Annotated in this window: 104 protein-coding genes (1 of these 104 running past the window's edge); 63 read left to right on the forward strand and 41 right to left on the reverse strand. The window is 42.8% G+C overall.

Annotated elements, in window-relative coordinates:
• Window positions 1-12: 12 nt before the first annotated feature.
• Both gldM and gldN read left to right on the forward strand, forming a co-directional pair.
• Window positions 13-1614, forward strand: a complete 1602-nt coding sequence (gene gldM / locus HUJ21_RS13665) for a gliding motility protein GldM (RefSeq protein WP_291370686.1) — start codon at window positions 13-15, stop codon at window positions 1612-1614.
• 46 nt (window positions 1615-1660) lie between these two features.
• On the forward strand, window positions 1661-2485 hold the full coding sequence (gene gldN / locus HUJ21_RS13670) for a gliding motility protein GldN (RefSeq protein WP_291370688.1): 825 nt from the start codon (window positions 1661-1663) through the stop codon (window positions 2483-2485).
• Window positions 2486-2544: 59 nt separating this feature from the next.
• Here gldN and uvrC read toward each other — a convergent pair whose 3' ends face one another.
• From uvrC to HUJ21_RS13685, 3 genes are all read right to left on the reverse strand, one after another.
• On the reverse strand, window positions 2545-4338 hold the full coding sequence (uvrC, locus tag HUJ21_RS13675; RefSeq protein WP_291370863.1) for an excinuclease ABC subunit UvrC: 1794 nt from the start codon (window positions 4336-4338) through the stop codon (window positions 2545-2547).
• 64 nt (window positions 4339-4402) lie between these two features.
• The gene (locus HUJ21_RS13680; protein WP_291370689.1) at window positions 4403-6715 is read right to left on the reverse strand and encodes a transglycosylase domain-containing protein; all 2313 of its coding nucleotides are present in this window, start codon (window positions 6713-6715) and stop codon (window positions 4403-4405) included.
• An 8-nt stretch (window positions 6716-6723) separates the two neighbouring features.
• Complete coding sequence (locus HUJ21_RS13685) at window positions 6724-9363, reverse strand: tetratricopeptide repeat protein (protein ID WP_291370690.1); 2640 nt, start codon at window positions 9361-9363, stop codon at window positions 6724-6726.
• A 110-nt stretch (window positions 9364-9473) separates the two neighbouring features.
• Here HUJ21_RS13685 and HUJ21_RS13690 point away from each other — a divergent pair, with 110 nt between their 5' ends.
• The 11 genes from HUJ21_RS13690 to selD all read left to right on the forward strand — a co-directional run bounded on the left by HUJ21_RS13690 (window position 9474) and on the right by selD (window position 18667).
• Window positions 9474-10352, forward strand: coding sequence for a M23 family metallopeptidase (locus HUJ21_RS13690; protein WP_291370691.1), 879 nt, complete (start codon window positions 9474-9476; stop codon window positions 10350-10352).
• A 2-nt stretch (window positions 10353-10354) separates the two neighbouring features.
• On the forward strand, window positions 10355-10774 hold the full coding sequence (locus tag HUJ21_RS13695; RefSeq protein WP_073092631.1) for a polymer-forming cytoskeletal protein: 420 nt from the start codon (window positions 10355-10357) through the stop codon (window positions 10772-10774).
• Window positions 10740-10973 carry an AtpZ/AtpI family protein gene (locus tag HUJ21_RS13700; RefSeq protein WP_291370692.1) on the forward strand — a complete coding sequence of 78 codons (234 nt, stop codon included), beginning with the start codon at window positions 10740-10742 and terminating at the stop codon, window positions 10971-10973. The genes HUJ21_RS13695 and HUJ21_RS13700 overlap by 35 nt, the downstream gene beginning before the upstream one ends.
• A gap of 449 nt (window positions 10974-11422) precedes the next feature.
• Window positions 11423-12445 carry a F0F1 ATP synthase subunit A gene (atpB, locus tag HUJ21_RS13705; protein WP_166141974.1) on the forward strand — a complete coding sequence of 341 codons (1023 nt, stop codon included), beginning with the start codon at window positions 11423-11425 and terminating at the stop codon, window positions 12443-12445.
• A 42-nt stretch (window positions 12446-12487) separates the two neighbouring features.
• The gene (gene atpE / locus HUJ21_RS13710) at window positions 12488-12745 is read left to right on the forward strand and encodes an ATP synthase F0 subunit C (RefSeq protein WP_010854327.1); all 258 of its coding nucleotides are present in this window, start codon (window positions 12488-12490) and stop codon (window positions 12743-12745) included.
• An 82-nt stretch (window positions 12746-12827) separates the two neighbouring features.
• On the forward strand, window positions 12828-13322 hold the full coding sequence (locus HUJ21_RS13715; RefSeq protein WP_166141976.1) for a F0F1 ATP synthase subunit B: 495 nt from the start codon (window positions 12828-12830) through the stop codon (window positions 13320-13322).
• A gap of 10 nt (window positions 13323-13332) precedes the next feature.
• Window positions 13333-13893 carry an ATP synthase F1 subunit delta gene (gene atpH, locus HUJ21_RS13720; protein WP_291370694.1) on the forward strand — a complete coding sequence of 187 codons (561 nt, stop codon included), beginning with the start codon at window positions 13333-13335 and terminating at the stop codon, window positions 13891-13893.
• Window positions 13894-13929: 36 nt separating this feature from the next.
• Complete coding sequence (gene atpA / locus HUJ21_RS13725; RefSeq protein WP_166141979.1) at window positions 13930-15510, forward strand: F0F1 ATP synthase subunit alpha; 1581 nt, start codon at window positions 13930-13932, stop codon at window positions 15508-15510.
• Window positions 15511-15555: 45 nt separating this feature from the next.
• Window positions 15556-16431 carry an ATP synthase F1 subunit gamma gene (atpG, locus tag HUJ21_RS13730; RefSeq protein ID WP_291370695.1) on the forward strand — a complete coding sequence of 292 codons (876 nt, stop codon included), beginning with the start codon at window positions 15556-15558 and terminating at the stop codon, window positions 16429-16431.
• A gap of 174 nt (window positions 16432-16605) precedes the next feature.
• Window positions 16606-17616, forward strand: a complete 1011-nt coding sequence (gene mnmH, locus HUJ21_RS13735; protein WP_291370697.1) for a tRNA 2-selenouridine(34) synthase MnmH — start codon at window positions 16606-16608, stop codon at window positions 17614-17616.
• Window positions 17617-17620: 4 nt separating this feature from the next.
• Window positions 17621-18667 carry a selenide, water dikinase SelD gene (gene selD, locus HUJ21_RS13740; RefSeq protein WP_291370699.1) on the forward strand — a complete coding sequence of 349 codons (1047 nt, stop codon included), beginning with the start codon at window positions 17621-17623 and terminating at the stop codon, window positions 18665-18667.
• 44 nt (window positions 18668-18711) lie between these two features.
• On the opposite strand, the gene HUJ21_RS13745 is transcribed toward selD, so the two are convergent.
• Window positions 18712-19638 (reverse strand): SGNH/GDSL hydrolase family protein, encoded by a 927-nt coding sequence (locus HUJ21_RS13745; RefSeq protein ID WP_291370701.1) that lies wholly within the window; start codon window positions 19636-19638, stop codon window positions 18712-18714.
• Between the two features lie 72 nt (window positions 19639-19710).
• Window positions 19711-20817: a hypothetical protein gene (locus HUJ21_RS13750; protein ID WP_291370703.1), complete on the reverse strand. Its 1107-nt coding sequence runs from the start codon at window positions 20815-20817 to the stop codon at window positions 19711-19713.
• A 481-nt stretch (window positions 20818-21298) separates the two neighbouring features.
• Between HUJ21_RS13750 and HUJ21_RS13755 the strand changes: the two genes are divergently transcribed.
• Window positions 21299-22138 carry an endonuclease/exonuclease/phosphatase family protein gene (locus tag HUJ21_RS13755; protein ID WP_291370705.1) on the forward strand — a complete coding sequence of 280 codons (840 nt, stop codon included), beginning with the start codon at window positions 21299-21301 and terminating at the stop codon, window positions 22136-22138.
• Between the two features lie 323 nt (window positions 22139-22461).
• Here HUJ21_RS13755 and HUJ21_RS13760 read toward each other — a convergent pair whose 3' ends face one another.
• Together HUJ21_RS13760 and HUJ21_RS13765 are read right to left on the reverse strand one after the other, a co-directional pair.
• Window positions 22462-22728, reverse strand: coding sequence for a hypothetical protein (locus HUJ21_RS13760; RefSeq protein WP_073092592.1), 267 nt, complete (start codon window positions 22726-22728; stop codon window positions 22462-22464).
• Between the two features lie 71 nt (window positions 22729-22799).
• Entirely contained in the window at window positions 22800-23084 is a 285-nt protein-coding gene (locus HUJ21_RS13765; RefSeq protein WP_291370706.1) for a hypothetical protein, read from the reverse strand.
• 746 nt (window positions 23085-23830) lie between these two features.
• Between HUJ21_RS13765 and HUJ21_RS13770 the strand changes: the two genes are divergently transcribed.
• The 6 genes from HUJ21_RS13770 to HUJ21_RS13795 all read left to right on the forward strand — a co-directional run bounded on the left by HUJ21_RS13770 (window position 23831) and on the right by HUJ21_RS13795 (window position 30292).
• Window positions 23831-25234 (forward strand): alkaline phosphatase PhoX, encoded by a 1404-nt coding sequence (locus HUJ21_RS13770; protein ID WP_291370707.1) that lies wholly within the window; start codon window positions 23831-23833, stop codon window positions 25232-25234.
• A gap of 225 nt (window positions 25235-25459) precedes the next feature.
• Window positions 25460-26179, forward strand: coding sequence for a tetratricopeptide repeat protein (locus HUJ21_RS13775; protein WP_291370865.1), 720 nt, complete (start codon window positions 25460-25462; stop codon window positions 26177-26179).
• 75 nt (window positions 26180-26254) lie between these two features.
• Window positions 26255-26731: a 6,7-dimethyl-8-ribityllumazine synthase gene (gene ribH, locus HUJ21_RS13780; RefSeq protein WP_291370708.1), complete on the forward strand. Its 477-nt coding sequence runs from the start codon at window positions 26255-26257 to the stop codon at window positions 26729-26731.
• 45 nt (window positions 26732-26776) lie between these two features.
• Window positions 26777-28102: an aspartate kinase gene (locus HUJ21_RS13785; RefSeq protein ID WP_291370710.1), complete on the forward strand. Its 1326-nt coding sequence runs from the start codon at window positions 26777-26779 to the stop codon at window positions 28100-28102.
• Between the two features lie 4 nt (window positions 28103-28106).
• A complete protein-coding gene (locus tag HUJ21_RS13790; RefSeq protein WP_291370712.1) occupies window positions 28107-28442 on the forward strand; it encodes a DUF6787 family protein in 336 nt (111 codons plus the stop codon).
• Window positions 28443-28480: 38 nt separating this feature from the next.
• Entirely contained in the window at window positions 28481-30292 is a 1812-nt protein-coding gene (locus tag HUJ21_RS13795) for an ABC transporter transmembrane domain-containing protein (RefSeq protein ID WP_291370713.1), read from the forward strand.
• Here the strand turns inward: HUJ21_RS13795 and nadC are convergent.
• Window positions 30249-31127, reverse strand: a complete 879-nt coding sequence (gene nadC, locus HUJ21_RS13800; RefSeq protein WP_291370714.1) for a carboxylating nicotinate-nucleotide diphosphorylase — start codon at window positions 31125-31127, stop codon at window positions 30249-30251. The two genes, HUJ21_RS13795 and nadC, sit on opposite strands and share 44 nt — an antisense overlap.
• A 43-nt stretch (window positions 31128-31170) precedes the next feature.
• Complete coding sequence (locus tag HUJ21_RS13805) at window positions 31171-31572, reverse strand: DUF4783 domain-containing protein (RefSeq protein ID WP_166142007.1); 402 nt, start codon at window positions 31570-31572, stop codon at window positions 31171-31173.
• 244 nt (window positions 31573-31816) lie between these two features.
• Here HUJ21_RS13805 and gpmI point away from each other — a divergent pair, with 244 nt between their 5' ends.
• Both gpmI and HUJ21_RS13815 read left to right on the forward strand, forming a co-directional pair.
• Window positions 31817-33343 (forward strand): 2,3-bisphosphoglycerate-independent phosphoglycerate mutase, encoded by a 1527-nt coding sequence (gene gpmI / locus HUJ21_RS13810; RefSeq protein WP_166142009.1) that lies wholly within the window; start codon window positions 31817-31819, stop codon window positions 33341-33343.
• A 5-nt stretch (window positions 33344-33348) separates the two neighbouring features.
• Entirely contained in the window at window positions 33349-33921 is a 573-nt protein-coding gene (locus HUJ21_RS13815; protein WP_291370715.1) for a hypothetical protein, read from the forward strand.
• A 97-nt stretch (window positions 33922-34018) separates the two neighbouring features.
• On the opposite strand, the gene HUJ21_RS13820 is transcribed toward HUJ21_RS13815, so the two are convergent.
• From HUJ21_RS13820 to HUJ21_RS13830, 3 genes are all read right to left on the reverse strand, one after another.
• Entirely contained in the window at window positions 34019-35545 is a 1527-nt protein-coding gene (locus HUJ21_RS13820) for a sodium:proton antiporter (RefSeq protein WP_291370716.1), read from the reverse strand.
• Between the two features lie 180 nt (window positions 35546-35725).
• Window positions 35726-36952 (reverse strand): Glu/Leu/Phe/Val dehydrogenase dimerization domain-containing protein, encoded by a 1227-nt coding sequence (locus tag HUJ21_RS13825; protein WP_291370717.1) that lies wholly within the window; start codon window positions 36950-36952, stop codon window positions 35726-35728.
• A gap of 25 nt (window positions 36953-36977) precedes the next feature.
• On the reverse strand, window positions 36978-38066 hold the full coding sequence (locus HUJ21_RS13830; protein ID WP_291370719.1) for an anhydro-N-acetylmuramic acid kinase: 1089 nt from the start codon (window positions 38064-38066) through the stop codon (window positions 36978-36980).
• Between the two features lie 103 nt (window positions 38067-38169).
• On the opposite strand from HUJ21_RS13830, the gene HUJ21_RS13835 reads away from it, so the two are divergent.
• The 13 genes from HUJ21_RS13835 (at window position 38170) to HUJ21_RS13895 (ending at window position 52073) form a co-directional block, all read left to right on the forward strand.
• Window positions 38170-38904, forward strand: a complete 735-nt coding sequence (locus HUJ21_RS13835; protein WP_291370721.1) for a type III pantothenate kinase — start codon at window positions 38170-38172, stop codon at window positions 38902-38904.
• The gene (locus tag HUJ21_RS13840) at window positions 38891-40180 is read left to right on the forward strand and encodes a hypothetical protein (RefSeq protein WP_291370723.1); all 1290 of its coding nucleotides are present in this window, start codon (window positions 38891-38893) and stop codon (window positions 40178-40180) included. Before HUJ21_RS13835 ends, HUJ21_RS13840 begins: the two co-directional genes overlap by 14 nt.
• An 11-nt stretch (window positions 40181-40191) precedes the next feature.
• Window positions 40192-41496 carry a hypothetical protein gene (locus tag HUJ21_RS13845; protein WP_291370725.1) on the forward strand — a complete coding sequence of 435 codons (1305 nt, stop codon included), beginning with the start codon at window positions 40192-40194 and terminating at the stop codon, window positions 41494-41496.
• A gap of 310 nt (window positions 41497-41806) precedes the next feature.
• On the forward strand, window positions 41807-42301 hold the full coding sequence (lptC, locus tag HUJ21_RS13850; RefSeq protein WP_291370727.1) for an LPS export ABC transporter periplasmic protein LptC: 495 nt from the start codon (window positions 41807-41809) through the stop codon (window positions 42299-42301).
• Window positions 42302-42310: 9 nt separating this feature from the next.
• On the forward strand, window positions 42311-42523 hold the full coding sequence (locus HUJ21_RS13855; RefSeq protein ID WP_166142027.1) for a hypothetical protein: 213 nt from the start codon (window positions 42311-42313) through the stop codon (window positions 42521-42523).
• Entirely contained in the window at window positions 42523-43782 is a 1260-nt protein-coding gene (locus tag HUJ21_RS13860; RefSeq protein WP_291370730.1) for a hemolysin family protein, read from the forward strand. Before HUJ21_RS13855 ends, HUJ21_RS13860 begins: the two co-directional genes overlap by 1 nt.
• Before the next feature lie 94 nt (window positions 43783-43876).
• Entirely contained in the window at window positions 43877-45991 is a 2115-nt protein-coding gene (locus tag HUJ21_RS13865; RefSeq protein WP_291370731.1) for a peptidylprolyl isomerase, read from the forward strand.
• Between the two features lie 100 nt (window positions 45992-46091).
• Entirely contained in the window at window positions 46092-46358 is a 267-nt protein-coding gene (locus HUJ21_RS13870) for a DUF493 family protein (RefSeq protein ID WP_291370733.1), read from the forward strand.
• A 12-nt stretch (window positions 46359-46370) separates the two neighbouring features.
• On the forward strand, window positions 46371-46601 hold the full coding sequence (locus HUJ21_RS13875; protein WP_291370735.1) for a 4a-hydroxytetrahydrobiopterin dehydratase: 231 nt from the start codon (window positions 46371-46373) through the stop codon (window positions 46599-46601).
• Entirely contained in the window at window positions 46601-47287 is a 687-nt protein-coding gene (gene rsmI, locus HUJ21_RS13880; RefSeq protein WP_291370737.1) for a 16S rRNA (cytidine(1402)-2'-O)-methyltransferase, read from the forward strand. The genes HUJ21_RS13875 and rsmI overlap by 1 nt, the downstream gene beginning before the upstream one ends.
• Before the next feature lie 2 nt (window positions 47288-47289).
• Window positions 47290-48084 carry an inositol monophosphatase family protein gene (locus HUJ21_RS13885; RefSeq protein ID WP_291370739.1) on the forward strand — a complete coding sequence of 265 codons (795 nt, stop codon included), beginning with the start codon at window positions 47290-47292 and terminating at the stop codon, window positions 48082-48084.
• Between the two features lie 222 nt (window positions 48085-48306).
• Window positions 48307-48915, forward strand: coding sequence for an NAD(P)-binding domain-containing protein (locus HUJ21_RS13890; protein WP_166142040.1), 609 nt, complete (start codon window positions 48307-48309; stop codon window positions 48913-48915).
• Between the two features lie 155 nt (window positions 48916-49070).
• Window positions 49071-52073 (forward strand): AsmA-like C-terminal region-containing protein, encoded by a 3003-nt coding sequence (locus HUJ21_RS13895; RefSeq protein WP_291370741.1) that lies wholly within the window; start codon window positions 49071-49073, stop codon window positions 52071-52073.
• Window positions 52074-52075: 2 nt separating this feature from the next.
• On the opposite strand, the gene HUJ21_RS13900 is transcribed toward HUJ21_RS13895, so the two are convergent.
• Complete coding sequence (locus HUJ21_RS13900; protein ID WP_291370743.1) at window positions 52076-52999, reverse strand: AEC family transporter; 924 nt, start codon at window positions 52997-52999, stop codon at window positions 52076-52078.
• 73 nt (window positions 53000-53072) lie between these two features.
• Complete coding sequence (locus HUJ21_RS13905) at window positions 53073-53444, reverse strand: UDP-glucuronosyltransferase (RefSeq protein WP_291370745.1); 372 nt, start codon at window positions 53442-53444, stop codon at window positions 53073-53075.
• A 157-nt stretch (window positions 53445-53601) separates the two neighbouring features.
• Between HUJ21_RS13905 and HUJ21_RS13910 the strand changes: the two genes are divergently transcribed.
• From HUJ21_RS13910 to rpiB, 5 genes are all read left to right on the forward strand, one after another.
• On the forward strand, window positions 53602-53979 hold the full coding sequence (locus tag HUJ21_RS13910; RefSeq protein WP_291370747.1) for a hypothetical protein: 378 nt from the start codon (window positions 53602-53604) through the stop codon (window positions 53977-53979).
• Window positions 53980-54077: 98 nt separating this feature from the next.
• Complete coding sequence (locus HUJ21_RS13915) at window positions 54078-56348, forward strand: TonB-dependent receptor (RefSeq protein ID WP_291370749.1); 2271 nt, start codon at window positions 54078-54080, stop codon at window positions 56346-56348.
• Window positions 56349-56571: 223 nt separating this feature from the next.
• Window positions 56572-57840, forward strand: a complete 1269-nt coding sequence (glyA, locus tag HUJ21_RS13920) for a serine hydroxymethyltransferase (RefSeq protein WP_291370751.1) — start codon at window positions 56572-56574, stop codon at window positions 57838-57840.
• An 11-nt stretch (window positions 57841-57851) separates the two neighbouring features.
• Window positions 57852-58697 carry a twin-arginine translocase subunit TatC gene (tatC, locus tag HUJ21_RS13925; RefSeq protein WP_166142055.1) on the forward strand — a complete coding sequence of 282 codons (846 nt, stop codon included), beginning with the start codon at window positions 57852-57854 and terminating at the stop codon, window positions 58695-58697.
• 10 nt (window positions 58698-58707) lie between these two features.
• Window positions 58708-59142, forward strand: coding sequence for a ribose 5-phosphate isomerase B (gene rpiB, locus HUJ21_RS13930; RefSeq protein WP_291370753.1), 435 nt, complete (start codon window positions 58708-58710; stop codon window positions 59140-59142).
• A 41-nt stretch (window positions 59143-59183) separates the two neighbouring features.
• Here the strand turns inward: rpiB and HUJ21_RS13935 are convergent, their stop codons facing one another.
• Window positions 59184-60548: a hypothetical protein gene (locus HUJ21_RS13935; protein ID WP_291370755.1), complete on the reverse strand. Its 1365-nt coding sequence runs from the start codon at window positions 60546-60548 to the stop codon at window positions 59184-59186.
• Between the two features lie 121 nt (window positions 60549-60669).
• Between HUJ21_RS13935 and rbfA the strand changes: the two genes are divergently transcribed.
• The 4 genes from rbfA to purU all read left to right on the forward strand — a co-directional run bounded on the left by rbfA (window position 60670) and on the right by purU (window position 66241).
• Window positions 60670-61059 carry a 30S ribosome-binding factor RbfA gene (rbfA, locus tag HUJ21_RS13940; RefSeq protein ID WP_166142061.1) on the forward strand — a complete coding sequence of 130 codons (390 nt, stop codon included), beginning with the start codon at window positions 60670-60672 and terminating at the stop codon, window positions 61057-61059.
• A gap of 11 nt (window positions 61060-61070) precedes the next feature.
• Window positions 61071-62294 (forward strand): FtsX-like permease family protein, encoded by a 1224-nt coding sequence (locus tag HUJ21_RS13945; RefSeq protein WP_291370757.1) that lies wholly within the window; start codon window positions 61071-61073, stop codon window positions 62292-62294.
• Between the two features lie 110 nt (window positions 62295-62404).
• Window positions 62405-65341, forward strand: coding sequence for an SNF2-related protein (locus HUJ21_RS13950; RefSeq protein ID WP_291370758.1), 2937 nt, complete (start codon window positions 62405-62407; stop codon window positions 65339-65341).
• 45 nt (window positions 65342-65386) lie between these two features.
• The gene (gene purU, locus HUJ21_RS13955) at window positions 65387-66241 is read left to right on the forward strand and encodes a formyltetrahydrofolate deformylase (RefSeq protein WP_291370760.1); all 855 of its coding nucleotides are present in this window, start codon (window positions 65387-65389) and stop codon (window positions 66239-66241) included.
• 47 nt (window positions 66242-66288) lie between these two features.
• On the opposite strand, the gene HUJ21_RS13960 is transcribed toward purU, so the two are convergent.
• From HUJ21_RS13960 to HUJ21_RS13975, 4 genes are all read right to left on the reverse strand, one after another.
• Window positions 66289-66693 carry an META domain-containing protein gene (locus HUJ21_RS13960; protein ID WP_291370762.1) on the reverse strand — a complete coding sequence of 135 codons (405 nt, stop codon included), beginning with the start codon at window positions 66691-66693 and terminating at the stop codon, window positions 66289-66291.
• Window positions 66694-66771: 78 nt separating this feature from the next.
• Window positions 66772-67926 (reverse strand): alanine racemase, encoded by a 1155-nt coding sequence (gene alr, locus HUJ21_RS13965; RefSeq protein ID WP_291370764.1) that lies wholly within the window; start codon window positions 67924-67926, stop codon window positions 66772-66774.
• 4 nt (window positions 67927-67930) lie between these two features.
• Window positions 67931-69067 (reverse strand): amidohydrolase, encoded by a 1137-nt coding sequence (locus HUJ21_RS13970; protein ID WP_291370766.1) that lies wholly within the window; start codon window positions 69065-69067, stop codon window positions 67931-67933.
• Between the two features lie 20 nt (window positions 69068-69087).
• Window positions 69088-69729 carry a peptidoglycan DD-metalloendopeptidase family protein gene (locus HUJ21_RS13975; RefSeq protein WP_291370768.1) on the reverse strand — a complete coding sequence of 214 codons (642 nt, stop codon included), beginning with the start codon at window positions 69727-69729 and terminating at the stop codon, window positions 69088-69090.
• A 247-nt stretch (window positions 69730-69976) separates the two neighbouring features.
• Between HUJ21_RS13975 and HUJ21_RS13980 the strand changes: the two genes are divergently transcribed.
• A complete protein-coding gene (locus HUJ21_RS13980) occupies window positions 69977-70870 on the forward strand; it encodes a pyridoxal-phosphate dependent enzyme (RefSeq protein WP_291370867.1) in 894 nt (297 codons plus the stop codon).
• Between the two features lie 20 nt (window positions 70871-70890).
• On the opposite strand, the gene HUJ21_RS13985 is transcribed toward HUJ21_RS13980, so the two are convergent.
• From HUJ21_RS13985 to HUJ21_RS13995, 3 genes are read right to left on the reverse strand one after another with little or no spacing between them, the layout of a single operon-like run.
• Window positions 70891-72036, reverse strand: a complete 1146-nt coding sequence (locus tag HUJ21_RS13985) for a cysteine desulfurase family protein (protein WP_291370770.1) — start codon at window positions 72034-72036, stop codon at window positions 70891-70893.
• Between the two features lie 14 nt (window positions 72037-72050).
• Entirely contained in the window at window positions 72051-73442 is a 1392-nt protein-coding gene (gene glmM, locus HUJ21_RS13990) for a phosphoglucosamine mutase (RefSeq protein ID WP_291370772.1), read from the reverse strand.
• A gap of 50 nt (window positions 73443-73492) precedes the next feature.
• A complete protein-coding gene (locus tag HUJ21_RS13995; RefSeq protein WP_291370774.1) occupies window positions 73493-73723 on the reverse strand; it encodes a hypothetical protein in 231 nt (76 codons plus the stop codon).
• 74 nt (window positions 73724-73797) lie between these two features.
• Here HUJ21_RS13995 and mazG point away from each other — a divergent pair, with 74 nt between their 5' ends.
• Entirely contained in the window at window positions 73798-74625 is an 828-nt protein-coding gene (mazG, locus tag HUJ21_RS14000; protein ID WP_291370776.1) for a nucleoside triphosphate pyrophosphohydrolase, read from the forward strand.
• Window positions 74626-74957: 332 nt separating this feature from the next.
• Here mazG and HUJ21_RS14005 read toward each other — a convergent pair whose 3' ends face one another.
• The 6 genes from HUJ21_RS14005 to HUJ21_RS14030 all read right to left on the reverse strand — a co-directional run bounded on the left by HUJ21_RS14005 (window position 74958) and on the right by HUJ21_RS14030 (window position 81439).
• The gene (locus HUJ21_RS14005) at window positions 74958-76475 is read right to left on the reverse strand and encodes a GH3 auxin-responsive promoter family protein (RefSeq protein WP_291370778.1); all 1518 of its coding nucleotides are present in this window, start codon (window positions 76473-76475) and stop codon (window positions 74958-74960) included.
• Between the two features lie 16 nt (window positions 76476-76491).
• Entirely contained in the window at window positions 76492-77223 is a 732-nt protein-coding gene (gene lptB / locus HUJ21_RS14010; protein ID WP_166142088.1) for an LPS export ABC transporter ATP-binding protein, read from the reverse strand.
• A gap of 1 nt (window position 77224) precedes the next feature.
• Window positions 77225-78925, reverse strand: a complete 1701-nt coding sequence (gene recJ, locus HUJ21_RS14015) for a single-stranded-DNA-specific exonuclease RecJ (RefSeq protein ID WP_291370781.1) — start codon at window positions 78923-78925, stop codon at window positions 77225-77227.
• Window positions 78926-79032: 107 nt separating this feature from the next.
• On the reverse strand, window positions 79033-79629 hold the full coding sequence (locus tag HUJ21_RS14020; protein ID WP_291370783.1) for an SPOR domain-containing protein: 597 nt from the start codon (window positions 79627-79629) through the stop codon (window positions 79033-79035).
• 132 nt (window positions 79630-79761) lie between these two features.
• Window positions 79762-80640 carry a lipoyl synthase gene (gene lipA / locus HUJ21_RS14025; protein ID WP_291370785.1) on the reverse strand — a complete coding sequence of 293 codons (879 nt, stop codon included), beginning with the start codon at window positions 80638-80640 and terminating at the stop codon, window positions 79762-79764.
• A gap of 61 nt (window positions 80641-80701) precedes the next feature.
• Window positions 80702-81439 (reverse strand): hypothetical protein, encoded by a 738-nt coding sequence (locus HUJ21_RS14030; protein WP_187357693.1) that lies wholly within the window; start codon window positions 81437-81439, stop codon window positions 80702-80704.
• 284 nt (window positions 81440-81723) lie between these two features.
• On the opposite strand from HUJ21_RS14030, the gene HUJ21_RS14035 reads away from it, so the two are divergent.
• The 3 genes from HUJ21_RS14035 to HUJ21_RS14045 are packed head-to-tail and all read left to right on the forward strand — an operon-like array spanning window position 81724 to window position 84567.
• Window positions 81724-82272 carry an RNA polymerase sigma factor gene (locus HUJ21_RS14035; RefSeq protein WP_166142096.1) on the forward strand — a complete coding sequence of 183 codons (549 nt, stop codon included), beginning with the start codon at window positions 81724-81726 and terminating at the stop codon, window positions 82270-82272.
• Complete coding sequence (locus HUJ21_RS14040; RefSeq protein ID WP_291370789.1) at window positions 82253-83581, forward strand: outer membrane beta-barrel protein; 1329 nt, start codon at window positions 82253-82255, stop codon at window positions 83579-83581. The genes HUJ21_RS14035 and HUJ21_RS14040 overlap by 20 nt, the downstream gene beginning before the upstream one ends.
• Before the next feature lie 29 nt (window positions 83582-83610).
• Window positions 83611-84567, forward strand: coding sequence for a hypothetical protein (locus HUJ21_RS14045; RefSeq protein WP_291370791.1), 957 nt, complete (start codon window positions 83611-83613; stop codon window positions 84565-84567).
• Window positions 84568-84599: 32 nt separating this feature from the next.
• On the opposite strand, the gene HUJ21_RS14050 is transcribed toward HUJ21_RS14045, so the two are convergent.
• The 4 genes from HUJ21_RS14050 to HUJ21_RS14065 all read right to left on the reverse strand — a co-directional run bounded on the left by HUJ21_RS14050 (window position 84600) and on the right by HUJ21_RS14065 (window position 87990).
• On the reverse strand, window positions 84600-85058 hold the full coding sequence (locus tag HUJ21_RS14050; protein ID WP_291370793.1) for a hypothetical protein: 459 nt from the start codon (window positions 85056-85058) through the stop codon (window positions 84600-84602).
• The gene (locus HUJ21_RS14055; protein WP_291370795.1) at window positions 85058-85981 is read right to left on the reverse strand and encodes a calcium/sodium antiporter; all 924 of its coding nucleotides are present in this window, start codon (window positions 85979-85981) and stop codon (window positions 85058-85060) included. The genes HUJ21_RS14050 and HUJ21_RS14055 overlap by 1 nt, the downstream gene beginning before the upstream one ends.
• Before the next feature lie 14 nt (window positions 85982-85995).
• Complete coding sequence (upp, locus tag HUJ21_RS14060) at window positions 85996-86646, reverse strand: uracil phosphoribosyltransferase (protein WP_291370797.1); 651 nt, start codon at window positions 86644-86646, stop codon at window positions 85996-85998.
• A 69-nt stretch (window positions 86647-86715) separates the two neighbouring features.
• Window positions 86716-87990 carry an OmpA family protein gene (locus HUJ21_RS14065; protein ID WP_166142107.1) on the reverse strand — a complete coding sequence of 425 codons (1275 nt, stop codon included), beginning with the start codon at window positions 87988-87990 and terminating at the stop codon, window positions 86716-86718.
• 181 nt (window positions 87991-88171) lie between these two features.
• On the opposite strand from HUJ21_RS14065, the gene HUJ21_RS14070 reads away from it, so the two are divergent.
• From HUJ21_RS14070 to HUJ21_RS14120, 11 genes are all read left to right on the forward strand, one after another.
• Window positions 88172-89083 carry a M20/M25/M40 family metallo-hydrolase gene (locus tag HUJ21_RS14070; RefSeq protein ID WP_291370799.1) on the forward strand — a complete coding sequence of 304 codons (912 nt, stop codon included), beginning with the start codon at window positions 88172-88174 and terminating at the stop codon, window positions 89081-89083.
• A 76-nt stretch (window positions 89084-89159) separates the two neighbouring features.
• Window positions 89160-89693, forward strand: a complete 534-nt coding sequence (hpt, locus tag HUJ21_RS14075) for a hypoxanthine phosphoribosyltransferase (protein WP_291370801.1) — start codon at window positions 89160-89162, stop codon at window positions 89691-89693.
• Between the two features lie 28 nt (window positions 89694-89721).
• Window positions 89722-90294 carry an adenylate kinase gene (locus HUJ21_RS14080; protein WP_291370803.1) on the forward strand — a complete coding sequence of 191 codons (573 nt, stop codon included), beginning with the start codon at window positions 89722-89724 and terminating at the stop codon, window positions 90292-90294.
• Window positions 90295-90407: 113 nt separating this feature from the next.
• Window positions 90408-91397 (forward strand): GTPase ObgE, encoded by a 990-nt coding sequence (gene obgE, locus HUJ21_RS14085; protein WP_291370805.1) that lies wholly within the window; start codon window positions 90408-90410, stop codon window positions 91395-91397.
• Window positions 91398-91477: 80 nt separating this feature from the next.
• Window positions 91478-92065, forward strand: coding sequence for a nucleotide exchange factor GrpE (locus HUJ21_RS14090; RefSeq protein WP_291370807.1), 588 nt, complete (start codon window positions 91478-91480; stop codon window positions 92063-92065).
• Window positions 92066-92071: 6 nt separating this feature from the next.
• Window positions 92072-93181 (forward strand): molecular chaperone DnaJ, encoded by a 1110-nt coding sequence (gene dnaJ / locus HUJ21_RS14095; protein ID WP_291370809.1) that lies wholly within the window; start codon window positions 92072-92074, stop codon window positions 93179-93181.
• 69 nt (window positions 93182-93250) lie between these two features.
• Window positions 93251-94138, forward strand: coding sequence for a hypothetical protein (locus HUJ21_RS14100; RefSeq protein WP_291370811.1), 888 nt, complete (start codon window positions 93251-93253; stop codon window positions 94136-94138).
• A gap of 56 nt (window positions 94139-94194) precedes the next feature.
• Window positions 94195-95097 (forward strand): ATP-binding cassette domain-containing protein, encoded by a 903-nt coding sequence (locus HUJ21_RS14105; protein ID WP_291370813.1) that lies wholly within the window; start codon window positions 94195-94197, stop codon window positions 95095-95097.
• Window positions 95087-96400 carry an ABC transporter permease gene (locus tag HUJ21_RS14110; RefSeq protein WP_291370815.1) on the forward strand — a complete coding sequence of 438 codons (1314 nt, stop codon included), beginning with the start codon at window positions 95087-95089 and terminating at the stop codon, window positions 96398-96400. Before HUJ21_RS14105 ends, HUJ21_RS14110 begins: the two co-directional genes overlap by 11 nt.
• Before the next feature lie 259 nt (window positions 96401-96659).
• Complete coding sequence (locus tag HUJ21_RS14115) at window positions 96660-97862, forward strand: ATP-binding protein (protein ID WP_291370817.1); 1203 nt, start codon at window positions 96660-96662, stop codon at window positions 97860-97862.
• Window positions 97863-97880: 18 nt separating this feature from the next.
• Entirely contained in the window at window positions 97881-99380 is a 1500-nt protein-coding gene (locus HUJ21_RS14120; RefSeq protein ID WP_291370819.1) for a glycoside hydrolase family 32 protein, read from the forward strand.
• A 48-nt stretch (window positions 99381-99428) separates the two neighbouring features.
• Here the strand turns inward: HUJ21_RS14120 and pruA are convergent, their stop codons facing one another.
• The 3 genes from pruA to HUJ21_RS14135 all read right to left on the reverse strand — a co-directional run bounded on the left by pruA (window position 99429) and on the right by HUJ21_RS14135 (window position 102229).
• Window positions 99429-101063: an L-glutamate gamma-semialdehyde dehydrogenase gene (pruA, locus tag HUJ21_RS14125; protein WP_291370821.1), complete on the reverse strand. Its 1635-nt coding sequence runs from the start codon at window positions 101061-101063 to the stop codon at window positions 99429-99431.
• 76 nt (window positions 101064-101139) lie between these two features.
• Window positions 101140-101835: a YjjG family noncanonical pyrimidine nucleotidase gene (locus HUJ21_RS14130; protein WP_291370823.1), complete on the reverse strand. Its 696-nt coding sequence runs from the start codon at window positions 101833-101835 to the stop codon at window positions 101140-101142.
• Between the two features lie 10 nt (window positions 101836-101845).
• Window positions 101846-102229 carry a metalloregulator ArsR/SmtB family transcription factor gene (locus tag HUJ21_RS14135; protein ID WP_166142133.1) on the reverse strand — a complete coding sequence of 128 codons (384 nt, stop codon included), beginning with the start codon at window positions 102227-102229 and terminating at the stop codon, window positions 101846-101848.
• Between the two features lie 147 nt (window positions 102230-102376).
• Between HUJ21_RS14135 and HUJ21_RS14140 the strand changes: the two genes are divergently transcribed.
• Window positions 102377-103021: a carboxypeptidase-like regulatory domain-containing protein gene (locus HUJ21_RS14140; protein ID WP_166142135.1), complete on the forward strand. Its 645-nt coding sequence runs from the start codon at window positions 102377-102379 to the stop codon at window positions 103019-103021.
• A gap of 232 nt (window positions 103022-103253) precedes the next feature.
• Window positions 103254-104894 (forward strand): alkaline phosphatase PafA, encoded by a 1641-nt coding sequence (gene pafA, locus HUJ21_RS14145; RefSeq protein WP_291370827.1) that lies wholly within the window; start codon window positions 103254-103256, stop codon window positions 104892-104894.
• Between the two features lie 87 nt (window positions 104895-104981).
• On the opposite strand, the gene HUJ21_RS14150 is transcribed toward pafA, so the two are convergent.
• The 3 genes from HUJ21_RS14150 to HUJ21_RS14160 all read right to left on the reverse strand — a co-directional run bounded on the left by HUJ21_RS14150 (window position 104982) and on the right by HUJ21_RS14160 (window position 110084).
• The gene (locus HUJ21_RS14150) at window positions 104982-107432 is read right to left on the reverse strand and encodes a prolyl oligopeptidase family serine peptidase (RefSeq protein WP_291370829.1); all 2451 of its coding nucleotides are present in this window, start codon (window positions 107430-107432) and stop codon (window positions 104982-104984) included.
• 400 nt (window positions 107433-107832) lie between these two features.
• A complete protein-coding gene (locus HUJ21_RS14155; protein ID WP_291370831.1) occupies window positions 107833-108420 on the reverse strand; it encodes a hypothetical protein in 588 nt (195 codons plus the stop codon).
• 179 nt (window positions 108421-108599) lie between these two features.
• A complete protein-coding gene (locus HUJ21_RS14160) occupies window positions 108600-110084 on the reverse strand; it encodes a M28 family peptidase (RefSeq protein ID WP_291370869.1) in 1485 nt (494 codons plus the stop codon).
• A 191-nt stretch (window positions 110085-110275) separates the two neighbouring features.
• Here HUJ21_RS14160 and gcvP point away from each other — a divergent pair, with 191 nt between their 5' ends.
• Window positions 110276-113176, forward strand: a complete 2901-nt coding sequence (gene gcvP, locus HUJ21_RS14165) for an aminomethyl-transferring glycine dehydrogenase (RefSeq protein ID WP_291370833.1) — start codon at window positions 110276-110278, stop codon at window positions 113174-113176.
• A 60-nt stretch (window positions 113177-113236) separates the two neighbouring features.
• Here the strand turns inward: gcvP and fumC are convergent, their stop codons facing one another.
• The 3 genes from fumC to HUJ21_RS14180 all read right to left on the reverse strand — a co-directional run.
• Window positions 113237-114637 (reverse strand): class II fumarate hydratase, encoded by a 1401-nt coding sequence (gene fumC / locus HUJ21_RS14170; RefSeq protein ID WP_291370835.1) that lies wholly within the window; start codon window positions 114635-114637, stop codon window positions 113237-113239.
• Between the two features lie 114 nt (window positions 114638-114751).
• The gene (locus tag HUJ21_RS14175; RefSeq protein ID WP_291370837.1) at window positions 114752-115252 is read right to left on the reverse strand and encodes a hypothetical protein; all 501 of its coding nucleotides are present in this window, start codon (window positions 115250-115252) and stop codon (window positions 114752-114754) included.
• 27 nt (window positions 115253-115279) lie between these two features.
• Window positions 115280-115343: the 3' end of a RidA family protein gene (locus tag HUJ21_RS14180; protein ID WP_291370839.1), read on the reverse strand. 317 nt of this gene lie beyond the right edge of the window; the window shows 64 of its 381 coding nt (coding positions 318-381); its start codon lies beyond the right edge, outside the window; the stop codon is at window positions 115280-115282.

The following is a 115343-nucleotide window of genomic DNA, read 5'->3' on the forward strand; positions in this document are numbered from 1 at the left end:
ATAATTTAGCTTATGGCGGGTGGTAAAGAAACACCAAGACAGCGGATGATCGGGATGATGTACCTGGTACTGACAGCTCTGTTGGCACTTCAGGTAAGTAATCAGATCCTTCAGAAATTTATCTTGATCAACGATGGTCTGGAAAGAACTTCCAAGAATTATATTCAGAAAAATCAGTTTTCGGTGAATATCATTTCTTCTACAGTAGAGCAGCAAGGAAACAATCCCCTGGATGTACCAAAGGTTGCGGCCGCCGAAGAGATACGGGCCAAAAGCGCAGATCTTTACAGGTATCTTGAAGAAGCAAAAGCTGCGGTAATAGAGCAGTCAAATGCGATCAATGATGAGGGAAATTTTAAAACCTCAGCCTTGAAAAACACGGACATACCGGGAAATATTTTTAACAACAACAGGTTAGGGTATGAGATGCAGGAAAAATTGAATGCTTTTCCTGAGGAGTTGAGTCAGATGCTGGCAGATCTTAACATTCAGCTTTCATTTGAGAAAATCGCAAAAGATGCCTCTGAAATTGATCTTTTTAAAAATGACGTTGATGTCAATTATAAGGATTATGTTAACCTTAATTATGTAAAATCACCCATTGGTGCGGTTTTGGCTATTATCAGTCAGCATCAAAATGAAGTTTTGAACATTGAAAGTGAGGCATTAACTGCCATCACCAATTCTTTGGGTTCATTTATCTTCGAGGCGGATAACCTGAAAGCCAGAATTGCTGCCAATTCAAATGTAGTGGCAGCAGGTCTGACATTTGAAGCAGAGATGTTTTTGGCATCTTCCTCCTCTTCCACAGAGCTGAAAATGACAGCAGATGGAAGGGAAGTGCCTGTGGAAGGTGGTTTTGGTAAAATTGAATTCCCGGTAGCTCCTGCCTCCAATTACGATGACAGGGGACTTGCCGCCAGAACTTTAAAAGGTGAAATAGTAGTCCCTATTGGCGGACAGGATAGTGTATTCAATATTGAGTATGAGTATTTCGTGGCCCAGCCTGTTATTAAGGTAAGTTCTGAAGTCGTTAATCAATTGTACGCGGAATGCGCCAATGATCTGGTCATTGAAGTTCCTGCCCTGGGCAATTCTTATGCACCTGAGTTTTCCGTATCCGGAGGCCAGGCCATCAAAGGATCCAGGCCTACAGATGTGACCATTATTCCGGTTGCTTCCGGAACGGTGAATATTGGGGTGTCCAGTGGTGGAAATAGAATTGGAACAGTGGATTACGATATCAAGCCTGTTCCTGCTCCTACAATCAGACCTTTCACCGGAGATACTCAGATTGACTTACAAAATCCCGTTGCTGCCAGCAGTTTAACCAATCTTCAAATCAGGGCCATTCCGGAACCTACTTTTGGCAGGACCATGTCCAGAGATGCCAACTTTGAGGTTACTGGTGGGGAGGTCAGACTGGTAAGAAATGACGTGCCCAGGGAAAGTGTAAACATCACCGGACAGAATGTGGCTGTGAGGAATTTACTGGCCCAGGCGCAAAGTGGAGATAAACTTGTAGTAATTGCACGTGAGGTTACCAGAACCAATTTTAGGGGTAATAAAATTAAAAGTACTGTAAATGAAGTCTATCCGATCTCTATTAGATAATATTCTAAAATCTAAGTCGTTATAGACACACTAAATAAAAGAAAACATGATGGAATCAAGAAATTTAGGTCGGAAGCTTATGCTGCTAATGGTAGCAGGGATTTTTCTGGCCATGCCCGGGTTTTCTCAAAATACCAATACCCAAAATCCCAATATGCAGGTAGGGGACTCAGGTTTCGATATAGACACCGTTTATTCGGTTCTGCCCATACGGGAAGATGATAAAATGTACCAGGTGGGCGTATGGAGAAGGATAGATCTGAGGGAAAAATTCAATCTTCCCCTTTATGGCACGGGAGGTTTGAAATCCGACGGTATCATGATGAACATCTATGATGCCATAGTGAATGAAAATGCGTTTGAAATTTTCGCTGATGAGGAATTTACACAACCGTTATCCATTAGCGAATTTCAAACCAATTTTCTGACGGCCGAAAACGGAGACAGTGTATTCGTAAAAGACATCTATTACCTGGATTTCAAGGAGGATTTTGTATTCGACAAGCACAGGTCAGAAGTTAAATTTGACGTAAAATACCTGGAATTGGTCATGCCTTCTGAAACCAACGCAAACGTAGGGCAAAAATCAATTGCTTTTATTCGGTTCAAGGATTTTTACAATTATTTTGATGATGTGGAAAAGGGGCAATGGCTAAACTTTCAAAACACATCCAAGCACTTGCCTTACAGTCAGGCTTTCGATTTGAGGTTATTCAGATCTGTGGTTAGGAAATACACCAACCCGGACAACGCTTTAATAGTAGATATGGTAGATGCGGATAATCCGAATCCGGAACTTCAGGCTTATTTAAATTCGCTTGACTTTGAATACGACCTGCTTGAATGGGAAAACAATCTTTGGGAGTGGTAATCTGAGAGCCATTTCTTTTGTAAAAAAAAAACAGCCCTTATATACAGGGCTGTTTTTTTTTATGGGTGAAGCCTGTTAAAAATTTTACGGGCTTTGTCTTTTCCAATTTGATCGGAAAGGTCTTCCAATGTTGCTTTTTGAATGTTTTTAATTGACTTGAAGTGGCTCAGTAGTTTATTGGCAGTGTTTTCTCCAATGCCTTCTATGGTGGTCAACTGGGTACCCAGAGCCCCTTTGCTTCTTAGATTTCGGTGAAAGGTAATGGCAAATCGATGGGCTTCGTCTCTGATGCGTTGTATCAGCCTCAGGGATTCAGATTTCTTGTCAATAAAAATGGGGTAATGATCTCCGGGAAAATAAATTTCCTCCAGGCGCTTCGCGATTCCGATGATGGGTACCTTTTTATAGATGTCCAGAGATTTCAGTGCAGCAACGGCTGATGATAATTGTCCTTTTCCGCCATCTATGACGATCAAATTTGGAAGGGACAATCCATCATGAAGGATTCTTTTATACCTCCTGAGTACTACTTCCTCCATGCTGGCAAAATCATTGGGTCCGGTTACCGTTTTGATATGATAGTGGCGGTATTCTTTCTTACTGGGTTTTCCGTCTTTAAAACATACCATGCTGGCAACGGGGTTACTTCCCTGAATATTGGAATTGTCGAAGCACTCTATGTGATAGGGGAGTTCTATCAGGGAAAGGTCCTTTTGTAATTGAAGCAGTACCCGGTTTTTTTTATTTTTTGTTTCTCCTGCCAGCAAAGCTTTTTCCTTTTTATAATAAAGGGCATTTTTCAGGCTTAAATCTATTAATTTTCTTTTGTCCCCGATTTTTGGAAGGGATAGTTGCAATCCATCCGGGCTGTCCTCAAATTCAAGGTTTACAAGTACCTCTTTGGCATCACTTTGAAATTGATCCCTAAGTCTCACAATGGCGGTTAATAACAACTCCTGATCGGGTTCATCCAGTTTCTTTTTTAATTCTACGGTTTTGCTCAGGGTGATGGCTCCGTTTTTTATGCGCAGGTAATTGACGAAAGCATATTTTTCTTCACTGACTATGGAAAAAACATCCAGACTGTCCACGTTAGGGTTGATTACCAGGGATTTGGCCTGGTATTTTTCAAGCAGCTCAAATTTCTCCTTATACAATTGCGCCTTTTCAAAGTCCAAAGCGGATGCTGCCGCTTGCATGGATTCCTTGAAATGGGTTTTGGGCAAACTCAGGTTTCCTTTCAGGATATTCCTCGCTTGCTCTATATCCTTCAGGTAATCGGATTCATCCTGAAGTCCTTCGCATGGCCCTTTGCAGTTTCCCAGGTGATATTCCAGACAGATTTTGTAATTAGAAGCCTTTATTTTTTCCGCTGAAAGATCCAGTTTGCAAGTTCTGATGGTAAATAGAGATAGTATCAAATCCAGAACATTATTCATTGCCTTTACGCTGGCAAATGGGCCAAAGTAGGTCCCTTTGGAAGGGATTACCCGTCTTGTTGGGTAGATTCTGGGGAAAGGTTCTTTGGTAAGCAGTAAATAGGGATAAGTTTTGTCGTCCTTTAACAAGACATTGTACTTGGGCTGGGATTTTTTGATGAGGTTGTTTTCCAGAAGCAAGGCATCAAATTCAGAATTGACTATGGTGAATTCTATTTTCTGGATTTCCTTGACCATCCTGCGGGTTTTTTGATTGATTCCCGCATTTTTATTGAAATAGCTCCCAACCCTTTTTTTAAGATTTTTTGCCTTTCCTACATAAATCAATAAGCCTTCCTTGTTATAGTATCGGTAGACTCCCGGTAGATCAGGAAGTTGCTGGTATTCGCTTGGAAGGTAAGAAGGGGAAAGCATGTCGTCCATAAAGACAAGAAATTATTGGTCGACTCCCAGGAAATGACGTTTCCATGAAAGGGGATTAAAAATCCGTACTGGTGGCATCATAATCAAATTCCTGGTAAACATCCTGCTTCAGGTCATATTCGGAACAGTCAATTTCAACACTAAGGGGCCTTTCGGGCTTGGGAAACGGGCCTTTGGTTATATCCAAAGATTCATCCTCATAAACTTTGGTCATAAATTTAGACCAAATCGGCCTGGCTGTTCTCGATCCCTGACCATTAATCCAGCTTCTGAAATGTATGGCACGGTCATCTCCGCCTACCCAAACCCCACTAACCAGGTCCTTGGTAATGCCCATGTACCAGCCGTCGGAGGCATTTTGGGTGGTGCCTGTCTTCCCACCAATTTCATTTCCTTCATCCCGGAGATGCCAGGGTAGTCCCTGACTGGTTCCTCCTTCTTCTTCTGTACCCCCCCGAAGCATGTACACCATAATATAGGCATGCTCTTCGCTCATGGCAGGTCTTTTTCTGGGAATAAACTGGTGCAGAACATTTCCATTCTTATCTTCAATGCGATCGATATAAATAGGGGTGATGTGTTCTCCTTTGTTTACAAAAGTACTAAAGGCTCCTACCATTTCCATGATGGAAACGTCTACCGTACCCAGGGCCAAAGCCGGGACGGCTTCCAATTCACTATTGATACCTACCCGGTGGGCTGTTTCTACTACCACACTTGGAGTCAGTTTTTTCATCATATATGCTGTGATGGAATTGACTGATTGTGACATGGCTGACCTGATGGTCATTCGCTCGTAGGTAAATTTTCCATCGGCATTATCTGGCCTCCAGGTTGGCTGGTTGGGGATATTGATTTCTACAGGCTGGTCGATGACGGTGTAGCATGGGCCATAGCCATTTTCTATTGCAGCGGCATAGACAAAGGGCTTGAAAGTTGAGCCGGGTTGTCTCTTGCCCTGCTTTACGTGATCGTATTTGAAATATTTATGGTTGGTTCCTCCCACCCAGGCTTTGATATGACCTGTGTGTGGATCCATGGAAACGAAGCCTGCCTGGAGAAATTTCTTATAATAACGCAGCGAATCCATGGTACTCATCATGGTATCAATTTCTCCCTTTTCGTAGGAGAAGATTCTCATTTTCTTTTTTTGGTTGAGCTTAAAATCAATGCTATCCTGGTCATCGCCGTACCTTGATTTGAGATTTCTATAAGCATCGGTTCTTTTTACGGCATTTTCTATAAATCCTTCTATGGGTCTGCGATTGCTGTCAATCCAGGGTTCCCTGTTTCCCATTTCTTCCCTGAATTTTTGCTGAAGTTCGGGCATGTGTTCTCCTACTGCCTCTTCTGCATATTTCTGAAGGCGGCTGTCGATAGTAGTAAATATCCGCAGTCCATCTCCGAACAGGTCATAGTTGCTGCCGTCTGCCTTCAGGTTTTCTTTTGTCCACTGGATCAGGTCTGCCTTCACCACCTCCCTGAAGTAGGTGGCAAGTCCCTCATTGTGGCTTTCAACATTATATTCCAGTTCTATGGGCAATTTTGATATGCTGTCGTACTGGGATGTGGAGATGTAACCGTACTTATTCATTTGGGAAAGAACCGTATTTCTCCTTCTGGTCGAATTTTCAGGATTGTAGACAGGGCTGTAATAGGAAGGAGCTTTAAATAAACCTACCAGTGTAGCAGACTCCTGCAGGTTCAAATTTCTCGGGTCCTTATTGAAAAAGGTACTCGCTGCTGTCTTGATTCCAAATGCATTGCTGCCAAAATCAGAGGTATTCAGATACATGGTAAGCAATTCATCCTTCGTATAGGCCCTTTCAAGCTTGGCTGCAACGATCCATTCTTTGGTTTTGATGATTATCATCCTCAAAATTGGAATATTACTCAATAATCCCTGGGAGGCCTGTGTCCGGGTTTTAAAAAGGTTTTTAGCGGTTTGCTGGCTGAGTGTGCTTCCCCCTCCGGCTCCGCTCTGCCCCAATAGAAGGGTTTTTACCAATACCCTGGATAGTCCTCTTGGGTCTATGCCTGAATGGTCTTCAAACCGGACATCTTCCGTGGCAATCAATGCATTGATCAGATTTGGTGAAAGCTCATTGTAAGTTACAGGAGACCTGTTTTCCCGAAAATACTTACCCAGTAAGACACCGTCTGCCGAATAAAGTTCTGAAGCTACCTCACTATCCGGATTTTCCAGAGATTCAAATTCAGGCATTTCTCCAAATAGCCCCAGAAAATTGGCATTTACCGCCAACACAAAAATCATAAAACCAATCAGGCCCAACCCAAAAACAAGCCACATGTATTTGATGATTTTTTGATATAGGGGGGAAGAGGTGTTTTTTGTATTTTTACTCATATGAATTATCAATAAGCATTCTCATAGAAAGACCGGTATTCATCTATGTCTTTCCTTTTATTGAGTTGTTGAAAATTTTCAATAGAAATTACAAAACTACTATTTTTTATTTCTTCAGGTAAGGAATCTATGTTAAAACTATTTAAAAAGGCATCTTTATACTCCATAGATTTGGCCGCATTTGGAAAGGGGCTGATAATAAGGATACTTACTTCTCTACTGATGGCAATGGTACCTGTTCGCAACCGTTGATTGGGATAATTTTCAGCATGAAAACTTTCCAGTGCTGCGGTTAGATCTCCCACATTTTCGGCAAGACCCGCATCCATTGGCAATATAAATATGTGGGTTTGCCCTTTATTTTCCTGGTAGGGTGAATCGGATAATGAGTCAGCAGGATCTTCCTCATCTACCTCCGTAGACATGGCATCATCCTGGCTTTCTTCAGGTTCATTGTCCATGGCGTTTTCATCATCCCCACTCACTGCTTTCAATAGCTCTTCTGCAAAATCCAGCAGTTTTTCGTCCTTGGCTTGTTGGAGGTATCCCTGTAGACGTTCTTTGTATAATTCCAATGATTCCAATTTTCCCGAAATCATAATGTCCAGCAGCAATAATCGGTCCGTATTTTTTGTTAATGGATATCGGTTTAAGGTTTCCCTGATGATGCTTCTGGCTGTGGCATATTCCCTGTTCTGGAAATAGACATAGGCCTCTTTGTAATTTTCACCAGATTCAATATTGGCCTGGGATCCGGAAACCTGATCCGGATTGTTGATGGACTTGGTAAACTGGGAATTTGGGAATTCCGCATTGAGTAATTCAAAATATATTTGCGGGTTGGTATTGAGTTCCTGGGAAGCCAGGTATAGGGTATAATAAGCCTCAGGCTTCTTGGGCGTTTGAGGAAATTCCTGAATTAATTTTTCCAGGTAGCCGATGGCTTTCTCAGGTTGTTTGAGATCAAAATACAATAATTTACCCAGGTTAAAATAAGCATCTTCCATTTCAGCCTCCATCATTTCCCTGGTCTCCGGTTCATTGGGAATTTGACTCAATAAACTCGCTTTGTCAGGGAGCGTACTTATTGGGGAGGAAGACAGGGAGTCTTCAGGGGTTTCTTCAGTTTCGCTTACTTGGGGGCTAAATGATTCGGAGGCTTCATTATCCTGGAAACTTCTGTTGCTCCTCCTCCAATTGTCAGTTAAGGGCCGGTTTCCCCAGACCCTGTTAAATTCCAATGCCCCTCGCTGTATGGCTGTTGGATTATCCCAGTAGAAAGAGGAGGTAGCGCTTCCTCCGGCTCCGCCAAAAGCCAGGAGGTTTTCAAATATGCCGGTATTTTCCTTTTTATTCGCCAACTCTGCTTCCAAAATCAACCTTTCTTCTTCTTTTTCCAGATAACTGGAAACAAATTTTTCTTGTTCTTCCGGGCTAAGGCGGCTCAACCGGATCAGGCTGTCATTCCTGGTCAGCAGTTCGTAATTTTGTGCATACTGGTCAAAAACTTCCTTTTTTGAAGCGAGGTCGGCGTAGTTGCGGTCTGTCTCTTTGAACTTTTCCAGGGCACTGTCCAGGTAATATTTGGTTTTGAGGAAATCTTCTTTTTCGTGGAGATATATCTCTGACAATTCCTGGTAGATATAACCTTTTTGCCTTTCATTTTCTCCCGGTTCCTTTACTGCAAGGGAATACAGGCGGATAGCCTCTTCCAGATTTCCTTGTTTTTTTTCAAACCTCCCCTTTTCAAAGAGAATCACATCCCTGAAATCTACATTTTTGTTGTCCTTATAAAGCTCATCATAGTAATCTCTGACCCTTTTGAGGTCTTTACTCTTTTCAAGTTCGGCAACTTGCTGAGAATACAGTTGGGCGAAGAATGTCCTTTCATAATTGGGGCTCCCGGTTAATGCTTTTTGGTAATATTCATAGGCAAATGCATCCAAACCGGCATTTTGGTACATTTGCCCAAGCATAAAATGCATTCGGGAAATTTCGGCCTTGTCATTACTTAATTCCAAAGCTTTAAATATAGAGGGTACGATCATGTCGGTCTCCCCCCTCGTTTCGTAATAATAGGCCAGGGTTTTATAGAGAAATTTTTTGTTCTCCCTGCTAATGCTGGTTTCTTTCGAGAGGTAGTCAATGACGAAATTTGCATCTTCAAACTGGCCAAGATCAACGAAACTTTTCAGCAACTGGATCAATGCTTTATGGCGGACCTCATCTTGCTCACTGTTGACATTCAGGTATTTAAAAGTGTTCTGCGCTTCTTCAAACTGACCTTTGTAATAATCTACCTTACCAATAAGAAAATAGGAAGGATCCACCCACTTGCTTATTTTGTGCCAATCTATGGCTTTTGATGCCATTTCTCTCGCTTCTTCCAGGAGCGCTTCATTGGCTTCAATGGTACTGCTATCTATGGGGTAAAACACCGGTAAAACCTGAGAAAAATCTTCCTGGTATTCCTCCCTTATTTTACCTTCAAGTTCTAAAATTTTTTCGTTGGCATAATAATAGGCATTGAACCTGGCCGTTGTGTTATGATAAAGGCGATTGGTAAAGGAGTCTTTTTGGGATGAACACGAAAAAAGGCTCAGCACCAAAAAGAGGGGAAATAGGAAAAACAGGATATTTTTCTGCAATGGTTTGGAATTTGAAATCTGGACCAAATTAGTTCTTTTGTAACAAAAACTTAAACGAAAGGAATTTAATTCTATTTTTGTAAAATAAATAAATTTAAAAGAGTAGCGCGTTGAGCTTAAAACAGAAAATTAATGATTGGATTGAGACCAAATTTCTGATTGTGATCAGAAAGGAGGAGGATTTTTCTGTGATCACTTCTTTCAACATTACAAAAATCAGGGTGGGTTTGTTATTTGTTTTGGTTTTTATGGCTTGTTTTGTAGCTGCCCTGTTTTTGTCAAAATCTTTATTGGCCAGGTGGTTTGATCCGGTTTATATTGAAACCGAAAATATGGTCAAGATACATTCCTTATCAGAAACGATAGATTCCCTTATCATGGAAGTGGAAGCCAAAGACCAGTATGTAAGAAATATCCAGATGGTAATCTCCGGGGAAGAAGAAATGGATCAGGTCGAAACAGCATCAAATGAAGATACTGCAGAAAGGGAGCAGGTAAATAGAAGTGAAATCGACCTTTTTAAAAGTAGTGAAGCCACCCAAAAAATTGTGAGAGAATTCGAGTCCCTGCCGCTTGAAGAAGCTAATTTTGGAAGGATTAGCAGTGGATCATTCACGGATAATTATTTTTTCCCTCCGGTAAAAGGGGTTGTCACCAGTGGGTATTCTTCAGCAGAGGGTCACTTTGGTGTAGATGTGGTCGCAGGAGAGGACGAGCCGGTTAAAGCTGTGGCAGATGGAACAGTGATTTTCGCAAACTGGACCCTTGAGACCGGTTATGTAGTTGGGGTGCAGCATTCAAACGAATTGATTTCGATTTACAAACATAATTCTGTAATATTGAAATCTGTTGGTGATCCCATCAAAGGAGGAGAGATATTATCCATAATAGGGAACACCGGAGAGCAGACCACGGGGCAACACCTGCACCTTGAATTGTGGTATAAGGGAAATCCGCTTGACCCGCAAGAGTTTATAACATTTGACTAGATATGGCAAAAAATTCTGATGACAGAAGAAATACCAATGAATTGGTGACCTCCAGCAATCTGGTGGCGGTAGGAACCGTGATCGTTGGAAATATAGGTTCTCAGGGAAATATCCGTGTAGAGGGTACTGTAGAAGGTTCTCTTGATTCCCAGCAAAAGATCATCATCGGTGAATCCGCAAAGGTTAACGGAGATGTGAAAGCTGCAGATGTGGAGATATCCGGACAAGTAAATGGGAACATTCACTGTGAAGAATCACTCTTCCTCAAAAAATCAGCACTTATTTTTGGAGATATTTTCACCAAAAAACTGATCATTGAAAATGGAGCTGAGTTCAACGGAAAATGTAACATGGGAAACAACAACCAATTAAAATTGGAAAGGGATCATGCCAACCCCAAAAAACAACTCTCCTCAAACTGACCCACCTAATTATGTAAAGTATTTTGGTCTGGCATTTCAAATGTGTGCCATTATTGGTTTAGGCACCTATTTGGGATACCGGCTTCATTTGAAAAGCGGGATGAGTTTCCCGCTTTATTTGTTAATTGGATGTTTCTTATCCATTTTCATTGCATTTTACCAACTTTTCAAATCCCTGCAATCTGATGAAAAAAAATGAACCGTTTTTATCAGAATGCTGAAAAATAATAATCCACGATAGTGAAGCTCCCCGTTCCTCAAATGGTTGTTAAGTTGATTTTGTTTTCCCTGGCCCTGTTCCTTCTAACCGGTGTCCTGGAAATATTATTTCCGGGACCCTGGTGGCATCAAAAAATTTGGGCCATGCTGACTTTCTTCACCCTTCTTACGGCGATGATTGGGTTTTTGGCCGTAAAGCTGATGAAACTGGAAATATTTAATGCTGTATCTGTCATTTTGGGGGTCACAGTAATCAGGTTGCTTGGTAGTATTGGCTTCGTTTTTTTGATTTTATGGCAAGGAGATGAAAATTTACTTTGGTTTGTTGTTGATTTCTTTATCATTTATTTGTTGTATTTATTGTTTGATATCTACAGCTTAATAGCTAATTTGCGCCTTCATTCGAAATAGGCGATAAAAAATATTTTGATGTTCAGCAAAATAATCAGGTTAAGTTTCTTATTGTCAGTGATTTTACTGACTTTTTCAGGTGTAGCAGTGGCTGCATCAGGTGAAGATGAAGACAAGACAAGTTTCATCATGCACCATATCAAAGATTCCCATGAATGGCATTTTGCTACTGTTGGGCATACGCATATTACCCTGTCTCTTCCCGTCATTATTTATTCTTCGGACAGGGGCTTTGAATTTTATTCCTCCTCATCATTTGTAGACCCGGAGACCCATCATTTCGGGGTAGAACACAACGGTTATTACATAGATGAGCATGATAAGCTGCAAGCAGTCGACGAAAGCAGGTCTTTTGTAGATTTGAGTATTACCAAGAATGTGGCCATGCTGTTTTTGGTTTTGATAGTTACACTGTACCTGATGCTGTCTGCCTCCAGCCATTACAAAAAGCATCCCAACAGGGCGCCAAGAGGAATTGCCTCGTTTGTAGAACCTATTGTGGTTTTTGTAAGGGATGAAATCGCCTTACCCAATATTGGTCCCCGGTACAAGAAATTCACTCCCTATTTACTATCCCTTTTCTTTTTTATATGGATAGGTAACCTTTTGGGCTTGTTGCCAGGGGCTGCAAACCTGACCGGTAACATTGCCGTGACGGTTACGCTGGCCATGATTACTTTCTTTGTCACCAATTTTAATGGCAATAAAGCTTACTGGAAACATGTGGTAGCCACACCCGGAGTTCCATTACCCTTATTGCTGATCATTGTACCTGTTGAAATAATCGGTTTGTTTACCAAACCTTTTGCCCTCACTGTCAGGCTTTTTGTAGCCATTACAGCGGGCCATATTGTAATATTGAGTTTTATAGGGTTGATATTTGTATTTGAATCTTATGCCGTTGGTGTTGCTTCCACCTTGATGGTGGTGTTTATCAATGTGATAGAACTGTTGGTAGCAACGATTCAGGCCTATGTATTTACCCTGTTTTCCGCCATGTACATTGGTGCAGCAGTAGCTGACCATGGACATGAGCATTGATCGTAAATTTCTTTGTTCAATTTAATTAAATAAAAAACGAGTATGTTGACTTCATTATTATTGACTGCCGGTTTTGCACTTATGGGTGCTGGCATCGGTGCCGGAATTGTAGCGATAGGCGCAGGTCTGGGTATTGGTAGAATCGGTGGACAAGCCATGGAAGGCATTGCGCGTCAGCCTGAGGCTGCTGGAAAAATCCAGACCGCAATGTTGATCATCGCTGCCCTTATTGAAGTGGTTTCCTTGTTTGCAGTGGTAGTATGTCTGCTGATTGCACTTAATGGCAACCTTACTTTCTAAATTTAAGTAAAGTGGACCGGCATTTGGCCGGTCTGCTCTTTACATTTGAACAAATTGATATTTAGCATAAACAACATACACCATGGATCTGATTAGTCCTGATTTAGGTTTGATTATCTGGCAAACTTTAGGTTTTGCCATTTTGTTTTTTCTTCTGGCAAAGTTTGCCTGGAAACCCATCCTTGCCGCACTAGAGGAAAGGGATGGGGCCATAGAAGCCTCCCTGAATGAAGCCGAAAAGGCCAAGTTGGAAATGGCTAATTTGGTAGCGGAAAATGAAAAACTGCTGCAGGAAGCCCGAATTGAGAGGGATGAAATCCTTAAATCAGCCAATGAGTATGCTGCCAAATTGATGGAAGATGCCAAAGGAGAAGCCTCCAAAGCAGGAGCCAAAATGATAGAAGAGGCCAAAGCCGTTATTGAAACGGAGAAGCAGGCTGCCCTGACTGATGTGAAAATTCAGGTTGCGGAGTTGTCTCTGCTGATTGCTGAAAAATTATTGAGACAAAACCTATCCAGCGAAGCTTCCCAGAAAAAATTGGTTGAGGATTTTGTGAAAGATATCAAATTAAATTAATCAATAGCGAATGTCTGCATACAGAGTTGCCTCCCGTTACGCAAAAGCATTGCTGGAACTGGCGGTAGAAAATAATGAACTGGAACAAGTGCACGGAGACATGATGCGCATGTTGCAATACGCTGATGAAAGCCCCGAATTTTTGGATGCCATTCAAAGCCCGGTGATCTCCTCAGAGCACAAGTTAAAAGTGATTCATTCCCTCGCAGGAAAGCAGGCATCTTCCCTGATTTTGAAGTTTTTTGACCTTGTAAGTAAAAAAGGCAGAGAGGGAATCTTGCCAGAAATGGCCAGAGGTTTTCATCGCTTGTACAATGAACATCATGGTATTCAAAAAGCAGATGTGGTGGCCACCATTCAATTGGATGATGCCCTTCGAAAATCTTTGAAGGACATTGTAAAGGAAGTTTCCGGTAAAGATAAAGTAGAATTAATAGAGAAGATCGATCCCAAACTGATCGGTGGGTTTATCCTGAGAATAGAAGACCGGCAACTTGATGAATCCATCAAAAGTAAGTTGCAACAGTTGCGTCTGGGATTTACTCAGAACCTCTACGAAAAGAAATATTAGAATTTTAGCTGTAATAAAAAATAATCCTATACAATAATGGCAGATGTAAGACCTGATGAAGTTTCGGCAATTATAAAAGAGCAACTTTCTGGTGCCAGGACCCAAGCGGAATTAGAAGAAGTAGGTACTGTACTCCAGGTTGGTGATGGTGTGGCCCGTATCTATGGGCTTTCCAAGGCACAGGCCGGAGAGTTGATAGAGTTTGAAAACGGATTGAAGGCCATGGTGCTGAATCTGGAAGAAGACAATGTAGGGGCAGTATTATTTGGAGATGCCAAATCCGTTCGGGAAGGTGATATTGTCAAAAGAACCAAGAGGATTGCCTCCATCAAAGCAGGAGAAGGCATGCTGGGCAGGGTGGTAGACACCCTGGGCACTCCAATTGATGGTAAAGGTCCTTTGGAAGGGAAACTTTACGAAATGCCTTTGGAAAGGAAAGCCCCCGGTGTAATTTACAGGCAACCTGTTAATGAGCCTCTTCAGACAGGTATCAAGTCCATTGATGCCATGATTCCAATCGGAAGAGGACAAAGGGAATTGATCATTGGTGACAGACAGACTGGTAAGACAGCGGTTGCCATTGATACCATCCTAAACCAAAAGGAATTTTACGATAAAGGAGAACCCGTTTTTTGTATATACGTAGCTATCGGACAAAAGGCCTCAACAGTGGCCAATGTGGTGGCTTCGCTGGAAAAGGGAGGCGCTCTTCCTTATACGGTTATCGTAAGTGCATCTGCTGCAGATCCTGCACCTATGCAGTTCTTTGCGCCATTTACAGGTGCTGCCATTGGGGAATTTTTCCGGGATACCGGAAAACCTGCTCTTGTAGTATATGATGACCTTTCCAAGCAGGCAGTTGCTTACCGGGAAGTGTCCCTATTGTTGAGAAGGCCTCCTGGAAGGGAAGCTTACCCCGGAGACGTATTTTACCTTCACTCCAGATTGTTGGAAAGAGCTGCTAAAATCAATGCCTCTGATGAAATTGCCAGGCAAATGAATGATTTGCCCCCATCTTTGGCCCCCTTGGTAAAAGGTGGTGGTTCCCTGACTGCCCTCCCAATCATTGAGACCCAGGCAGGTGATGTTTCTGCCTATATTCCTACCAATGTGATTTCTATTACAGATGGGCAAATATTTTTGGAAACAAACCTCTTTAACGCTGGAATCCGTCCCGCTATCAACGTGGGAATATCCGTATCCAGGGTAGGAGGAAATGCCCAAATCAAATCCATGAAAAAAGTGGCCGGTACCCTCAAGTTGGATCAGGCGCAATTCAGGGAATTGGAAGCCTTTTCAAAATTTGGCTCTGATTTGGACCCAACTACCAAAAGGACCATAGAAAGAGGAAGAAGAAACCAGGAAATCCTGAAACAAGGCCAGTATTCACCTGTAAAGGTAGAACTTCAGGTAGCCATTATCTTTGCCTCTACGAAAGGATTACTGGATAGTATTCCTGTAGACAAAGTGCGTGCATTCGAAAAGGATTTTTATAATCTGATCACGGCACAATATCCCGAAGCATTGACGGCTATCAGTAAAGGTGATTTGGATACAACCGGAGAATTATTGAAAAAAGCAGTGGCTGAACTTGCACCAAAATATTCGGCTAAATAAAGTATATATCGGTTTAAAGGTATTTACAGAGGAGCAAATTAAATTATGGCAAACCTAAAGGAAGTAAAGGAAAGGATCAACTCGGTAAGTTCTACCCAGCAGATTACCAAAGCAATGAAAATGGTGGCTGCTGCAAAGTTGAGGAGGGCACAGGACAAGATCACACAAATGCGTCCATACTCCCAAAAACTTTCTGCCATTCTGAACAACATTTCTTCAGGAGCTGAAGGAAGTACTGACATCATTTATGCCAGAGAGAGGCCGGTGTCTAAAGTTTTGATCGTTGCCATAACCTCAGACAAGGGGCTGTGTGGTGCCTTCAATTCCAACATCCTTAAGGCTTCCATGCTGTCCATTCAGGAAAAATATGAGGGAAAGCAGGTGACAATTATGCCTATTGGAAAAAAAGCTTTTGATTTCTTTAAGAAAAAGGATTTTCCGATTATAAGTGACCATTATCAATTATTTGAAGATGTCTCTTTTGAGCCAGTAAAAAAAGCGGCTGAAGAAGTGATGAATGCTTTTGTCAATGGCACCTACGATCAGGTACAACTTGTCTATAATGAATTTAAGAATGTTGCTACCCAACTGGTAGTCCAGGAGCAGTTTTTGCCTATTGCCAGGTTGGAATCGGAAGAAGGGGCCAATCAAAGCAGCCAGGAATATATAGTAGAGCCTTCTAGAGAATATATTATCGAAGAACTGGTTCCCAATTCCCTCAAAATTCAATTTTATAAAGCCATATTGGATAGCAATGCCTCGGAGCATGGTGCCAGGATGACGGCCATGAGTAAAGCAACAGACAATGCTGCTGAATTGCTCAAAGAACTGAAGTTAGTATACAACAGGACAAGACAGGCGGCCATTACCAATGAAATCCTTGAAATTGTGGCAGGTGCAAATGCACTTGAAGGAAATTAAAGTAGCCTTTAGGAACACATTAAGAGGGCCGGTTGATTCTATCAACCGGTCTTTTTGTTTGAAGCCATAAAAGTTGATTGCGCACTTGGCTAAATTATGCTTACATTCATTCTGAAATTTAATTTTTCAAACCGTAGGGTTGACCAGGAATATAGAGGTATTAGTTGATTTCACATGAAGGTAGTCGGTGTACAGGAATTTTTGAAATTAAAAAAGGAGGCTATTCCTGTTTTGGATACCCGTTCACCTGCTGAATTTCTTTCAGGTCATATCCCCGGAGCGATCAGCTTTCCACTTTTTAATAATGAGGAGAGGGCAACTATTGGTACCATTTATAAGCAGGAAAATAAGAAAAAAGCCATCAAGACAGGCCTGGAGATGATAGGGCCAAAAATGACTGGTTTTATTGATAAGGCGGAAGCACTTGGATCCACAAGCTTGCTAATGCACTGCTGGCGGGGAGGAATGCGCTCCCAAAGCATGGCCTGGCTTTTGGAGCTTTATGGTTTTAACATACAATTGCTTCAGGGAGGGTACAAAGCCTTTAGAAATGCTCTCCTGGATTATTTTGAAGCCCCTCCGGCTTTAAAAATCCTTTCGGGTGCCACTGGCTCATTGAAAACAAGGTTGTTGCATGAAATGCAATCTCTGGGAGCTCAGGTAGTGGATCTGGAAAAGCTGGCCAATCACCAGGGCTCCAGCTTTGGTTATCAACTGAGTTCCGGACAGCCCTCAACAGAACAATTTCAAAATGACTTGTTTGAGGCATTTCTTCAACTGGACCAAAGTCAACCCATATGGCTTGAAGATGAGTCTTTTTCTATTGGTAAGGTAAAGTTGATTGAACCCTTGTACAGAAAGATGCAACTTTCTCCCCATTATCTGGTTATAATGCCCAAAGAAGAGCGTATAGCTGTTTTGGTTGAATCCTATGGGAATATCCCCAGGGAGGATCTGGTGCAGGCCACCTGGCAGATTTCAAAGAGATTGGGCCAGGAATCAAGCAGGGAGGCTGTTGAAAAAATTCAATCCGGAAAATTGGAAGAGGCCGCAGCGATCATTTTGACTTACTATGACAAAGCCTATAAAACGGGAATTCAAAAGAAAGCATCTCAGATTGTGGGCGAGTTTCACTTAACTATTGCTGACCTTCGGGAGATGGCCAAAAAACTAATCAATCATTAATTCAATGAACAAAAAAATGGATGCTGTCAGGTTAACCCAATACAGTCATGGTGCAGGTTGTGGCTGCAAAATAGCGCCCGCAGTTCTGGAACAAATCCTGGGACATGGGCAGGCTGCAAAAATGGAATTTCCAGGCTTGCTGGTCGGTAACGAAGAAAGTGATGATGCGGCTGTTTTTGATCTGGATGGTGTCACGGGAATTGTCAGCACCACGGATTTTTTTATGCCCATCGTAGATGATCCATTTGATTTTGGAGCCATTGCAGCCACAAATGCCCTGAGCGATATCTATGCCATGGGCGGGCGGCCATTAATGGCCATTGCCATATTGGGTTGGCCCATCGCCAGACTTTCGGCAGCGGTGGCAGCTAAGGTTCTGGATGGAGGCAGATCCGTTTGCCATAAAGCAGGTATTCCCCTGGCCGGTGGGCACAGTATCGATGCCCCGGAACCCATATTTGGCCTGGCGGTGACCGGAAAGGTGGCTGTTGATCAGATAAAAAGGAACAATACTGCCAAAAAGGGAGATCGGCTCTATTTGACCAAATCCCTGGGGGTAGGCTTGGTTACTACAGCAGAAAAGAAAGGTCTGGCCAATAAAGAAGATGTGTTGGCAGCCAAAAGGGCCATGCTGAGCCTGAATGAAGTAGGGGTAAAAGCGGCTGCCTGGCCTGAGGTACATGCCATGACGGATGTTACCGGCTTTGGTTTGGGGGGACATTTGACCGAGATTTGCAGGGGGAGTAAGCTTTCTGCTAAAATTGAATTGGCAAAAGTTCCTGTATTTGATTTTGTGCCCAAATACCTGGAATTGGAATGTATACCGGGTGGTACCCACCGCAATTGGGAAAGCTATGGCAAAGGAATCAGGACAAACCTACCTGGCGACCGCCTGATTTTGGCTGATCCCCAAACCAGCGGAGGACTATTGATGGCAATAGATCCTGCACATACCAGTGAATTTGAAAATAAAATGGCAGATGAAGGTTTCCTGCTGAAGCCATTTGGTGAAATGGTGGAAATGCGGGATTGGCTTGTAAGTAGTGAATAAAAACTTTTTGTTGCCAGGTCATGGTATTGCGGTTAGTTGCAGCTTTATTTCAGTATCTGCTCCATTGCTGCAATAATTTCTGCTGATTTGGATAGTGCAGCGGGTAAAGGAACACCCTCCTTCATTCCTGGACGCTCATGGCCAATGTGGCTGAGCCAGGCATCTTTTGAAATACTTTGTTTTTCTTCCACCAATGCCAGGACTTGCATGCCTTGGGGGAATTTTCTGAAGGCGGGTTCCGGTAAGTCGGTGTCCAGGTTATCTTGCTCTCCCAATCCTTTTAATAAGCTTTTGGCCATGATCCAATGTCCCTGATCTCCCGGGTGGATTCCATCTGCTGCAAGCACAAAATCCGGATCGGTATTTCGTTTGTCTTCCAGGAATTTGCGCATGGGCCAATGCAGGTCGATTACCATCCAGTTTTGCGTAAACTTCTTACTCATCAACCAGGAGGCATAAATGGCCAATGTATTGGCGTAGGCGGCTCCCTTTCTTTCATCATATACCGGTGGAGTCAGGTGAATTATGGGGATTCCTAGGTTTTCAGTTTTTTGATGAAGTTTTTCCTGCCCTTTCTTGTAGGCCTCAAAACGATCCTCGTCAAAAGGCAGGTAAATGCCATCATTCATACCATAGCAGGAAAAAATCAGGTCTGGCTTTACCGCTGTAAGAATTCTATCCAACCGTTCATGCAAATCTGGTCTGGGAAATTTTCCATCAGCATGCCCTTCTTCTGAAAGTCCGGATACCGTTTCACTGGGTAAACCTACATTGATAAAATCCCAGGTCCTTTCCGGATAGGTTAACCTCAGGTAGCTTTCCACATAACTGACATAGCTTCCCCCATAGGTAATGCTGTTGCCCAAAAACAATATCTTTTTAGCAGAAGGTGGAATGGCATAAGCCTCCTGGGCTTTGAGGGGTGAAAACAGCAGGCAAAACAACAAAGTGAGCAAGGAGAAGTGATACATGGAGGATTTTTCTTTGAAATAAAAACCAATATATAAAAAAATGCCAGGTTTTTTATGTCACCACCACTGGATTTACCTGTCTGCTTTTTTTTGACGAAGCCAGATAGAAAGTTTCACCAGATCCTCTTCAATGATTTCCCTTTCTGTCCTGTTTTGGTCCAGCTTTTTTTTCAGCTTTTTGAGTTGGAAATCTGGTTTTATGGCCAGCAAACGATAAAAAAAACTGGCAAAGATTAACCCTTGCCGTGCTTTCATGAGTAATGCCCGGAGTTTATACCCCCTGGCCAAATGGGAAAGTTTGGCCACTTTCACGATCCTCAGGGTACGCACAAAGGATACAAATGGTAACAATATGATGAGCAGGTCTATCCAGTTTTTCTTGATATAGGTGAATTTGTCATCGGAAATGGAAATAAGCAGGATAAATTCAAAAGCAAAAGCCAGCCAGATAAAACCCTGCACCATGTCCAGCACAAAAGACAAATCGGTACGAAGCCAGCTTTCCACCTGATCATAAAATTGCCACTCTATCAGTAATACGGGAATGATCAACAAGGCAATGACAATCATTGGAATGGAAAATTGCTGTTTGAGCCGGTTGAATAAACCCTCATTGCATTTGGACCAGTGATGGTAGGGGAGCCAGGTTTTTTCAGGCTCCTCCATATGTCTTAAACCGATTCCCAAAGGTGGGAACAAAAGGGTCAGCAACTTGGGGATAAAGGCACTTTGGGCAATTTTTGACTTTTCCTGAAAAGAAAGATATACTATTATAAAAAAATCCAACAGGTATATCAACCAAATGCAAGCATAAACTATGGCCAATTTTCCTATAAAGGGATTGAACTGGAAACCTTGTTCGTCAAAAGAAAAATTATTGATAATGGCAGCAGTAATCAATAACATCAGCAAGCTGAGATAAAAACCAGGGGCAGCAGTCCATTCCTGATACCGGGACAGTTTGTTGAGGTTTTTATGTTCGAGTCTGGTTTTGAGAGAAAGATCCCGGGTAGATTGGAGTTGGAGTAAAAAGGGATAACTTTTGGCCAATTCACCTATGGGCTTGAGCATGTCTGCTTTGATCAGTAAAGCCTCAATCTGGGCCAGGACATATGGATTTTCGCAGCGTTCAATGCCTGCAAAAAGGGAAGATTTCTTGTCCTTTGTCTCCTGATTCATAAATAACAATTGTTTGAGCGACAAAGATAAGCCCTCTGTCATGCATACCAAAATGGTGCGATTAATCCTTTTAGGCTACGCCCTTTTTTGGACCTCTGCAGTATATTGGCGGCGTTTTCCCCGGACCAGGTTACAGCCTTCCCGGAGGATTGCCTCCTCCGACCATAAATTTTTGGATGAAGGAGTAAAAAATCATGCCTGTAACTATAGGTTTTGACAGAAAATCTGACTACATTTTGCTTAAAATAGCAAAGCCATGAGTAAAGATAAGGGAGAAAAAAAGTCCGATAAAAAGAAACCTGCCAAAAGCATGATGGAAAAAAGAGCGGAAAAGAAGGCCAAGGTAGAAGAGAAAAAACGCAATGGTTAAGAGGTAAGGTAATCTTATTGCCTTTGAATTACAGCTCCGGAATAAAGGCCGGGGCTTTTTTTATTTTTTTTAAATTGCAATCATCGTAACATCAATAATAACCTAAAAACTATGAAAATAATTGTTAGCCTTCTTTTAGCAGCAATATGCTGCAATTGGGCCCTTGCTCAATCCGATCACATAACAGTCGCTACCTTCAATATTCGCTATGATAATCCGAATGATGATCCCCATACCTGGGACAATAGAAAAGATGTGGTAGCCAACCTAATCCTTTTTCATGAATTTGATATTTTCGGTATTCAGGAAGGCTTGTCTCAGCAGGTGAATGATCTGGATGAAAGGCTTCCTGATCATGATTTTGTAGGTGTTGGCCGTGATGATGGTGCTGAGAAAGGAGAATATACAGCCATTTTTTATAACAGGAAAAAATTCAAAGTTCAGGAATCAGACACCTTCTGGCTGGCACCCGAAACGGATCACCCCAACAAGGGTTGGGACGCAGCCCTGCCCCGGATCTGTACCTGGGCCAAAATTTCCTCACTCAATGCCAATCAAACCTTTTATGTTTTTAATACTCATTTTGACCATAGGGGAGTGGAAGCCAGGAACCAGTCTGCGCGGTTGATTCTGGAAAAAATGGAGGAAATCAATACGGAATCTTTACCCGTAATCCTAACCGGGGATTTTAACGTGGGTCAGGAAACAGAGGCATACCAGCTGCTAAGGACGGCACCCGGTATGAAGGATACCTTTGATGCTGCCGAAATTGTGTATGCCAATAATGGTACCACCAACAGTTTCGACATCACCACAAGCACCGAAAGGATCATTGACCATATTTTTGTCAGTGAAAAAATAAACGTTCAAAAGTACGGGATATTGACCGATACCTATCACAGCCGATTCCCTTCAGATCACTTTCCCGTGATGGCTGTTATTAATTGGTAAACAGCAGAACACATAAAAGAAAAACAGGCAGCAACCAAATGGTTACCGCCTGTTTTTCTTTTTCCAGATTAAAAAATACATGTCCGGAAAATCAAATCTATCCTTTTGGTTACTGATGGGTCAGGCCAATGCCTGATCCCATAACCAAGACCAATCAGACCGTCTATTCTCCTGGATAAAAAATACCAACCTCCAATCGACGTGTATTAAAGAATCAACCTAAAAAATTGTTCCTCCCTGTCCTGTCTTACCCTTCGGCTCATTTCAACTCCACCAGCCAACTCAACTACAACAACAGGAAGGAACCTGTAATTTGTTATCGATTAATTTTCTGATACAGAAGAACTCCAAATATTGTTTTTATCATCCCCTGAGATCATCTCCATGAATTTGCTCCAGGAGCTGAGACGTTTGCGGTCTACTTCGCGGTACATGACCTGCTTCTGACGGATTACGGCTATCAATTCCATTCCTGTTTCATGAGGAATATTTACGGTTTCATCACCGATTTGAATGTTTAGATTGCCATTGTTAGGATCTACCCAGGTTTTTAACTCATGGGTATTGGTTTCGAATGTGTACTTTAACATCTTGCTGTTTTTTTAGATAAAAATAAATGGATAAAGAAAATAGGGACCAAAATGGTCAAGGCAGAAGCTGTTTAGGCTGCCTTGTACTTCCGGTCTTTTAATGTAGCGTGATAGCCGTTGTTGTCATTTTTCTGACCGGCAAGCGACTCCATGAACTTGCTCCAGGAGCTGTTTTTCTTTCTTTCTATTTCCTGAAAGATGGTTTGTTTCTGACGGATTACGCCTACCATTTCCGCTCCGATTTGGTGGGGAATGTTTACAGTCTCATTTCCAATTTGGATGTTAAGGGATCCATTTTCGGGATCTACCCAGGTTTTCAATTCCCTCTCTGCTGTTTCGTAAGTGTACTTTAACATGATGCTGTTTATTTATATGAAAGAATATTTTATTTTTAGACTATCCGCTGTTACCCGGAATTTTAAGAAGGTAGAAGAATCTTTTAGCTGTTTGTTCTTTTCGCTTCTTTGTCTTTATCGCTGTTTGATGATGCTAAGGTATATAAAATTTTTAAAACAAAAAACATTTTACCGAATTTAAAATACACTTTTAATAGTCTAAAAATGGAAAACCCTATTTTTTTGAGATTTTGGCCGATTTTGACCGATTTTTAATTTGAAAAAAAATGAAAATTTTTTTACTGAAATTGTTTCTGCTCAAATTTCCTACTCCATTAAGGATCAGCCCAACAGGTTTTTCTCTTTTGAAATAGGCAGAAGAAAAGGATCATCAAGATGGCAGCCGGATGCTACTATTGGCAGGAAGGTTTGGTTCTGTCAGACAAGATCTGGAAGGTGGCTACTTCCACTAGCCCGGGATGGGTAATAAAATTCCGGTTTGAAAAGTCAGCAATCAACATTTACCGGATAGGATGTTTTCAGACATACCTGTTTGGCGCTAATTCAATCGTGTTTTATGAAATTTTGAAGAAGGCATTAAGGATGCCGACGAAAATTGATCATTTCATAACTACCGCTAAAGTATAAAGGATAGGATTTGTTTCTAAATTTGAATAAACTGCCATTCAAAAGTTGGTTTTTACCTTTAACAAAGGTATGATTTGGCTTTTTTAAGTACTATAAACTGCAATAAATATCTTATCAATATGAAACATCCAGCAAAAGATTCCAGAAGAAATTTTATCAAGGCCTCAGGAATGGCCACTATTGGCTTTATGGGCTTGTATCAATTCATGAACCCGGCCTTTTCTAGAACATCCGGCAAGGCTACTTTGGGTTATGGCCCATTGAAAAAGGATCCGGAAGGCATTCTCAATTTGCCCGAAGGCTTTTCCTATAAAATTATCAGCCAGGCAGGCGATTCCATGGATGATGGTCTTACCTTGCCGGGTGTAGCTGATGGTATGGGTGCTTTTCAGGGGAAGAATGGAAAAGTGATCGTGGTCCGAAATCATGAGGTAAGCCCCGATGCCTTGCAACATTCAGGCTTTGGTGCTAACTATGAGCTATTGGATAAAGTAAATAAAAAAGATTTTTATGATTTTGGGAAGGGGGTTTTACCTGCATTAGGGGGAACTACCACCTTTATATATGATGAGCACTCCGGGAAAATGGAAAAGCAATACCTCAGCCTTGCAGGAACAGTAAGGAATTGTGCAGGGGGGATTACACCCTGGGGGTCCTGGTTGACCTGCGAAGAGAGCACCCTCAAGAAAGGAGATTATGAAGACCGGTTAGAAAAAGACCATGGTTACGTATTTGAAGTGCCGGCAACTGAGGAGATTTCCAGAGCTGTTCCCAGCCCTATCAAAGCCATGGGAAGATTTAACCATGAGGCAGTGGCCATTGATCCGGCTTCAGGAGTGGTTTACTTAACAGAGGATAGGGGAGATGGAATATTTTACAGGTATGTCCCCAAGAGTCCCGGCAAATTAAATAAGGGAGGTAAACTACAAGCCCTGGCTATTCTGGGAGAAAAAAGCCGGGACACCAGGAATTGGGAGGATAGTGAAGGCCCTGAGTTTCCCGTAATGGAAGCCCAAAAGGTTTCCTGGATAGATATTGAAAACGTTGAGTCACCAGAGGATGACCTGAGATTCCAGGGTTTTGACAAAGGAGCAGCTGTTTTTGCAAGAGGTGAAGGTATCTGGTGGGGAGATAAGGAAGTTTATTTTGCCTGTACAAATGGTGGTAAAATCGGAGCAGGTCAGGTTTTCAGGTATGCGCCGAGTAAGTGGGAAGGTTCTCCGGAAGAGGAAAAGGCACCCGGAGAATTGACCCTATTTGCCGAACCCAATGATCGGAAGATCCTGAAAAACTGCGACAACCTGGCTGTGGCTCCCTGGGGGGATGTCATTTTGTGTGAAGATCACAAACATCCGTTTTTAGTGGGCATTACCCCAAAAGGGGAGTTGTACCACCTGGCAGAGAATGTAGGTTATGCTTCCGAGTTGGCCGGGGGTGTGTTTTCTCCATCCGGCAAAACCTACTTTGTCAATATTCAGGGTCCTGGAATTACTCTGGCCATTACAGGGCCCTGGAAAAGTTAACATATTGGCTTTTTTAATTAAAAAGATGAATGACCGGGGCGGCTACGTTCTGGTCATTTTTATTTTTAAGCTGAATTTCCAAATGATTCAGAATAGCAATTGATTTTATAAATTCCATTCCCTGAGTTTCTGTTTGTTAAAGTAGTGCTTTTCCGCTTTTGATTACAGAATACTTTTGTTATTGATTAAAACATCATCTATATTTGCCACTCAAATTTTAAAATGATGGCGAAGCAAAAGACCAGAAAGGGAAAAGCAGCACCTGATACATCAAACGAACTCCTGGAAAATCCGGAGGCGATAGCAACCCGTTTGGGAAGAGGAGAAGCGTTTGTAAAGGAAAACACCAAATTGGTAGGAGGCATCATTGGCCTGATGATATTGATCATTGCCGGAATTGTCGGTTACCAAATTCATAAGGCCAACCAGAATGAAAAGGCCCAGGGGGAAATGTTTCAGGCGGTTTATTATTATGAACAGGATAGCCTGGATTTTGCGCTTAACGGAGATGGCGTACAGCCCGGTTTTCTGGATATAATTGACGAATACGGAGGAACTGCCGCTGCCAACCTGTCTCATTTTTATACAGGATCTATTTACCTTTCTCAAGGGGAGTATCAAAACGCCCTGGATCACCTGGAAAATTTTTCCTCGTCGGATTTCTTTGTTCAGGCCCAGGCATACTCGCTTACAGGGGATGCTTACATGCAATTGGGTAATCCAGAACAGGCCATCAAGTCTTACCAAAGGGCCGCAGACTACAAAACAAATAAATATTTCACACCAAAGTATTTGTTTAAACTGGCCATTGCCTATGAAGAAGCTGGTAACCTGCAACAAGCCATAGCCACCTATGGGGAGATTGAATCCAAGTATCCGGATTCCTACGAATATACCGAAGCCCGCAAACACAAGGCAAGGCTGGAAGGCCTCGCTTCTAATTGATATGAATCTGATCATTGATAAAGAAGAGTAAGGCCGCTTTTGGTTTTACTCTTTTTTTATGAAAATTTTGTAAATATGGCTACATCCTTAAAAAACCTCAGTCAACATTCGGAAAATAACATACAGGATATCAGCGATAAAAAATTTGCTTTGGTGGTTTCTGAGTGGAACGATGAAATAACCGAATCCCTGTACGGTGCTGCCTTGGAAACATTGCTGAGGTACGGTGCCAAAGAGAAAAACATTTACAGAAAAAACGTTCCTGGTTCCTTTGAATTGCCATTAGGCGCTCAGTGGCTGGCCAAAATGGAAGAGATAGATGCTGTGATCTGTCTGGGATGTGTGATACAGGGTGAAACGCGCCATTTCGATTTTATATGTGATGCCGTTGCCCAGGGCATTACTCAAGTAGGTTTGAAATATGACAAACCGGTAATATTTGGGGTATTGACCCCGGAAAACCAACAGCAGGCTTTGGACAGGGCTGGGGGAAAGCATGGGAATAAAGGAGATGAAGCGGCCATTACGGCCATCAAAATGCTTGGATTTTAAGCGGGGATCTTCCATCAATCAAGAAATTTTAAACTGTTTTTTCTTATGAAAATCATGAAATTCGGAGGTACTTCTGTAGGAAGACCGGAAAGAATGCATCAGGTCAAGGAATTGATTACTGCCGATGATGACAAGAAAATTGTGGTATTGTCGGCCCTGTCCGGAACGACCAATGCCCTGGTAGGTATAGGGGAAGCTTTGGCTGAGGGAAAAAAAGAACTGGCCAAACAAAAAATTGATGCTCTTAATGAGCATTACAATAATTTTTATTTGGAATTGCTGACATCGAAAGCGGGAAGATCCAAAGCTGCCCAGATCATTAAGGAGCATTTTGAGTTTTTGACCATTATTTTAAAGATTTCTTTTAATGAGGCCATCAACAAGGATATCCTGGCTCAGGGGGAATTATTGTCCACCAAGCTGTTTTATACCTTGTTACAGGAACTGGAAATTCCAGCCGTTTTCCTTCCTGCACTTGAATTTATGAGTATTGATGAAAATGATGAGCCAGAACTTTCCAAAATCAGGCAAAGGTTGGAGGCCATTTTGACCAGATATCCGGAAGATAGTATTTTTATCACTCAGGGATATATTTGTAAGAACCACAGAAATGAAGTAGATAATCTTAAACGAGGTGGGAGTGATTATACCGCCTCTTTGATAGGGGCTGCCACCTCAGCAAGCGTGGTGGAAATCTGGACGGATATTGATGGCATGCATAACAATGATCCCCGAATTGTGGAACAGACCCGGGCCATCGCTCATTTGTCATTCGATGAAGCAGCCGAACTGGCTTATTTTGGAGCCAAAATCCTCCATCCAGCATCTATTTGGCCTGCGCAATTACACAATGTTCCGGTAAAACTCCTCAATACCATGGAACCCGATGCTCCTGGTACGACCATTACCGGTGGGGGAGACGGAACAGTAGGGGTAAAAGCAATCGCAGGCAAGGATGGTATAACAGCCTTAAAAATCAAATCCAGCAGGATGCTTCTTGCCTATGGATTTCTGAGAAAGGTGTTTGAAATATTTGAAAAGTACCGGACGGCCATAGACATGATAACCACCTCTGAGGTGGCCATTTCCCTGACCATGGATGATGTTTCCCATTTAAAGGAAATCACCGCTGAATTGCAGAAATTGGGAAAAGTGGAAGTAGACCATCACCTGTCCATCATTTGTATAGTGGGAAATAACATCATGGAAGAAAAAGGGGTTTTGAATAAAATTATGGACAGCCTGGAACAGATTCCCTTGCGCATGGTTTCTTATGGAGGGAGCAGGCACAATGTTTCCTTGCTTATTGATGGAAAGCAGAAGGAAAGGGTATTGCAAAGTCTGAATCAGAGACTATTCGATTTTGAATAAGCAAATGCCAAAGGAAGGTAAGCCCGGATTTCTGGAGCGGCTTAAGGTCAAATGGAAGCTGAAGAGCCTGTGGCAGGTTGTGCTGGTATTGCTGGTTTTTTCCTGTACCGGATTTACGATCCTGTTCGTTAAGAAGCCTATATTTGATTTACTGGGAGTAGATACCAGTGGGGGAGGTTTTATTAAAACAGTCATTTATTTATTGCTGGTACTCCCATTGTACCAAATATTTCTGCTGGTCTACGGATTTCTTTTCGGGCAGTTTTCTTTCTTTTGGGAAAAAGAAAAACAATTTATTCGCCGTATGGGGAGATTGTTCTCGCAAAAAGCGAAGAAATAAAGCATACGGTTGTTCACCTTTTGAATGCAAAGCAAAACATGGCCAAACAAAGAGGTTTACCCCTGGACGAGTCGGAAAAAAGAAAATTGAATAAAAAAAACCTGGCCAAATTATCAGGTATTTTCAGGTTTGCCCTTCCCTACAAGGTATCATTTATTGCGGGAATGGTTTTTTTGTTTTTTTCCAGTCTGATGTTATTGACTTTCCCTTATGTAGCGGGAAAGCTCATAGATGCAGCTTCGGGTAAAGAGTGGATTCTCAATGATATCAACGGTATTGCTTTCATCCTTTTGGGGATCCTGCTGGTACAAAGTATATTTTCATTTTTTCGCGTGTGGCTATTTGCCCAGGTCAGCGAGAGGTCCATGCGGGATATCAGGGTAGCACTGTACGAGCGACTGCTGCAGTTGCCAATGACTTTTTTTGATAAAAGGAGAACGGGGGAACTGATCAGCAGGATCACTTCGGATGTGTCCATGCTTCAGGACACTTTTTCCATTACCCTGGCAGAATTGTTGCGACAGGTCATCACGCTTTTGGTGGGTATTGCATTCCTTTTTTATACCACGCCACGGCTTACATTATTTATGCTGATTACCATTCCGGTGCTGGTGATCATAGCCATGGTTTTTGGCAGGTTTATACGTAAGTTATCCAAGACTACCCAGGATGAATTGGCTGCGGCCAATGTGATCGTGGAAGAAACACTTCAATCCATAGTCACGGTCAAATCCTTTACAGGAGAAGCATACGAATCCAGGCGTTATCGCTCCCGCCTGAACAAAGTGGTAGAGGTGGCCTTAAAGGCGGCCGGTTTCAGAGGTGCTTTTATCTCTTTTATCATTTTTGCACTTTTTGGAGGCATTGTGGCGGTTATCTGGTATGGTGCCACTTTGGTCAGTGCAGGGGAAATGAGTGTTGGGGATCTGGTATCCTTTGTTTTGTATACGACGTTTATAGGTGGTTCGATTGCCGGCTTAGGTGATATCTATGGGCAGGTCCAGAAAGCCATAGGTTCCTCTGAGAGGGTGCTGGAAATCCTGGATGAGGAAACGGAGGAATATGAATCCTCTCAGGAGGAGCGGAATGTGGCAGGTGCCATTTCTTTTGAGAAAGTCGTTTTTCACTATCCCACACGTCCTGAATACCGGGTTTTGGATGGGATAAATTTTTCTATCGCTCCCGGTGAAAAGGTGGCCCTGGCAGGTCACAGTGGTGCAGGAAAATCTACGATCATCCAATTATTGCTCAAGTTTTATGCGTTAAGCAAAGGGGATATTTTACTGGATGGCCAATCCATCAGTCATTGGGATCCGCAAAAACTTAGGAAAAACATTGGCATTGTCCCTCAGGAGGTTTTGCTTTTCGGAGGAAGTATCAGGGAAAATATCCGCTATGCCAAACCAGGTGCCAGTGAAGATGAGATTATCGCAGCAGCTACCCAGGCCAATGCATGGGAGTTTATCCAAAGTTTTCCTGAAGGATTGGATACACTTGTGGGAGAAAGAGGGATCAAACTTTCAGGTGGCCAGCGACAAAGAATCGCTATTGCCAGGGCAATATTAAAGGATCCCGCCATTTTGGTGTTGGATGAAGCCACTTCATCATTGGATGCTGCTTCAGAAGCCCTGGTTCAGGAAGCCCTGGACCAATTAATGAAAGGGCGAACCACCATTATCATTGCCCACCGATTGGCCACCATTAGAAAGGTCGATCGCATATATGTGCTCAAAGCTGGGAAAATTATAGAGGAAGGCAATCATGAAGAACTTTCTGCCCTGCCTGATGGGCATTATGCCAATCTGGTCAACTTGCAGTTTGCGGATGCTTCCTCAAAGCCTTTAGACTGATATCCATGCTTTTCACCTGATGGGTAAGAGCCCCTACAGAAATATAATCAACCCCTGATTCTGCCACAGACACAATGTTGGTTTCATCAATTCCTCCGGAGGCTTCGGTATCATACTGACCGGCGATCATTTTAACCGCTTTTTCCATGGTTTGAGGATCCATATTGTCGAGCATGATGATATCCACCCCTCCGGTATCCAATACTTCCTGAACCTCTTCCAAACTCCGGGTTTCGATCTCAATTTTCAAATGGAGCCCTTTCTTTTTTAAATAGGCATGGGTGGATTTTATGGCCTTGGAAATGCCTCCCGCAAAATCAATGTGGTTGTCCTTGAGCATGATCATATCATACAATGCAAACCGATGGTTTTTTCCTCCACCTATTGCCACGGCCCATTTTTCCAACATGCGGAAATTAGGAGTGGTTTTTCGGGTATCCAATAGCTTGGCACCTGTATGTGCGATGAGATCATTCAATTCCTTTGTCTTGGTGGCAATCCCACTCATACGTTGCATGCAATTCAGGACCAACCGCTCTGTTGTCAAAATAGAAGCGGCTTTACCGGAAACCAGCAGACCAATATCACCTGATTTTACAGATTGACCATCTTTTAGGAACAAGCGAACCTGAAGGTCCGGATCGTGGTAATGAAATATTGTTTTGGCCAACTCAAGGCCGGCAATTACCCCTGCTTCTTTGATTAAAAGATTCGCTGACCCCAGCTGTCCGGCAGGCACTGCTGCCAGGGTGGTATGGTCTCCTTCTCCAATATCTTCGAGAAAAGATGCCTGTAAGAATTTTTGTAAACTTTCTTGGTTAATATAGTCTTGCATGGTACCCCAAAAGTAAGAAATATTCTCAAGAGGTTAGAAAATTTTACTGCCGGATAAAGCCCAAACTATAAATTAAGAAATCGGTATTGTCCATTATTTTACCCCTGATGAGTACCCTGTAAGACATTTTTAAAGAATGGTAAGTACCAATCAGGTAGGACAAGTGATTGGCTGTTTGCCCCTCTTGCTGCAGTTCAAAATTTTCTACTGGATTATTTCTAAAAAAATCTCTGAGAACAATTTCTGCCTGGCTCCTGGAATAGTCCCCTTTGTCATTGTCAAGACTTATTTCTACCCTATCATCAAAGAATCTGGATATATCTTTGAAAGAACCCTCCTGGAAGGCTGTTTTAAGGACGGAATTTTCCTTCTGGGCCATACTCTCTGAAGCTACGAAGGAAAAAAACGTCAGAAACAATATAAAAATGGGGATTAAACGCAACATATCCTGGAGCTTACAAATTTCAGGCCAAATATATATTTTTATGGTAATAGTAGAGCGTCTTTCAGGATACCATTGGGCAGTCCTACAGCGGAGATTATTGCTTAATTTACCAAGCCCTAAGTATTATTATCTTATATTTGCGGGGCAATGAAATCCAAGGGATGTTTATCCCATGAGGATGACCGGAACCAATGTTCAGGAAGCTACCGGAATTTTTGTTTGATTGTAACCAATATAGAAAGCCATGAATAAAAAAGTTTTATTAATGATACTCGATGGATGGGGTATTGCCCAAACCCCCGAAGTTTCTGCGATTGATAAAGCCAAAACCCCATTTATCGACAGCCTGTATGAAAAATATCCCCATTCACGGTTGGATGCATCAGGTCTGGCTGTTGGGCTGCCAGAGGGTCAAATGGGGAATTCTGAAGTTGGGCACATGAATATCGGTGCAGGAAGGGTTGTTTACCAGGATTTGGTTAAAATAAATAAAGCCGTAAAGGAAGGTGATCTGAACCAACACCCTGTGCTGAAAAAAGCTTTTGCCGATGCCTTGCGGGATGGCAAAAAAGTCCATTTGATAGGTCTGGTATCTGATGGAGGTGTTCATGCGCATCTTTACCACCTAAAAGGCCTTTGTGATGCTGCGAAAGCCAACGGAATGGAAGATGTTTTTATCCACGCTTTTACTGATGGAAGGGATACCGACCCCAAAAGTGGGGTAAGATTTTTGGAAGACTTAAAAAACCATTGCGAAGGTTCCGTCGGAAAATTAGCTTCCATCGTGGGTAGGTATTATGCCATGGACAGGGATAAGAGATGGGAAAGAGTAAAATTGGCTTACGATGCCATGGTAAATGGAGAGGGCGAGAAATCCAAGGACATGCTATCGGCTTTAAGAAAATCCTATGCAAATGGAGTTACAGACGAGTTTATCCGCCCCATAATTCAGGTGGACGATGAAGGGAAACCCCTCGCCACCATAGCTGAGGGAGACACGGTGATTTGTTTTAATTTCAGGACGGACCGTGGAAGGGAAATCACCGAAGTGCTTACCCAAAAGGATTTTCCGGATTATAACATGAAAAAGCTGAAGCTAAACTACATTACTTTTTCACTTTATGATGAAAATTTCAAGGATATCGCTGTTGTTTTCGAAAAAGACAATTTGAGAAATACCTTGGGCGAGATATTGGAAAAGCATGGTAAAAAACAAATCAGGATCGCCGAGACGGAAAAATATCCCCATGTGACTTTCTTTTTTTCAGGGGGCAGGGAAAAGCCTTTTGAAGGAGAAAACAGGATACTTTGCAATTCTCCGAAAGTGGCTACCTACGATTTGCAACCAGAAATGTCTGCTCATGAAATAGCCAAAAAAATCAACCAGGAACTACCCAAAAAGGAGGCGGATTTTATTTGTCTTAACTTTGCCAATGCGGATATGGTAGGACATACCGGTGTTTTTGAAGCGGCAGTAAAAGCCTGTGAGGCAGTGGATGAATGCGCCTCCTCTGTCATAGAGAAGGCTTTGGAGAATGATTATACCATTATTGTCATTGCCGATCACGGAAACAGTGACTGCATGATCAACCCCGATGGCACGCCCAATACTGCACATACCACTAATCTGGTACCTTGTATCATGGTGGACAAACATGACAGACTTGAGGTAAATGATGGTAAATTGGGAGATTTGGCACCAACTATTCTTCAGTTGATTGGTATAGATAAGCCTTCAGAAATGACCGGAGATGTGCTACTGAAAAGTTGAGCACCATGAAAAGCGCTCTGAAAGGTTTTTTTTGGGTTTTCGTGGCAATTTGTTCAGGTGTTTCCTGTAACAAGGAAGAGCAGGTGCCCTTTTCCAACCCTACTCAGATCGATGCCTATTTTCCTTTAACAGATTTTCTGGAGCAAAAGATTGAAAACAGTTCCGGAGATGAGGTGATCAAAACGATTCGGTTTAATGAAGAAGAAGAGCGGGTAAAATTTATTCCCGATACCGCAACCTGGAGGAAGGAATTGGATTTCTTTTTTCAGGCTGACATCAATAAGGCGGCCTTGGCATCAGCCTACCTGACCAAAGAAGAAGGTCAAATGCTGATTCATTCCCTGAAACCCGGAGAGAAAAATAATATCCGGGAGATCAAAGTTGTCAAAAAAGGTGGAAAGGTTAGTGAAATTGGTGTTGTAGCGATCAAGGACAACCTTTTTTACTACTCAGAAGTGTATGGGGAGTTGGCATTTGATGAAAATGAGAACCTTTCTTCTTACAGCATGGAAGGCATTCAAAAGGTCTGGTTTTTAGCGGGAACCAGCCTGGAAGTTCAAGCTGATATAGCAGAGTAAACGATTGGTGTTTAAACTGCCGTGTTGGACTGAATGTACACCGATTTCCCGGATGCTGAATGCATAAGATCATATAGCAAATTCCGAACAGACCAAGCTACCCGGCAAAAGCAAAAAAGACCAGCCAGGTAATCAATAGAATGGGAAGTAAAATGGGAATGGAAAATCTCAGGATATATCCAAAGAAGGAAGGCATCTTGATCCCACTCTGCTCAGCAATGGACTTCACCATAAAATTTGGACCATTTCCAATATAAGTCATGGCACCAAAAAACACCGAAGCGATGGAGATGGCCATCAGTTCAAAGGATGACTCCACATAATTGTCCAGGGCAAAATCCTTCACATGTTGAATAATATTGATGTCGGCACCCTGAGAGGCCATGGCTGCTGCCAGAAAATTCAAATAGGTTGGAGCATTGTCCAGGAATCCTGACAGTAATCCAGTTCCCCAGTAGAGGCTATTATAGGTGATCATGGCAGCTCCTTCCTCGGATTGGGCGAAGGTACCTACAAGCTCAAGCGCAGGCATCATGGTACCAAATATGCCAATAAAGATATAGGCAACCTCCCTAATTGGCTCAAAATTGAATTCATTTCCCTGAAGGGCTTTTTTGTCCGCAAACCTAAAAGAGCAATAGGCGACTGAAAACATGATCGTTTCTCTTATAAAACTGAATTTCTGACCATCATAATGAATGGCAGGAACCCATTCCAGTACATTGGGATCCAAAAATACAGATATGATGATCAGCAGTAACCAAAAGAAATTTTTGGTGCCGGTAAGAGAAATTTTATTAGTGAAATGATTTTCTTCCTCCAGTGCCTCTTGTGCTCCGTTTTTACCAAATTTCCTGTCGACAAAATAAAATATCACCGATAAGATGGTCAGTGCAAGGATCCAGGCAGGCCAGTTGTGCTCAAGGGTCCAGAAAAATGGAACGCCTTTAAGAAAACCCAGGAAAAGGGGGGGATCTCCAATTGGTGTTAAGGAGCCCCCTACATTACTGACCATAAAAATAAAGAAAATGATGTGATAGGGCTGTATGTTGTTCTTATTCAATCGGATAAAGGGCCTGATCAGCAACATGGATGCGCCGGTGGTACCGATAAGGTTGGATATAAGCGCCCCGATCAGCAGTAGGAGTACATTGGCTATGGGTGTTGATTTTTTATCCACCTGGATCAATATTCCTCCGGAAGCGATAAACAAGGATGCGAGCAGGGCGATGAACTGTATGTATTCGGCCAGCGCATGCACCGGATTGTGTACATTATGCAATACAAAAAGATAGTATAGCACCACTATTATCGCCAGACTGACAGCTATTTTTGGATAGTTGTGGTGCCAGAAATGTTCGTAAAACAATGGCCCGGTGGCTATCATTAATAACAGGACTACAAATGGTATAACCAACCATCCAGGAGCATGGCCATGTGTAACTTCATGTGCCGGTTCAAGTACAGATTGAGGCGAATCTTCTGTTTCCGGGGAAGGTTCTACCTGTTCATCTGTCTGAGCTATAAATCCTTGAGAGCGAAATGACTGGGCATGAGTGAAGCTTATAGCTCCGGTTGTTAGCAGGCCTAATATAAGGAGCCATGAAGCAAAATATTTCTTCATTCACTTGATATTATTGTTCGAAGAATGATTAAGTCAGGTCTTTTCAAGTGTGTTGAAAAAACAGTTGGTTGAATTAAAATTCCCCTAAACTAGCTATTTTGTGTATTAGGTACCAAATAAATTCTTGGGAGCGGTCAAAAAATCAGGATATTTTTTGACCGCTTTATGTCATATAGGTATTTATTGCAGCTTTGCAAGGGCTAACTCCAATGCTGTTCGGGCAATTTGGGTCTTATTTGGATTGATATCATGACATTTTTTTAGTGCCTTGAAAATGGTTTTACTCACATCCTGAAAAATAGCCTCATCGGTTAACTGTGCTTTTTCTGACATCAGGTAGGCAGCCATTCTCGCAATACCTGCATTGGAAATAAAATCCGGAATCAAAGATACCTGATCATCAGCCATTGTACTGACAGGTCCCATGAAAATATCATTTTCGGCAAAAGGGAAATTCGCGCCGCTGGCAATCAATTCCAATCCTCCGGCAATCATTGTTTCCAATTGAGGATTGGTGATTAGCCTGGATTTGGCTGCTGGCACGAAAATATCTGCGGATAAATCCCAGATGGTTTTGTTGGCGGTCTCAAATGGAATGAGTTTTCTACTAATTAACTTGTTTTTGTCCTTGTTCACATACAATTTAATGATGTCATCAGGATCAAGGCCATTTTTGTCTATAATGCCTCCTTCAAGGGAAATGATGCCGACAATTTTCACGCCCGCCCTTGAAAGAAAAAATGCCGCAGCCGATCCAACATTGCCCCAGCCCTGAATGATGGCTTTTTTTCCTTCCAGAGAGCCACCCCAAAGTTTGTAATAATGGATCACTGTCTGGGCAAGTCCATAGCCGGTGATCATCAGACTGGTGCGAATCCTGAAAGTAGGCGAAGGAGAAAATTCGGGGTTTTCAATGATTTTAGATAAGCCATATCTCAACTGCCCAATTTTTCTGATCTTTTTGGGTTCTTCAGCTTTGAAATGCGCATTAACAACGCCCTCCTGTGGATGCCAAAGGCCAAAACTTTCGGTCAAGGGAATCAATTCTTTGTCTTCATCGATATTTATGCCTGCACTGGTTCCGAAATAGCTTTTTAAGATAGGCGAAACGACCTTGAACCACCTTTTGAGTACATCCTCTTTCCTGGGGTCTTCCGGATCGAAGTTAATGCCTGCCTTTGCCCCTCCGATTTGGGGGCCAGAAACAGTATATTTTATGGCTGTATTTTTGGCGAGTTGGATGACATCCTTTTTTTCCAACCCTTTTTTCATGCGCGTGTCTCCTCCGGCGGCACCGCCTCTAAGCGAATTGATCACCAGCCATCCTTCCGCCTCCGATTCGCTGTCACTCCATTCAAAAACAATTTCGGGCTGCTGATTTTCAAATTTTTTAAGCAGTTCTCTCATAAATTTATTGGTTTAGACTCATTATTCAGGAAAAAAACCCGTACATCGTGCCTCCGCTGCTATCTCTGGAAGCAGCAGTAACCGAAGCCAGGCAATTGATTTCTCCTCTCCATCTCAATACCCCCAGAAACGCAAATACGAGCGCCTCTTTAAAGTCTATGATTTGGTTTTCAGGAAGGCATACCTCGATCCGGGGCTGGATTTTTGCTGAAATGTTTTCAATGAAAAAAGCATTGTATGCCCCACCCCCGGTTACCAGCAATTTTTTTTGATCGCCTGTGTTTTTTTGTTGCAACAGGATTTCCGATATGCATCTTGCAAAATGTTCCGACAAGGTCGCCAGGGTATCAGGAACTGAGGTATCCCCACTTTCGAGGGTAGGTATGAAATCTTTTTCTATGTCCTCTCTTCCCAATGATCTTGCCCCTGAAAGCCTGTAATAGGGAAGCTTTTCCAGTGCAGCAAGCAGCTCAGCACTGACCTTTCCCGTTCTGGCAAGGTCTCCATTGGCATCAAAAGCTTTGCCGGCCTTTTGGGCAAAATAATTGAACAAAAGATTGAAAGGGCAGGTGTCAAAGGCTTTTCTTTGCTTGTCAACCTCCATAGAAATATTGGCTATGCCTCCCAAATTGAGGGCATAATCATAATTTGGGAAAAGCAATGCATCCCCTACGGGCACCAAAGGCGCTCCCTGGCCCCCAAGGATCACGTCCAATTTTCTAAAATCGTTAATCACAGGAATTCCGGATGATTGCCACAAAGCAAAACCATCTCCGATTTGCTTGGTCATTCTCTTATTGGGTTGGTGAAACACGGTATGTCCATGGGAAGCAATGGCTGATGGCTGAAGGCCACTGGAATCACATACAACTTTCACCTTATTCCCCATCCAGGTACCAAATTCAATGTCTAAAATTTCAAGGGGAGCTGGATCCAAAAGGTGTGCCGACTTGAGGGATTGCTCAAGCTTTTCCGGAAAAGGGATGGTCGTTGCTTTTTGGATCTCAAAAGACCAGGCGTCATTTTTCCAAAACTTACAGAAAGCAAGATCCAGCCCGTCACCTGAAGTACCGGACATGAGCCCGACCACTTCATAACACTTTGGTTCATCCATGGGTTAAAGTTTGTTAAAAAGGTCTTTCTAAACTTAAAAATAACATTTCATTCAGCAGCCTCCAAGGTAAATTGACTAATTTTGAAGTGGTTTTTGAAAAGAAATGGAAAAGAATTTAAGGCATTGGGCAATAGACATCGGAAATACCAGGATCAAAAGCGGTGTATTCCTCAATGGTAAATTGTTGGAAACCAAATCCTTTACTGACTTATTGTCTTTCCAGGCATATTTTAGACCAAAGGAAGGTGAGCAGGTGATCATGGTCTCTGTTAAATGGAATGAAAATGAGCTGAAAGAAATATTTAACATTCCTTTTCTTTATTTCGACCATAATACACCTTTGCCCATTTTCAATGCGTATGCCAGTCCCGGAAGCCTGGGCCTGGACAGGCTGGCGGCGGTAGTAGGCGGTAGGGCCTTGAAAAGTGAGGGGCCGGTTTTATGTATCGATCTTGGAACCTGCATCACCTATGATTTTCTGGATGGAGAAAACAAGTATCAGGGAGGAGCAATATCTCCAGGAGTTGCTTTAAGAGCCAGATCCATGCATGAGTTTACGGCCAGGTTGCCCCTGGTGCACCTGACAACAGGAGAAAATATTCCAATTACAGGGAAGGATACTGTAAGCTGCATGCAGTCCGGTATTTTCCATGGTGTAGCTGGAGAAATGAAAGCATACATCAGGTATTATCGGGAAGCATTCGGACAAGTTTATGTCTTTATTTGTGGAGGAGATGCCGAAATCTTTGAAAGCTTAATAAAAGACCACATATTTGTAATCCCCAATTTGGTCCTGTACGGATTGGACAGAATTTTAACATACAATGTCGAAAAATAAATTAATTTTGGCCACACTCGGGTTTTTCCTGGGTTTTATTGCCATTTCTACCCATAGTTTTGCTCAATTCACTTCATCAACCTACAGTTCCCTGGGGGTAGGCGTTTTCAATAATTCCGGCCTCACCCAGAATCAGGGAATGGGAGGAATGGGCATAAGTTTTGGGAACAGTTACAGTGTAAACCATGTGAACCCTGCCATTTCTGTTAAAAATGGTGCTTACAGTTTTCAGGCTGCCTTCAATTACAACCAACTGTCTGCAGCCACCGAGTCCAATTCAGAAGTATTGGACGGAGGGGGCCTCAGCTATGTTGCCATGTCCTTTCCCGTCATTCCAAGGAAGTTTACTCTGGGATTGGGCTTAAATCAACTTACTGGAGTAGATTATAACATTACCGTCAATTCACCGGTAACCAATACCTCCCTGGTCTCCCAAAATATGATAGAAGGGAAAGGGGGCTTGAGCCAGGTGTATCTTCAGGGTGGATTTCAGGTATACAAAAATTTGAGTCTGGGGGTAGAGGGTGCTTATACCTTCGGCTCAACGATCAGAACAAATCAACTGGATTTACTTGATGAGGACTTAAATGGCATAGGCATTTCATCTGAATATTATGAAAGGCTGACCTTCAGTGATGTCACCTTTAAGGGAAGTATTTACTATGCCCAGCAACTTGGCGAACAGAAATACCTTAATTTAGGTGCCATTTATCATATTTTTGGTGATATTAGTGGAAAAGAATTTGCAAAAATGGGAGAATCGGGCCAAGCTAGCATTCCCAATTCACCCGGAGATGTGATTTCGGATGACGTTTCCGGAAGTATTTTCTTGCCTAATAAGATAGGTTATGGTGTAACTTATGAAAAAATTAATAAATTTGCTATAGGTGTTGAAGCGCAGTTTCAGGATTTTTCTGATTACAGGGGTTTTAATGCCAGTCAAAGCAACCTTGGAAATGCCTACAAACTATCATTGGGAGGGCAGTACATTCCCGACGCCTTCTCTTTGGAGAGTATGCTGAGCAGGTCTACCTTTAGGGCTGGGCTAGAATATGAAAGATTGCCCTATCTGCTGAACCAAAACCAGATTGATGATATTGGCATTAATTTTGGTACTTCTCTTCCGATATATAGTTTATCGTTATTGAATTTGGCAGTTAAGGTAGGAACAAGAGGAACAGTAAACGATGGATTAGTTAGAGAAAATTATTTTAAAGTTTCTTTAGGGATATCAATAAATGACAACAGTTGGTTTTACAAAAAAGTATTTGAATGATGTTGACAAACATGAAAATTAAATCGGCAATTATCGGATGTTTGTCCTTCCTACTTGTAGGATTGGCACAGGCACAGGAAGGTTGGAATTGGCCTGCAGACACAGAGATGGAAGCCAAAGCCAGAGAGTACAATGCAGCCTATAATGACTATTTAAAAGCTGAAGAGTTTTTGAAAGCCAAAGGACCTTTGCATTGGCTGTTGGTCAACGCTCCGGATTTAAATGAGGCGCTTTACATCAATGGTGTAAAAGTCTACGAAGGAGCTGCTGAAAAAGCATCCGATGAAGCCAAAATAAGTGTCTATCAGGATTCTGTATTGACGATTTATGATTTGAGGAAAGAATTGTATGACAATGAGGCCAATTGGATTGCCAATAAAGCTTATTATGCCTACAAGTATTACAAAGGCAACAAAGACAAAGTAAACATTGCTGTAGATCTTTTTGAAAGAACCATAGATATTCATGGTAAATTGGAGCCATCTTCGCTCAATGCAGCTTATTTTGATGCGGTGTACAGAAATTTTGCTTACAACAAAGCCTACACTCCTGAAGAAATCATTGAGAAATATGAATTTATCACCAGCAAATTGGATGAAGATGAAGCGGCAGGAACAGATGTTTCCAGATCCAAATCTACATTGGAGCAGTTGCTTGCTGCCATGGAAATTATCGACTGTGATTTTATAGAAAATAATATGGGGCCCAAGCTGAAGGCAGACCCCACCAATTTGAAATTGGCAAAACAAATTTTCCAATATTCCATTAAGGAGAAATGTACCAGCAGTGATATTTTTCTGGCCGCTCTGGAGACCATCGATAATGACAGTCCTACTTTCAGCACTTCTCAGGTCAGGGGAATGCGTTATATGCAAAATTCAGAATATGCCAAGGCAGGAGAGCTTTTCGAAAAAGCACTTACCCTGGCAGAAACCGATGAGCAAAAAGCTGAAATTCATTGGGACATGGCCAAAGTACACGCAAACCTTGGCAGAAAAAGCCAGGCCCGTTCCTCTGCTTTGAAAGCTGCAGAGATGAATGGGGAGCGCGAGGCAGACGCACATTCCTTTATCGCAGGATTGATCATGTCCTCTTCCAATGAATGTAAAGGTGGTGAAAGTCGTGTGAAGGATTATTCCATATACATTGCCGCATACAACGAATATGCCAGAGCAGGTAACAATGAAGGTATGGCTAATGCAAAAGCCAGGTTCCCATCTAAAGAGGAATTGTTTACCGAGGGATATCAGATAGGTGATACCATCAACACAGGTTGTTGGGTTGGACAGACTGTTACACTGGCTACAAGAGATTGATACGATGAAAGCCTGATTGATCAGGATTTACTAAAAGAAAGGCGGTAGATTTACCGCCTTTTTTGTTTCCGAATAAGGGAAGCTAAAAGGGTTTTTGGGATAGAAAACAAACCTTATTACCCATCATTCGTCAATTGATACAGTATTGCTTGGTTAAAGTAGGCATTACTGTAAAAATTGTACTTACCTTTGTATCAAGATTATGGTACCGCGTATTTTGAACCGCATTATCGGAAATTTGAAAATTAAATTTTCATATTCCTTCAGTTTTTTCTTTAGGGGGTGTTATGGATTGTTATTGCCGTTGATTTTGACTGGAATAGTTTCCTGTAGGGAAGACGTGGATAAAAGCCAGTTGGAAACCTATGAAGGTCCTATAAGGACCAGTCACCAAATGGAATTGCTTCACAGCGACTCTGCTCTGGTAAGGACCAAATTGATGGCAGATAAGCAACTTGAATTCAGGAATGGTGACAATGAATTTCCAGAAGGGATTGTGATTCATTTCTTTGAAAAGGATGGCACCCTAAGCACGACGATCCGGGCCGACAGGGGCTATTATGACCGGAAAAACAACCTCTACCGGGGTGAGGGAGATGTGCAGGTCCACAATATATTGAAAGAGCAAAAATTGTCTTCCGAAGAACTCTTTTGGGATCGCGCAAAGAAAAAAATTTATACCGATAAATTTGTAACCGTGGAAGAACCCGACAGAACCATCAAAGGTACAGGAATGGAAGCAGATGAGGGTTTTAATGATTATAAATTTAAAAAGGTGACAGGAAGAATTGAAAATGTCCTTTAATTCAGATTTATGAAAATCACGAGTACCATTTTATTGGCTTTGGCGGCAGCTTTAGTGGTCATTGGGGCGCACCTTACCATGAAAGCTGGTATCATGGCCTCCTATCCTCTGTTTATGTTTGCAGTCGTCTTGCTGTTTTGGCACATGTACCGTAAAAACAAGGTGGAAGAATCAGCCAAAAATCAACAAAAATCCGGAAGTAAAAAAAGGAATAAGAACTGATGGGAGATCAATATTTATTGATGGTGCTGGTCAGTTTGTTCTTTTCGGCACTTTTTTCCGGAATGGAAATAGCCTTTGTTTCAGCCAATCGGCTGCACATAGAATTGCAAAGCAAGCAAGGTAAAATTTCCGGTAAAATATTATCCAATTTTATCCAGAATCCAGGTCAGTTCATTGGGACCACTTTGATGGGAAACACCATCAGCCTGGTGCTTTACGGGATTTTTATGGCCTATTTACTAGGTCCTCCTATCGGGTTTTTGCTGCCGGATTCATTGAATACAGAGGCAGGGGTAATGATTGTACAAACCGTAGTGTCTACCCTTGTGGTACTGATTACCGCAGAATTTATTCCCAAGAGTATTTTCATCCTCAACCCTAACAGCCTGCTTGCTTTTTTTTCGTTCCCCTTTGCGGTGATTTATTATATCCTGTACCCCGTTGTTTGGGTAGTAGTGGGTCTTTCCAAATTTGTAATTGTGAAGGTACTTAAATTGGAATACAATGAGGAGAAGCCAGCTTTTACCATTACGGATTTAAACCGTTTCATTCAGAATTACCTCGACCCCAAAGGGGAAGACGTGGACATTGATGCAAAGATTTTTGACAATGCGGTAGACTTTAAAAAAGTTAAAGTAAGGGAATGTATGGTGCCCCGAACGGACATTGTCGCAGTGGAGGTGGAGGATTCTATCCCAGATCTAAAAGAGGTTTTTGTGGAGAGCGGCCATTCCAAAATCATCATTTACAAAGAGACGATTGATGATGTTATTGGATATTGTCACCACCTTGAGCTTTTTAAAAAGCCTAAAACGATTGAAGATATCCTTACGCCAATAATCATCGTGCCTGAATCTGCACTTGCCAATGAGCTGTTGGTCCAGTTTATTAAGGAAAGAAAAAGCCTTGCTTTGGTAGTGGATGAATTTGGAGGCACAAGCGGCATTGTAAGCATGGAAGACATCATTGAGGAGATCTTTGGGGAAATCGAGGATGAGTACGATAATGATGACCTGATTGAACAAAAGGTTTCAAATAATGAATACCTGTTAAGTGCCAGGCATGAAATTGATTATATCAACGAAAAATATGAATGGAATTTGCCGGAAGGAGAATTTGAGACTTTGGCCGGGTTTATTTTATCGCTCACAGAGAGTATTCCCCAAAAAGGGGAGTCTGTAAGTTATGGGCCTTTTACTTTTACCGTGGTGTCCAAGCAGGATCATCGGATAGATACCATCAAAATTAACATAGATTAACCCGTGTTGTGGAAATACTTGATTTATAGATGCGGTAATATTTTGAATTTACCGCTATATGTAATTATTTTGCGACACTTCAAAAAACAGGAGAATGGCATTAATAAAACAAATTAGACAAAGAACAGGTCTTGCGATCGGTGTAATTGCAGTAGGACTGATTTTCTTTTTAGTAGGAGGAGATATTCTGGGTCCGAATTCCATGATTTTGGGATCCGACCGGACCACTGTGGGAGAAATTGCCGGCGAAGACATTTCCTATGATGAATATGTTCAGCGGATTGAACAAACCAAAATGAGGTTTCAGCAGAATACAGGGAGAAATCCGTCAGAAAGCGATTTGTCCAGTATCAGGGACCAGGCCTGGCAGGCCCTTATAGTTGAAAAGATCTTTGCGACACAGTACGAAGAACTGGGGATGCAGGTGTCAGATGATGAGCTGGTGGACATGGTACAGGGTAAAAACATCATTGGAGAACTGAGACGTCAGCTGACCAATCCCCAGACAGGAGAATTTGACCGGGAGCAGTTGATTACCTTTCTACAGTCCCTGGAAAACGCAGATCCCCAGCAACAGGCCTTTTGGGCCCAGCAGGAAAAAATGTTTGCTGACTCCAGGCTCAGGATCAAATACGACAATATGTTGGCTGTTTCAGAATATGCTACAAATGCAGAAGCAAAACTTCAACATAAAAGTGCAAATACCATAGCTGATGTCAGGCATATCCACATACCTTACTACTCGGTATCCGATTCGCTGGTTCAGATAAATGATGCTGAAATCAGGGCTTATATCAGCAAAAACCAGGAAAAGTTCAAAGTTACTGAAAGCAGGGGGTTGAGGTATGTGCGATTTCCACTTCATCCCAGCGCGGAGGATTCTGCAGCTGCTTTGGACCAGATCAATGGCTTGATTGCCGAGCTTAAGGAGACCAGTACCGATTCCTCTTTCGTAGCAAGAAACTCCGAAGCACTTAACCCCTTTATTACTGTAAATCCAGGAGACCCACTTCCACAGAATTTCACCAACAATGTTGATGAACCGGAAGAAGGTGTGGTGTATGGTCCTTTTTTAAGCAATACGTCCAGTTATGTGGCCTATAAGATAACGGATAAATTTGAGGGGGATCCCCGTATGCGGGCAAGTCATATTTTGTTAAGCACAGAAGGTATGACGGATGAAGACAAGGAACAGGTAAGGCAACAGGCCCTGGATGTCCTGGCAGAAGTCAATGAGACCGGTAACTTCGAGGTGGCAGCTGCTCAATATGGGCAGGATGCTACTTCCCAGCGTGGCGGTGATTTGGGTTGGTTTTTTAAGGATGATTTTGTGACAGAATTTGCAGATGCTGTTTTTTCTGCCAATTCCACCGGGGTTATCAACAGATTGGTAGAAACAGAGTATGGATACCATATCATTAAAGTGACCGAGCTTCAGCAGACGCTAACGCAAAAAGTTGCCATACTTGAATTGGAATTAATTGCCAGTGATATAACCAGGAATGATGTATTTAGAAATGCTGATTATTTTGCGGCAAACTCCTCCAACCCATCTACATTTGAGGCAAATGCTGAAAAAGAAGGCTATACTATTTTATCGGCAAGTAATGTAGGACCTACATCCCGAACCCTGAACAACCTTAGCGGGGCAAGGGAAATTGTACGTTGGGCATTTAATGATGCATCCGTGGGAAAGGTTTCCAGGGTTTTTGAACTCGAGGATGCCTATGTGGTAGCTTTGTTATCCAATAAGACAGAGGAAGGTGATGGCAGCATCAATAATCCTGACATCAAGGCGCAGGCTACCCAAGAACTTAAAAACGACAAAAAGGCTGCCTACATAAAAGAAAAAATTGAAGGCATGGAAACATTAGAGGCCATGCAGGAAGCATTTCCTGATGCTTCCATCGGTTCCACGGCAGATCTGCGGTTGAATGCGAGCACATTGCCAGGAGTAGGGTTTGCACCCAAAGCTGTTGGAGCCATTTTCGGCTTGCAGGAATCAGGTGAAATGACAAAGCCCATTCAGGAGGATATAGGGGTGATTGTAGCCGAACTCAACAGTATTATTCCAGCCCCTGAAATTGCAGATTACACCCGTTATCAAAACGAAATTACCAACAATGCTTCACAGAGAACTTCATACATGATCATGATGGCAATGGAAGAACTTGCGGGGGTTAAGGATTACCGATATAAATTCTTTTGATCTGCCCTTAATATGGCCTTAATGGAATCCCATTCTTATAAAGAATGGGATTTTTTCGTTTTCAGGGATTTAATTTTACTAAATTTTGGTTAAAAAATATATGGAAAAGAACTTTGACACCGTGGCATTTAAAGAAAGGCTGGAAGATCAAAATAGTTTTCCTGCTTTGTACATGTTTAAATTTATTGTGCCCAATGGCAAGGAAAGCGAAATTGCCGCATTGCTGCCCAATAATGAGATGAAGGTAAAGACTTCATCTAAAGGTAATTATGTCAGTGCTACCATCAAGGCCATGATGCCTGATAGTCAATCTATCATTGATGTGTACGAAAAGGCAGCAAAAATTGAGGGTGTCATATCACTTTAAAAAAACCTATTTATGTGGAAAGAAGAGAATAATAAATTGAAGCAAACTTTTGAATTTAAAGATTTTACAGAGGCATTTGCCTTTATGACAAGGGTAGCCTTTTTGGCAGAAGCCTATGGTCATCACCCTAATTGGAGCAATGTGTACAATAAAGTAGACATTGAATTGACCACGCACGATAAGGGGAATACCATCACCGAGAAGGACAGGAAATTGGCAAAAGCCATTGACGAGTTGAATTGATGGATGAGGGTTCCTCCATTCGTTTGTATTTGGTTCCCACTCCGATAGGAAACCTGAAAGACATTACTTTACGAGCCCTGGATGTATTGAAAGAAGCAGATGTCATATTGGCGGAAGATACCAGGACTTCAGGAAAATTGCTGAAACATTTTGACATCAGGCGTCCATTGGAAAGCTATCACATCCATAACGAACATAAAAATGTTTCCCGTATTTTGGATAGGATGGCAGACGGTATGGTTTTCGCATTGGTAACCGATGCAGGCACACCTGGTATTTCTGATCCTGGGTTTTTACTCGTAAGGGAAAGTATTGCTGCTGGTTTCGAAATTTGTAGTTTACCCGGGGCCACAGCCATTATCCCTGCACTCGTCAATTCCGGTCTACCAAACGATCGATTTGTATTTGAGGGTTTTTTGCCGCATAAAAAAGGCAGAAAAACCAGAATTGAATCTTTGATATCGGAAAGCCGGACCATGGTCTTTTATGAATCCCCTTATCGCCTGTTGAAAACCCTGCAACAGCTATCAGAAGCCTTTGGTCCCGAAAGGCAGGCCTGTGTGAGCAGAGAAATTACAAAATTGCATGAAGAAAATATCAGGGGAAGTCTTATTGAGTTGTTAAATTACTATCAGGAGCACACTTTAAAAGGGGAGATAGTACTTACTGTTGCCGGAAAAGAATAAATATGGATTTAGAAAAGATCAGTCAAAATGTTGCGGAACTTGCCCGGCAAGCCGGAGCTTTTATTCGGGAAGAAGGAGCGACTTTCAATAAAGATAAAGTGGAGCAAAAGGGCTTTAACGATTTGGTCTCCTACGTAGATAAAGGGGCTGAAGAATTGATAGTTCAGGGGTTAAGTAAAATTTTGCCACATGCTGGTTTCATTACAGAGGAAGGCACTAAGGCTGATTCCGGGAAAGAATTGACCTGGATTGTAGATCCCCTGGATGGCACCACCAATTTTGTACATGGGATTCCTGTGTATGCAGTTTCCATTGCCCTGGCAAATCGCAACGAAATTCTGGTGGGAGTGGTTTACGAGATCAATCTTGACCAGTGTTTTGTCGCGTACAAAGGATCCGTTTCCACTTGTAATGGTAAACCCATCGGGGTTAGTAAGTCAGTTCACCTGGCCAATAGCCTGGTGGCTACCGGATTCCCGTATGATGATGGTGGGAAAACCGACAAGTATTTAGACTTGCTAAAGTTTTTCCTTCAAAATAGCCATGGATTAAGGCGGCTGGGATCGGCTGCAGTTGATCTTTGCTATGTAGCCTGTGGTAGGGTGGAAGGCTATCTGGAATACAATTTACAATCCTATGATGTTGCTGCTGGGACCCTGATCGTCCAACAGGCCGGAGGAAAAGTAACGGATTTAAAGGGAGGTAATGATTTTATTTTCGGACGACAAATACTGGCGAGCAACGGAAAAGTTCATAAAGAGCTGCTGGATGCCGTTCAAGAGCATTTTGCATTTTAGGAAGAAATATTTGACTATATGATATTGTGATTAAATGCAAAAAAGGTAATTTGAAAAAAATTATTTCGCCTGTGAAAAAATAATTTGTATTTTCACTATAATTGATTAGCTTTCATTTACTTATAAGAGCAGACAATTTAACAAGCTGATCACCCAGGTCTATCCCAGCTAAGACTGAAAGAAATTGTTGATTGCTGCTTATCAGTTTAACAATATATCAAGATGAATATAGGAATTTTAGGTGGTACGAACCTGGCGACCAATTTGGGTAATAAATTTATCGGCAGAGGAATGGATGTGGTTTTTGGTGTGAGAGAAGGTTTTAGTACCAGAAAAGTGGAGTGGAAAATACTCAAGATGCAAAACCACTATGTTTTAAATTATGCGGATGCCATATCCGCTTCCGATGTGGTGATCATTTGTTGTGAGAATGAGTTTTTGCCCGTTGTTTGTGATTACCTGAAACAATACGGTTCCCCTGATAAATTGTACATTGACAGTACCAATGGGGTGCATGACGAAAGTCTGGAATGTAATACTACCTATATCAGGGAAAAAACAGGATATCAAAGAATTTTTAAAGCTTTTAATAATTTAGGATTGGATTACCCTAAATCAGATCCTTTAGAATTGATTAAGGAAACTTATTTTTGTGGGGATAACACCAATGACAAGCAACTGTTAAAGAAGCTCATTGAGCTGATAGGGTTTAAAGCCATTGATGCGGGAATGATTAAAAATGCCTGTCTCCTGGAAGCGGTTTACCACCTCAGTAAGGAAATTTCAATGGCCAAATCCGGGGATTGCCATTTTCGACTGATGTCAGTTTGATATTATTGAATTTTATTGTAATTTTTTAGCCTGTACCAATTTCCTGCATGTGATCGGTATCGTTTTTGTGATAATTAATTCCGTATACCTTATTGGTAGAAATGCGTATATATCAAAGTGATTACGTATTGTAATTTTTAGAAAATTCTCAACTTATGAAAAAGCTTTTGTTTATCGTTATTGCCGTATTTGCCATTCTGATGGTGGTACTGGCGGCAGTTCCTTATTTATTTAAGGATGAGATTTTTAACAAATTGGACCAGGAACTGGCGAAGACTGTAAACGCACAGGTCTATTATGACCGTGATATGCTCAGTCTGAGTGTTTTTAAAAATTTCCCTCAATTGACAGCCGGTATGGGTGAATTTGGAATCAAGGGGAACTCCCCATTCCAAAATGACACACTGGTCCATCTGGGAAGAATGCAGGTTGACCTGGATATCTGGTCTGTAATTTTTGATGACAACCCCAGCCTGAAAGGCATTCACCTGCTGGATGGTGAAATTTATGTCAAGGTGCTGGAAGACGGAATGGCCAATTATGACATCATGTTTGAAAATGAAGAGGAGGAAGTAGCGGAAGCCACTCCTTCCGCTTTTCAGTTGGGTATTGATTTGATTGAGGTTCGCAACCTGAATTTTATCTATGATGACCGCAGCCTGGATTATATAATGGTTTTGTCAGATATGAACCTGGAGGGTAGTGGTGAGCTCAGCACAGATGTTTACGACCTGGACCTGACCGGTGGGGGAAATATTGTCAACCTCAGCTACGAAGGTATTGAATACCTCACAAAGAAGAAGATGACCATTGATTCGAAAATCAATGTGGACTTGAATGAGATGCGGTTTGCAGCCAAGGATGCCAATCTTACTCTCAATGAATTTGGTTTTGGAGTGGATGGATTTTTGGCCTTGCCCGCTGATGATATAGAAGTAGACGTTCGTTTTAATGGCGATAACAATGATTTCAGGAGTGTGTTGTCTTTGGTCCCTGGGATTTACTCGGAATCCTTTCAGGATCTGAACACTTCGGGCGAAATGGATTTTTCCGGAATGGTCAAGGGAGTGTACAACGAGAGTTCCTTTCCGGCTTTCCAGTTTAACCTTAACATCGATGATGGCATGTTTCAATACCCGGAACTTCCCAGACCCGTGCAGCATGTCAACATGGATTTGACGGTACTCAATGAATCAGGTAATCTGGATTACACATCTATTAATCTCTCTAAATTTTCCCTGGAATTTGGAAACCAGCCTTTCATTGGTAGTTTTATGCTGAAAGACCTTGTCAACTATGAAATGGATGCCAAGCTTAAGGGAACATTGGACCTGTTAGAGATGACAGCTATTTTTCCTTTGGAAGACATGGAGTTAAAAGGTAGGTTGGCCATTGATGTAGATGCAGCTGGGAGATATGATACCCTTTCGGGGGAAATTCCAAAAATAGATGCTGAAGTTTCCCTTAGTGATGGATTTATCAAAAGCAATGCCTATCCAGCACCCCTGAATAATATAAATGTGAAGGCCATGGCCTTGAATAAAACCGGGCAGATGAAGGATCTGACAGTGAATGTGTCTTCTTTTGGATTTGAATTGGAGGAGGAGACGATAACAGGGAAACTTTTAATCGATAATTTGGAAGCATTGAATTATGATTTTTCTATTCATGGTGCTTTAGATTTGGGAAAGATGGCTTCTATTTTACCTCTGGAGGAAATGGTTTTGGAGGGAAGAATTCAGGCTGACATAGATGCAAGTGGAAGTTATGAGGCCATCGAAAAGAAACGGTTTAATCAATTGGCCACAAGTGGTGAATTAAAAGTAAGTGATTTTTACTATGCGGATCCGGAGTATCCCCAGGGAATACGCATTCATGAAGCCAGTACTGAGTTTGGCCCACAGGCCATCCAGCTTTCTTCCATGGATGCCAGGTTTGGGAAAAGCCCGGTACAAGCCAATGGGACCTTGTCCAATTACATGGCTTACCTTCTGGGTGAAGCCGGACAGGAATTGAAAGGTGATCTCAACCTTTATTCCAGTAATTTCAATGTCAATGAGTGGATGACGGATTCGGAAGATACTGATGCAGATACTACATCCCTGGAATTGGTGGCATTACCAGCCAATATTGATTTTAGGATGAAAGTTGAAGCGGATCGTATTACCTATGACAACCTTACCCTCGAAGATGCCAGCGGGAGCATGCACCTTAAAGATGCTGTACTGCGACTGGAAGGATTCAAGACAAAAACTCTTGGTGGATCTCTTGCTTTTGATGGTTCTTACAATACCAGAGATATCTTGCACCCTTCCTTTGATATGACACTGGACATTAGCAGCCTGGGGGTTCAGGAGGCTTTCCAGTCATTTGTAACGGTTCGGGCATTCGCGCCCATTGCACAACATGTTACCGGTAATTTTTCAACGAAGTTTTCATTTTCCGGGTTATTGGGTCAGGATATGATGCCGGTATTGTCTAGCCTGGATGGAAAAGGCCTCATTCGACTGGCCGAGACAGCCATCAGAGATAGTCCTATTATTCAGGGGATTACCAGCATTACCAAACTGAACGATGCTGCCACCCTGCGATTGAAACCCTTGAATATCAGCGCTGAAATCGTCGATGGGATGTTGAATATCGCCCCCTTTGAGTTACAACTTTGGGATTACCCTACAAGGATTCAGGGAAGTACCGGTTTCGATGGTAGAATCAACTATCTGGTGGCAGTAGATGTTCCAGCCAATAAATTCGGTTCGCAAATCAACAACCTTGTATCTGGAGCTTTAGGAACAGACCTTTCCAATACAACCATTCCACTTACTTTCAATGTTGGGGGTAGTTACAGTAAACCTGAGGTAAGCCTGGCCTCTGCTGATAATTTGGAAAGCTACCTTGCAAATACCTTGAAAAGCAGGTTGACCAATGAAAAGGAAAATGTTCAGGAACAAATTGCTGCTGAATTTAAAGCCAAGGAAGATAGCCTGAAACAGGAAATCAGTGAGAAGGCTCGTGTGGCCAGGGATAGTGTGGAAAAAGAAGCGGAAAAACTAATTGAATCATCTAAGGAAAAAGCAGTGGATGAAGTTAAAAACTTGTTAAAAGGGTTTACCAACAGGAAGAAAACAGCTGAACCCGAAAAACCAAACCCGGAATAATCTTATCGAAGATATTCCAATAGGTAATACCAGCCTGCCAAAGTAAAAAATGACAGGGGTATGCCTATGCCTACCAGGAGCGAAGCAAGTTTTGGCCTGAGGTTAAAGTTAGTTGCGATGATGGATGAGGTAATCATGGAAGCCATGGCCGCTTCCATGACACTTACCTTAAAAATAAGGTTTTGCGCAGGACTATCCCCAAGTATCCAGAAATAAATCAGAAAAATCACCAGGGGAATCAGGAATAGTTTATGCGCTAAACCAAACCAAAGGAAATTGTCTTTGATATCTTGAGGCCTGATTTTGATTTGCAGCCCTACGGCGATCAATGCTATCGGTGTAAGGGTAGCAGAAAAACTCCTCAGAACATGTTCCACCATTCCTCTGATCTCCACTTGAAACAGGTTGAGCAACAAGGCCAAAATAAAAAACAAGAAGGGTGGGAAGAGCAGCATTTTCTTAGAAATATCTCTTTTACGCATTTTTTCTTCACCATAGATGGAAGCCACAATGATGGCCAGACTGCTAACCACCAGAAATGATCCCGGCTGATCTACCAAAACAGCAATTTTCAAGCCCTCAATGCCATAAATTGCTTCTATGATAGGATAACCAACAAATCCTGTATTGGATAGGCCCCCACATATGATCAGGCAGCCAATGGTATTTCTTTTCCAGTCAAATTTTTTTCCCAGGTAACCAAAAAGTAACCAGCTTAGGGAAAAAACAATCCAGGCAACAGAAATGGGCAAAAGCAGGGACAAGCTGAGCTCCAGTTTGGAAATATGCAGCAGGGAAACGGCAGGCAGCACCACATAAATCAGGTAAGCATTAAGGGCTTTGGGGGCATCAGTGGGAAACTCCCGGATCCTTTGCAGTAAGATGCCCACCAAAATAGAAATGATAACAAGTAGTATGTTGGCCATGGGTAGATATAGGTTCCAAAATTAGATGAATGCGCAGGAAATACCCACGGCAGGTTAAAAAAACGCTGGAAAATCAGATGTATCCAAAATGAGCTCTCTTTTGATTGAAATAAGCCTTCAGTTCGGGATACAATTTGCTTTCGGCAACAGGGATTCCCTTCAATGTTTGATTGATATTGCCCATTTCTGAATCAGGATCTACTTCAAGGGACTCTACCAGCAAAATAAGTTCTTGAAGTGGAAGGGGACCATCGCTGTATTCTGGCTTGGTTTTGTATTCATTTCCGTAAAAGTCAATGATTTCGAAGAAAATTTCACCATCTAGTGCAGTGGCAAAAATACAGATTTCTTCTCCCCATTGACTTTCCGGGTAGGTTAGTTTGACCAAAAGTGAACTTGCTCCTGTTCCGTTAAAGTATGTTTCCGGTTTGTAATCGAAATTCATCCTGGGACAAATATAGGAGTTTTACCAGCTAATTCGAAATGAAAAATCATTTCAGGTTAAAAGTTAGCCAAGACTAAATAAAATATAAGACATATCTTTCATTTTTGTTGTTCAGTCAGGTAATATTGTTTAAATTTGGGCATTAGTACCGGATACATTGAGATTTATCAGAAAAATATTGCCCCCTGTAAGCTTTGGACTATTGGTCCTGGTCCATCTGATGCTTCTCAATAGTGTGGTTTTTTACCACGAGCATGACCTGGAAACGGGGGAGACTATCAGGCATGCACATCCTTTTTTATCTGAAGAAGAGGAGCAAAACAGGGAGCATTCAGAAAATGAGCTCATCCTGCTGGATATGCTTACCCATGCCCAATTCTTTGTTCCGGAGATCTGGGGTTTTATTGCTGGAGCAAGTGGAGTATTTGAGGTTCCCAGTCCGTTTATCCTTCTTGAAAGTCCTGGTCTTCAGATCAGGGAAAAGTTATCTCTTAGAGGTCCACCATTGTTTTTTTTCATTTCTTCTATGCCCTGATATTGGTTTGGGCATGTCAGGACTCACCTTTTAAAGGCTATCCCTACCGGAAAGCGATTTTGGGGGTGGTTCATTCTTTAATTCACAAAACAAAAAACATGAAAATTATACTATCCCTGATGGTAGGCCTTTCCATTGGCCTTTCCACTGTTCAGGGGCAAAATAATGCCGTTTCCGGTACTATCAAGGATGCTGAAACCAATTTACCTTTACCCGGGGTTACCGTTTTTATTCCAGAATTAAGCAGAGGGACCGTATCTGATGAACAGGGCTGGTTTTCGGTGGGTAATCTTCCGTCCCGGAACCTTACTTTTCAGTTTTCCTTCCTGGGATATGCTACCGAATTGTCCAAGGTAAATCCTTCCAGGCAAGAGTATCCCCTTGAAATGGCTATGGAGTCTGCAACGACCACTGTAGATGAAGTGGTGGTGTCCGGAGTGTATGTGATGGGTAGAGAAAGTTCCCCTATTTCAATTGAAAAAGTTAACAGGGGAGCTATTTTAAAGAATCCTGCACCCAGTCTGATGACAGCTTTGGCCAAAACACCTGGAGTTAGCGAGGTATCTTTAGGTCCAGGTATCAGCAAACCGGTTATAAGGGGATTGTCCTTTAGCCGGGTTTTGTCTGTTTACCAGGGGGCCAGGTTCGAAAACCAGCAATGGGGAGCAGACCATGGCTTGGGATTAACGGAGACTGGTCTTTCTGGTGTAGAAATCATCAAAGGGCCGGCATCCATCATTTACGGTTCAGGAGCCATGGCTGGAGTAGTTAACCTTATAGAAGACCCTGATGCAGCTTCCGGCGAAATAGCCGGAGATGTGAATCTCCGCATGTATGGCAATTCCCTGGGCCGACGCCTCGAGACAGGTGTTAAAGGAGCAGGAGAAAAAGGGTTTTTCTGGTCTGTCAGAGGAGCAGCCGAGTCCCATGCAGACTATTTGGATGGCTCAGGGAAGACGGTAGGAAATACCCGATTCAACACCGAAAACATCAAAGCAGGTTTGGGATTGCGGAAAAATTGGGGAGATACCCGGTTGAGGTACACTTATCTGAAACAGGAGTTGGGTATTTTGGACGAAAACAACCAGGAGCTATTGGTTACAAGCCGGAATGATAGAAGCCCTCAATTGCCGTTTCAGCAGGTTGCTGATCACTTCCTAAATTCGGAAACCAATTTATTTCTGGGAGAAGATAAGATAAAAGCGACTTTTGGATACCATTGGAATTTCAGGGAGGAGACAGAGGAGGATTTTGATCAGGTCGACTTGGGGCTCAGGCAGACCAATTTCATGTACGATATCAAGTATTATAAGTCCCTAAATAAGGATACCGAAACCATATTCGGCATACAGGGATTTTACCTGAATACCAATAATGATGTAAATGCTGCAGAAATATTGATTCCTGATGCGACAAAAGATGACCGTTCTGCCTATGCCCTGATCAATTATGCCAATGCCAAATGGGTTTTGCAGGGTGGCATCCGGTACGATTACCGCAAGGTCACTGCGGATGCCAGCGGAGCCAATTTTATTGATTATGGTTTTGAACTGCCTGGTTTACCTGAGGATCGGATGCTCAGCAGGTCTTTTGATGGATTGACGGCAAGTGGAGGCGCTACTTTCAGGCCCTCTGATAAATGGAGGTTTAGGTTAAATGTAGCTTCAGGCTTCCGGGCTCCTGATTTGGCGGAACTTTATTCCAATGGCCCCCATCCCGGGACAGCCAGATTTGAGCGGGGAAGTGCAGGTTTTGAGCGGGAGCAGAACATACAATCCGATCTGGGAATCAGGTACAGGTCTGCCGATTTCTCCTTGTCATTGGAGGGTTTTTACAATGTGGTTAACAATTATATTTATTTTGCTCCCACCGAAGAAAAAGTGGGGGACTTGACCGTTTGGAGTTTTGAGCAGGACAATGCCAGACTGTTTGGGGGAGAGGCTTTTTTGGAGCTTCATCCTGCGGCAGTTCCCTGGCTTTCCGGAAACACTTCTTACAGTATCGTCATAGGCAGGAGGCAGTCTGATCAATCTTACCTGCCCTACATACCAGCTTTTCGCTGGAATCAGGACCTGAATTTAAGTCTTAATAGCATAGGGAAGTTATTGAATCCCTATGTAAACCTGACAGGAAGTTTGGTATTGGATCAAAACCGTCCTGCGCCACTGGAGGATGCCACCCCTGGGTATTATCTTTTGGGTGTTCATTTGGGAAGCGGCTTCCAAATTTGGCAACAGGAGATGAATGTATTTGTGTCAGCAAATAATGTATTGAACACCAACTATCTGGACCATATGTCCTTATACAGGCCCTTCGGTATAAATCAAATAGGCAGAAACATCTCTTTGAACCTTCAGGTTAAATTTTGACCTGAAAATTAGGGAAGCATAAGCTAAATTTCAATCCTCCTTCCATCTAATGGGGGAGGAACATAATTATTGATTTTAATGCCAATCAAAATGAAAAGACAATTGGATTATAGATAGTTTAGAAGTAATTTTGGCATTCGAATTTGAATTAAACCTGTTTGCATATGCCAGACCTTACCGCATTTGGCTGAGGTTTGCAGCGCTAAAATGACAAGATCATTACATGAAAAGAGATCAACTGATATTTGACCTGATCGCAAAGGAAGAAGACCGCCAAAAGAGAGGAATAGAGCTGATCGCCTCAGAAAATTTCACAAGTAAACAAGTAATGGAGGCGGCTGGCAGTGTGCTGACCAATAAGTATGCTGAAGGACTTCCGGGAAAAAGGTACTACGGAGGCTGCGAGGTAGTTGATAGCATTGAGCAAATAGCCATAGACAGGGCAAAAGAGCTTTTTGGGGCCACATGGGCCAATGTACAGCCCCATTCCGGAGCTCAGGCCAATGCTGCCGTGTTTTTAGCCTGTCTGAATGCAGGTGATGCTATTTTGGGATTTGACCTTTCGCACGGCGGACACCTTACCCATGGTTCTCCCGTAAATTTTTCCGGAAAATTATATGAACCACACTTTTATGGCGTGGAAGAATCAACCGGGCTGATAGACTATGATAAAGTTGAGAAAAGAGCCCTGGAAGTCAAACCCAAATTAATCATCTGTGGTGCATCTGCTTACAGCAGAGACTGGGACTATGAAAGGCTCCGGTCAGTGGCAGATCAGGTTGGAGCGATTCTATTGGCTGATATCTCTCACCCATCTGGATTGATAGCCAGGGGCTTATTGAATGATCCTCTGGAGTATTGTCATGTAGTCACAACTACCACGCATAAAACATTAAGGGGCCCCCGTGGAGGATTGATATTGATGCGGGAGGATTTTCCCAACCCGTTTGGAATCAAAACCCCAAAAGGAGAGTTAAGAAAAATGTCATCTATTCTGGACTCAGGAGTATTTCCAGGCACACAGGGAGGGCCACTGGAGCACATCATTGCTGCAAAAGCCATTGCCTTTCAGGAAGCACTTTCTGATGAATACATGCAATATGTATTGCAGGTGAAGAAAAATGCCGCAGAAATGGCAGAAGCTTTCGTACAAAAAGGGTATCAGTTGATATCAGGAGGAACTGATAACCATCTGATGTTGATTGATTTAAGAAATAAAAACCTGACAGGTAAAATTGCGGAGGAGACCTTGGGTAAAGTGGATATTACCATTAACAAAAACATGGTACCTTTTGACACCAAATCCCCCTTCGTAACTTCAGGCATGCGGATAGGCACAGCGGCCGTGACAACAAGAGGGTTGAAAGAAGCCGATATGAAAAAAATTGTGGAATTGATAGATCAATCGTTAATGCATCATGAAGATGATGCTGCTTTGAAGGATGTCAAAGCATCGGTTAATGAGTGGATGGTTCAATTTCCTTTATACTAAATAAGAATTAAGTGGCACTTGATCAATACAAAGAAGAAGAGGAAGAAGATAACGGAATGTCCTTTTTGGACCATTTGGAACAACTTCGCTGGCATTTACTGCGTTCCATTTCTGCTATACTGGTATTCATGGTATTGGCATTTCTTTCCAAGAGCTTCGTTTTTGGCCAGGTAATCCTGGGTCCTTCCAAAATAGACTTCATCACCTACAGGGTGTTGTGTCAGGTCTCGGATTTTTTCTCCCTGCCGGCACTTTGTATTGAGAAATTGCCTTTTATTATTCAAAGCCGTCAGATGACAGGTCAGTTTTCCATGCACATTACCTCTAGTTTGGTGGTGGGGTTAATTGCAGCTTTTCCCTACGTTTTTTGGGAAGTATGGCGGTTTATCAGTCCGGGCCTGTATGACAAGGAAAAAAATGCTGCTCGCGGCGCTGTCTTTTTTGTCAGTCTTTTGTTTTTTCTTGGAGCAGCTTTCGGTTATTATATACTTTCTCCCCTTTCTATTAATTTCCTGTCCAATTACCAATTGGATCCCTCCATTGCCAATGAATTTGACATTACCTCCTATGTGTCCACTTTGGCCATGTTGGTATTGGCATCAGCGGTGATGTTTCAGTTGCCCATTGTCATCTATTTTCTTACCCAGGCAGGTTTGGTTTCTTCGTTGATGCTGAAGACTTACAGAAGGCATGCCATAGTGGTGATTCTGGTTTTGTCGGCATTGATTACCCCTCCGGATGTAATCAGCCAGATTCTTATAGCCATGCCCATATTGGTGCTATATGAGGCAGGAATCATCATTGCCAAAAGATTGGAGAAAAAGCGTAGAAAAGAAGATTTAGAGAACGGATTTTAATGCATAAGTGATGTCAAAGAAAATAGCCATCGGGGGAGACCACGCAGGGTTTGCCTACAAACAGGATCTGATTAAAATATTGGAAAGTAAAGGATATGAGGTCAAGGATTTCGGGCCTTTTACCGATGAATCGGTAGATTATCCAGATTATGTACACCCATTATGCCAGGCTGTAGTTTCCGGTGAATTTTTTCGGGGAATAATCATTTGTGGCAGTGGCAACGGTGTGGCCATTACTGCGAATAAGCATCAGGAAATCCGGGCGGCGATTTGTTGGAACGAAGAACTTGCGGCATTGGCCAGGCAGCACAATGATGCCAACCTGATTGCCATTCCCGCAAGGTTTGTGTCCTTTGAGTTGGCAGAAAAAATGGCCAGCATTTTCCTGGACACTGCTTTTGAGGGTGGAAGGCATGCCAGGAGAGTCAACAAAATACCTTGTTGAACTCCCAATCTCTTGTTTCTGATTATTCCTGTACCTGTGATTTACCTGATTTTTCTGTAATGTCCAGGACCATCCTGCTGGTATAGGGATTCGAAAATGGGAATGTCTCTGACCCATTGCTCAAAGAGCTTTTCTTCGTCTATGATCAGTTCGGGTGATTCTTTTTTGAGGTCCTGATAAATCCTTACTTTTCTTTCCATTTCGCTCATTCCGTCAAAATATATGCGGGTTAGCCTGAAATTCAGATAGGGACTTGCTGCTTTGGTTTGATAATAGATGTTTTGATTGTTTCCCAGAACCATCACTGCGGTTTCTTCCGGAATGGAAGAGCTTTCAGATAGATCGATTTTGTATCGCTTAAAGGAAGTTTCGTTTTTTTGGTAAAAAACCCAGCTATAGCCAATAAAAGGGATAATCAAAAGAAAACCATAAGCTATGGTCTGCCGGACCATTCGCTTGCTGCTAATGGTAAACAGGTGTGTGGTGAAGTATGTAATGGCCGGAATAATGGTAATAAACTGGTAGGGGCTGATCCTTTCCATTAGGAAAAATGCACTTATATTGAAAAGCAAAAAGAACAAAAACAATTGATTTTGTTTTTGTTGGTTCACATTCATGCGGTGTGTCAGGTTATTTGAAAAATAACCGATCAGTGCCAGGGCCAATGGTAGCGAAAAAATGTATAGCAGGTCTTTTATATCCACATGATAAAGTCGGTCTATCTTCAGTCCCAAAACAACATACAAGTGGAAAAATTCGGATAAACTATCTTTCCAAAAATAATAAACAGCACAAAAAGCGATTGGCAAAAGGTATGAGGCCAGCAAAAGATTCAATTGCTGAAAAGAAAAACCGTTTACCAATAGGCCTGTCAGGATGAGGAAAGGAAGCAGTGCCAGGTAAGAAAAATGAAAACAGAAAGCAATTCCCCCCCAAATTCCCATCAACAAAATAGAAGGAACAGGGTTAGCATTAATGGCAGTCAGCCGGAGCAGTTGCCCAAGTGCCAATAGGATAAAGGTGTTTCCCATCAATGCGGGGGATAAGGTCATGAAATCGAAGGACAGCTGGTACAGAATGACCATGATAAAAGCAGGAAGGTAGTTGGCCTCTTCATAGGCATTGATTCTAATCAGCAATTCATTGATATAAAAGACCTGAAACAAAATGAGCAAAAAGGAGATGATGGAAAAGGAAGTGAGCGAATTACCGAATAATATATGGTTTAATCCGTAGATCCAGGCAGAAAAGGGACCGGTACTGTCAATGGTATCTACAAAATGTAAATTCCCGGCGGAAAGCCTTTCTCCCAATAATTGCCATAGCAGTTCAGGTTGAGTGATGGGTATATCCATCAGGTAATAAGGAATGCGGAATAAAATGAAAAGGAAAAAGATTCCGATCATCCGCAATGGATCATTTAATTTGAAAAATTCCAGCAAGATTAGTATTTGTTTAAAACTCAATATACGAAATTAAAGGTTACCCGGATATTTCACTAAATTTGCTAGTAATAAATATTTTAAAATGGAAAGTAAGAGACAGCAAAAATATTCCAAATTGATTCAAAAAGAGTTGGGGGAAATATTTCAACGCGAAGGAAAGCCATTGGTAGGTAAGGCTATGGTAACCGTGACCAGGGTTTTGATAAGCCCTGATCTGGGAGTAGCCAAGGTAAACCTCAGTTTTTTATTGGCCGATAACGATGCACTTTTTTCCAGGATCAATGATAACAAGGGACAGATTAGGAAGTTTCTGGGAAATAGGATTGGTAAATCTGTGAGGATTATTCCTGAGCTGGTTTTTTACCTGGATGAATCTGCCGCCTATGCCCAGCATATGGATGAAGTTATTTCCAAATTGGATATTCCGGAAGATGCGGATGAGGATGAATCCGATGATGAGATTAATGACTAGTTAAAAATCATTTGAACCTTTCTTATTTCATAGCGGCCAGATATTTTAGAAGTAAAGAGAAAAAAAACTTCATTACTGTTCTATCCAGAATCTCTATGATTGGGGTGGCAGTAGGCACCATGGCATTAGTGGTGGTATTATCGGTTTTTAATGGTCTTGAAGGCCTTATCAAGGGCTTATATGCTTCATTTGATGCGGACCTAAAGGTTATGCCAGTCATGGGAAAATCATTTGAGGTCAATGATGATTTTCTGTCTGAGATAAGCGGTATGGATGGTGTTGAGATATTGACAGAAGTGATCGAGGACAATGCCTTGGTGAGGTATGGAGAGCATCAGGTAGTGGCCACCTTAAAAGGAGTTTCTGAGAATTTCCTGAAGCAGAATCGTTTTGAAAAAGGATATTTTTCCGGTGAAATGAGTTTGGGAGAGGGGGATCGTCCCCAGGCTATTTTAGGTCGCGGCCTTTCTTATTTTTTGTTACTGGATTTGGATGATGATTTTGAATTGATGCAGGTTTTTTATCCCAAGGAACCTAGAGCAGGGAGTATTGATCCCAGCAGCATGTACAATAGAAGTGTCATTCAACCTGCTGGCATTTTCAGCATAGAAAAACAATATGATGATGAATACCTGATTGTTCCTCTGGATTTTGCTGCGGATCTATTGGAATATGGCAATAAGAGATCGGCCCTTGAAATAAAAGTAGCGGATGGATTTTCCATAGACAATGTAAAATCAAATCTCAGGGATCATTTGGGAGAAGAATTTTTGGTCAATGACAGCAACGAACAACATGCAAGTCTGCTGATGACCATCAGGTTGGAAAAATTATTTGTATTTCTTACCCTAACATTTATTTTGGCGGTTGCCTCTTTTAATATATTTTTTTCTTTGAGCATGTTGGCTATCGAAAAGAAAAAAGACATAGCAGTGCTAATGGCCATGGGGGGGACTCAAAAGTTTATCAGATCCATTTATTTAAAAGAAGGCGCAATTATCGCATTTTCCGGTGCTTTAATAGGCTTGTTGCTGGGATTTCTTATCTGTTGGGTACAGGACAGTTACGGATTGGTTTCATTGGGTGTTACTTCTTCCATTGTAGATGCCTATCCCGTAAAAATGCGCTGGACGGATTTTCTTTATACCAGTCTAAGTGTGGTAGTCATCACCCTCATCGCCTCTTACAGACCAGCCTTAATTGCTTCAAAGGTAAAAACTACCATGCATTTATAGGGGAATAAGTGTAGGATTTGTTTATTTTTTTTAAATATTTCTGTAATTTGCAAACTGCCAATTTCAAAAACAGCAAACAATAATTTCGACTTTGTTCAAAAAATGTTTAAATGAAAGTAGCTTCTGATAAGCCATTTGAAATCGTATACTCCTTGTTCAGTCATGAGTTTTTGGGCATTCTTTTTGAATCTTTTGCAATTCAATTGGATGAAAAAGGAAGGTTGTCATTTGCCTACCAAAATATTTCCTATCAAAATGCGGGCGAATTTAAGGAAAAGATAGACGAAACTGATTTTGAATTGATCCGGCTGATGGACAGTATGCAGCAAGAGGCTGTTGTCAAAAAGTTTAATGCTAAAAATCATAAGCCCAAGGAATTTTTGAGGAAGGTATTTGATGATGCAAATCCTACCCAGGCCAATAAGGAAATCCAAAAACTTATAGAAGGAAGACTGGAACTGACCAGGTCTCAAATTTTGGAAAAAATCAAGCACAAAAGACTTTTTGAAATGGGTAATGATGGTAATCCTGTTTGGAAGGAGATCTCCATAATGCCGGAAAAAGCCTCTGTGTTGTTTCATTTTCGAAGAAATGAGGAGAATACCCATTATTTTCCCACCCTGAAATACCAAGATGAAAAATTGGAATGGCAGTACAAAGGCAGTTATTTGATTTGTCATCAACCTGCCTGGTTGGTAGTAGAATCACGTCTTTTTAGCTTTGAGAAAGATGTGGACGGTAAAAAATTAATGCCGTTCCTGAATAAAAAATTCATAGTAATACCCAAAAAAGTTGAGGAATCGTATTACAAGAAATTTGTTACCCAACTTGTGGCTTCCTTTGATGTATTTGCCAAAGGTTTTGAAATAAAAGTAGAGCGGTCGAACCCACAACCCGTACTTTTTTTGGGAGATTTACCGGGTAATCCCACGGTCGATATGTTTGGAAAAGAAATCGCAGATGAGGAAGAGGAAAAAATGGTTTTTGACCTCCGCTTTAATTATGGGGATTTTACATTCCGTGCCGATCAGGCCAGACCGAGCAATGTTGAACTGGAAAAAAATGGCGATGACTATACTTTTTACAAGGTGGTTAGAGACTTGCCCAAAGAACGGTTTTACGGAGATTTGCTTAAGAACAACGGGTTACCTGTAAAGTATGGCCGGCATTCCATGAAAAAAAGGGAAGCCTACGACTGGATCATCAACCACAGGCCGGAATTGGATGATCTTGGAGTCAGGATTCAACAGACCAGCAATGAAAAGGGTAAAAAATATTTCATCGGTGCTGCCAAAATTAATGTTAGCATCAAGGAAAAGATTGATTGGTTTGATGTTGAGGCTACTGTCATGTTTGGTGATGTTGAAATTCCTTTTTTAAAATTCAGAAAAATGCTCATGAAAGGAAAAACCGAGATTGAGCTTCCAAACCATGAAATTGCCATCATTCCCAAATCCTGGTTTGTCAATTACGGAGAGATATTTTCCTTTATGGAAGAAGGCGAGTCGGAGATTGGTAATTTTAAGCTGAAGAAGCACCATATTGCCCTGGCACAGGAACTTGAAAAGGGCAATCTGATTCAACTATCTTTAAGTGAAAGGTTACAGAAACTAAAAGATTTTTCTACTATTGATGACTACCAATTATCCGATTATTTCAAGGGAAAACTCAGGCCCTACCAAAAGGCAGGATACAATTGGATGCGGTTTTTGAATGAATACAATTTCGGAGGTTGTCTGGCAGATGACATGGGTTTGGGAAAGACGGTGCAGACACTTGCATTGCTTGCTATGGAGAAAGAAAGATCCGAAGGGACTACTTCGCTGTTGGTAATGCCTACTTCATTGATTTATAATTGGGAACTTGAAGCCAGGAAATTTACGCCGAAGCTTAAAATTTTAATTTATACAGGTACACAAAGGGTTAAAGATTGCACACAATTTGGACAATATGACCTGATTTTGACTTCCTACGGCATAACCCGTCTGGATATTGATGTATTGAAAGAATTTTATTTCAATTATATTATACTGGATGAATCCCAGGCCATCAAAAATCCCGATAGCATTATTTCAAAGGCAGTCGTACAGCTGAAAAGCAAGCATAAATTAATCCTTACAGGTACTCCTGTTGAAAATGGCACAATGGATCTCTGGTCACAAATGAATTTTATCAACAGGGGGCTTTTGGGTGGACAAGCAGCTTTTAAGAAACAGTTTTTACTGCCTATAGAAAAGAAAAACGATAAGGATAAAATTCTTAAATTAAATGTATTGATCAAACCCTTTATTTTAAGGAGGTTAAAGTCTCAGGTAGCTACAGATCTTCCTGAAAAGGTGATCAATGTGCAGTATTCCACCATGACTGATGCACAGGAAACGGCCTATGAGGAAGTCAAAGGCTATTACCGGGAAAAAATCATGAATGAAATGGCCCTGCCGGGAATGTCCCAAAAATCACTGACCCTACTGAGGGGTTTGATGCAACTTAGGCAAATGGCCAATCATCCAAAAATGGCTGATGAAAATTACTCTGGCGATTCTGGAAAATTGGAAGACATCACCCATATGGTAAAGTCCACTGTTAGTGAAGGACACAAAGTATTGATTTTTAGCCAGTTTGTTAGGCATTTGGGTATAGTAAAATCATTTTTACAGGAGGAGCAGATTCCATTTGCCTATCTGGATGGGGCTACCAAAGACCGGCAGGCTCAGGTCAATGCTTTTCAGGAGGATCCCTCCATTCAGGTTTTCCTCATTTCTTTAAAAGCAGGTGGGGTGGGTCTTAACCTGACAAAGGCAGAATATGTATTTCTGCTGGATCCCTGGTGGAATCCTGCAGTAGAGACACAAGCCATAGACAGGGCACACCGGATTGGCCAGCAAAATAAAGTAATCATTTACAAATTCATTACCAGAAATACTGTGGAAGAAAAGATCATGGCGCTACAGGAGAGGAAAATGGCATTGGCAGGGGAACTGATCAGCACAGAAGAAAGCTTTATCAAAAGTCTCAGTCAGGAAGATATTTCTGCCCTTCTTGCCTGATAAAAGTTTTCTGGTAATTAGCTCACAATCGAAGTAAGATAACGCATGCATACAGCTATTCTTATCATACAATGCAAAGACAGTAAAGGCATTGTTGCAGCCGTTTCCCAATTTCTCTACGAAAACAATGGAAATATTCTGGCTATAGACCAGTACATCGATGAGGAACTGGGAGATTTTTTTATGCGGGCCGAATGGGAGCTTGATTCCTTTGATATTCCAAAGGATCATATCCTTGATGTTTTTGGCAGACAGGTGGGTGAAAGGTTTGAAATGGATTATTCGCTATTCTTTAATTTTCCCAAGCCGAGGATGGCATTGTTTGTTTCCAAATTGTCACACTGTCTATTTGATATCCTGAGCAGGTATTACTCCGGACAATTTGATGTGGAGATACCACTTGTCATATCGAATCATGCAGACCTTGAACCTATAGTCAAGGCTTTCGGAATTCCGTTTTATCACCTTCCCATAAACAAATCCAACAAGGCATCCCAGGAAGAAAAGCAGATCCAATTGCTCAGGGAAAATAATATCGATTTTATTGTCCTGGCAAGATACATGCAAATTTTGTCAGCTGACTTTATCAAAAATTATCCCAACAAAGTTATCAATATACACCATTCCTTTTTGCCGGCTTTTGTGGGTGCGAAACCTTATCATGCAGCCTATAAACGAGGAGTAAAAATTATTGGCGCCACTGCCCATTACGTAACGGAAGAACTGGATGCAGGCCCCATCATTGAGCAGGAAGTCGCCAGGGTCAGGCACCACAATACGGTAGATGAGTTGGTTCAGATTGGCCAGGATGTGGAGAAAGTGGTACTCTCCAAAGCGATCAAATACCATTTGGTACAAAAAATAAAAGTGGTCGGCAACAGGACCATCATATTCACATGAACCGGATCTACTGAGTGGTGGAAGCGGGGTTTCAATCAACCCCTGCTTTAGTTTTTCTCCATTTCTACCAAAATATTTCCTCCTTCATCATATAATATAAGCTTACCGGCATTGTAGGTATAACTGACACTGGATTCAAGGTTAGAGAGAAACCTTTTTTCCAGGCTGCTATAATCACAGGATTCATTGTCTGCATATAGGGTGGAGAACTTGATTTGTTCCTGGTTATAGGTAGCGCCTCCCCTGTAGTCGTTGCATCCTGCGAAACCTCCAATTTCCTGTCCTTCCTTAAAGATGAGAGATAAGTTCTCCATCGTTTCCTTGGTAGCGGATGACCCGGTCACTTCTGTTACTTTCCATTCATGATCAGATAATTCTACAGGTTCCGAACCGCATGAAGCCAAAAGGGTAACGAAGGTGAACAATACAAATGATATTTGAAGGTATTTCATGATAATTTAGTCGTTTAATTTAAATACAATTCGATTTATTTCTCACTGTGATGCCACAAATACCATTCTAAAAAGGCATTAGGAAATTATTTTTCTCGGAATATCGTGTGGAAGTCGTGTCAATAGTTCGTAATTCACTTGTTGAACTGATTCTCCAAAGGAAGCCACTGTAATTTCATTTCTTCTCTGCCTGCCAATAATGACCACTTCGTCACCTTTTGTTACAGACTTCAAATCTGTAACATCCACTGAAATGGCGTTCATGGTCACTGTACCCACTACCGGTAGGATTTTACCCTGGATCAGGACTTTGCCCAAATTGCTCAGGTTTCGGCTAAAGCCATGACAATACCCGATGGGCACCAGGGCAATGGTCATGTTTCTGGAAGCCATGTAGCTGTTCCCATAACCGATAAAATCACCAATTTTAACATTTTTGACACTCATAACATGACTTTTCCAGCTGATCAGTCTTTTGAGCGGGTTTTTCATATTTGGGGCAAGCTGTTTGAATTTCAACATGTAGGTTTCCTGGCTAGGCCAGAACCCATATTGGGCAATGCCTATCCGGACCATATCCATGATGGTCTCGGGATAACTTAGCGATGCAGCTGAACAGGCAGTATGGTACTTGTCAAAATAGAGTCTTTTCTCATGAAACCACTGTTTAAATTCATGATATACCTTAATTTGCTCCTGTATTCTCACATAATTGGCGATACTCTCTGCCCCCGCATAGTGGGTGCAAAGACCACAAAGCTGTAAATTCTCCTTGTTTTTTTGGATGGTGTCTGCCAAGGCGATTCTTTCTTCCCACTCAAAACCTGTCCTGTGAAATCCGGTTTCCACCTCTACATGGATTTTTGCTTTTTTTCCCAATACCTTACTGGTATGGATGGCCGCCTGAAGCCGGTCCATTTCAAAAACATAAAAACTGATTTCATTGGCGATTAAATAAGACAGGTTTTCATTTTCTACCATGCCCATGATCATGATTTCACTTTTTTTTGTAGAAGCGTCTTTTACGCGTATGGCTTCATCAGTGCTGAAAGTACTAAAATGCCTTATTCCTGTCGCTTCAGCTATTTTCACAGCATTTTCTATTCCATGACCGTATGCATTTCCTTTTACTACAGAGGATATGGTCACATGGGACCCAACCTGGCTTTTAATGAATTTAATATTGTTTTTATAGGCACTTCTGCTGATTTCAATATATGAAGTGTGCACCATGCGGTCAGTGGTTTAATTTTTCGATAATCTTCGTAAAAACAGCTATTCCGGTCGGAATAATTGCATCAGGGAAGTCATAGTGGCCTTCGTGTAATTGGGGTTGTTTTTTCCCGGATCCAAGTCCGAATAGCAAGCTGTTGGTAAGGGTGGAAAATTTACCAAAATCCTCAGACCAGCGAAAGGGAATGCGAATATGTTTTGTCTTTAACTGTAATTCCTTTGCCGATTCATTTACCAGTTCCCAGGGCTCCGTGTCGTTGACCACGGCTTCAAATTCCTCACAATAGCTGATGGAAAACTCAAGCCCGCTTTCTTTGGCGATCAATTCAGCCAACCTTTCTGCATATTGGGTCAGTGAAGCCATGGTTTCATTTTCAAAGGTTCTCAATGTGGCCATAACCAAGGCATTTCCCGGGGTAGTTCCAAAGGCTACTTCACCTAACTGAGCATGAATGATGGTGACAAGCGAGAAATCCTGAATGTTTTCAGGCAATTTCTGCAAGCCAATAATCAATTTACACATGGCTTCGGCGGGGCTCAGGCCATCCTCTGGATGGGCGGCATGACTGGTCCTGCCTTTGAGCGCTATGGTCATGCCCTTTGATGCTGCTGTAAAAGCCCCCTTTTTTAAAACGATTTCATTTTTTTCATGGCCGGGCAGGTTATGCAGGGCAAAGGCATAATCAGGCTTTATCTTTTTGTAATTTTCTGAGCTGATAACCTGGGCGGCACCCATACCCGTTTCTTCTGAGGGTTGAAAAATAAGGACCACCTTTCCTTTCTTTGGCCGGTTTTTGGACAAATTCAGTCCTACTCCACAAACAATGGCCATGTGTCCGTCATGCCCGCAGGTATGAGAAATTCCCGGGTGGACACTTTTATGAGCAATCTTTCCTATTTCCGGAATGGGCAGTGCATCTAGCTCTGCGCGGATCAGGGTAGTGGGCCCTTTTTGTTCCCCCTTAAACACTGCTGCGAGCCCATATGGGCCAAGTTCTTCAACGATCTCATCCGGCTCCAACTCTTTTAAAAAGGCTTTGATTATCGCAGAGGTGCCGGCTTCATTTCCGGAAACCTCAGGTTTCCGGTGTAGGTTTTTTCTTAAGTCAATTATTTTTTTTAGCTTATCGGAATCCTTCATCAACAATTCATTTTAAATTTTTAAAAAGAAAGTACCGGAAGCCCTAGCCAGAGGTGGGGGTCCGGGCAATTGTTCAGGTACTTTTCAATTTCTTTTTCCGCACATACTCCGGGATAATCCCCTTTCCTGTTTTCCATGTCATGGATCAATTGAAAGTGTAAATGGGGAGGCCAGTGACCATTCTCTTCTGTATCACCCAAATGTCCGATTTTTTCTCCACCCAAAAAAACCTGTCCTGGCTTTAGGTATTTCAAGTCTGTCCTGCTAAGGTGTCCGTAGAGACTATATATCACCTGTCCCTCCAAATAGTGTTCCAAGATAAGGGTAGGGCCATAATTTCCAAAACCCATGTTGTCTTTATAGCTGTGAACTCGGCCATCAAGTGGACAAAAAACCATTGCGCCGGATTCTGACCAAATGTCTACTCCCAGATGGATATTCCTGAATAGGGCACCCTCCTGGGCAAAGACCTGACTTCGCCTGTAAATGGCTCGGTTTTCGGCATAGCCGCCCAAAGCGAATTTTTTTTGCTTATACGTTAAAATATCTTGAATATGAGACGAAAATGCATGGCTATCCATCAAATCAATTTCCTGCAATGCCTGATTTTGGGCACTCATATCCAGGTACATTGCGTTTTTTTCGTTAAGGGTTTCTCCCATGATTGGAAAAAACTGAGTGGGGTTTTCGGGCATTTTAATTTAAAGCAATACAGGTGTTTGAAAATGAATTTTCAATATAGGGATTATAGTTAAATCAGGATATTCCCGGCATTGCCTTTTTTGCCTCAATGCAAAAAATAATTCTGCTATTGCTGCTTATCCAAATAATGTGCAATTTTGGTTAATGGGAAATTGGCAAGACATAGACAGGCAAAGCATAGTGGAGACCAGGTCCAGAATTGATCATATGATCCACTGGACCCCACTGCTGCGTTCTTCGGCAATCAATAAATTGGCAGGATGCCAGATTTTTTTTAAATGTGAAAATTTTCAGAAGGTAGGAGCTTTTAAGGCCAGGGGTGCTGCCAATGCAGTCCTTAAATTGTCCGAATCTGACCGTAAAAATGGTGTAGCAACCCATTCTTCGGGAAACCATGCCGCGGCCCTTGCCCGAGCGGCTGCTGAGGCCGGTATTCCCGCCTACATCGTCATGCCGGCTAATGCACCGGAGATAAAGAAGCAGGCAGTAAAAGAATATGGAGGAGAGATATTTGAGTGTGCCCCAAACCTTCAGGCCAGAGAAGAGCGCTTGAAAGAATTGGTTGACAGGTATCAGGCCACCTTCATTCCACCCTATGACCATTCCGATGTAATAGAGGGACAGGCCACCTGTGCTTATGAGATTTTTGAGGAGGGATTGTCCCTGGATGTGTTGATGGCACCGGTAGGAGGAGGGGGACTGTTGTCAGGGACAGCCCTGGCCAGCCATTATTATTCTCCCCGGACGGCAGTGATCGGTGCCGAACCCGAAGGAGCCGACGATGCCAAAAGATCTTTTATGGCTGGAAAAAGAATTCCCATGGAAAGCCCGGATACCATTGCTGATGGACTACTTACTTCGTTGGGTCTGATCAATTTTGAAATTATCTCCAAATATGTAACCGATATCCTTACCGTAAATGATGCTGAGATCATTGCTGCCATGAGATTGATTTATGAAAGGATGAAGATTGTGATCGAACCCAGTTGTGCTGTTCCTCTGGCAACTTTATTGAAAAACAAATCGCATTTTCAGGGTAAGGAGGTGGGGATAATATTATCTGGAGGAAATGTGGATTTGACCAGGCTTCCTTTTAAGTAAATAGCTTTTTGAAAATAGATTCAAGCGTATAATTCCTTCAATTGATTCACAGTATAATCAACTTCTTCCCTGGTATTAAAACGGCTAAAAGAAAACCGGACATTTTCCCTGGAAGCGTCAGCGCCAATCCCCTGTAAAACATGTGAGCCCAACCTGGCACCACTGCTGCAGGCAGACCCTCCTGAAGCAGAAATACCTGCCAAATCAAGATGAAACAACAACATGCCCTGATTGGTGTCTGATGGTGGAAAGCTTATATTTAGCACGGTATAGAGGCTATTTCCCAGGTCTCCTGATAATCCATTGAAAGCAATCCCGGGGATGGCGGCCAGGATTTCTTTTTTAAAGTATTTTTTTAAGGCTTCCACTTCCTCCCGGTGATGGGTCTGATGTTGAACAGCAATCTCCAAAGCCTGGGCCATTCCGATGATGGCAGCAATGTTTTCTGTACCACCTCTCATATTTCTTTCCTGAGACCCTCCTGCGATCATTGGAGGTATCTTTTTGTTTTTATTGGTATATAAAAATCCAACCCCCTTGGGACCGTGAAATTTATGGGCAGAACCGGCAATGGCATGGACAGGGAGGCTTTGTAAATCCAATGGATAATGTCCTACAGTCTGTACGGTGTCAGAGTGAAAATAAGCTGAATGGCGCTGACAGAGGTCTGAAATGGTTTTGAGATCTGATACATTTCCAATTTCATTGTTGCCGTGCATCAGGCTTACCATTGTGCTGGCCTTATTCTGAAGCAATTCTTCCAATTCATTCAGGTCAATAATTCCATGCTCATCAACCTTGAGCAAACTTAACCGGATGTTTTTACTTTTGGCAACCTGCTCCACCACATGCAGTACAGCATGATGCTCCAGAGGGGAAGTAATGATGTGTTGGATATCATAGGCGGCAATGGCCCCCAAAATGGCCGTGTTGTCTGCTTCAGTACCACCAGAAGTAAAGGTGATTTCCCCGGGACTGGCATGAAGCAGTGCGGCAATTTTCTTTCTGGCTTTCTCCAATTCTACCCTGGCATTTCTACCGTGGCTGTGAACGGAAGATGGGTTACCAAAATTGGAGGTAAAGTAGGGCAACATGGCTTCCAGGACCCTTTCATCCATTGGGGTAGTGGCCGCATTATCAAAATATATGGATGACAGATCTGGCATAAAAAAGAAAGGTTTTAATCTTTTTCAGTTATGATTTCCTTGATATCCAACATGATTTTATTGGCCAGATGATCAGCAGTGGAAGCCGTTTCGGATTCTGAATAGATGCGTATGATGGGCTCTGTATTCGATTTTCTAAGATGAACCCATTCTTTATCAAACTCTATTTTGACCCCATCAATGGTATTGATCGGGTATTTTTGGTATTTGAGTTTTACCTTATCTAAAATGTGGTCCACATTGATGCCCGGAGTCAGTTCTATTTTATTTTTTGAAATGAAATAATTGGGATAGGTGGCTCTCAGGCGGCTGGCTGTTTTGCCGAATTTGGCCAGGTGCGTGAGAAATAAGCCTATGCCCACCAAAGCATCTCTCCCGTAATGTGAGGCTGGATAGATGATCCCTCCATTCCCTTCTCCACCAATAATGGCATTGGTGGCTTTCATTTGATTCACCACATTTACTTCCCCTACGGCTGCTGCCTGGTAAGTGCCCCCGCGCATTTCCGTTACATCTCTCAGGGCTCTTGTGGAGCTCAGGTTGGAAACAGTGTTGCCTTGCTTTTGAGAGAGTACATAGTCTGCTACGGCTACAAGCGTATATTCTTCTCCAAAAAAACTTCCATCCTCATTCAGGAAAGCAAGTCGATCCACATCCGGGTCTACCACAATACCTAAATCGAAACTTCCGTTTTTTAGTTTTAAAGATATATCTCTAAGGTGCTCGGGAAGGGGCTCGGGATTATGCGGGAAGTTTCCATCGGCTTCACAGTACATCTCTTCAATGATTTCCACTCCCAGGGCTTGAAGCAACTTGGGTACCACCAAACCCCCCGTGGAATTGACACAATCCACTACTATTTTAAATTTTCGTTCGGATATGGCTGCCTTGTCCACCAACTCCAAATCCAGAACATGCTGTATGTGATAGTCAAGGTAATCCGTCTGCAGGCTATAGCTTCCTAATTTCCTGACTTCGGCAAATTGAAAATCTCCAGCCTCGGCTTTTTTCAAAACCTCCTGGCCTTCAAGATCTGAAATAAATTCCCCTTCTGCATTGAGTAATTTCAGGGCATTCCACTGAACGGGATTGTGACTGGCAGTGACAATAATGCCGCCTCCTGCAGCTTCTTTGGGGACTGCCAGTTCCACTGTAGGGGTGGTACTGAGTCCCAGGTCTACTACATCAATGCCCATGCCCTGTAAGGTGTTGGCCACCAGATTGGAAACCATTTCGCCTGATAGTCTTGCATCTCTGCCAATGACGATTTTTTTGTTCTCGGAGTTTTCCAAAACCCAGGCACCGTATGCTGCTGAAAACTTAACGATGTCCAAAGGGGATAGGCCTTCGCCGGGTTTTCCCCCTATGGTACCCCTGATACCAGAAATTGATTTGATTAATGCCACGTAAAAGAATTTGGTAAGAAAATATAAAAGTTGGCTAAGATGGGGATGATTTATTTGAATTTGGCCATTACTTTGTCTACTTCGTTGTCGGGATTACCACAAGACGCATCGGTATCTACCTTTTTGCCGCAATAACCACAAGTTCCCCCTTCTTTGTTTAAATATGGGTTTTGAGAGGCACAAGTACCTTTAAATTGCCCGTTTTTAAGAAAGATCAACCTCACAGACATCAAAATGAAAAACAAAGCCAGAAAAGCCAATGTTAAATATACAGTTGTCATATCAATATTATTTCTGCAAATTTACGTATTACTTTCAGAACGTTGATACCTAATTTTAAGTTTCCTGTCAATTTATGAACAAGTCCGAAAAAAGGAAATCCCAGCTGGCTGCTTTTGACCGTTTGCTCACCATAATGGATGAACTCCGGGAGCAGTGTCCCTGGGATAAAAAGCAAACCATTGAAAGCCTGCGGCACCTGACCATAGAAGAGACCTTTGAACTTTCTGATGCCATCCTGGATCAAGACCTGGAATCCATTGGCAAGGAACTGGGAGATATTTTGCTGCATATTGTTTTTTATGCGCGGATAGGATCTGAGAAAAATGCCTTTGATATAGGAAAAGTAATCCAACAGTTGAATGAAAAGCTTATCAGGAGGCACCCCCATATTTATGGGGATGTGCGGGCAGATGATGAAGAAGCAGTCAAACAGAACTGGGAGAAAATCAAATTGAAAGAAAAAGGCAATGAAAGCGTGTTGGGAGGAGTACCCAGATCATTGCCCGCATTGATCAAGGCCATGCGTATTCAGGAGAAGGCCAGGGGTGTGGGCTTTGATTGGGAGGAAAAAGAACAAGTATGGGAGAAGGTTGAGGAGGAAATGCAGGAATTTAAAGAGGCCTTTGATGGTGTAAATGATAAAGACCTGAATAAGGAAGAAGCTACATCCGAATTTGGTGATTTGCTTTTTTCACTGATCAATTATGCCAGATTTATTGAGGTGAATCCGGAAGAGGCGCTGGAACGAACCAACAGAAAATTTATCCATCGCTTTCAGTATCTTGAAAAAGCGGCAAAAGCAACCGGAAAATCCTTGGCTGATATGAGCCTGGCCGAAATGGATGTTCATTGGGAAAAAGCAAAAAGCGAACCTTTTGAAAGAAATAGATCTGGTTCATAAATTAACAGCATGCTGCCAAAAAAAAAGCTGGTAATTTACCTGTAGCAGAGGGGGTTACAAATGGCATTATTCGACTTTGTCCACAAATTGTATTTTTTTAAGTTTTTGTAAACGTTTAACAATCAATAAAATAAGCCTTTACGGGGAGCCTGTGTGGATAAGTTTGGATAAATGTGGATAAAAAACGCTTGCTTTTTTCATTCCTCAATTTAAGTCAAATTAAACCACTTTCCTGCCACATGGTCAGGCCAATCCTTAGCCATTCTGGTGAAATATTCATAAAGAGGAAGCCTGATTTGTAGGGTCTGCAGAAGTGGTATATGAAATTTTCGCTACAGTAATTGTAAGATTTCTTCCAGATATTGTCGGTCATTGGATAATCTGGGCACCTTATTTTGTCCCCCTAATTTACCTTTTGATTTCAGCCATTTTTCAAATAATCCCTGAGCAGCAAAGTGAACGATGGGGAGTTTGAGTACCATGTCACGGTAGCGCTTGGCATCATAATCTGAATTTACTTTACGCAACTCTTCATCCAGCACTCTGGTAAAAAACTCATTATCCTTAGGTAATTCAACGAACTCTATGATCCATTCATGGGTGCCTTGTTCCTGGTTTTCACCAAAATATACCGGGGCGGCCGTAAAATTGCTGATACTTGTGCCTGTGCGTTTACAGGTGTTTTCAATCGCTTTTTCTGCATTTTCCACGATCAGCTCTTCCCCAAATGCATTGATAAAATGCTTGGTTCTGCCCGAAATTTTAAACCGGTAAGGACGGGTGGAGGTGAATTTTACCGTATCTCCAATCTTATAGCGCCATAGTCCAGCATTGGTGGTAATTAAAATGGCATAATTTTTACCAGTTTCCACCTGATCAAGCGGGATAATTTCCGGATCGTTGTTTTGGAAGTCTTCCATGGGGATAAATTCATAAAAGATGCCATAATCTAACATCAACAACAGTTCCTCACTATTTTTCTGATCCTGTATGCCAAAAAAGCCTTCAGAAGCATTATAGGTTTCCATATAATGCATGTTTTTTGAGGGGATAAGGTTTTGGAAGAGATTTCTGTACGGTCCAAATGCCACTGCCCCATGAAAAAAGACCTCCAAATTTGGCCAGATTTCCAGAATATTGTCACTATGGGTTATTTCCAATACCTTCTTGATCAATACCAGTGTCCAGGTGGGCACTCCGGTAAGGCTGGTAACATTCTCCTTTATGGTCTCCTGGGCCATTTTGGCTATTTTCTCTTCCCATTCACTCATTAAGGCCACTTCCAGACTTGGTGTCCGGGCAAGTTGAGCCCATTTGGGTAAATTGCGCATGATCACTGCGGATATGTCTCCGGAGGAGCTGTTTTTGTTGACATCCAAGGGGTTGGTTTGCAGGCTTCCACCTATAGAAAGGCTTTTTCCGGTAAATAATTTCGTTTCGGGATAATTGTTGACATATAAGGAAAGCATGTCCTTGCCTCCTTTAAAATGGCAATCCTCCAAACTTTCAGGCGAGACGGGAATAAACTTACTTCGTGCCCCGGTGGTGCCTGAAGATTTGGAAAACCAATTAATGGGTGTAGGCCAAATAACATTTTGCCTGCCTTTCATGGTTTGTTGTATATATGGCATGATGGCCTCATAATCGTGTACAGGAATCCATTGATTGAAATCCTTGTAGGATGAAATTTGTCTGAAATGGTGTTTTTTGCCAAATTCTGTGTCTTTGGCAGTATGGATAAGTTTAAACAAAATTTCCCTTTGTATTTCCAGCGGATTATTCTTAAACTTTTCAATTTGACCTATCCGGTTTTTAAATATCCAGGTCATAAAAGTATTGATCACTTCCATTATTAAGGGTTTCTGTTTAAATTTTTCTTTTCAACTCGAAGTTTTTACCGAGATAAACTTTTCTCACCTGCTCATCTGCCGCTAGTTCTTCAGCAGTACCGGCTTTAAGCAACCTTCCTTCAAACATCAGGTAGGCGCGGTCGGTAATGGAAAGGGTTTCATTTACATTGTGATCTGTGATCAGAATGCCTATATTTTTATCTTTTAGTTTGGCTACAATGAATTGGATTTCCTCTACAGCAATGGGGTCCACACCCGCAAATGGTTCATCCAGAAGTACAAACTTTGGGTCTACCGAAAGTGCCCTTGCGATCTCTGTTCTGCGCCGCTCTCCCCCCGAAAGTACCATACCCAGATTTTTTCTCACATGGGTAAGACTAAATTCCTCCAGTAACTGGTCCACTTTTTCTTTTTGTTCTTTTTTAGGGGTTTTGCTCATTTCCAAAACGGCCAAAAGGTTTTCTTCCACTGTAAGTTTCCTGAATACCGATGCCTCTTGTGCCAGATAACCTATCCCCAGTTTAGCCCTTTTGTACATGGGAAGAGGGGTAATGTTGTCATTATCCAGGTATACGGTTCCGCCATTGGGTTTGATCAACCCTACTATCATGTAAAATGAGGTCGTTTTACCGGCCCCATTGGGCCCCAGCAAGCCTACGATTTCCCCTTGTGATACGGATACGGAAATGTCGTTGACTACCTTTTTTTTCTTGTAAATTTTTATCAGGTTCTCTGCCCTTAAAATCATTTTAGTCAAATTTGATGTCTTTCACATACAACTGAAGGCTGCTTGTGTTCCTGAAGGTATTTTCTCTGATTTCAAATGCGATATTAAAACGCATTTTGCTATTTAGCAATTCATAGTATTTGGCAAAGCCAAAACCAATACAAACCGGCCTTGTATTTTGCCCATCTTGGATAATTTCAAATCGGAGGTGTTTTTCTTTTAAAATCCTGACGTTTTCAGCGTGTACCTGATTGACGCAAAACACCGGCTCTGGGTTGCCGGGTCCGAAAGGAGCCATTTGCTTTAATATATTATAGAATTTATAGTTGATCTGATCCAATATCAACTCATCATCAATTTCAAGTATGGGCTTCAGGTGAATTTCCCTCACCCGCTCACTGACCACCATTTCAAATTTTTTCTGAAAAGCAGGTACCTTGTCTACAGGAAGCGTAAGGCCTGCAGCATATTTATGCCCTCCAAATTGTTCCAGAAGCTCACTGCAGGCTTCTATGGCCTCGTAGATGTCAAAATCGAAAACCGAACGGGCACTTCCAGTGGCCTTGTTGTTGGATTCGGTTAATATGATGGTAGGCCTGTAGTATTTTTCTATACACCGGGAAGCGACTATGCCTATTACTCCCTTGTGCCAGTCTTCTTTAAACAGGACGGTACTTTTAAAAGTCCCCGTTTGTTCCTGGATTTCGATCATCTCCAGTGCTTCCCTTGTAATGTTTTCATCAAAATTTTTCCGTGCCGCATTGACATCTTCCACCAATTCAGCCCTTCTGACGCCTTCATCAAGATCCTTGGAAATTAATAATTCCACCGAAGCTTTGGCATGTTCCAATCTTCCGGAAGCATTGATACGGGGTCCAATCTTGAAGACAATATCTGTGATACTGAGATCTTTTTCTAATTTCCCCTTTAAAATGAGTGCTTTGATACCCGGCCGGGGATTGTTGTTTAGCCGGTCTAGTCCATAATAGGCTAAAATTCGGTTTTCACCTGATATGGGTACAATATCAGAGGCAATGCTGATAGCCACCAGGTCCAGGTAGGTGTAGAGGTTGGCTTCACTCCTTTGGGTATATTCCGAAAAGGCCTGCACCAATTTAAATCCTACGCCACATCCACTCAACTCTTTGTACGGATAGGGACAGTCTTTGCGCTTTGGGTCCAGTACAGCCACCGCCTCCGGTAGTTGCTCTCCCGGTGTGTGATGATCACAAATGATAAAATCAACACCCAATTCATTGGCCAGGTTAATTTTATCAATGGCCTTTATTCCACAATCTAATGAAACGATCAGGCTGAAACCGTTTTCAGCAGCATATCTTACTCCTTTTTCAGATATCCCATAACCTTCTTTATAGCGGTCCGGAATATAAAATGCTACCTTATCATAAAATGCTTTGATGAACCCATAAAACAAGGCCACCGAAGTGGTCCCATCTACATCGTAATCTCCATATACCAATATGCTTTCTTTATTATCAATGGCATCCACCAGCCTTTTAACTGCCTTATCCATGTCCTTCATGAGCATGGGGTCATGAAGTTTATCCAAATCAGGGCGGAAAAAATCCTTGGCCTGCTGGAAATCGTGTATGTCCCTGTTGACCAGCATATTGGCCAGGGTGGTATTTACATTTATTTCATGACTGAGGTAGGCGACTGATTCGGGTTTTGCTTTGTCCTTAAGCTTCCATCTAAAATCCATATGGTGTAAATTACAAAACAAACGGGTGTTTAAAGAGAAAAAAGTTTGATTCCTTGCGAGAAAAAATTTCTGATTTACCTATATGTCAGGTTATGAACCTATTGCTATTATTCAATAGCGTCCGTCAAAACATCTTTTAGCGGGACCCTTTTTCCGTCTTTGTAAGGGACGATCCAGGCTTCCTTCACCCCAACTTTGCGGAGTTTCTTTTTGAATTTATCTGCCATATCATAATCTCTGAACTGACCCAGGATGTATTTGATATAACCGTCCTGATCAATAATTTTCAGGTCACTGCCATTTTCCGTCAGATCACGCAAATCAAAATCATCAAAAGCAGCCAATTGAACCTTAAATACCACCCCTCTGTCCCAGTCGTCGGTTTGGACTTGATTTGATGTGGTATTAGGGGATTCCATAGAATTTTTTATTTTTGAAATTTGGTCCATCAACCGGTTGATTTCATTGTCTTTTCTTTCAATTACCTGATTGAGATAGGCCTCTTTTTCCGATAAATCGGACTGCGCTTCTGCCAGCCTTTCTTTCTCTTCTACCAGGGATTTGAAATCCTCAGGATTCATTTCTTTTTTTCTTTGATTCCAGGTGTCGTATTCTTCCTTGCTTAGCCCACCCATGGTTTTGGGAGAGCAATTGAAAAGGAAACCTGCGATTCCCAATACTAAAAACGTTTTGATTAGAGCCATTTCGATGCCTGTTTTAAACTTTGTTTTTATGTAAATCAACGACATCCTTAAATTACGAAAAATAAACCATTATCCTTTTTTTTAACAAAAAAACATGGATGGTGGGCTTCTAATTATAGAAACCCACCCCAATCATACATTGACATGCCTTTCGGCGTGATAGGAAGATCGGACAAGTGGACCGGACTCTACATATTTGAGTCCTCTTTTTAATCCCTCTTCTCTGTAAATATCGAATTGTTCCGGGTGAATAAATTCAGCCACTTCAATGTGTCTGCGGGTAGGCTGCAAATACTGGCCCAAAGTCAAGATATCACAGCCATGTGCCACAAGGTCATCCATGGCCCTGTAAATTTCGTCTTCTTTTTCCCCTAACCCCAGCATGATTCCGGTTTTGGTTCTTTTTCCATATTCCTTGGTCAGCTTAATTTGTTCCAAAGAACGATTGTATTTGGCCTGGGGCCTCACCCTTCTGTAAAGTCTTTCTACTGTTTCCACGTTATGGGAAACGACTTCCTGCCCGGCACTGATCATCTTGTATAATGCCTCCCAGTTGCCTTTTACATCGGGAATTAAGGTTTCAATGGTGGTTTCCGGAGAAAGTTTTTTGGTTTCAGTAACCGTTCTGTACCAAACATCAGCCCCTCTGTCTTTCAATTCATCCCTGTTGACAGAGGTGATTACGGCATGTTTTACACCCATCAGTTGTATGGCTTCTGCCACCCGCCGGGGCTCATCCTGGTCATATTCGGGAGGCCTGCCAGTAGCCACAGCACAGAATGAACAGGACCGGGTACATACATTTCCCAAAATCATGAATGTTGCCGTACCAGCCCCCCAGCATTCTCCCATATTGGGACAATTGCCACTTTCGCAGATGGTATGCAGCTTGTGTTCATCTACCAACTTGCGGACTTTAGCATATTCTTTACCTACCGGAAGTTTAACCCTCAACCAGTTAGGCTTTTTTGTTTTCGTTTGTTCCTTAGAGATTACCGGTAGTTCTATCATATCGGTGATTTAATTCCAGTCAAAATTAATGGTTTTTCACGAATAGCTCTATGTTGTCCCCCTATTTCCTAAACCCATAAAACAGGGTAAAGTATACAGACTGGAATACCTGTCTGTTTTCCGTGGTGGGCATGAGCACGATCTCTTTGGTAAAACCCTCCAATTGGTATCCTAGTTCCACGCCGGTGACGTTTGATTTGAAAAATCCGAATTCAAATGCCATGGCGGCTTTTGCATTCGCGCCGAAGGCGATTTCCGAATTCCCTATACCTTCAAAAAGCCTACCCGGCCCTAGAGCGTTGAATCTGGGGCTAGGGTGTAATTCGGGATCATATTGTTCCCTCACCGTTTCAGTACGGTTTAAGGAATATTCGATGTAATAAGGGGCAATAAGACCTATAGAAGGACCAATGGCCCCCAAAAGTGAGATTTGCACGCCCTGATGGGGAGCTTTCTTAAAAACCAAAACTTCTCTTCCGTATTGTGGGCGTATGGCATAAAGGTAATTTGATTTGCCGAAGATAAAGCTGTTGCCCAATACGGTAGTATACCTTACTTCTTTTGGGTTTTTTACATTGGCCAACTCAAGATTGAAGAATTGGAATAAATTATCATTTATTCTGGACCCCAACTTAAAGCTGACTCCTCCGATCAATCCCCCATTGGTATTCTTGTTGATCCCAAAAAGGACTTCTTTATCGTAATCATAATCGCCTGCATCGCCCCTTTGGCCAAATGAGGTATTAATACCGGCAAAAATCAAAATCAGGAAAATGTAATATTTCATATTCTTTGTCATATATGATCTTGATTTTAACGCTAAATTTGTGTGCATTGTTACCATTGCAGGATTAAAAATAATCAGATTATGCCAACAAACAAAAACATGGCAGCCGGGAATTTCTTTTTCTTTGGTGTAATGCCGGGGCCGGAGATATCCAATCGAGATTGTATATTGACAGGCAGTAGCGGTTTTAATAAATTTCCTGTAAATGATTAAATCAAAAAAAAATCAGATGCCTTGTAGCGTTTGGGTCAAGATTATCGTCAGGGTAGAGAACCTACCATATTAAAGAAAGGCTTTTGGAGAAAGATCTCATACAGGAAGCGCAAAAGCGAGATAAAAAATCGTTGGAAAAGCTTTACAAGCATTTTTATGGCTATGCTATGAGCATTGCTCTGAGATATTCCGGAAGCAGGGAGGAAGCTTGCGAGATCGTCAATGACAGTTTTATGAAAGCCTTTGACAAATTGGAGCAGTTTTCTATCGAAAATTCCTTTAAGGGCTGGTTCAGAAGGATAATAATCAATACTTCGGTGGATTATTACAGGAAGAATTTTAAACATTATTCCGCTATGAATATCGAAAAAGCCGAAACGGAGACATTTGATCCAAATATCATAGATGAATTGTCAAAAGAGGATATTTTAAAGTCCCTTGGAGAGTTGCCTGAAATATTGCGGGTAATTTTCAACATGTATGAAATCGAAGGGTACCGTCACAATGAAATCAGTGAAAAACTTGGCATACCGGCCAGTACCTGCAGGACTTACCTGGCCAGGGCAAAGGAAAAATTGAGAGAGAAAATTATCGCTATTAATCAAATAAGGAATGAAGGAGCAGTTCGATAAGAAACTTGCGGAGAAAATAAGAGACTCCTTCAGCAAGCATGAGGAGCCTTTTGACCCACAGGCCTGGGAGAAGTTCTCCCGTGCCTATTTTAAACCCAAGAAAAAGGCTTGGTTGGTTTACTGGCCATTTCTGACAGCAGGGGTGGCTGCAAGCCTGCTTTTCTTCTTTATCTATTTTCCGGAGCAGGAAAGGATTGATCAGCAGGTAAAATCATTTTCTGATTCCATTACTATCGGTGACGCTCCCTTTCAAAGCAAAGTGGAAGAGGATACAGCAAATGAAAGCGATCAGGCCGAATTGGAGGCTATGGCAGAAGCTGTAGAAAAACCTGCATTGGGTTCCACTGAGGAAATTTCAGGGATCGACACAGATGTGGAAACCCCGAAGAGCCCTGTCTCCAACAGAAAATCAGAAGTTTTGCCCGAGGTGTCCGCCATGCCTTCTTTAATAAAACCATTTGCGGAATCCTGGGAGGACTTCCAGGCGGTAATGGTAGAAAAGCTGAAGCAATTACCTCTTTTTGGAGAGCAGGATATTATGGATCAGCCTGCAAACCTGAGCATGACTGAAAATGATGCGGCAAAAATCATTGAAGAGTGGAAATCTGGTGAAGTGGAGAATGGGAAAAAGGATCTGGATAAAGATAGCAGGCCTTTTAAATTGGGTGTGATGGTCAGCCCTCAGGCCAATTCAAATCCGGTTTCGGGTATGAATCTTGGAGCGGGTATCATGTCTGAGATTTCTCTTTCGAATAAATTTAAATTGGATTTTGGCCTCGCCTATGCCAACCAAAGTCTTTCTCATCAAAACATGCAGCCCATGCCTCAAAGTGCCTCACCCGGATTTGATTTGAGGGCAAGCAGCAATATCATCGATACGGATTATCAGTTGAACTTTGCTTCCCTTGATATTCCGGTAAACCTGAAATACAAGGTCTATGATAAAAAACAAACGGGCATTTATTTGATTACCGGTCTTTCCAGTATGGTGTATCTGGATCAAAATTCAGTTGAAACCATAGAGGCACAGTCTCTTTTCAGTACCAACAGCTTTAGTGGAGATCTGGAATACGCCCCGAATGTCCAAAAATTCAGCAATGTAATCTCACCCCAATCAGGGCAGAGCAATACGGACATGGCAGGTTTGCTCAACCTTTCAGTTGGCTATGAATACCAATTGAACAATGAATTTTACCTTTCTTTTGAACCTTTTTATAAATTACCGTTGGGAGGGCTCACGTTTGCAGACCAGCAATTCTCCATTGGAGGAATAAACCTGCGCATGAATTTTAACCTGAAAAATAAATAAACCTAGTATTATTAAATTTAAAAATTACCATGATTGTAACGCGTAAAACAGGCTGGCTCATTGGGCTGGTTATTTTAATGGCTTCCTGTATTGAGGAATCGGAAACAGATTTGGATAGGGCAATTAACAGGGATAACCTCATTATGGAGGATTACATTGCTTCCAATGATATTCAGGCTACTAAGGCACAGTCCGGCTTTTATTATGAAAAGACCCTTAGTATGCCGGATGCTACCCAATTTATGAATGCGGATTATATTGGCATTTATTATGAAATTAAGACCATAGACGGACAGCTGATCGATTCCTATCTGGACGAGTCCAAAGAGCCTAAATATTTTAAATACAGCCAGGATGGCTTGTGGCCCATAGCCATCACCTACGCAGCCGGATTGGCCCGTGAAGGAGAGGAAATGACTTTGTATGTCCCATCCTACCTGGCTTTTGGAAACTATGGATATGAGCAGTTAATTTTGCCAGCCTCAAACCTTGTGATTCAATTGAAATTTGTTGAGAAATATACTGAAGAGGAGCTTCAGCAAAGGGAGGAAGAAATGATTCAAACCTTTATAGCTGAAAATAACCTGCAAGGATTTGAAGAAATTTCAGATGGGATATTTTTCCGGACCATAGAGGAAGGTGATGATTCTAAATCTGAATCTCAACTGGGAAGTAATGTTTCCATAGATTTTGAGTTATTTGAAATAGGGGCTACTGAGCCAACTTTCGATTCCTATTCTTCGAACCAACCCATTACTTTTTCCATAGGAAATTCGGGCTTGCTTTTTTTGGATGAAGGGTTAAAAGGGGTTTTACCTGAGCAGAAAGTTGAAATCCTGGCTACTTCCTTTGCTGCTTATGATAATTCCATTCAAATTCTTCCTGAAGACATCAGGTTGGATTTGGTTGAAAAAGGTGAGCAGATAGACTTGATCAAGCCATTTACTCCGGTTTGGTTTAAAGGAGAGGTGCTGGCTATCCAGTAAGGAAAAAAAGAGCCCGTTTACGGGCTCTTTTTTTATGTCCATAAGTTTTTGAACAGTGGTATTTCAAGGAGTTTTTCAATGCTAATTCCCATAATGATGGACCAGAATAGCGCACTGATCAACATGCTCAAAATAATTTTTCGCTTTTTAATGCCAAATGAAGTTAGTACCACAGTGCCGCCAATTGGGGTCAATATTACCGGAGTAAGAAAAGCTATTCCCAACACTCCAAATTTTTGCCATACCTTAATAATGCCCCGGGTTCTTCTGGTAAACTTCTTTTTCTCCTTTTTGGTGAAACCCGACCAGTTTTTTTTAAACCATTCTCCCAAAAAAGTAAAAAACAAAACGGAAGTCATCATTCCCGAGACAGTCACTGCTACAATTTCCCATAAGCCATAACCTGCGGCTATGCCCAATAGTGGCCCGGCAATAAACTTAAAAAGACAAAGGAAGTAAATGCCTAAAAAAGTAATCAGGTAATCACTCATCAAATCAGGAAATATAGGTAGAGCAAATATCCAAACAATAGCACAATCCCATTGAACCTCGTGATCACATAATTAATCCTCATTAGAGGAAACAACAGGATGGTGAAGCCCAACATCCAGATGAAGTCTGAATTAATAAATGCTGAGTCCACCCCGATGGGCTTGATCAAAGCGGTAAAACCTATTATCGAAAAAACATTCATGATATTGCTTCCCAAAATATTTCCCAGGGCCAATTCTGTTTCCTTTTTCAAAGCAGCCAACACGGATGTAACCAGTTCGGGCAGGCTGGTGCCTATTGCGATAATAGTTACACCTATGATCCGCTCACTTACCCCCAATGCCTGAGCAATGCTAGTTCCATTACCCACTACCAGGTCGGAACCAAAATACAAGCCGGCCGCACCCCCAATCAGCTGTATTATGGCCAGCAACATGGGTTGTTTTTTCATTTTGGCAGCATCCTCTTCTGAAAATTCCACCCGTTCAATGGTCTTGAAAAAATATATGTTTAATGCAACAAAACATATCAATAGAATAATACCTTCCACCAGGGAAATTGAACCGTTGAAAGCGAAGACATAAAACATCAGAGAACTAATCACCGTAAAGGGGTAATCAAGTTTCAGTGTGGATTTTTGGATATAAATGGGAAATATCACCACGCTTATGCCCAGTACCAAGGTTATATTGGAAATGTTGCTACCTACAACATTCCCTATGGCAATGTCACTTGAACCTTGTAGTGCGGCAGTAATACTCACCAATAGTTCCGGGGCTGAAGTGCCGAATGCCACAACCGTTAACCCTATCAAACCCGGACTTAATCCCAGCCTGGCAGCAATAGCCGATGCGCCATCTACCAGGAACTTACCTCCAAGCAGCAGTACAACCAAACCCAAAATCAATAGCAAATAGCTCATTTTCTAAAAATGGGTTAAATTTTTGGACCGAATGCCAGGTCCCCTGCATCGCCCAAGCCAGGGATAATGTAGGATTTTGAGTTAAGTTTTTCATCCAATGCCCCTGTCCAGATCCGGTGGGGGATCGCAAGATTTTCTGCGATATAGGCAACTCCTTCGGGAGCGGCAATGGCACTGACAATCTCTATTTGTCTGGGAGTCCCATTGGCCAGGAGATGTTGTATGCTTTTTATGAATGATTTGCCGGTAGCCAGCATGGGGTCTACCAAAATGATTGTTTTATTTGTAATGTCCGGAGCTGCAATATAATTTAAACTAATGGTCACAGGTTCTCCTTTTTCCTGCACCTCTTCCCGATAAGCTCCTATAAACCCACTATCAGCATGATCAAAAAAATTAATAATACCCTGGTAAAAGGGCACAGCAGCCCTCAGTACAGAGATGACAACAGGCTGTTCCGGAATGAGCTCAGTACTGATTTCTCCAAAAGGCCCTTCAATTTTTCTTTTTGAATAGGTAAGAGATTTGGAAACTTCATAAGCTAAAATCTCCCCTATGCGTTCCAGGTTTTTCCTAAAACGCATCCTGTCATTTTGGACCGATACATCCCGGAGCTCTGCGAGAAAATGGTTGGCGATTGAGTTTTTTTGGTTTAGGATAAACATGGCAAGACAAAGTAAAACAAAAAAACCCGATCTTTTGAGATCGGGTTTTAATATTATTGCTTGAAAAACTTATTTGATTTCGAAGCTAACTCTTCTTGCCATTTGACGGGCATCAGCAGACGATTTGTCAACACTGGTATCTTCACCATATCCTTTGTAGCTTAACCTGGATTCAGAGATGCCAGAAGCTATCAACAGGTCATATACTGATTTTGCTCTTCTTTCAGATAACTTCATGTTGTAGTCATCAGGACCCAACTCATCAGCATAACCTTTAAGTTCTACCTGTACTCCTGGATTTCTCTTCATAAAGTTAGAAACATAGTGAGCAGAGGATGCTGAATAGCCCAGTGGCTTGGCACTGTCAAATGCGAAATACACATTTACATAACCGTCATTGATGGCTTTTGCCAAGTAATCAATTTCTTCAGTATCGTCAGGTGCGCAGCCATCTAATGAGGCAGGACCAGGTACGAAAGGACACTTGTCAACGTGATCAGGAATGCCATCACCATCAGAATCCATAGTGGTTCCTTGTGAATCAACTCTTGCTCCGGCCGGTGTGTTTGGCTCTTTGTCCAAATAATCCGGCACACCATCTCCGTCAGAATCCTTAAGCATATCTTTGATCTCTCCGATTTGAGTAGCCAATTCTTCTTTGGTAGCGTACTTGTTTTCTCTCAAATACCAGTCTGCATGCGAATCTCCGCTTCCAAGGTAGAAACTTAAGCCAACAGTACCTGTCCACCAAACGGAATTAGCACCGTAATATCCATTTTCAGTTGCAGGATTAATAGAGGAAGCACCGTCAAATGCTACATCTTGTCGGCCTGCTACTATATTACTGATATCACCGTTAAGTGCGATTCTGTCACTAAGTTTGACTTGAAGTGTCAAACCGGTGATGATATTGTATTGGTTGTCCTGAAAATCAGCCCATTGGTTTTCCTGAGGGGTAAGCCTTCCGATTCCCCCACCAAAATGTCCCAACAAATTGAAAGTTTGAGAGAATGTTTGCCAATCCATGATCCTGCCAAGATTAGCCACTCCCTGTAGGTTCAGGCGGTAGTAGTTTGAAGAGAAATCAGGAGTGTCACTTGCATTGCTGAAGCCACCAAAACCAAAATCCAACTTGGTCCCAAATTTCTCGTTAAACATGTACCTGACTCCCAGGTCTGCATGGCCCAAATTTAAAGTAGGAGAAAAATAACCTGGCGTAATTGGTGCCATTGGTTTATTAAACCCTCCGTTAACTTCGACGGACCATTTGTTGAAATCGTCTTGAGCATTAGCACCTATAGCTAAAGCACCAACCATTAGTGTTGATAGTATTATTTTTTTCATGATAAAAAATTTTTTACAACATTCAGTGTTTTAATTGATTTTGATTGCTATTAGTTATTACTCGGTTATATGATACAAATGTATATTAATTTATGGGAACTTTAAACATCTATCTCAATTGTTTCAATAAAATCGAATTTGAACTCGAAATTTATAAAATTATTTAACATAAACTATGCCAATGGACATTTTATTAAAAGAAATTCTTGAGATCAATAGCGTTTCAAGTGACGAATCAAGAATAGCTTCATTTCTTCTGGACTTAATTCTGAAACGAAGATCCTCCTGGAATGTTTCACCCCAAATTTATTCTGGTGAAGAATTCCATGATAATATACTACTAGTTTTCGGTAATCCCAAAACCGCTGCTTTTGCTCATATGGATACGGTAGGCTTTTCCGTGAGGTATGAAAACCAACTTGTACCGATAGGGGGTCCGGAAATAGGCGATGGGGCCTGGCTTCAGGGAGTGGACCTGGTAGGACCTATCCGATGCAAAGCCCATGAAAAGGATGGGAATGTGTTTCATGATTTTCCCAGGGGTATCCAAAGAGGTACCATGCTTTCATTTGAGCAGCAGATTAAGGCAGAGAATGAATTCATTGAAGCAGCCTACCTGGACAACCGGCTTGGTATGTATGCACTGATAAGGTTATGTGAAACTTTAACTGACGGTATCATTGTATTCAGTACTTATGAGGAGCATGGGGGTGGATCCATGCCCTTTCTGACGCGGTTCATTTTTGAAAACTGGGGCATTAGACAAGCCTTGGTGGCTGATGTTACCTGGATTACCGAAGGGGTTCATTTTAATAAAGGAGCCGTTATCTCTATGCGGGATAGCTTCATTCCCAGGAAAAAATTTCTGGATAGCATTTTAGAGTTGGCAGAAGCATCCGGAGTGCAATATCAATTGGAAGTAGAGGCATATGGCGGAAGTGATGGCAGGGAGATTCAGATGAGCCCATATCCGGTTGATTGGTGCTTCATAGGTGTAGCAGAGGAAAACCCCCATACCCCACAGGAAAAAGCCAGTTTAAAAGATGTGGAGGACCTGATAAAACTGTACCAATATTTGATGCGAAATTTGTAATGGATTAATAAATGTCTTTTCTTCGAAAGAATATAAACCCCGAAATTATTTGTTTTTGTGAACCTAATATCCTGGCATGATTAAAATAGAGGACTTGGACTTTGAACTTTTTATTCCGGAAGACAAGCTTTTGATCAGGGTAAAAGAGCTTGCCAAAGCTATCAATGTAGACTATTATGGAAAAAATCCGATTTTATTGGCGGTTTTGAACGGTAGTTTTATGTTTATGTCTGATATTTGCAAGGAAATCAACCTGACAGCGGATGTTTCTTTTATTAAACTGGCATCTTATTCAGGAACAAAAAGTACAGGTAACATTACCCCATTGCTGGGATTGAGCGAATCTTTGAAAGACCGGGATGTGGTCATTATAGAAGACATCGTGGATACCGGCCAAAGTATGGTTTATTTACTGGATTTGATCAAAAGGGAAAATCCTAAAAGTGTTGAAATTGCCAGTTTGTTGGTAAAGCCGGAAGCCTTGAAAGAAAGTGTAACCATAAAATACAGGGGTTTTGATATCCCGGACCTTTTTGTCGTTGGGTACGGCCTGGATTATTGCGGCAAGGGGAGAAATCTCAGACATTTGTATCAAAAAAGAGAAAAATAAAATTCCATTTCACAAAAAAAATAAATCTATGTTAAATATTGTTTTGTTTGGCCCTCCCGGAGCAGGCAAAGGGACCCAAAGTGAAAAATTAATTGAAAAATATAAAGTGGATCACATATCTACCGGAGATTTATTCAGAAAGCATTTGGGAGAGGGTACTGAACTGGGTAAATTGGCTCAGAAATACATGGATGAAGGTAACCTTGTCCCTGATGAGGTAGTGATTGGTATGGTGGATGACAAGATCAATTCCTCTACCGATCTTAAGGGCTTTATTTTTGATGGGTTCCCTAGAACAGTGGCACAGGCCAGGGCATTGGATGAATTGCTGCTAAAAAAAGGAACAAATATCTCCGGAATGATATCTCTGGAAGTTCCTGAAGAGGAATTAAAGCTGCGCATTAAAGACAGGGGAAAAACATCCGGAAGGTCTGATGACCAGGATGAAGAAAAAATCAACAACAGGATAAAGGTATATAAAGAAGAAACATTGCCGGTGGCTGAATATTATCAAAAGCAGGGCAAATTATCCAAAATCCATGGTGTGGGAGCCATAGATGAGATTTTCGGAAAGATTTGTGCTGTAATAGATGAATATTAATTCGTACCTTTGTGCATACAGTACTATGGCTAAGCGTAACGGCTTAGCTATTTTATTTTATGGGAGAACTCCGTCCAAACAAATAAGGAGACCAGAAAAAAACCAAGGATAGAGTGGCAGCATCAAATTTTATTGACTATGTGAAATTTTGTTCCCGTTCGGGGGCAGGAGGAAATGGTTCTGTCCATTTTAGGCGGGAAAAGCATGTACCCAAGGGAGGCCCTGACGGTGGAGATGGAGGTAGAGGCGGCCATGTCATTTTGAGAGGCAATGCACAGCTCTGGACCTTGCTTCATCTTAAATATAAGAAACATGTCATAGCTGAGCGGGGTAAAAATGGAGAAGGGGGAAGAAGAAAAGGCGCTGATGGACAAGATATTGTTTTGGAAGTCCCTGTAGGCACAGTAGCCAGGGAGTCCGAAACCGGGGAATTCAGGTGTGAGATCACGGAAGACGGGCAGGAATTTGTGCTAACGCCCGGAGGAAGGGGAGGACTGGGCAATGACCATTTCAAAACAGCCACCAATCAGGCCCCACATTTTGCCCAGACCGGTGGTGAGGGGATAGAGGAATGGATCATTCTGGAATTGAAACTTTTGGCAGATGTAGGTTTGGTAGGTTTTCCCAACGCCGGAAAATCCACCCTGCTCTCCAGCTTATCCGCAGCCAGACCGGAAATAGCCGATTATGCCTTTACCACACTTGTGCCCAACCTGGGAGTGGTCGCCTACAGAGATGGTAAATCTTTTGTGATGGCGGATATTCCGGGCATTATCGAAGGGGCGGCAGAAGGTAAAGGACTTGGCCTGCGGTTTTTGCGGCATATTGAGCGAAATTCCATTCTGTTGTTTGTGGTCCCTGCTGATGCGTCCCATATCGGCGAGCAGTATGCGGTTTTATTGGCAGAACTGGAGCGCTATAATCCGGAATTACTGGATAAAAGACGTATTCTGGCCATATCCAAAGCAGATTTGCTGGATGCTGAACTGATGAAAGCACTGGAATCGGAAATTCCAAAGGACATTCCTCATTTGTTTCTGTCAGCTGTGAGTGGCTTTCAGTTGCCTTTGCTCAAAGACTTGATTTGGAAGTCATTGCAGTAATTGTGTCAGAATGGCATACATTGATAAAATGGCAAGTTAATTGTTTTCATCAAAAGGATTTTTGAAAAACGGATTTAAACATGACAGATAAAACAAAAGACGAAAAGGATCTGGACCTGGAACAAACAGAAACTGCTGAAAACCCTAAAAATGAGGGAGATGTGAACAAGGATGCCGATTTGGATGTTCAGGAAGGAAATGATCCGGAAGCCAAAGCACCTGAAGACAATTTGTCAAAGGAAAATCAGGAATTGAAGGACAAATATGTCAGGTTGTATTCTGAGTTTGAAAATTTCCGCAGAAGAACTGCCAAAGAAAGGCTTGACCTGGTTAATACGGCTTCTCAGGAGCTGATCCAGGAAATATTGCCTGTTATTGATGATTTTGAAAGGTCGTTTAAGGCCCAGGCAGATGCCGGAGAGGATGATCAAAAACAGGAAGGAAGCAGGTTAATTTATAACAAATTGTTGAGGGTCCTTACTTCCAAGGGATTAGAACCTATGAAGGACCTGGTAGGCAAAGACTTTGATGCAGAATACCATGAGGCAATCACGCAGATCCCTGCCCCGTCAGAAGATTTGAAAGGTAAAATTGTGGATGTGGTTGAAAAAGGCTACACGATGGGAGGTAAAGTGGTTCGATTTGCTAAAGTGGTAATTGGAAAATAAAGATTTATGGCGAAAAGAGATTATTATGAGGTGTTGGGCATAGATAAAAATGCCAGCCCGGAAGAAATAAAAAAGGCCTACAGAAAGTTGGCCCTCAAGTATCACCCGGACAAAAATCCCGGCGACCCCTCAGCGGAAGACAAGTTCAAAGAAGCAGCTGAAGCCTATGAGGTGTTGAGTAATGCGGAGAAAAAGCAAAGATATGACCAATTCGGTCACCAGGGCCTTGGAGGCAATGGTGGCTTCGGCGGAGGTGGCATGAATATGGATGACATCTTTTCCCAATTTGGAGACATTTTTGGAGGTGGAGGCTTTGACTCCTTCTTCGGAGGCGGTGGAAGAAGTTCACGAAGAACGAAGAAAGGCACCAATCTCAGGGTTAAACTCAAACTGAACCTTAGGGAATTGGCCAACGGTGTCGAAAAGAAGATCAAAGTGAAACGCCACATGATCGCCGACGGCGTTACTTTTAAAAACTGTTCTACCTGTCAGGGTAGTGGTCAGGTAAAAAAAGTAGTTAACACCATGCTGGGTCAGATGGTTTCTGCCAGTACTTGTCCTGCCTGTGAGGGAAGTGGGCAAATCGTCGACAAAAGGCCTCCAAATGCAGATTCCAGAGGGCTTGTTATCAAAGAAGAAATCATCCCTATCAATATCCCCGCCGGGGTTGCCGATGGTATGCAGTTGAGCCTTTCCAGCAAGGGAAATGAAATTCCCGGAGGAGTTCCCGGAGATCTGTTGATCCTTGTGGAAGAGATACCGGATGAAGTATTGGTAAGGGATGGCAATAATGTGGTCTATGACTTGTACCTGAGTTTTGTGGATGTGGCACTTGGCGCCTCCCTTGAGGTACCAACCATTGATGGAAAGGTCAAAATAAAAATTGAACCCGGTACTCAGGCAGGTAAAATACTGCGCTTGAAAGGAAAAGGGATAAAGGAATTAAATGGCTACGGCAGAGGCGACCAACTGATTCATGTCAATGTCTGGACTCCTAAAGAAGTAACCAGAGAGGAGAGGGAAAAGCTGGAATCGCTTAGAGATTCAGAGAACTTTAAGCCTAATCCAGGGAAATCAGAAAAAAGCATCTTTGATAAAGTCAAGGAATTCTTTTAAAAGAGATAGCCGGCTGACGGCTTTTCTTTTTTAAAAAACCTTTTGATATCCCAACCGTATTTAATCGGTATGTTTAAGGAATTGAATTTTGCCACTTGTCTGATCATTTGTCTCGTTATTTCCTCCGAAGCGCAAATTCTAAGGCATTTTGAGGTGAAAGAAAGGGAGGGAATCAACCTGGTTCACCTTAACTTTTCCAGCTATAAAGGGGTGTCTACCATTCAAAGAGAATACAAGGGCTTTCCATTGATTGCCGATGCAGAATTGGGAAAGGTAAATATCCTCCCCACATTCACGCACAATTATTCCGAGGGAGTGCTTTATGCCCTTATTGAGCATAAAAACGTAGAGTCTGAAAGTCTGAGCAAAAATCTCTCTTACAGACTTTTTTCCAGCGGTGATGATGATTTTGACCACAAATGGAAAGTTGGTTTGGATGCCAATTTTCTGTATGACCTGAGGCTTCATTTTGGGATTGGAAAAGCCAGGCTTGATCTGTCAAATTTGCCGGTTTCCAATTGTTTTGTAAAAACTGCCTCGGCGGATGTTTTTTTAAATTACTCCAAACAGGTACCCAATTCGGTCACTATGGACACCTTGTCGGTAGCCATAAACATGGGGTCCTTTTACGCCGATGATTTGCAAATGTCCAATGCCAGGCATTTGATGTTTGATGTCAACTATGGCTCCGTAAACTTATCCTTTGGGGATACCATGGCAGCTGCCACTACAGTAAATGCCATGGTTGGGGCCGGTGCGGTAAATATTAAGTTGCCTTCCGCAAATCTACCCTACGTGGTTAAAATTAAATCCACTGCCATGTGCAGGACCAAAGTGCCCGGCCACCTGAGGGAAATTGGCGAAAAAACATATGTCAGTAAGGGATACCAGGCAGATGCCCAAAATCTAATGACTTTCATGATAGATGTTTCTGTGGGTTCAGTATCTTTGGAATAAGAGTCCTTTCAGGGGCTTCTTTGTTTTATTTGCCTGTATTTAACATAACTAGCTATTTGGAAATATTAAGCGTCCGATCATTGAATAAGTCTTACGGGGCACATGTGGCATTGAAAGATTTCGATCTTTCTGTGGAACAGGGCCTTGTTTTTGGGCTTTTGGGCCCCAATGGGGCAGGCAAAACTACTTTTATCAGGATTGTAAATCAGATCATTGACCAGGATTCCGGGGAAATATTGATCAATGGGCAGCCGCTTAAAATGCGGCATGTAAGGAATATTGGCTATTTACCAGAAGAGAGGGGCCTGTACAAAACCATGAAAGTAAAGGAGCAGTTGCTTTACTTTGCCCGGATTAAGGGCCTGAGCAGGCAGGATGCAGTCGAAAGGATAAGCAACTGGTTGGAAAAGTTAAACCTGATCCAATGGAAAGACAATAAGATTCAGGACCTCTCCAAAGGAATGGCCCAAAAGGTGCAGTTTATAGCAACTGTTATTCACCAACCCGATCTGCTGATTTTGGATGAACCCTTTTCAGGATTTGACCCGGTAAATGCCGAAATCATAAAAAACGAAATTCTTGAACTGAAGCGGCAGGGGACCACCATTATCCTGTCTACCCATAGAATGGAATCGGTTGAATTGCTTTGTGATCATATCGCCATGATCAACAAGTCCCGGAAAATTCTGGATGGACCGGTCAAAACCATTAAGAACGAAGCCAAAACCAACCAATTTAGGGTGAAAATGACCGTTAAAGACCAGACAAATGTGCCCCCCTGGGGAGATGTGGTGGCAGGTGAAGGACATGTGGAATTTACCATAAGTCTCAACGGGCAGCAGCCCAATGCAATCCTGGCCAATCTCATGCAGTATGGAGAAATACTGGGATTCGAAGAAATTGTACCCAGTATAGAGGAAATTTTTATCCAAAAAATAAACGAGAGTGATGAAGGGTAAGATTTTTTTAGTCATCAAGAGAGAATACCTGGCCAGGGTGAAAAAGCGGTCTTTTTTACTGGCAACCATCATTACCCCATTAATTTTCCCCACCATTCTGGGATTGTTCTTGTGGATTGCCATGTCTGATGTTTCCCCTGAGTCCAGAAAATTCATAGAAGTGGTAGACGAAAACAATGCTTATTTTTTAGAAAATAATGAGTCTTTTACTTTTTCTTACGGAGGATTAAACCGCGAGGAAGCCAGGGAACTGGTGAAAGATGGGGATAGATTTGGTTTATTGTATATCCCTGAATTGAACCTGGACCAACCCACAGGAATTACCTTTTACAGCGAGGAAATTGCTCCCATATCCATGATCACAAGTCTGGAGGCGGCACTAAAAAATAAAATTGAGGAATTCAGGCTTTTCGCCTCTGGCATAGACCCAGATGTACTTTCTTCCCTTAAAACCAACATCAAAATAAGCGCCGTCATCTTAGGCGAGCCCGGTGGTGAACGTGTTTCCAACTCAGTGGTCAATTACGCTGTGGGGTTTTTGGCCGGAATCCTGATTTATACTTTTATTTTTGTGTACGGCAATCAGATCATGCAGGGAGTCATCGAAGAGAAATCCAGCAGGATCATAGAGATCCTGGTATCCTCTTTAAAACCCTTCCAGTTAATGATGGGGAAAATAATTGGAATTGGAGCTGTGGGCCTGACCCAGTTTTTGATCTGGATACTGCTGATCAGTGCCATATCCTCATTAGTGGTGGGCTATTTCGGCATGAAAATGCCCCAACAGGAATTGATGGAAATGTCCGGACAGCAGGAGCTTCTCCCTGGAGCAAGTCAGGAGGGTTTGGTAGAAATCCTGCGAATGGTGCAGGGAATTGATTTCATTCAGCTTACCCTGACTTTCCTTATATATTTTGTGGGTGGGTATTTGTTGTATGGTGCCTTTTTTGCCGCCATAGGTGCCGCAGTAGACAGTCCTTCTGATGCACAACAATTCATGTTTCCGGTAACCATTCCCTTGTTGATAGCCTATATGGGTTTGTTTATTTTTGTCCTGGATGATCCCAACAGCAATGTTTCCTTTTGGCTTTCAATTATTCCATTTACTTCTCCGGTAGCCATGATGGGCAGGGTAAGTTTTGGGGTGCCCTGGGAGCAGCTGGCCATTTCCATTGGCTTATTGGTGGCAGGATTTTTATTTACTACCTGGCTGGCGGGAAAAATTTACCGCATTGGCATTTTGGTCCATGGCTCTAAAGTGGGGTATAAGGTTTTGTGGAAATGGTTGAAGGATAATGGCTAAAGTCAATGCATGCCTTAAGCTGTTTTAATCGGGTGTATCTTATGAGCCATCAGATTGATTTCAAAGGACTCATCCAGCTATCTCATTGCTTAAATTAAAACCAAAGCCCTTCATTCAAGCCTCGAAATGGCGTCCGGCCGATTGTTTCACTCCAATTTCCCAAACTGATAATCATTTTTTATTTTTCCCGATACAATAATGAGTGTTTAATATTGTTTCTCATTATGAACTTCCTTAAGTTCGGAATCATTATTTTGCAATGAATAAAAAATTTCAAGACCTGACATCTTTGGACCTCTACCAAAACAGGGGTAAAGTGAAATGGGGCGTGTTCGCTTTTTCCGTAATCATTGGACTCGGATCCATTTATTATACCAACACCCTGGTGGAGGAACTCAAAATCCGGGAAAAGAGGCAGGTGGACCTTTATGCCGAAGCATTGGAATATGCTTCTGTCAATTCTGATAACCTGACTTTTATTTTCCAGGTGATCATTCAGGAAAATAAATCCATTCCGGTAATCACCGTTAATGCTGAGGGAGAGCCCATTGAGTATAAAAACATAAATTTCAGGAAAAACAGCACCGAAGAGGAACAAAGGCTGCAATTGCTGGAAGAGCTGGAAGCGATGAAAGCCTTGTATGATCCCATACGGCTTTCTGACGATGCTTTTATTTTTTATAGAAACTCTGACCTTCTGACCCGCCTGCAATATTATCCTTATGTGCAGCTGTCTGTTATTTTGGTGTTTGGAATACTTGCCTATGCTTTTTTCAACCAAAGTAAAGTGGCCGAGCAGAACAGGCTGTGGGCCGGCCTTACCAAAGAGACCGCCCATCAGTTGGGTACCCCGCTGGCTTCTTTGATGGCCTGGATTGATTACCTGAAAAATTCCCCTGTTTTCGATGAAAATCAGGAAGTCATCATCGAAATAGAAAAGGACATCAAAAAACTAAGCATGGTGACCGAGAGGTTTAGCAATATCGGAAGCAGCCCTGTCATCAAACCCGAAAATGTACATCAGGTGATTGGTGATGCGATCAATTACCTGAGACCCCGTATATCCAGTAAGGTATCCATTGAGCTCAACTCCCATGCAGAGTACATTTATGCCCAGATGAACCGGTCATTGTTTGAATGGGTGATCGAAAATATTTGTAAAAATGCTGTGGATGCCATGAAAGGGCAGGGAGCCATCAGGATAAATATTGTCAAAGAAAGTGAGAAATATGTCCTGATAGATATCAATGATACAGGCAAAGGGATAGAGAAAAAAATGTTTGCCAAGGTTTTCAATCCAGGATTTACCACCCGACAACGGGGATGGGGGCTCGGACTTACCCTTGCCAAACGCATTATTGAAGGCTATCACAAGGGAAGGATTTTTGTAAATGCCTCAGAGTTGGGAAAAGGGACTACTTTTAGAATTGTGTTGTTGGGCGTAAGGGACAGTAGTGAATAATCTATTAAAAAAATCATTATGAGCAGATACATCATTTGGAGCCTGTTATTCATCACCACCATGATTGCTTCATGCAATTCTAGCGCACCCCTTGGCTCAGAAGACACCAGTGATTCAAAAATTTACAATGAACCACATCGGCCTCAGTATCATTTCAGCCCCGAAGCCAACTGGATGAATGACCCAAATGGAATGGTTTTTCATGAAGGCGAATACCATTTGTTTTACCAATATTATCCGGATAGCAATGTTTGGGGCCCCATGCATTGGGGACATGCCGTTTCAAATGACCTGGTCCGCTGGGAACATTTGCCTGTGGCCATTGAACCAGATAGCCTGGGATGGATATTTTCAGGATCGGCAGTTTTTGATGCTACCAATAGCAGTGGTCTAGGATCCCCGGAAAACCCTCCTTTGGTGGCGCTTTACACCTATCATGATCCGGTTGGAGCTGAAGCGGGAAAGGATGATTATCAAACCCAGGGACTTGCTTTCAGCCTGGATAATGGCCGTACCTGGGAGAAATACCAAAACAATCCGGTTCTGGAAAACCCCGGTATCAAAGACTTTCGCGATCCGAAAGTGACCCAAATCGATCAGGAAATATGGATCATGTCCCTGGCGGTAAAGGACAAAATCAGTTTTTATTCTTCGAATAATTTGCTTGGCTGGGAGCATTTAAGTGATTTTAACCCGGACTGGGCCGCTTATGGTGGAGTTTGGGAATGCCCTGATTTGTTTCCTTTGACAACACCTGAAGGGGAGCAAAAATGGGTTTTACTGGTTAGCATCAATCCCGGAGGACCCAATGGGGGTTCAGCCACCCAGTATTTTATAGGAGATTTTGATGGAAAGCATTTTACCACCGACCAGAAGACCGTGAAATGGCTGGATTATGGAGCGGACAATTATGCAGGTGTCACCTGGTCCAATGTCCCGGCTTCTGATGGACGAAAGTTGTTTATAGGCTGGATGAGTAATTGGATGTATGCCAATGTAGTGCCTACTCAAGTCTGGCGCTCCGCCAATACCTTGCCCAGGAGTCTTGAGTTGTATTCTATCGATCAGGAATACCACCTGGCTTCCCGGCCGGTAAAGGAATTGGAAATGCTCAGGGAAGAAAGTCAGGTGATTTCCGGGCAAAACATTACACTGGAGCAGGAGCTGGTAGAACTACAGCTTCAAAGCAGTGCTGCCGATTTCAGTATTGAATTCAGCAACCCGGCCGGAGAGCGGGTAATCATTGAAAAGAAGGGAGATACATTGTTTGTGGACAGGACCGAATCGGGCCTGGTTGATTTTAACGATGGATTTCCAGCCAGGCACAGCGCAGCTGTGAATGGCCTGGGAATAGAGGAACTCCGCATTTTCCTGGACAGGTCATCCATAGAAATTTTCATCAATAATGGGGAGCTGGTGATGACGGATCTGGTTTTTCCCAGGGAAAGGTATACCCAGCTTCACCTGAAGGGATTTGAAAACGAAAATCAGCTACATTATCTAAAGTCCGTTTGGTAAAAAATCAAAGCACTGCCGCTCAGGGCAGTGCTTTGATTCAGGGTAATATCAGGATTCTCCCAGGAAAGGATACCGGTAATCTGTGGCACTGACGAAGGTTTCCTTGATGGTTCTCGGAGAAACCCAACGCAGCAAATTGATCATAGACCCGGCCTTATCGTTGGTTCCGGAAGCCCTGGAGCCTCCAAAGGGCTGTTGCCCCACTACCGCGCCGGTGGGCTTGTCGTTGATGTAGAAATTTCCAGCCGCATGGCGCAATTTGGTAGTAGCCATCTCTATGGCATAACGATCGGTGGAAAAAACGCCTCCGGTAAGCGCGTAGGGAGAAGTCTGGTCTACCAGTTCCAGGGCCTCTTCAAAATGATCCCCTTGATAGACGTAAATGGTCAATACCGGTCCGAAAATTTCCTCCACCATGGTTTTGTAAAGGGGGTCTTCTACCAAAATGACCGTGGGTTCGATAAAGTAACCCTTTGATTTATCCACATTTCCTCCCGCAATTATCTCCACATTGGGGGCTTTTTTGGCCGCAGCTATATATCCGCTTATTTTATCAAAAGCTTTCTCATCGATTACCGCATTGATAAAATTACCAAAGTCCTCGGTTCCCCCCATTTTCATGGAAGCCAGGTCCTGCAATAAATATTCTTTTACCTCTTCCCATATATTTGAGGGAATATAGGCGCGGGATGCTGCACTGCATTTTTGTCCCTGGTATTCAAAGGCTCCTCTGCTGAGTGCTGTGGCCAGGGCCTTTGGATGGGCCGATTTATGGGCAACGACAAAATCTTTTCCGCCTGTTTCGCCTACTATTCTGGGGTAGGTTTTGTACCTGGAGATATTGTTTCCTATGGTTTTCCATAAATGTTGGAAAACACCAGTAGAACCGGTAAAATGTAATCCGGCAAAGTCGGGATGAGAAAAGATCACTTCCCCTGCTTCCGGTCCATCTACATAGATCAGGTTGATTACCCCATCAGGAAGACCGGCTTCTTTAAAAACCTGCATCAATACATGGGCTGCATAAATCTGGGTATGTGCGGGCTTCCAAATGACTGTATTGCCCATCAGGGCAGGGGCTGTAGGGAGGTTTCCGGCAATGGCTGTGAAATTAAAAGGAGTAATGGCAAATATAAAGCCTTCCAGTGGTCTTTGCTCCAGCCGGTTCCAGACGCCATCTCCACTGATGGGAGGCTGCTGGGCATAGATCTCCGTCATGAATTTCACATTGAAGCGCAAAAAATCGATCAACTCGCAAGCGGCATCTATTTCCGCCTGGAAAGCATTTTTGGATTGCCCCAACATGGTTGCGGCATTGATTTTGTCCCTGTAGGGGCCTGACAACAGATCGGCGATCTTCAGAAAGATGGCAGCTCTTTGTTCCCATTGCATGTTTTCCCATGCAGGCTTGGCTCCCAAAGCCGAATTGATGGCTTGTGTTACATGACCCTTATCACCTTCATGAAAATTGCCCAACAGATGTTGGTGGTCATGGGGAGGATGAAGGGAAGATGTTTTACCCGTTCTTATCTCTTCACTTCCTATATACATGGGAATATCTGCTACCTGGGATCTCGCAGAAGCAATGGCGTCCTGGAGGGAGGCTCGTTCCTTTGATCCTGGTGCATAGTTCCTGACTGGTTCATTCTTTGGTTCCGGTACATTAAAAAAGCCTTTTAGCATACAATTGTGTTGTTTACCTGGTTAGTTTATTTATAACAAATATACAAATAAACAACGGCTTAGCCGAAAGGAGGGTTCACAGGATGGCTCTTAGTTCGGATAGGTGTCTGATGGTAAAGGTAGATTGTACCGGATCAGTTATTCCCCGGGGGTTATAATAAACCTGGTCGATGGCTGCATTCTTGGCACCCAATATATCGGAGTTTGGATTGTCTCCAATCATCAAACAATCATCAGGCTTGCTGCCAAGCTTTTCCAGTGCATGGACAAAAATTCTTTTGTCCGGTTTTCTGAATCCCGAGCTTTCAGAAGTCACAATTAATTTAAAATAGGGCGCCAATCCGGAATATTTTAATTTGGCGTATTGACTGTCATTGAAGCCGTTGGTGATGATGTGCAGGGCATATCCATTACTCAGGTAGTCCAGAATTTCGAAAGTATGGTCCATGACTTTGGACCTGGAAGATGTTTGGGATACAAAATCCCTCTCGAAGGTGCTGGGAATATGGTCGGTCGACAACTTTGCCCTGGAAAAAACCTTGATAAAGCGGATTTTTCGCATATCGGATTGATTTACCTTGCCCCGGTTGAACTGGTCCCAAAGTTCATAATTGGTGGTCAGAAAGGCCTCAAAAAAGGATTCAAACGTGATTTCCCCCAACTCTGCCAACCGGTGACGGGCAAATAATTCCAGCAGCGTGTCTCTGACATTGCTGTCATAATCCCATAAAGTATGGTCCAGGTCAAAAAAAATATGTTGGTACTTTTTCACGCTGATTGTTTTATTTTCTATATGGATTGTTTTGAATTTTATTTTTGGCCAGTTCCCTATTGGAGTAGAGAATTTCATAAATCTCCTGATCTCTCAACAGGTTCTGGTCTTTTTGGATGAATTTTAAAATCTGACCCAGTATTTCCTGGGCTTCTTCCAATACATAATAAAATGTCCACTGATCTTTTTTTCTACTGCCTATTAAACCCGCATGCTTTAAATATGTTACGTGCCGGCTGGTTTTAGTTTGGGTAAAATCCAGGATATGCTCCAGATCTGAAATGCACAATTCCTGGTTTTGCATCAACAAGTGCAGAATTCTCACCCTTGCTTCCTCTGAAAGGGCTTTAAATACCCGCATCCCATAATTTAAACTTATGTTTTTTAAGCGCATTTAATTAACTTTAACAAATAAAACATGTTGAAGTTAATGAATTCAGCTGTATTTCACTTATTATCGTGAAATCATTGGCTTTGTAACCAAACAGGCTTGATTTTCTCCCGTAAATGAAAAGGAAAGGCCTCCTGAAAAATAAAAGAAGTGAAAAAGTTTATCGCAATACTAGCCGTTTTTGTAGTGGGGTTTTTAGGGATTCACCAATCTGCCACAGCTCAGGATACCCCTGATCGAAAAGTAGTGCAGTTATCTGGTGTGATCCTGAATGCAGACAGTACCACTGCGATTCCAGGTGTAAATATTTACGTTCCCAAAAAGGGCCGTGGCACCAGCAGTAATCGGTTTGGGTATTTTTCCATGCCGGTAGTGGCCGGGGACAGTGTGGTTTTTTCCTACATAGGACTAAAAAGGCAGACCCTCAAAATTCCTGCGGATATAACCGAAGACAAGGTCAGCTATATCCTGACCATGATACAGGATGAAATAGCTCTTCAGGAGGTGAAAGTGATGCCTTATCCCACCGAGGAAGAATTTAAAAATGCCATTCTGGCCGTAAATGTAGATGCAGAACCACCCCTCAACAGGGGTAACCTCAGCCCGCAATTACTTTTAAAGTGGGCTGAAGAAATGCCTGCTTCGGGAAATGAGAATTTCAGGCAATTTACCAACCAGCAAACCCAACAAACCCTGGACAGGTATGGTCCAAGGCCTTTGCCGCTACTTAACCCTTTTGCCTGGGCCCAATTTATCAAATCCATAAAAAATGGAGACCTGAAAAACAGGGACTGAAATCGGGCATGGCGAAAGCGTCACACATTGATATGATTATTCTGGCGAGGTGCTCCCGACAGTAGTGACAGCTAGGTGACCGTTCAAAAAAAAGGTATAAACACATCAAATGAACTGTGTAAAGCTCCGCTTAAAATTTTTCCGCTCATCACTTTTCAGATGAGATGGTCATCATCTATTTATTTCAAATAAATCAAAAAGGTATATTTGCCGAAATAAGAAATCTAAAAACATGAAAAATTTATTTGTTCTGGCCTTCCTGATCTTGTCTCATTCAGTTTTTTCACAAGACAGTAAATCCAAAAGCCCGGAAAGACCAAAACTGGTTATTGGCATAGTAGTAGACCAAATGAGGCAGGAATATTTTTACCGCTATCAGGACAGGTTTGTGGAGGGTGGTTTCAAGCGCCTGATGAATGAGGGTTTTATGATGAAAAACGGGCATTATAACTACATCCCCACTTATACCGGCCCTGGCCACGCTTCCGTATATACAGGTACAACACCCGCTACCCATGGGATCATCGGTAATGATTGGTATGTGCGGTCTTTGGGACGAACCATTTACTGTGCAGAAGACAGTACTGTTTCCGGGGTGGCCGGTAGCCCCTCCGGTGGAGAAATTTCCCCCAGAAACTTATTGAGCAGTACCATTACGGACGAACTCATGTTCGCTACCGGAAAGCGCTCGAAAGTCGTTGGCGTTGCCATCAAAGACCGGGGAGCTGCCTTACCGGCAGGACACTTGGGTGATGCTTATTGGTATGATGCCAAAACCGGGGAATTCATGACATCTACTTATTATCATGATGCATTGCCCGATTGGGCAAAAGCCTTTAATGCCAGAAAACTTCCGGAAAAATACCTGTCTGAGACTTGGGAAACCCTCTTCCCACTGGAAAGCTACGTACAGGGAGCTCCTGATAATAATGATTTTGAATCCCCTTTTATAGGTATGGAAACGCCCACTTTCCCCTATGATTTGGCGGCATTGAAAGAAAATAATGGAGGGTTGGGCCTGATCAGCACTACTCCCTACGGTAATACCCTTACCCTGGACCTGGCCTATGCGGCACTTGAAGGAGAGCAGTTGGGCAAAAGGGGAGAAACAGACTTTTTGGCGGTAAGTTTTTCTTCTACCGATTATATCGGGCACAGGTTTGGACCTTCTTCGGTGGAGGTAGAAGACAATTACCTCAGGCTGGACAGGGAACTGGCTGATTTCTTTGATCACCTGGATAAGGAAATTGGCGAGGGCGAGTACCTGGTTTTTTTGACCGCAGATCATGGTGTAGCGGATGTGGTTAGGTACATGCAAAGTGAAAGAGTAGCCGCCGGAAGCCTGGACACCCGCTTTGTGCTGACGCAACTCCGGGGTTTCACCAATCAGCATTTTGGAGAAGGAAACTGGATTTTAAACTATTCCAATGAACAGGTATTCTTAAACCGCTCCCTGGCAGAGGAAAAAGGTTTGTCTTTCGGGGAGCTGCAAAAAGCAGTGGCGGATTTTATGTTGCGTTTTGATGGCATCAAAGAAACTTATACCGGTGAAGATCTCAGGCGACTGGAATACACTAAAGGAAGGAAAAGCCTTTTGCAGATGGGTTTCAATCACAAGTCATCGGGTGATGTGATGGTGATTTTGGAGCCCGCCTGGCTAAGCAACTCAGTAAGGGGGACCACCCATGGCACAGGTTATACTTATGATACCCATGTACCCATAGTATTTTATGGTTGGGGTATCAAGCCAGGAAGCAGCAGCCGTTATGCCACCATTACCGATATTGCACCTACCTTATCCATGTTGTTGCATACCCGATTGCCAAATGGAGCGTCCGGACAGCCTATTGGTGAGGTTCTGGATGTGGAATAATATACTTTAAACGAATTGAAAACATAAAATGCCAGACTGACCAGTCTGGCATTTTATGTTTAATCCTTTACCTGGCTTGGGTTACAGCTAGTCCCAAACAAATTCCCCCAGCTCCAAACTCCAGTCGTTGCCAAAGAACCCGGCTCCTGCAACGGCCTCGTATTCCTTTTCAAATACTTCAGCCCCTATCACCGTCAGGTCTGGAAAAGCAGTGCCGGCCAAAAAATACTGGTTGCCAAGGGCTGCCTTAAATCCCCTGAGCCCTGTACCGGCCACCACGCCCACTGAGGCTATAGCACTATCCGGGCGGGGCCGAATGAAAAGGCAGGCCCATCCATCACCTCTCCAGATCCGCTCTCCAGCCGTCATTTGACCATTCATAACCTGTACCGGACTATCGCCTAGCAAGGCATCCCAGGCGCTGTTTGTATCTGCATTGCCATAAAGAATCACGTTCCTGTCCTGGTACTTTTCCGGTGAAAATTGCTGGTCAGAGATCATTTCTATGGAACCGTTTCCGCGGTAGCCAAAAGTTTCTGCATCGTAGCGGGCTTTGTGAAAATTCCAGCCGTCTTCTTCTTTGTTGCCCCTGGTTCCATAAACAAAAACCACCTGATTTCGGAAAGCATCCTTAAAATTTCCGTTTCGATGAGGACCTTTTTCATTTTTACCGGGTAAAGAACCAATGGCCCAATTGCGGTCTTCGTTGCGTACCAGAACAATATCATTGACGGGTTGTTCTACAATCAATTGGGTTTCGTCTATTTGAAGGGAAAAGGGAAAGGAGACAGCTGCCATTTTCAGATCCAATTGCAGGACTTTTACATTTTCTGTCGTCCCTGATAGGGATGAAGCCTCCTCTGCGATTTGCAGCTTTACATGACTGGGCTGGAAGGGACGGATTTGCTGGTAAATGGTAAGCCAGTTTGAACTGGAAGAAACACCCGGACTGGCAGTAGAAAATTCCAGCTGCCGTATTTCGGCTGCTTTGGGGCGTTCATGATTTTTCAAAAAATCAAACAACGGTGGCCAGTCAGCAGAAATATTTCCAAACCAATGTCCTCCTCCCGGGTATTCGTGATAGGCAAAATCCGGGTGAAAATCAGCCAGCAACTTTTTCATTTGCCGGGCATGTGTCACAGGTACTACCTGATCGGCATCCCCATGGTGGATGTAAACGCCAAAATGCAAATAATTTCGCTGCAACAATAAGATGCGCTGAGGATTGCTGGCCCGTTGGAACATCCGTTCCATTTCCGTACTCACTTTTCTGGAATGCTCAATCCAATCATGGAGCTCCGCATAACCGGCGCAAGGACCTATGGCTGCCCAATGATCCGGATAGGTTGCCCCCAGGTACCAACTGGCATGGCCGCCCATGGAATGGCCTGTCAGGTAGATTTTTTGTGGATCCGGCTGAAAAAGTGCTTTCCCTATTTCCAATACTTCCAGGGCATCCAATCGGCCCCAGTCTTCCCAGGCAAAGCCAAAAGGTCCGCGGTTGGTTGGTGCAATCAGGTGACCCCAATCCTTTGGGGCATAGACCGCTGCCTGGCCCCTGGCTTCTACTCCCGCTCCATGGGTAGAAAAGAAAAGTGCCGGTGCCTTGCCTTCCTGCACCTTTCCGGGGCTCACCGAATAATACTGCACGCTTCCGTCCATGCTGCTGATGAAAGTACGGTCATGTTGGCTGTTGAAGGATTGGTTGTTCAGTGTAAGGCTGAGGGAGCTGATCACTTTCCCGGATTGGGCAAGGAGATTGACCTGCAGGTCTACCTCTTTCTGGGTTTGCCCCTGCAACTCACTGATCCGGAAAGGCAGCAATTTGGAAGTCAATTTTTCCAAATCCGGCACCTGGCTGATCATTTTTTCCGAACCATTGACGATACTTTCAATCTGATAGCCCCGGGCAGGTTTGCCTGTGGCATTGGTCAGCTTGATGCCGGCCCATTTGAATCCCTTTTCTTCGATCACCAAATCGGGAAGGGTCAGCTGATCAGCAGATAGCATCAGGTCCGACTCAGGGGTGTAAAGGGAAGCTTTAATCTCCGGATTTCTTCCTCCTGTCAGGTAAAATGTATTCAAACCCTTTTTGATCATTACCGGATGTTTGGTAATACCAAATCCAAAATGATCCCCTTCCCTTGGAGCGCCATTGATGTACGCCTTTCCATGTCCCGAGGCATCAAAGATCAGTATCTGGTCGGAGGGGCTTTCGTATTCCAGGTAAAGGCCTCCGGCAGCAAGGTATTCGTGTTTAAACCGGCCATTTTCATCTGCTGTTATTGGCTCCCAGCTTCCTTCCGGATGTTGCTTGTCCGCTGCAGGGATCGATTCACCTGCCAGCAAGCGGGCCACCACAGGGTCAGCAGGAAATTCGCTGCGGGCATACCGGGGATATTTAACGGGGACACCATAAGTGGTTACCCACCCTGTTTTGAAGATAATTTGATCGGAAGTGCTTTGTGCCCAGGTGCTGAAAAATAATCCGGATAACAAAATCAGAGCCGGAAAAAAGGCTGCTACTTGCTTGTGCATATTTATTGGTTAGTGGTTGAAGTGGAGCGGGTAAATGGTATTTGTTTCCTCATTTGCCTGCAATTAATCTTATTAGCTCAAAGAAAAAGGTTTTTCCCACTTTATCGGGGTTGATTGAAATAAAAAAGTTTAATTAATTGTTTAAAGGTTTTCAAAGCGAAACCTTTCAATCATTACCGGTATTTCAATTTCTTTTTGCATTTTACTACATACCTGTCTTTTGTAAATACCAATTGCTTATTGTATCTGGTATTTGGTGGGATGTAGGGTCCATTTTTACTTAACCTTACCTATTGGCAGAAAAAGATATTTTTTTCCGATATGGAATTCCAATCACATATTTTCATTTTAGACAATTCCTCAAGATACCTAAGGCAAAGGTGGGAATTAATTAAAATACCTATTCCTTCGGAGGATTGATCATGATATGGGCGCGGTGGGTGCCGGGATCCATAATCCAGGGCATGCCCGGGGCTTCCGGCTTGAGTGCCAGACCGGTACTTTCCTGGGTGGCCCAGGGGATATACACCACATAACGCAGGTAGGTGTTTTTGACCTCTCCTTGCATGGCATCATAATCTTCCGCCGCTGCAGTCAGGGCGTACAGGGTAGCGCCTTCTTTGGGCATTTTGAGCGTGCCTGCCTTCGCCTCATTCTCCCGGGTGTCAAATATTTCCTTGAAATTTTTGCCCTCCTTTTTCAGTTCCCGGCCCCGTTCCATAAAGGGCTCCAGTTCCTTGTGGTAGCAAGCCACGTTAAAACCCTCCGCCTTGGGATCATCGGCAATGCAGACCAGCTCATTGCTGCCTTCCCGCAGTACGGTCCAGTTGCCCCCCGCATCATAACCGTATACCATGGCTCCATCTCTCAAATCCTCGGGAGCGGCCAGAACGGCAGTTTTTATTTGCATGGCTGTGGAAGGGATTTGCTGAGCTTCGGCATGAAAAAAAAGCATCAGGGCAAAAAGAGGTAAACAAAGGTTTTTCATGGTCAAGTAGCGTTTGTTTATTGGTTGTCTATAAGTCTTTAATATAAGGGCAATTTTTATAAAAATGAAGAAAAAGTAAAAAAGATCGGACTGCCATATGGCTTTCCGGACAAAAATAGGGAATAAAAAAAGCCACCGGATGTAATCCGGCGGCAATTGAATTTTTTCCCTGAAAGGCTTTACCTGTCCAAACGGGTGTTGGTACCATCCACGGGAGTCCTGTGCTCCCGGTTGGCCAGGTCCCAGGCAGTATGGAAGATCAACCTCGCCCGCTTCTCCATCAGCTCAAACTCGATTTTGTCTACCGTATCCGTTGGCTGGTGGTAATCGTCATGGACGCCGTTGAAAAAGAAGATCACCGGGATATTGTGCTTGGCGAAATTGTAATGGTCGGAGCGGTAATAAAACCGGTTTGGATCATCTTCCGCATCATAGCGGTAATCCAGGATCAGGTTGGTGTAGGTGATATTATTGTATTCGTTAATGATTTTAAGCTGGGAAGAAAGCATTTCAGAGCCAATCACATAGACGTAATCCTGATTTTCGGCATCCTGGTATTCATAATCAATGCGTCCGACCATATCTATATTCAGGTTGTTCACTGTATTTTCCAGGGGAAACACCGGGTTGTCGGCATAATATTCCGAACCCAACAGTCCTTTTTCCTCTCCGGTCACATTCAGGAATAAAATGCTTCGCCTGGGTTTGTTGGCTTCTTTGGCGGCATTGGCAAAAGCTTCAGCTATTTCCATCACTGACACTGTTCCTGAACCATCATCATCCGCACCATTATTGATTTCTCCCTTGCTATTGATGCCTACATGGTCATAATGGGAAGAGATGACAAGCACTTCTTCTTTTTTATCCGTTCCTTCCAGGTATGCCAGCACATTTTCCGTACCTACAATTTGCTTGTCTTTTTGTACCCGATACCTGACCTTGCGGGAGGCAATGGATTCCGGGTTGTTTTTTGCGGCCTCCTTCAATTCTTCTACCGGGGTTTCGAACAACTGGCCCATTTGCTCGGAGCTGACCATAAATACCGGTTTGTGCTCGGTAGGGCGATCAAATCCCAAACGGCCCCTGCCAGAAAGATTTTTGTAACGGTTGGCCATCCGGTCAAAATTGGCCTGGCCTTCCATGGTCACAATAATTACTCCCTTAGCTCCGGCATCCATCACCTTTTTGACGGCATCTGCAGAACGTGCACCAATGGCCCAAAGGCCTACCAGCTTTCCTTCCACAGCTACTTTTTCCAGGTTTTCTTCAGAGGCCAGGCCCAAAAACACCAAATCGGTTCGGGTTCTTTTTTTCATATCCCCGTCACCGATAAACACAAAATCCTCGTTCAACATCAGGTCCCTTTTCCCTACTCTTAATTCCACATTCTCCCAACGCACACTGGAGAGTTCAAAGGGTTGCAGGAAACTTCCGGACACCGGGCCGGTAAGGCCCTTTTCCCGGTAAAAATCCACCAGGTATTCGGCCGCCAATTTTTGCCCCTTCTCTCCGGTATCCCTTCCCTCCAGCTCATCAGAAGCCAGGTAAGTCAGGTGTTTTTCCAAATCCCCTGCCTGTATGGTAGCGGCATATTTTAAAGAAAGGTCTTCCTGTCCCAAAAGGGAAAAAGAAAGCCCGGTAAACAGCAATATTGCTGCAATCATCGGTCTATTTTTCATTATGACTGTTTAAACGATTATAAATATGGTAAACTGTAAACCTATTCCTTGCCCAAACGGTTTATAAGAAGATATTTAAGGTTAAAATTAACACCTAAATTAGCTAATATTTCTACCTTTGCGGTTCGATTCAGGATAATTTGGTTCGGCCAAAAATAATCATATTTTATCTTTATATGAAAATCAACCTCGCTTCTTCGGAAAAATTTAAAAACAGGCACATTGCTCCCTCGGATAATGATATCAAATCCATGCTGGAAACCATAGGTGTTTCTTCATTGGACTCTTTAATCGACGAAAGCATCCCTCAGAGCATCCGCCTGAAAAAACCACTTCAACTGCCAAAAGCCCTTTCAGAAACGGCTTTCCTTAAAAAATTTAAAAAAACAGCAGGAAAAAACACCCTTTACAAATCGTATATCGGACTGGGCTATTATGACACCCTTGTCCCTGGTGTGATTCAGCGCAATATCCTGGAAAACCCCGGTTGGTACACCGCCTACACCCCTTATCAGGCTGAAATAGCTCAGGGCAGGCTGGAGGCCCTGATCAATTTTCAAACCATGGTCAGCGAATTGACAGGTATGGAGCTGGCCAATGCTTCCCTGCTGGATGAAGGTACAGCCGCAGGTGAAGCCATGACCATGTTGCATGCCAGCAAGCCAAGGTCAAAAAAACAGGCCAACCGTTTTTTTGTGGATGAAAAAGTTTTTGGCCAAACCAGAGAAATCCTTAAAACCCGGGCCATTCCCGTGGGCATAGAATTGGTTTTTGGCTCCCTGAAGGACCTGGATCTAACGGATCCGGAACTCTTTGGCCTGCTCCTGCAATATCCCAATGCAGATGGGGAAGTCATTGATTACAGCAAACTGGTGGAAGCCGCCAATGAAAACAGTGTTTTTACCGCTTTCAGCACCGACTTGTTGAGTCTTACTTTGCTGAAGCCGCCGGGAGAGATGGGTGCTGATGTGGTGATCGGCAGTAGTCAGCGTTTTGGCGTACCTATGGGTTTTGGTGGCCCTCATGCAGCTTTTTTCGCTACAAAGGAATCATTCAAAAGGCAAATCCCTGGCAGGATTATCGGCGTTTCTGTCGACAAATCAGGCAAAAATGCCTACCGCATGGCCCTGCAGACCCGCGAACAACATATCAAAAGAGAAAAGGCCACTTCCAATATTTGCACCGCTCAGGTACTTTTGGCGGTGATGGCCGGCATGTATGCCGTTTATCATGGCCCCAAGGGGCTGAAAGCCATTGCCTCCCGCACCCATGGTCTGGCTGTCATGACCGCAGACTGGTTGTCCCGGCTGGGTTACGAACAGGTTAACGAAACCTTCTTCGATACCATCCGCATCAAGGTAGATGAGGTACAAAAAGAGAAAATACGGGCGTTTGCATTGTCAAAAAAGTTAAATTTCCGATACGAAAAAGACTACATTCTCCTCAGCTTTGATCAGGTAAAAAACAGGGCTGACGTAGTGGAGATCTATGAGGTTTTTGCCAAATCTACCAATCGTCTTCAGGTAGAAATTCCTGATGTACCTGATCAGATAGATGCCATCATCCCTGAGACCCTGCAACGTGCCTCTTCCTTTTTAGAGCATGAGGTGTTTCAGCGGTATCATTCGGAACACGAAATGTTGCGTTACCTCAAAAGGCTGGAAAATAAAGACCTTTCCCTGGTGCATTCCATGATCTCCCTGGGTTCCTGTACCATGAAACTCAATGCAACTGCAGAAATGATCCCTGTTACCTGGCCGGAAATCGGTCAGTTGCACCCCTTTGTACCCCAGGACCAGGCGGCCGGATATTATGAGATGTTTCAGGAATTGAGAAACTGGCTCAGTGAAATCACTGGTTTTGCCGATACCTCCCTGCAGCCCAATTCCGGTGCCCAAGGGGAGTACGCTGGCCTGATGGTGATCCGGGCCTACCACCAAAGCAGGGGAGAGGATTTCAGGAATATTGTATTGATTCCTTCTTCTGCTCATGGCACCAATCCGGCTTCTGCCGTGATGGCCGGCATGAAGGTAGTCATCATCCCCTGTGATGATAAAGGCAACATAGATGTGGCGGCATTCGAAGCCAAAGCTGCCGAATACAAAGAGCAGCTTGCCGCATTGATGGTAACGTATCCATCCACACACGGGGTTTTTGAGGAATCCATCCAGGAAATATGTGGTATTGTTCACGAATATGGTGGTCAGGTTTACATGGACGGGGCCAATATGAATGCACAAGTAGGATTGACCAGTCCCGGAATGATCGGAGCCGATGTTTGTCACCTGAACCTGCACAAGACTTTCTGCATACCCCACGGAGGTGGAGGACCGGGAATGGGTCCCATCTGCGTGGCCAAACACCTGGCCTCATTCCTGCCTGGCAATCCCTATATCCGCACAGGTGGCACGGAGGCTATTAGTCCGATTTCAGCAGCTCCATTTGGAAGTGCCAGCATACTGCCCATTTCATATGCCTATATTGCCATGATGGGAGAGGAGGGACTTTCCAAGGCTACCAAAGTGGCCATATTGAATACCAATTACATCAAAAAGCGACTGGAAGCGGATTACCCCATTCTGTATACAGGAAGCAAGGGCCGGGCAGCCCATGAGATGATCCTGGATTGCAGGGGCTTTAAAGAATGTGGAGTGGAGGTAGAAGACATTGCCAAAAGGCTGATGGACTATGGCTTCCATGCTCCGACGGTATCCTTTCCGGTTGCAGGAACCCTCATGGTAGAACCCACCGAGTCCGAATCGAAAGATGAGTTGGACCGCTTCTGTGAGGCCATGATTTCCATCCGTCAGGAAATCAGGGAAATAGAAGCAGGGAAGGCCGATAAATCGTCCAATTTGCTGAAAAACGCACCACATACCGCCGGAACCATCATTTCTGATGCCTGGAACTATCCCTATTCCAGAGAAAGGGCAGCCTACCCGCTTCCTTTTGTGAAAGAGAACAAATTCTGGCCTTCGGTAGGAAGGATAGATGCTGCGTATGGTGACAGAAACCTGATGTGTAGCTGTATTCCTACAGAGGTGTATGAAGAAGAGGAGAAAGAAGCAGTAGAATAGTATAATAAAAGCCCCTTCGCTTAAACTGCCGAAGGGGCTTTTTTTTCATTGAACCGGTAATTATTTCAGACTGCCCGTCATGTCTTCGGGCCTAACCCACTGATCAAACTGTTCGCTGGTGAGCAGGTCCAGGGCTATGGCCGCCTCCCGCAAGCTGCTGCCTTCCTTATGGGCCTTTTTAGCAATTTTAGCAGCATTTTCATATCCAATATGGGTGTTCAAGGCTGTTACCAGCATGAGACTGTTTTCCAGGTGGCGCTGAATAAAAGGCTTATTCGGCTCTATCCCCACTGCGCAATTGTCATTGAAAGAAACGCAGGCATCCCCCAACAGGCGGGCTGAGTTAAGCAGGTTATTGACCATCATGGGCTTGAAAACATTCAGCTCAAAATGACCGTTGGAGCCGCCGATAGATACCGCTGTGTCGTTTCCAATTACCTGGGCACATACCATGGTCATGGCTTCGGCCTGGGTAGGGTTGACTTTTCCTGGCATAATAGAAGAACCCGGCTCATTCTCAGGGATCAATATTTCGCCTATGCCTGATCTGGGGCCAGAGGAAAGCATGCGGATATCATTGGCTATTTTCATCAGGCTGACGGCGAGTTGCTTCAATGCACCATGGGTTTCTACAATGGCATCGTGGGCTGCCAGGGATTCAAATTTATTGGGTGCAGTTACAAATGGATTGCCGGAAAAATGTGCGATTTTTTCTGCCACTTTTTCAGCATAACCTGCCGGCGTATTTAATCCGGTACCTACAGCCGTGCCCCCCAAAGCCAGTTCTGAGAGGTGTTCCAGCGTATTCTTTATGGCCCTCATGGCATGGTCAAGCTGGGCTACATATCCGGAAAATTCCTGCCCAAGGGTCAGTGGGGTGGCGTCCATAAAATGGGTTCGGCCGATTTTGACCACCTCCATAAATGAATCGGATTTTGCCTTAAGGGTATCCCTGAGTTTTTGCACACCCGGAAGGGTGGTTTCCACCACCATTTTGTAGGCCGCAATGTGCATGGCGGTGGGGAAGGTATCGTTGGAGGACTGGGATTTATTTACATCATCATTGGGATGAATTTTCTTTTTTTCATCCTGAAGGCTACCCCCTAAAAGAACATGAGAGCGGTAGGCCACCACTTCGTTGACATTCATGTTGGACTGGGTCCCGGAACCGGTCTGCCAAACCACCAGCGGAAACTGGTCATCCAATTTGCCCGCTAAAATTTCATCACAAGCCCTGGCAATAATATCGGCCTTTTCCTGGTCCATCACTCCGAGATCTGCATTCGTCAGGGCAGCTGATTTTTTCAATATGGCAAAAGCATGCACTATTTCTATGGGCATCTGGTGTTTTACCCCTCCAATTTTAAAATTATTGACAGATCGCTGGGTTTGGGCTCCCCAGTATTTGTCGGCGGGAACCTCTACTGGTCCCATGGTATCCTTTTCTATCCTGAAATCCATTTATAGTTGATTTGATTTTTAAAACGATTGAACTGCTAAAATACGACAGACAGGGCATAATCCATAAATCCTTATGGAATACTTCCCATTTATCTATCCGGGTTTTATCCCGATTCAGGGAGCTCCCCTACCTGCTTTCAGGTCCATCATGCTATGAAAAAGCAACTGACTTTCTTTGACCTTCCTCCGAAAATGCCAAAAGGCAAATCCATAATTTGCCATCCCAGCCATGGTACTTAATGCCGCCAGCTTCCAATCCTGAAATACTGCCAGAAACAAAACGGTAAGTACAAAGGTAATCACGCCCCAAAAACTCAGGAAAAAAACCGTGGAGGGGAAAAACGAGTAATCGAGAGATATCAGGGATCCTTTTGCCAGGGGAGATACCTCTCCTTTAATCCTTGGAAGAAAGCTGTCGGCTTTATCAATTTTTTTTGAAATTGTAAATTGATGGGTTTTCAGTTCTCCATTAAAGACGATGGATTCCTCTGGCTGGTCTATAACAGCATCCAGGAAATTTACCTTTTTGGTAACCCTGTTCAATCGTTCCATTACCTGATGTTGATCCATCACGGAAACGAATGTTTCGCTGTATGTAGGTGCCAGTCTCACCATTTCAAAACAAAGGGGAAAGGAGAAAGTTCAAGCCACGGCAATGCAGGAAATTTCAACCTTCACATTTTTGGGAAGTCGGCTTACTTCCACC

Origin of the sequence: Cyclobacterium sp., assembly GCF_014762705.1 — a bacterium.
Classification (GTDB): Bacteria; Bacteroidota; Bacteroidia; order Cytophagales; family Cyclobacteriaceae; genus Cyclobacterium.

Coding starts and splice junctions, on each gene's coding strand:
- gpmI (WP_166142009.1), top strand. CDS start 31,817: ATGAATAAAAAAGTTTTATTAATGATACTCGATGGATGGGGTATTGCC.
- HUJ21_RS13890 (WP_166142040.1), top strand. CDS start 48,307: ATGAATATAGGAATTTTAGGTGGTACGAACCTGGCGACCAATTTGGGT.
- atpB (WP_166141974.1), top strand. CDS start 11,423: ATGTTCAGCAAAATAATCAGGTTAAGTTTCTTATTGTCAGTGATTTTA.
- HUJ21_RS13805 (WP_166142007.1), bottom strand. CDS start 31,572: ATGTTGCGTTTAATCCCCATTTTTATATTGTTTCTGACGTTTTTTTCC.
- HUJ21_RS14135 (WP_166142133.1), bottom strand. CDS start 102,229: ATGCGCTTAAAAAACATAAGTTTAAATTATGGGATGCGGGTATTTAAA.
- HUJ21_RS13750 (WP_291370703.1), bottom strand. CDS start 20,817: ATGAATCAGGAGACAAAGGACAAGAAATCTTCCCTTTTTGCAGGCATT.
- HUJ21_RS13770 (WP_291370707.1), top strand. CDS start 23,831: ATGAAACATCCAGCAAAAGATTCCAGAAGAAATTTTATCAAGGCCTCA.
- HUJ21_RS14090 (WP_291370807.1), top strand. CDS start 91,478: ATGACAGATAAAACAAAAGACGAAAAGGATCTGGACCTGGAACAAACA.
- atpH (WP_291370694.1), top strand. CDS start 13,333: ATGTCTGCATACAGAGTTGCCTCCCGTTACGCAAAAGCATTGCTGGAA.
- HUJ21_RS13915 (WP_291370749.1), top strand. CDS start 54,078: ATGAAAATTATACTATCCCTGATGGTAGGCCTTTCCATTGGCCTTTCC.
- HUJ21_RS14110 (WP_291370815.1), top strand. CDS start 95,087: ATGAAGGGTAAGATTTTTTTAGTCATCAAGAGAGAATACCTGGCCAGG.
- HUJ21_RS13795 (WP_291370713.1), top strand. CDS start 28,481: ATGGCCAAACAAAGAGGTTTACCCCTGGACGAGTCGGAAAAAAGAAAA.
- gcvP (WP_291370833.1), top strand. CDS start 110,276: ATGAAAATCAACCTCGCTTCTTCGGAAAAATTTAAAAACAGGCACATT.
- HUJ21_RS13820 (WP_291370716.1), bottom strand. CDS start 35,545: ATGAAGAAATATTTTGCTTCATGGCTCCTTATATTAGGCCTGCTAACA.
- atpG (WP_291370695.1), top strand. CDS start 15,556: ATGGCAAACCTAAAGGAAGTAAAGGAAAGGATCAACTCGGTAAGTTCT.
- alr (WP_291370764.1), bottom strand. CDS start 67,926: ATGGTGCACACTTCATATATTGAAATCAGCAGAAGTGCCTATAAAAAC.
- pruA (WP_291370821.1), bottom strand. CDS start 101,063: ATGCTAAAAGGCTTTTTTAATGTACCGGAACCAAAGAATGAACCAGTC.
- HUJ21_RS13700 (WP_291370692.1), top strand. CDS start 10,740: ATGCCAACCCCAAAAAACAACTCTCCTCAAACTGACCCACCTAATTAT.
- upp (WP_291370797.1), bottom strand. CDS start 86,646: ATGTTTATCCTAAACCAAAAAAACTCAATCGCCAACCATTTTCTCGCA.
- HUJ21_RS13905 (WP_291370745.1), bottom strand. CDS start 53,444: ATGAATTTCGATTACAAACCGGAAACATACTTTAACGGAACAGGAGCA.
- lptB (WP_166142088.1), bottom strand. CDS start 77,223: ATGATTTTAAGGGCAGAGAACCTGATAAAAATTTACAAGAAAAAAAAG.
- HUJ21_RS13865 (WP_291370731.1), top strand. CDS start 43,877: ATGGCATTAATAAAACAAATTAGACAAAGAACAGGTCTTGCGATCGGT.
- fumC (WP_291370835.1), bottom strand. CDS start 114,637: ATGGATTTCAGGATAGAAAAGGATACCATGGGACCAGTAGAGGTTCCC.
- HUJ21_RS14100 (WP_291370811.1), top strand. CDS start 93,251: ATGTTTAAGGAATTGAATTTTGCCACTTGTCTGATCATTTGTCTCGTT.
- HUJ21_RS14155 (WP_291370831.1), bottom strand. CDS start 108,420: ATGAAAAACCTTTGTTTACCTCTTTTTGCCCTGATGCTTTTTTTTCAT.
- glyA (WP_291370751.1), top strand. CDS start 56,572: ATGAAAAGAGATCAACTGATATTTGACCTGATCGCAAAGGAAGAAGAC.
- HUJ21_RS13975 (WP_291370768.1), bottom strand. CDS start 69,729: ATGGGAGAAACCCTTAACGAAAAAAACGCAATGTACCTGGATATGAGT.
- HUJ21_RS13855 (WP_166142027.1), top strand. CDS start 42,311: ATGAAAATCACGAGTACCATTTTATTGGCTTTGGCGGCAGCTTTAGTG.
- recJ (WP_291370781.1), bottom strand. CDS start 78,925: ATGGATTTTAGATGGAAGCTTAAGGACAAAGCAAAACCCGAATCAGTC.
- HUJ21_RS14080 (WP_291370803.1), top strand. CDS start 89,722: ATGTTAAATATTGTTTTGTTTGGCCCTCCCGGAGCAGGCAAAGGGACC.
- HUJ21_RS13790 (WP_291370712.1), top strand. CDS start 28,107: ATGCCAAAGGAAGGTAAGCCCGGATTTCTGGAGCGGCTTAAGGTCAAA.
- HUJ21_RS13985 (WP_291370770.1), bottom strand. CDS start 72,036: ATGCCAGATCTGTCATCCATATATTTTGATAATGCGGCCACTACCCCA.
- HUJ21_RS13960 (WP_291370762.1), bottom strand. CDS start 66,693: ATGAAATACCTTCAAATATCATTTGTATTGTTCACCTTCGTTACCCTT.
- hpt (WP_291370801.1), top strand. CDS start 89,160: ATGATTAAAATAGAGGACTTGGACTTTGAACTTTTTATTCCGGAAGAC.
- mnmH (WP_291370697.1), top strand. CDS start 16,606: ATGAAGGTAGTCGGTGTACAGGAATTTTTGAAATTAAAAAAGGAGGCT.
- HUJ21_RS13695 (WP_073092631.1), top strand. CDS start 10,355: ATGGCAAAAAATTCTGATGACAGAAGAAATACCAATGAATTGGTGACC.
- HUJ21_RS14040 (WP_291370789.1), top strand. CDS start 82,253: ATGAAGGAGCAGTTCGATAAGAAACTTGCGGAGAAAATAAGAGACTCC.
- mazG (WP_291370776.1), top strand. CDS start 73,798: ATGAACAAGTCCGAAAAAAGGAAATCCCAGCTGGCTGCTTTTGACCGT.
- HUJ21_RS13680 (WP_291370689.1), bottom strand. CDS start 6,715: ATGAGTAAAAATACAAAAAACACCTCTTCCCCCCTATATCAAAAAATC.
- uvrC (WP_291370863.1), bottom strand. CDS start 4,338: ATGCTTTCCCCTTCTTACCTTCCAAGCGAATACCAGCAACTTCCTGAT.
- ribH (WP_291370708.1), top strand. CDS start 26,255: ATGGCTACATCCTTAAAAAACCTCAGTCAACATTCGGAAAATAACATA.
- HUJ21_RS14065 (WP_166142107.1), bottom strand. CDS start 87,990: ATGAAAAAAATAATACTATCAACACTAATGGTTGGTGCTTTAGCTATA.
- HUJ21_RS14070 (WP_291370799.1), top strand. CDS start 88,172: ATGGACATTTTATTAAAAGAAATTCTTGAGATCAATAGCGTTTCAAGT.
- HUJ21_RS13785 (WP_291370710.1), top strand. CDS start 26,777: ATGAAAATCATGAAATTCGGAGGTACTTCTGTAGGAAGACCGGAAAGA.
- HUJ21_RS13835 (WP_291370721.1), top strand. CDS start 38,170: ATGGAAAAGAATTTAAGGCATTGGGCAATAGACATCGGAAATACCAGG.
- HUJ21_RS13765 (WP_291370706.1), bottom strand. CDS start 23,084: ATGTTAAAGTACACTTACGAAACAGCAGAGAGGGAATTGAAAACCTGG.
- selD (WP_291370699.1), top strand. CDS start 17,621: ATGAACAAAAAAATGGATGCTGTCAGGTTAACCCAATACAGTCATGGT.
- rsmI (WP_291370737.1), top strand. CDS start 46,601: ATGGATGAGGGTTCCTCCATTCGTTTGTATTTGGTTCCCACTCCGATA.
- gldN (WP_291370688.1), top strand. CDS start 1,661: ATGATGGAATCAAGAAATTTAGGTCGGAAGCTTATGCTGCTAATGGTA.
- HUJ21_RS14020 (WP_291370783.1), bottom strand. CDS start 79,629: ATGGCTCTAATCAAAACGTTTTTAGTATTGGGAATCGCAGGTTTCCTT.
- HUJ21_RS13950 (WP_291370758.1), top strand. CDS start 62,405: ATGAAAGTAGCTTCTGATAAGCCATTTGAAATCGTATACTCCTTGTTC.
- HUJ21_RS13885 (WP_291370739.1), top strand. CDS start 47,290: ATGGATTTAGAAAAGATCAGTCAAAATGTTGCGGAACTTGCCCGGCAA.
- rpiB (WP_291370753.1), top strand. CDS start 58,708: ATGTCAAAGAAAATAGCCATCGGGGGAGACCACGCAGGGTTTGCCTAC.
- HUJ21_RS14160 (WP_291370869.1), bottom strand. CDS start 110,084: ATGATTGCAGCAATATTGCTGTTTACCGGGCTTTCTTTTTCCCTTTTG.
- HUJ21_RS13870 (WP_291370733.1), top strand. CDS start 46,092: ATGGAAAAGAACTTTGACACCGTGGCATTTAAAGAAAGGCTGGAAGAT.
- lipA (WP_291370785.1), bottom strand. CDS start 80,640: ATGATAGAACTACCGGTAATCTCTAAGGAACAAACGAAAACAAAAAAG.
- HUJ21_RS14175 (WP_291370837.1), bottom strand. CDS start 115,252: ATGGTGAGACTGGCACCTACATACAGCGAAACATTCGTTTCCGTGATG.
- HUJ21_RS13980 (WP_291370867.1), top strand. CDS start 69,977: ATGATCCACTGGACCCCACTGCTGCGTTCTTCGGCAATCAATAAATTG.
- atpE (WP_010854327.1), top strand. CDS start 12,488: ATGTTGACTTCATTATTATTGACTGCCGGTTTTGCACTTATGGGTGCT.
- gldM (WP_291370686.1), top strand. CDS start 13: ATGGCGGGTGGTAAAGAAACACCAAGACAGCGGATGATCGGGATGATG.
- HUJ21_RS13995 (WP_291370774.1), bottom strand. CDS start 73,723: ATGACAACTGTATATTTAACATTGGCTTTTCTGGCTTTGTTTTTCATT.
- HUJ21_RS13860 (WP_291370730.1), top strand. CDS start 42,523: ATGGGAGATCAATATTTATTGATGGTGCTGGTCAGTTTGTTCTTTTCG.
- nadC (WP_291370714.1), bottom strand. CDS start 31,127: ATGCAAGACTATATTAACCAAGAAAGTTTACAAAAATTCTTACAGGCA.
- HUJ21_RS14030 (WP_187357693.1), bottom strand. CDS start 81,439: ATGACAAAGAATATGAAATATTACATTTTCCTGATTTTGATTTTTGCC.
- HUJ21_RS13840 (WP_291370723.1), top strand. CDS start 38,891: ATGTCGAAAAATAAATTAATTTTGGCCACACTCGGGTTTTTCCTGGGT.
- rbfA (WP_166142061.1), top strand. CDS start 60,670: ATGGAAAGTAAGAGACAGCAAAAATATTCCAAATTGATTCAAAAAGAG.
- HUJ21_RS13775 (WP_291370865.1), top strand. CDS start 25,460: ATGGCGAAGCAAAAGACCAGAAAGGGAAAAGCAGCACCTGATACATCA.
- HUJ21_RS13895 (WP_291370741.1), top strand. CDS start 49,071: ATGAAAAAGCTTTTGTTTATCGTTATTGCCGTATTTGCCATTCTGATG.
- HUJ21_RS14120 (WP_291370819.1), top strand. CDS start 97,881: ATGAGCAGATACATCATTTGGAGCCTGTTATTCATCACCACCATGATT.
- HUJ21_RS13830 (WP_291370719.1), bottom strand. CDS start 38,066: ATGGATGAACCAAAGTGTTATGAAGTGGTCGGGCTCATGTCCGGTACT.
- HUJ21_RS13815 (WP_291370715.1), top strand. CDS start 33,349: ATGAAAAGCGCTCTGAAAGGTTTTTTTTGGGTTTTCGTGGCAATTTGT.
- pafA (WP_291370827.1), top strand. CDS start 103,254: ATGAAAAATTTATTTGTTCTGGCCTTCCTGATCTTGTCTCATTCAGTT.
- HUJ21_RS14115 (WP_291370817.1), top strand. CDS start 96,660: ATGAATAAAAAATTTCAAGACCTGACATCTTTGGACCTCTACCAAAAC.
- HUJ21_RS14150 (WP_291370829.1), bottom strand. CDS start 107,432: ATGCACAAGCAAGTAGCAGCCTTTTTTCCGGCTCTGATTTTGTTATCC.
- dnaJ (WP_291370809.1), top strand. CDS start 92,072: ATGGCGAAAAGAGATTATTATGAGGTGTTGGGCATAGATAAAAATGCC.
- HUJ21_RS14055 (WP_291370795.1), bottom strand. CDS start 85,981: ATGAGCTATTTGCTATTGATTTTGGGTTTGGTTGTACTGCTGCTTGGA.
- HUJ21_RS13900 (WP_291370743.1), bottom strand. CDS start 52,999: ATGGCCAACATACTACTTGTTATCATTTCTATTTTGGTGGGCATCTTA.
- HUJ21_RS13935 (WP_291370755.1), bottom strand. CDS start 60,548: ATGATCGGAATCTTTTTCCTTTTCATTTTATTCCGCATTCCTTATTAC.
- HUJ21_RS14050 (WP_291370793.1), bottom strand. CDS start 85,058: ATGAGTGATTACCTGATTACTTTTTTAGGCATTTACTTCCTTTGTCTT.
- purU (WP_291370760.1), top strand. CDS start 65,387: ATGCATACAGCTATTCTTATCATACAATGCAAAGACAGTAAAGGCATT.
- HUJ21_RS14045 (WP_291370791.1), top strand. CDS start 83,611: ATGATTGTAACGCGTAAAACAGGCTGGCTCATTGGGCTGGTTATTTTA.
- HUJ21_RS13715 (WP_166141976.1), top strand. CDS start 12,828: ATGGATCTGATTAGTCCTGATTTAGGTTTGATTATCTGGCAAACTTTA.
- HUJ21_RS13845 (WP_291370725.1), top strand. CDS start 40,192: ATGAAAATTAAATCGGCAATTATCGGATGTTTGTCCTTCCTACTTGTA.
- HUJ21_RS13970 (WP_291370766.1), bottom strand. CDS start 69,067: ATGAAGGATTCCGATAAGCTAAAAAAAATAATTGACTTAAGAAAAAAC.
- HUJ21_RS13755 (WP_291370705.1), top strand. CDS start 21,299: ATGAAAATAATTGTTAGCCTTCTTTTAGCAGCAATATGCTGCAATTGG.
- atpA (WP_166141979.1), top strand. CDS start 13,930: ATGGCAGATGTAAGACCTGATGAAGTTTCGGCAATTATAAAAGAGCAA.
- HUJ21_RS14005 (WP_291370778.1), bottom strand. CDS start 76,475: ATGGAAGTGATCAATACTTTTATGACCTGGATATTTAAAAACCGGATA.
- HUJ21_RS13825 (WP_291370717.1), bottom strand. CDS start 36,952: ATGAGAGAACTGCTTAAAAAATTTGAAAATCAGCAGCCCGAAATTGTT.
- HUJ21_RS13760 (WP_073092592.1), bottom strand. CDS start 22,728: ATGTTAAAGTACACATTCGAAACCAATACCCATGAGTTAAAAACCTGG.
- HUJ21_RS13875 (WP_291370735.1), top strand. CDS start 46,371: ATGTGGAAAGAAGAGAATAATAAATTGAAGCAAACTTTTGAATTTAAA.
- HUJ21_RS13745 (WP_291370701.1), bottom strand. CDS start 19,638: ATGTATCACTTCTCCTTGCTCACTTTGTTGTTTTGCCTGCTGTTTTCA.